Raw genomic sequence first — 100,928 nt, forward strand, 5'->3', positions numbered from 1 at the left:
ACCGCTTACCGGTCGACCGGCGGCCTGCTCGGGAGCCATGTAGAGGGCGGTGCCGGGCACCGCGTTGGTGCTGGTGATGCTGGTGATGTCGAGCGAACGCGCCACGCCGAAGTCCACCAGGACGACGGTGCCGTCCTCGAGCACGAGCAGGTTGCTGGGCTTGACGTCGCGGTGCACGATGCCGCCGCGGTGCGCCGCGTTCAGCGCCGAGGCGGCCTGGGCGACGATCGACATCGTCTCGGCCACGTCGAGGCGGCCGGCCGTCTCGATCCGCTTGGACAACGGCTCGCCGGCGACGAACTCCATGACCAGGTAGTCCGCCCGACCTGCGCCGTCGGGCAGGTCGTCGGCGCCGCAGTCGAACACCTGCACGATGCCGGGGTGCCGCAGCGCTGCCATGATCCGCGCCTCGGCCCGGAACCGGGCGATGAAGTCGGGGTCGGAGACCAGGCTCGGCAGCAGCACCTTGACCGCGACCTGCCGGCCGAGGATCAGGTCCGAGGCAAGCCAGACGTCGCCCATACCGCCCGTGGCGACCCGTTCGTCCAGGCGGTACCGACCGCTGAGCACGACCTCCGATGACAACACCGCAATACCGTACCCAGAGTGGCGCGCGGGAGCGCGACACGGGCCGTCCGCCGAACGAGTGACAGCATCGGCACCGGCCGGTTGACCTCTGTGGACGCCGCGTTCTTGTGACGGTGTGGAAGCGTTCGGTGACGAAAGGTGACATATTTCGGCCCGCCGATTCCCCGCGCTCACCGAGACGCCGTGCCGCAGTCTGGTTTGCGCGCTCTGGTCACAGGCGGTGACGATGACACGCCGGCCCGCAGAGTTGATAATTGTCACTCTTCCGTGACAACGTGCCGGCTTGTCGCCTCGGTGGCCCCGTCCTAGCGTTAGCCCGGCTCGGCGCCTCCGGTCACCTCGACCGTCGACGCGCGGAGCCGATCGACCCTGGCGTCGGCCACCAGGCATCCCGGCCGACGACCTCGGTCACGGGTCGGAGCAGATCGGCGGAGGGCGGTGCGGGGGCGGATGTGTGGCGGTCGGACGAGTCATACCGCGTGCTCTGCCGCGCCGCGGCTACGCGGGGCGGGGCGAGCCGGACCCGCCACGGGTCGCGGATGACAGCCGAGCTGTCGGAGGCGGTCAGCGCGGCGCAGGCGGGGGACGAGGACGCGTTCCGCCTGCTCTACCGCAGCCTCCAACCGGGCCTGCTGCGCTATCTGACCGCCCTGGTCGGCTCGGACGCGGAGGACGTCGCTTCCGAGACCTGGCTACAGATCTCCCGGGACCTGCCCACCTTCACCGGTGGCGAGTTCCGCGCCTGGGCCGTCACCATCGCCCGTAACCGGGCGATGGACCACCTGCGCCGGCTGCGCCGCCGACCGTCCCTGCCGGTCCCGGTGCACGCGCTCGTCGACCTGGCCAGCACGGCGGACACCGCCGAGGGCGCCAGCGAGACGATCGGCACCGAGACCGCCCTGGCACTGATCGCCACGCTGCCACCCCGCGAAGCCGAAGCGGTCCTGCTCAGAGCCGTGATCGGATTGGACGCGGGATCAGCCGGCCGGGTGCTGGGCCGTCGGGCCGGCGCCGTCCGGACCGCCGCCCATCGCGGTCTGCGACGGCTCGCCGCCCTGCTGGAAAGGCAGAGCGGCGAGCCGTCGGCCGAGGTCGACGGGGTGCCGCTGCCCCGCACCGGTGGCAGCCCATCCCTGCGGGCATCGCACGCCGAGCCGGCGGACGGCTGACGTGAGGGGATTCTGGATGAACCCGTTCCGGCGCGTCGACAATGCCGAAACCGAACGGCTGCTCGACGCGGCCCGCGCTGACGTTCATGCCCCGTCGGACCAGGTCGGCCGGGTCGACACGGGGTCGTCGCCGGTGGCCGTACCCGCTGCGGATCCGGTGGCCGGCCTGCTCGCCGCGGCCGCCGGCCCGGCCCGGCCGGGCGAGTTGGCCGGCGAGGATGCCGCGCTTGCCGCGTTCCGGGCGGCTCGGGCCGCGCCGGCGCCGTCCGTGCCCCGCCGGCCGCACCGTCGCCGCCTCACCACCGGCGCGGTGGCCTGGATCGGCGCGCTGGCGGCCACCGCCACGGCCGGCGCCGCCTTCGCCGCGGTCACCCGGGACCGGACGCCGGAGCCCGTCGCACCGGCGCCGTCGCGGACCTCGTCGAGCCCCGATCGCAGCGCATCCACCGCTGGCGAGCCCGGTCGATCGGTGCCGCCCGGCCCGCCGTCGCCGGGTCAACCGGCACCCGGCGCGCCGGTGCCGGACCCGCCGGTGTCCCGCCCGCCGTCGCCGGGCCCGCCGTCGAACCCTGGCCCGCCCGCCGGCCAGTTGCCCGGGCTGTGCCGTTCCTGGCAGGCGAAGAAGCCCGAACACCGGGAGTCAGCGCTACGGACGCCGGCTTTCGAGTCGTTGGTGGCCGCCGCCGGCGGCGTCGCCGAGGTCGCGGCGTACTGCCAGCGGTTGGCGCCCGAACCCAGGCCGTCCGAGCCGGCGAAGCCCAAGGCACCACCGCCGTCGGCGGGCCACCGCGCTCCCAGGTGAACGGTCGGCGCGTTTCCGTTCCGCCCTGCGCGGGAACTGCGTCTGTTGGACAGAGGTGGGTGGCGCTGGCATGGCCCCGACGGTGTCGGTGGGTGGGTTTACGGTGGCACCGTGTCCCAGAGTCGGCAGATGGAGGGGGGTCCCGACCGTTGGTGACGTCACCCGAGCTGGACCGCAGCGCCATCCTGCGCGAGTCCGGCGCCGCGAGCCGGCACCTCGCCCGGATCTGCTTCAAGACCGGCCCACCGACGCTCACCGGCGTCGAACTGGAATGGACCGTGCACGACGCCGCCGATCCCGCCCGCCCCGTCGACCCGACGCGGCTACGGGCGGCGCTGGGGCGGCACAGCCCCGCCACGCTTGATGTGACAAGCCCGGCCGAGCCGCTGCGACACGGCGGCCTGGTGACCCTCGAGCCGGGCGGCCAGTTGGAGATCTCCACCCCGCCCCGCCCCTCGGTCACCGCCTTGATCCTCGCCACCGAGGCCGACATCGCCCAGGTCACCGACCTGCTGGCCGCCGCCGGGCTGATCCTGGGCCGCAGCGGCATCGACCCACACCGACGGCCCCGCCCGGTGCTGGAAACTCCCCGCTACCGCGCGATGCGCGGCGCCTTCGACAGACACGGCGCCGCCGGCCGCACCATGATGTACAGCACCGCCGGCCTGCAGGTCTGCCTCGACGCCGGTGAGCCCGACCAGGTCCCGGCACGCTGGGCGGCCGCCCACGCGGTCGGGCCGCCACTGCTCGCGGCGTTCGCGTCGGCCAACCGGCACGCCGGGCGGCGCACCGGCTGGGCCTCCGCGCGGATGGCCGCCTGGTTGGCCATCGACCCGGCCCGCACCCGCCCGGTCTGGACGCCCGGCCGCATCGACGAGGACCCGACCGCCACCTGGATCCGGTACGTGCTGGCCGCACCCCTGCTCTGTCTGCGCCGGCACGGCCCGGACTGGACCGCACCGCCCGGCGTGACCTTCGCCGACTGGCTGGACGGCGCGCTGCCCCGCCCGCCCACCACCGACGACCTCGACTACCACGTCAGCACCCTCTTCCCGCCCGTGCGCCCGCGCGGCTACCTGGAGCTGCGCTACCTGGACGCCCAGCCCGAGCGGGGCTGGCGGCTTCCGCTGGCGGTGCTCAGCGCCCTCTTCACCGATCCGGGCACGGTGCGCGCGGCGCACGAGGTCGCCGCGCCGGTGGCGCACCGCTGGTCGGCCGCCGCCCGGCACGGCCTGGCCGATCCCGCGCTGGCCGCCGCCGCGGCGGCGCTGCTCGACCTGGCGCTGCGCACCCTGCCCCGGCTGGACCTGCCGGCCGGCATCCACGACGAGATCCAGCGCGGCGTACGACGGCGGTTGGCCGCAGCGACGAGAGGACGGGACAGGTGAACGCGAGGAGTGCACCGGGGCCGCGAGCGAAGGGCAGCGTGATGAGCGCGAGTACGACAGAACACCCCGACGGGGAGCGGCTGCGCGACCGGATCGCGGGGGAGTTGGCGCGGGCCCGGGCTCGCACGACGTTGCTGACCGAGGTGGTCGACGACGAGGATCTGCTGCGCCAGCACTCACCGCTGATGTCGCCGCTGGTCTGGGACCTCGCCCACGTGGGCAATCAGGAGGAGCTCTGGCTGGTCCGTGACGTCGGGGGCCGCGAGCCGGTCCGGTGCGACATCGACGAGCTGTACGACGCGTTCAAGCAGCCGCGACGGGACCGTCCCACGCTGCCGCTGCTGCCGCCCGCCGAGGCGCGTGCCTACCTGGGCACCGTCCGGGACAAGGTGCACGACCTGCTCGAGCGGGTGGCGTTCACCGAGCGGCCGTTGGTCGCCGACGGGTTCGCCTTCGGCATGATCGTGCAGCACGAGCAGCAGCACGACGAGACCATGCTCGCCACCCACCAGCTGCGGTCGGGGCAGGCGGTGCTGCACGCCCCGCCGCCACCCGAGCCGTCCGCCCGGGTCGCTGGCGAGGTGCTGGTGCCGGCCGGCGAGTTCACAATGGGCACCGACACCGACCCGTGGGCGCTCGACAACGAGCGCCCGGCACACCGGGTCGAGCTGCCCGCGTACGTCATCGACGCCGCCCCGGTCACCAACGGGCAGTACGCGGCCTTCATCGCCGACGGTGGCTACACCGATCCGCGCTGGTGGAGCGCGGCGGGCTGGGCACACCGGCTCCAGGAGCAGCTGAGCGCGCCGATGCACTGGCGCCGCGACGGTGCTGACTGGTCCTACCGGCGCTTCGGCAGGTGGAGCCGGGTCCGTGCCGACGAGCCGGTGGTGCACGTGTGCTTCTACGAGGCGCAGGCGTACGCGGCCTGGGCCGGCAAGCGGCTGCCGACCGAGGCGGAGTGGGAGAAGGCGGCCCGGTGGGACCCGGCGACCGGGCGGTCCCGCCGCTATCCGTGGGGGGATGACGACCCCACCGAGGCCCACGCCAACCTCGACCAGCGTCATCTGCGGCCGGCGCCGGTGGGCGCGTACCCCGGTGGTGCCTCGCCGTTGGGTGTGCACCAGCTCATCGGCGACGTCTGGGAGTGGACCTCGACCACGTTCGACGGGCATCCCGGCTTCACCGCGTTCCCCTACCGCGAATACTCGGAGGTCTTCTTCGGCGACGACTACCGGGTGCTGCGCGGTGGTTCGTTCGGCACCGACCGATCGGCCTGTCGGGGCACCTTCCGCAACTGGGACTACCCGATCCGCCGACAGATCTTCAGTGGGTTCCGCTGCGCCCGCGACGTCCGACCGGACGAGTCGTACCGGTGAGCCACCGCGCGCCCGGCGGCCCGGCGGGGACGGCGTCCTGATGTGTCGCCACCTGGCCTACCTGGGACCACAGGTCACCCTGGCCGAGGTGCTGTTCGACCCGGCGCACTCGCTCGTGCGGCAGTCCTGGGCACCGCGTGACATGCGCGGCGGCGGCACCATCAACGCCGACGGGTTCGGGGTCGGTTGGTATCCGGGCGACGGTGAGCCGGTGCGCTACCGACGGGCACAGCCGATCTGGAGCGACCCGACAATCGCCCAGCTCGCGGCGGTGACCCGCACCGGCGCGTTGCTCGCGGCGGTGCGCTCGGCCACCGTCGGGATGGCGGTGCTCGACGGCGCCGCCGCGCCGTTCGCCGAGGGCCGGTGGTTGTTCAGCCACAACGGCGTGGTCCGCGGCTGGCCGGACGCTGTGGTGCCGCTCGCCGCCGGGCTGCCGGTGCGTGACCTGCTCACCCTGGACGCCGCCACCGACTCGGCGTTGCTCTGGGCACTCGTGCGGCATCGGCTGCGCGCCGGCGACGACCCGGCCGAGGCGGTCGGGCGGACGGTGGCGGAGGTGGCCGCGGCCGCGCCCGGATCGCGGCTCAACCTGCTGCTCACCGACGGCCGCCGGGCGGTCGCCAGCGTGGCCGGCCACGCGTTGTCGGTCCGGGAGACGCCGGCTTCGGTGCTGCTCGCCTCCGAGCCGCACGACGACGACCCCGGGTGGCGGGCGGTGCCGGAGGGGCACCTCGTCACTGCCACGGCGGGCGAGGTGCGGGTACGCCCGTTGCCGATCCGGTGAGCCGCACCTGTCGAAAACCAGTTGTTGTTCGAGGAGAGAGGCAATGCGATGACCGCGGATCCGCTGGAGATCTACCTCGAGGCGGGCGACCTGGAGCGCGGCCTGCGCGACGACGTCCGGGCCGGGCTGAGCGCCGGGCAGAAGTGGCTGCCGCCGAAGTGGTTCTACGACGCCCGGGGCAGCGAGTTGTTCGAGGAGATCACCCGACTACCCGAGTACTACCCGACCCGGGCCGAGCGGGCGGTGCTGGCCGAGCGCGCTCCCGCCATCGCGGCGTTGACCAGGGCCAAGACCTTGATCGAGTTGGGTTCCGGCTCGTCGGAGAAGACCCGGCTGCTGCTTGACGCCTTCGCCCGGCACGGCGGGCTGGGCACGTTCGTTCCGCTCGACGTGTCGGTGAGCGCGCTGACGAGTTCCACGGCCCAGATCGCCGCGGACTACCCGCGCCTGCGGGTCCGGGGCATCGTGGGTGACTTCACCCGACAACTGGACCGGCTGCCCACCGGCGGCCGTCGGCTTGTGGCGTTCCTGGGCGGCACCATCGGCAACCTGCTGCCCGCCGAGCGGTCCGGGTTCCTGACGGCGATGCGCGGCGCGCTGGAGGTCGGCGACTGGCTGCTGCTCGGCACCGACCTGGTGAAGGATCCGGCGGTGATCGTGCCCGCGTACGACGACGCCGCCGGGGTCACCGCCGAGTTCAACCGCAACGTGCTGCGGGTGATCAATCGGGAGTTGGGCGCCGATTTCGACCCGGAGGCGTTCGCGCACGTGGCCCGCTGGGACCCGGCGCACGAGTGGATCGAGATGCGGTTGCGGGCGACCCGGTCGATGCGGGTACGGGTGCTGGACCTGACCGTGGACTTCGCCGCGGGGGAGGAGTTGCGCACCGAGGTCTCGGCGAAGTTCCGCCCGGCGGGGATCGCCCAGGAGTTGGCCACCGCGGGCTTCACCACTGCGGAGTTCTGGACCGACCCCGACGGGCTGTTCGGGGTCACGCTGGCGCGGGCACGGTGAGCCGGTTCACCCACCCGGGCCCGGCCCGGCGGTGATCCGCTAGGCTGATCCCGCGAAGGGGAGTAGCCCCCAATGTCGTGGTCGACATACTGGTGCGTTCCGCATCCGGCCACGCGGCCCCGGTCTTTACGGGGCGGGCGAGACCTTCGACTCAGGCTGTTGCAGCCGGGTCGAGGGCGCCCCCGTACCTCCTCCCGGCGTGAACGGGAAGGATGTCATGGAGGGATTTTTCGCCGCGCTGGTGATCAGCTTCGGCGTCATCTTCGTCGCCGAACTGGGGGACAAGTCCCAGTTGATGGCGCTCACCTTCGCCACGCGGTTCAAACCGATCCCGGTGTTGATCGGCATCACTGTCGCCACTGCGGTGGTGCACCTGGCGTCGGTGGCCATCGGCGTGGGTCTCGGTGCGGTACTGCCCACCGACTGGATCTCCCTGGTGGCCGGTGTGGCGTTCCTCGGCTTCGGCGCGTGGACGCTGCGCGGTGACAAGCTCACCGAGGAGGAGAAGCGCAAGGCGGAGAAGACGAGCAAGACCGCGATCGTGGCGGTGTCGGTGGCGTTCTTCCTTGCCGAGTTGGGCGACAAGACGATGCTCGCGACGATCACGCTGGCCACCAAGTACGGCTGGTTCGGCACCTGGCTCGGCTCCACCGTCGGCATGGTCGCCGCCGACGCGCTGGCCATCCTGGTCGGCCGTATGCTCGGTCGGCGGCTGCCGGAGAAGGCCATCAAATACGGTGCCGCGATCCTGTTCGCCATCTCCGGTCTCTGGCTGATCCTGGAAGCGGTGAACGAGCTGACCTGAGCGTCGACTAGCTGGCCGGCGGGCGGGTAACGGCCCGAGGTGGAGCCGGCCGAGCTGTTGCGCCAGGGCGACCAGGTGTTGGTTGCCGTCGTGGAGGTGGCCGGCGCGCTTGTCATCTTCGTCGGGGCGGTCTGGGCGGCGGTGCGGTTCGTGGTCGAAGGGGTACGACACCGCACCGCCGCCCGCTTCACGCCGATCCGGCTCTCGCTGGGCCGCTTCCTCACCCTCGGGCTCGAATTCCAGTTGGCCGCGGACGTCCTGCGCACGGCGGTGTCCCCGTCGTTCAACCAGATCGGCCAACTGGCCGCGATCGCGACGATCCGAACGGCGCTCAACTACTTCCTGGGCCGGGAGATCCGTCAGGAGCAGCGGCAGGTGGCCGAGGGCGAGAGCCGACCGTGACGGGAGTGCTGATCACGGTGGTCACCGCCCTGGCGTTGGTCGCCGGCGTGGTCACCGCGCTCAGCACCGGAGCGCTGCGGTCCGCCGTCCGGGTGCTGCTGGACCTGCTGATCGCCGCCGGTCTGCTCCGGCTCGCCGGCGATCCCGGGTGGCAAGTGCTGGCCGGCGCGGTGGCGATCATCGCCCTGCGTCAGCTGCTCGGGGCGGCGCTGGGCAGCGCACGGTCGTGGTCCGGGCGACAATCCCCGGCGCGCTGCGGCGGAGACGATCAGCACCTACCGTTGGCGGTGAGAGGCGAAACCGGGAAAGCGGGAGGGTGACCATGAGTCGGCACGACGAACCGAACGAGTACGGCTACGCCGGCGGCGCCACCGCTCCCGAGCCGCCGCCCGGTGGGAAGGCCGACGAGCAGGATCGCGTCGAGGCGATAGCGGTCCCGGGCGACGACCTCACCGAACCGGCCGCGGAGGCGCTTGTCGAGGAGACCGAGGACCTGCCGCCCGCCGAGCGTCGCCGCTGACCGGGCCGCCCGCCGGGTGCGCGGTTCGCCGGTCCGTGCGGCCACCACTCACCTGGCACCGACCGACGGGCCGCTGGTAGACGTCGGGCACGCCGGCGGAATCGCCGTTGCCGTTGCCGTTACCGGCTGGATCGCCGCCGGGCTCCCTGTCGCCGTTGCCGTTGCCGTTGCCGGCGGGATCGCCGTTGCCGTTGCCGTTGCCGTCGCCGTTGCCGTCGCCGTCGCCGTCGCCGTTGCCGTCGGGCCGCTCCCACCGCGCCAGCCGGCGGTGCCTGGCGGTGCGGCGGCCGCGCACCGTGGCGGCGGTCAGCCCGGCGCAGAGCTGGGCCAGCCGCGCAGCCCTGGCCCGCCCCCGGTCCCGGCGACCGCCAGGGGGATCAGCGCCGGCAGCGGCATGCCGCCGAGGGCGGCCACCACGGGCAGCGCGGCCGACGCGGATCGCGTACCCCACCGGCGACGAACTCCCGCTTGAGTCCAGACCCACCACGCAGAAGACCGCCCACCGGCCGTCCGCCGTCGTCCCACCGGCCACGGCCGGATCAAGGTGCCAGGGCGCAACCGCCGGGCCAGGGCGCAACCGCCGGGCCAGGGCAGTCAACCGCCGGGCCGGGTGTACGAGTCGGACCAGGGCGAGTTGCCCCGGGGTGGTCGGACGGCAGGAATCCACTCGCCGACCAGGCTCACCGGCGCACCGCTGCCGACCCGGTTCCGGTTCCGGCCTGATGCCGACCGCAGGGGCCGTTCGGTCGGCATCAGAGCGGCGGTCGACTTTTCCCCCGATCTCGCCGCTGCCGAATGCCCCTCTGCCCGGTTGGTTATGCGGGGCGCACACCTGCCGACGCCAGAACTACCTAACTCCGGACATAAGCGGTAAAGCCCGCTTTAATGGTTTCACGAGTTACAGACGACCTTGGGGGTTTTCGTGAAGTTTTTTGGCGTAATCGGACCGATCCGGAGGCGCTCCTGATGGACCTGCTCCGCCAATTGCGTCACGTGCGTCGCCACTGGTGGGTCGTGCTGGTCACGGTCATGGTGGCACTGGGTGTCTCGGCGTTCCTGACCGTACGGGCACAACCCCGCTACGTCGCCTCGGTCACCTTCTTCGTCACCACCCCCAACGCCGGCGTCAGCGATGCCTACCAGGGTGGTCTCTTCCTCCAACAGCGGGTGAAGTCGTACGCCGACCTGCTCACCAGCGACCGGCTGGCGCAGAGCGTGGTGGCCGAGACCCCGGTGGGCCTCACCGCGGACGAGGTGCGTAGCCGGGTGAGCACCTCCACCGAGACCGGCACCGTCCTGCTGCGCGCCTCGGTCACCGACACCGATCAGACCCGGGCGCTGCGGGTGTCGGAGTCGCTCGCCGCGAAGTTCGTCGACCTGGTGCAGAAGGTCGAGACGACACCCGAGGGTAAGGCTCCGATCAAGATCGAGGTGGTGAGCGGCCCCCGGGTCACCGCCAACCCGGTCTCCCCGCAACCGGCGCGCAATCTCACCCTCGGCGGGCTGATCGGCCTGGTGCTCGGCGTCGGCCTGGCGATCCTGCGCGGCGTCGCCGACGTCCGGCTGCGGGACTCCGCCGGCCTGCAACGCGCCACCGGCAGCCCGCTGCTGGGCGAGATCCCGTTCGAGAGCAGCGCCCGCTCCGAGCCGCTCATCATCGGCGACGCGGCGACCTCGGCCCGCGCCGAGGCGGTGCGCAAGCTGCGGACGAACCTGCGCTTCGTGGACGTCCACGAGCCGGCCCGGGTCATCGCCGTGACCAGCGCGCTGCAGGGCGAGGGCAAGACCACGCTCTCCTGCAACCTGGCCATCGCGCTGGCCGAGGCGGGTTGGCGGGTGTTGCTTGTCGACGCGGACCTGCGCCGGCCGAAGGTCGACGAGTACCTGGGGCTGGACGCCGGGGTCGGCCTCACCGACGTGCTCGTCGGCGACGTGAAGGTCGGCGACGTGGTGCAGCGCTGGGGCGACAAGTCGATGCTGGTGCTGCCCAGCGGGTCGGCCCCACCGAACCCGAGCGAACTGCTCGGTTCCAAGGCGATGTCGGACCTGCTGCTGGCGCTGCGGGAGTCGGCGGACATCGTGATCATCGACACCGCTCCGCTGCTCGCGGTGACCGACGGCGTGGTCGTGGCCGTGCAGGCCGACGGTGCGCTGCTGGTGAGCCAGCAGGGCCGTACGTCCCGGACCCAGGTGGCCGCGGCGGCCCGCGCACTGCACTCGGTATCGGTCCGCCTGCTCGGCTGCGTGCTGAACATGGCCAAGGTGGCCAAGGCCGAGGCGTACCAGTACGAGGCCTACCGGGTGGTCGCCACGACGCCTCCGGCGTCGGTACCGGCGGAGCGGACGATGTCCGGCCGGCACAGCGACACCGCCACCGGGGTCAACGGCGTCGCCGACCACACCCAGGAACTCACCCGGCTGCCCCGATGAGCGCGGCGAGGGGTCGCAGCGACCGTTCGATCTCCTCGGCGCAGCGTCGGAAGTCGGCGGACGTACCGCCGATCGGGTCCCGAAGGTCGTCCGCGTCCGGGGCGGCGGGTTGCAGTTGTCCCCGGGCCCGCGCGACGGCGGCAATCGCCGCCCGCAACGGGTCGTCCGCCGGCTCGGCGGGCGGCTCGGCCGCCGCGGCCAGCCGACCGAACTGGCGCAGGGTGAACGTCCGATGTAGGGCGCTCGGCGCCAGCGCGGTGCAGATCGAGCGCTGGCGGCGGGTGGCGGTCAGCACCAGCGTCGCGTCGACGAGGTGTTCGGGTCGCAGAACCCGGGTCCGGAACGCCGACGCGGCCGCGTCGCTCTCGGTCGCCACCTCCAGGGCGTACGGGTGCATCGACAATCCGTCGAGCGCGTCGGTGCCGGCGCTGGCCACCGTGACGGGCCGGTCGGCCAGCAGCCGACGGGCCAGGTGCTCGGCCATCGGTGACCGGCACAGGTTGGCGTGGCAGACGAACAACACACGATCACCCATCGGTGCCCCTCTCGTCGGTGCGGACGCGCGCGGGCCCACCGGGCGAACGGTGCGTCGGTGCCGGCCGCGCGGGGAGGGGTTGTCGGAATCGTACGCGGGCCGTCCACCCGTTGCTCAGGGTGCCGCGCCGATCGCCGCCGATTCGCGGCGGATCGGAGCACCACAATGAAGATCGGCATTCTGTCCTACCACTTCCCGCCCGAGCCCGCGTTCATCCCCGGCAGCCTCGCCGAGGAGTTGGCCGCGCGCGGACACGAGGTCCGGGTGCTCACCGGGTTTCCGGACTACCCCGGCGGGCACGTCTATCCGGGCTGGCGACAGCGGTGGCACCACGAGACGCACAGCGAACGGCTTACCGTGCGCAGGGTGCCCCGCTACCCGGGGGGCGCCACCTCCGCGAGCGCCCGGATGGCCAGCTACCTCTCCTTCGCCGGCAGCGCGACGCTCGCCGCGCGCCGGTACTTCAACGACCTCGACGCGCTGTACGTCTTCCAACTCCCGGCCACAACGTTCGCCGCCGCCGGGGTGCTGCGGCTGCTCGGACGGGTGCCGACCGTGCTGCACGTCCAGGACGTCTGGACCCGCGACGGCGTCGACGAGGCGGGCGAGGGGGGCTGGGTGGCGCGGATGGGCAGCGCGATGACCCGGATCTACCGCTCCGCCGCGAGGATCGCGGTCGCGGCGCCGTCGATGCGGGACCTTGTCGTCGCCGCCGGCGCCGAACCGGACCGGGTCCGGCTGGTGCTCAACTGGACCGACGAGCGGATCTTCTATCCGGCGACGCCCGGCGCGGCCGCCCGTCAGCTGATCCGTCGAGACGGACGGTGCGTGGTCATGCACGCCGGCACGATCGGTCCGCGGCAGGGGCTGGAGACAGCGGTCCGGGCGGCCGCGGCGCTGGACCGGACGATTGACCTGGTCCTGGTCGGTTCCGGGTCGGCCGAGCGGCGGGTCCGCGGGCTCGCCGCCGAGTTGGGCGCGGACAACGTCCGCTTCGTGGAGCGCCGGTCGCCGGTCGACATGCCCGAGCTGTACGCCGCCGCCGACTATCAACTGGTCATGCTGCGTGACCTGCCGGAGTTGCGCGGCACGGTGCCCGGCAAGCTGCAGGCGGCGCTCTCCTGCGCCGCACCGGTGGTCGCGTCGGCCGGCGGCGACACCACCGAGCTTGTCGAACGGGTACGGGCCGGCCTGTCCTGCCCACCGGAGGACTGGGCGGCGCTGGCCGACCGGTTCTGGCTGGCCGCCACCATCCCGCCGCCGACGCGTACCGAGATGGGTCGCCGGGGGCGGGCGGCGTACCTGCGGGAGATGTCGCTGCCCGCCGGGGTGGACCGGATCGAGCGGCTGCTGCACGAGGCGGCGGGACGGGTCAGCGAGCCCGCCGGCGAGCTGAGAAGGAAATTCGCTTAAGGGGTCAAGAACCCAATAACGGTACGAAGTTCCCTGACGCGTGCTAAGAACGTCAGGGAACCGACCTTCTGTCCGGTTCTGCGAAACGGGAGTGTGGTGTGACGGAAAGCGAACGGCCGACCCGGCGGCGTAGCCGGTCCCGGCGTCGTCGGCGGGCGCGACTGCGTCGTGCCCTCCTCGGCGCACTGGTCGTCGGCTCGCTGCTGCTGGCGACCGGCGGTTGGATCGGCTTCCGCGGTTGGCAGGCGCGTACCCACCTGCTCAACGCCGCCGGCCTGGCTCGGGAGCTGAGCGCCCAGGTGGTGGGTGGGGACACCGACCGTGCCCAGCGGACGCTCGCCGCCCTACAGGAGCAGTCCCGCGCCGCTCGGTCGGCGACGGCCGATCCGAGTTGGCGAATCGGTAAGCGAACGCCGATCGCGGGCGACGATCTGGACGCCGTCCGCCGGATCGCCGTCGCCATCGACCAACTGGCCCGGGAGGCCTTTCCGACTCTGCTGCGTACGGATCTGACCAGCCTGGTGCCGACCAGCGGACGGCTGAACCTCGCCGGGCTCACCGCAGTGTCCACCGAGCTGACCGGGGTCAACGACTCGGTGCAGCGGACCCGCAGAGACCTGGCTGCGGTGCCGGCCGACCACCTGGTCAGCCAGGTCCGGCAGGCACTGACCGACCTGCGCGCCGAGATCGATCGACTGGCCAGCCTCACCACGGCCGCCGACCAGGGAGCCCGCCTCCTGCCGCCACTGCTCGGCGCGAACGGACCACGACGCTACCTGCTGGTCTCGCAGAACCTCGCCGAGCTGCGCGCCACCGGAGGCATGTTCGGCGCGTACGCGATGATCGAGGCCAACAACGGCGTGGTGAAGATGGGCAAGCAGGGCAGTAGTGCCTCGCTCGGCCGGTTCACCCCGGCGCTGAAGGTGCCGGCCGAGACCCGGGCGCTCTGGACCGACCTTCCGGGCATCTACCCCGCTGACGTCAACCTGTCGCCGCACTTCCCGACCGCCGCCACGCTGTACCGCGAGATGTTCCGGCGCTCGACGGGCATCACCGTCGACGGTGTGCTCGCCATCGACCCGGTGGTGTTGTCGTACCTGCTCAAGGCGACCGGCCCGGTACTGGTGCCCGGTGGTGTCCCGCTGGCCAGCGAGAAGGTCGTGCAGACCCTGCTCAACGACAGCTACCAGCGGCTGGGCCTACGACAGCAGGACGAGTTCTTCGCGGCGTCGGCCGCGGCGGTGTTCGACACCTTCTTCAAGAAGAATGTCAACCCTAGGGTGTTGTTGTCCGCATTTGACCGTGCTATCACTGAACGCCGGATATTGTTCTGGAGTGCCCGACCTGAGGAACAACGGACATTCGGTGCGAGCCGGATGGCCGGGACGCTTCCGGAACAGGACACCGTGCCGACCGTCGGCGTGTTCCTCAACGACGGCAGCGGCGCGAAGCTCGGCTACTACCTGCGGCCGACGGCAAACCTGACGGTCGGCGAATGCCGGCCCGACGGGCGTCGCGAGCTACGGCTGCGGGTGACCCTGCGCTCAACGGCGCCGAAGTCCGGACTTAGCGAATCCGTGCTCGGCCTCGGCATGGCTGGTGACCCGTACACCGTCCGAACCTTGGTGTCGATCTTCAGCCCGGCCGGCGGAGCGGTGCTCGAGGCCCGGCTCGACGGGGCCGAGACGGCAGTTGGCAGCGGCACCGAACGTCGCCGCCAAGTGGCGACCGCCAGCGTCGATGTCGCCCCCGGCGCCGAGAAGGCGTTGGAGGTCACCGTCCTGACGGCCAAGACCGGCGTCGGGCAGGCCGAGCTGTGGCTGACCCCCACCGCCAGCCCCTGGACCACCCAAGTTCATTCCGCACCAAGCTGTGACCAGTAGGAGGGAACCAATCATGCGGCTATCCCGCATCATCATGGCGCTCACGGTCGGTCTGGCCGTGGTGGCCGTGCCGACGGCGGCGGGGGCGGCACCGGCCCAACCGTCGCCCAGCGCGACCACTGACCCGCCCCAGCCGCCGCCGTACCCGCCAGCCGCAGCCTCACTGACCGTCAACCGGCCGACGATCTACATCGGCGAGACGGTCGTGCTGACCGGCACCGGCTTCGGCCCGAACGAGACAGTCGACATCTCCGTGACGGTCGCTCCGCTGGCCGCTCCGGCCGGCGGCCAGGCTCCGGCTCGCCGCAGCGACGGCAGCACCGTGGCGATGGCCCCGGTGGCCTACCAGGCGAGCGCGCCGCTGCACTTCACGGCGTACACCGACGCCCAGGGCCGGTTCACCAAGAGCTACAAGCCGTCGGTGACGGGTCTGCTGACCTTCACCGCCACCGGCCGGGAGTCCGGTCGTACCGCCAGCACCGAGCTGCGGGTGCTGCACAAGAAGCAGCCGCTGCCGGTCACCGGTGACAGCATCGGCACGCCCATGAAGCTCGGCGGCGGCCTGGTCGGCGCCGGAGCGGTAATGCTGCTGCTGACCCTGGCCTGGCGTCGCCGCCAGCGCCTCGGTGGAGCCGCGCACTAATCTCCACCCCACCGGGCCCGGCCCGGTACGCACCTGAGGCTGGCGCCCGTCGGAACCCTCCGACGGGCGCCAGCCTCTGTGGGCGGAGGATGTCCCGGCGCTGGGGGTGTCCGGTTCGGGATACGGGTTTCGGGGCATCGGTGTGCCGGGCCGTTACGTTCTGGGCGGTATGTCCGGGTCCGCCGGCTCCGCTGGGCTGTGACCGGGTGCACCCGTGGCCCGGAATCGTGGCCGGGCCGGGGTCGTTACACACCCTGACGATCGCAGCACCACCGCCCCGCCCCCGGGGCTGGAATGCGGGCCGAGGCCCGGTCGTTACAGTCCCCACGAACGACCACGCCGCGGCGGTGCCGATGGATGGGCCGCCCCCGGAATGACCCCGGCCCCCCGGTCGTTACACAGGGACCTGGCGCCGCGAGCCCCCCGCTCGCAGGCCGCCGACCCCCAAACTTTTCCCCCGTTTTTGCAGCGCCGGACGAGGTGCTCACATCCGCAGCCCTCAGGCGGGTGTCCTTACCCCCGAAGGAGCTTCCCCCATGACCACGATCATCCGTAAGAGCATGCTGTCCGTTGCTGGTCTCGCGTTCGCCGGTGGTGTGTTCGCCGGTCCGATCGCCGCCCACGCCAACCCGGTCGATGCCAAGCCCGCCGCTGCGGCGGTGCAGACCAGCGCGCCGAAGCCGCAGGGCGACCAGTCCCACATCTCCCTCAACGGTGAGCAGACCGCCAACGTCAAGGCGATCATCGCCGCGACGAAGAAGGCGGGTCTCCCCGAGCGGGCCGCCGTGATCTCGATCGCGACGAGCCTGCAGGAGTCGAAGCTGGAAAACCTCGGTCACCTCGGTGACAGGAACGACCACGACTCGCTGGGCCTGTTCCAGCAGCGCCCGTCCAGTGGTTGGGGTACGCCGGAGCAGATCACCGACCCCGCGTACTCGACGACCGCGTTCCTCAAGGGTCTGAAGCAGGTTGACGGGTGGCAGGACATGCCGCTGACCGAGGCCGCGCAGACCGTGCAGGTCTCGGCGTACCCGGACGCGTACGCCCAGTGGGAGCAGCAGGCCACCGACCTGGTCGGCCAGTACTGGAACAGCTGACCCCCACCGCACCACCACCGACCGTTGGCCGGCACCCCCCAACCCGGGGTGCCGGCCAGCGGCGTTTCCGGACTCGGCGTCGACCGTGCCTCGGGCGGGCCCGGTGTGACCCGGTCGGCGTTGACGGAGAAGCGCTGCGACGACGTGTGGGCGTGAGCGTACAGTCGGGCGGTGGAGCGTACCGAATCAATGCTGGCGCAGACCCGGCCACCTGGCGTGGCCGACGTGGATCCCGGCAGTGTGCTGTTGCCCGGCCACGACGTGCCGTTGGGTCGGTACACCACGGTGCGGCGGCTGTTGCCGCAGCGGGTCCGTCGGATGGTCGGGGCCTGGTGTTTCGTGGACCATTTCGGCCCGGACGATGTGGCGCAGCGACCCGGCATGGAGGTGCCGCCGCACCCGCACACCGGTCTGCAGACGGTGACGTGGTTGCTCGACGGTGAGATCCTGCACCGCGACAGCCTCGGCAACGTCCAGCCGATCCGGCCCGGTCAACTGAACGTGATGACCTCGGGAAACGGCATCGCCCACTCCGAGCGGTCGCCCGCCGTCCACCCGCCGGTGATGCACGGCGTGCAGCTGTGGGTGGCGCTGCCGGATCCGGCGCGGGCCGGGGCGGCAGACTTCGCGCACCACGCCGACCTGCCGCGTTGGCGCGACGGCGATCTGGATCTCACCCTGCTGGTCGGCGAGTTCGCCGGGCAGCGGTCGCCGGCGGTGGTGCATACCCCGCTGGTCGGCGTGCAGCTGGAATTGAACGGCGAGGCGCCGACGACGCTGGCGCTGCGGCCCGACTTCGAGTACGCAGTGCTGGCGATGTCCGGCGCCGCCGAGGCCGCCGAGGTGGGGTTCGAGCCGGGGGAGCTGCTCTATCTGGGCTCCGGCCGCCGCGAGCTGACGGTGCGCGGCGGTGCCGGGGCCCGGTTGCTGCTGCTGGGCGGTGCGCCGTTCGAGGAGCCGCTGGTGATGTGGTGGAACTTCGTCGGCCGCTCGCACGAGGAGATCGCCGCCGCCCGGGCGGACTGGATGGCTGGGGACGGACGGTTCGGCGTGGTCGCCGACGATGCGGCGCCACCGCTGCCCGCGCCCGCCCTGCCCACCACCCGCCTCAAGGCCCGCGACCGCTCCGGCGGCCTGCACGGCTGACGCCGCCCCACGGCGGACGCCCCACCGGCCCGCGCGCCACGGCTGACGCCCGCGCACGCGCGCCGGGTGTGACCGACGGTCGCGGGGGTAGTCGCCGGCATGCCGACCAGTCTGATCATGCCCGTGGCGGACCGGAAGCGCCTGGCACGCCGCCTTGCCGGCAGCGGGCGGGGCTTCGCCGAGCAGTACGGCTTTCGGGTGACGAACAACCCGGCGAGCCTGTTTCAGGTGCTCTACCTGGCGGTGCTGCTGGCCCGTCGGGGTGACTTCCGGCGGGCGTTGGACGGGGCGCGGGCGTTGCGCGACGAGGGCTGGGACAGCGCCGCTCGGCTGGCTCGTGCGCTGCCCGGGGACCTGGTCCGGGTGCTGCGCGCCGGTGGCCAGCGGGGCGACGTGGACGCGCTGGCCGATGTGTTGGGTGACCTGGCCCGCTCTGTGGTCGAGCGGTACCGGGGTGATCTGCGCCGCTTGCGGGCGGTGGCGCGGCACGACCCGGTCCGGGAGCGGGCGCTTCTGGCCGAGCTTCCGGGCGTGGACGGTCAGGTCGTCGAGTTGTTTCTCCGCGAGGCGCAGGCGCTGTGGCGGGAGGTGGCTCCGGTCGCCGACCGCCGGGCATTGGCCGCGGCCCGTCGGCTCGGCCTCGGCCGGTCGGCGGACGACCTGGCCGGCTTGGCCAGCGGCGAGTCGGAGCAGCTGGCCTGGCTGGTGGGGGCGCTGGCCCGGGTCGACCTGGAGCACCGGTACGCGGAGGTGACCGGCCGGCAGTGACGTGCCCTGGCCCACACTTCCCCAAATTCTGACCAAACGGAGGATGTTCTGTCGTATGGTTGGTCCCGGCAGTGCTGACCGCTCGGTTCGGGCGGGCATCCACCGCCTGGTGATCGCGACCGGTTCGGACGCGGTTCACCGCCTGGGCAGGCTTGCGTGGCGCCCTGGGTCGCGGTTCGTGACCAGGGGCGCCCGCCTGTCCCGGCCCTTCGTTCCGCCCGCCCCCGTGCCAACCCCGGGGCCGGCGCACCCCACTCAGCGGGCCAGACCGGCCAACAGGTTCACGGTCACCGCGATGATGAAGGCGCCGAACAGGTACGACACCATCGAATGCCGCAGCACGGTGCGACGCATCTCGTTGCTCGTCAGGTTGGTGTCGGAGACCTGGAACGTCGTGCCGATGGTGAACGCCACGTACGCGAAGTCGGAGTAGCGGGGCGGCTCGGCCTGGTTGAAGTTCACCCCGCCGTCCGGGCCCGTGTAGTAGATCCGGGCGTACCGGGCGGCGAACACGGTGTGCACCACGAACCAGGAGAGCACCACACTGAGTACGCCGAGGCCGCCGTGCGCCTCCCGGCTGAGCCCGGGTGGCGCGCTCTGGGCGCTGGCCACCACCAGCCCGACGGCCAGCAGACTGGCCAGGCAGGCGACGAGCAGCAGCGCGTCGCGGATCGCCCGGTTCGGGTCCTCGTGTACGGCCAGCCGGGCGGTCCGCTCGGCGTCCATCGGCCAGAGCTTGTGCCAGACCAGCACGAGCCAACTCAGCGCGCCCACGTCCCAGCCGGCGAGTGCGGCGAGCGGGAGGGGCAGCAGCAGCGCGAAGAGGCAGCCGGCGATGACGCCGACCACTGCCACCACGGCGAGTTGCGCCGCTGCCGGGAAGCCTACGTCCGGCGGTCGGGAGGGTCGGGATGCCGGGCCGGGCTGGGTCATCGGCGACGTCCCGGTGTCGCAGCCGTGGCCGTCACCGTCGGGTCAGATGCCGCGCAGGTGCTGCGAGACCCGGTTGTGCGTCTTGTCCCGGGCCTGCTCGGCGCGCTGCGCGGGCCCCACCTCGGGCGCGGCCTCGATGCCTGCCGACCGGGCCACCTCGGTGTCGTTGGCGTAGTCCACCGGCGGCAGGGCCCGCAACGCCTTCAGCACGTCCGGCGGGGCGCCCTCCCGTTCGGCCTCGCGGACCACGTCGTCCTTCGCGGCCGGGTAGTCCAGGCTCGACAGGTACTGCAGGACGTCGGCGTAGCTCGCCATGGCGTGGGCTCCCTCGGGGCATCGATGTGGTCACGACCGGCGGCGGTTACCCGTCCGCCGGCCGGTCACGCCCGACCGGCGGAGGAATCCCGGCGCCGTTTCCGCCTCCCCGCCGCGGGTACCCGCAGGCGCCGACGCGAGCCGAGGGAGTACGCGATGAACTACGACACCTTCGTCGATCAGGTTTCCCACCGCACCGCGACGTCCTCGGAGCGGGCGGTCGAGTTGACCCGTGCCGTTCTGGAGACGTTCGGGGAGCGGCTGACCGGTGGTGAGGTCCTGGACCTGGCCGCCCAACTGCCGCAGCCGCTGCAACTGGTGCTCAAGCCGAGCCCGAGCACCGAGCAGGCGGACCGGTTCGGGGCGGCCGAGTTCGTGGCCCGGGTGGCGTTGCGCGCGGGCGTGCGGGAGCCGGCCGCGCGGGACGCGGCGCGGGCGGTCTTCACCACCCTGCGGGAGGCGATCACCGGTGGTGAGTTCGATGATGTGGTCACCCAGCTGCCGCGTGACTACCGGGGTCTGGTGGAGCCGGCGATGGCGCCGGGGGCGACGCTGCGCCGGGGTTGACCGGGGCGCACACAGCTGTTTACCAGGGCAACCATTGATGTCCCGCTTGGCGTGGAGATCCGGCCTGGCCTAACCTTGTCGTGCGAGGGGAGTACTTCCCACGAACCATTCCGGTCAGTACGGCGCGCCCGGCGCGCCTCGGGTGGTTGCCCATCAGGTGATGGGTGAAGGAGACCTCGAACATGACGGTGTTCGAGGAGACCCCAATGAGCGAATTGTCGTACCTGTCCGCCGCCAGCGACCTGTCGTCGGTGGGCACACCCACGCTGTGGGCGGTCACGATCATCGGCGTGATCCTGCTGCTGGTGCTGGACTTCCTGGTCACCCGTCGCCCGCACGAGGTGTCCATGCGGGAGGCCATCGGCTGGTCGGCGTTCTACATCGCGTTGCCGCTGGCGTTCGGCGGCTGGCTCTGGTCGCGCTACGGCTCACAGCAGGGCGTGGAATACCTGACCGGTTACCTGGTGGAGAAGTCGCTCTCCGTCGACAACCTCTTCGTCTTCATGCTGCTGCTTGCCGCGTTCGCGGTGCCGGCCGTGCTCGCCCAGCGGGTGCTGCTCTACGGCATCGCCGGCGCGTTGGTGCTGCGGGCCGTCTTCATCGCCCTCGGCGCTGCGGCGTTGCAGACTCTCGACTTCGCCTTCCTGCTCTTCGCGATCATCCTCGTCGCCACGGCGGTGAAGCTGCTGCGCGACGCCCTGTCCGGGCACCAGCAGGAAGTCGACATCAACAAGATGCGGTCGGTGCGACTGCTGCGCAAGGTCATGCCGGTGGTCGACGAGTACCACGGCACCAGGATGACCGTCCGGCAGGGCGCGAAGCGGGCGCTCACCCCGTTCGCCCTGGTGGTGGTCGCGGTGCTGGCCACCGACATCGTCTTCGCCGTCGACTCGGTGCCGGCGGTCTACGGCATCACCGAGGACCCGTACCTGGTCTTCGCCACAAACGCGTTCGCTCTGCTCGGCCTGCGGGCGCTCTACTTCGTCCTGCACGCGGCGCTGAGCCGGCTGGTGCACCTCAGCTACGGCCTGGCCGTCATCCTGGCGTTCATCGGCCTCAAGCTCGGTCTGCACTGGGCGCACGGGATCTGGGACGGCGTGCCGCAGATCCCCACCCTGGCCTCGCTCGGCGTGATCATCGGGGTGCTGGTGGTGGTCACCGTGACCAGCCTGCGCGCCACTCGGGGCGGTGACCTGCCCGAGGACCGCCAGGTCGTCGCGGAACGGCACTGACCGCGCCGGGCCACGACAACCGGGAGGTACGGCGGAAAGCTCCCGTCCCCACCGGCGGGGTGGTACGACTGTGCAATGGGAATCGTGTCACCGGGCTTCCAGGGCCGGCCCCGAACGCAGGAGCCGGCCCTGCCGCCCGGCCAGTACCTGACCGAGGACTTTCCGGTGCTCTCGGCCGGCCCGACGCCCCGGGTGTCCCTGGACACCTGGGAGTTCGTCATCACCGCCGAGAGCGGCAGCGAGCACCGCTGGTCGTGGCAGGAGTTGATGGCCCTGCCGCAGGAGACGCCGCAGGTGGACATCCACTGCGTCACCCGCTGGTCCAAGCTCGGCACCACCTGGCAGGGCGTCTCGCTGGACACGTTGCTCGAGGGTGTCGACACCGGCGCGCACTTCGCGCTCGCGCACTCGTACGGCGGGTACACCACCAACCTGCCGCTTGACGACCTGCGCGGCGGCCGGGCCTGGGTGGCGCACACCTTCGACGGTGCGCCGCTGCCGGCCGAGCACGGCGGGCCGGCCCGGCTGCTGGTGCCGCACCTGTACTTCTGGAAGTCCGCCAAGTGGGTGCGCGGCATCCGGCTCAAGACGATGGACGAGCCGGGCTTCTGGGAGACCGCCGGCTACCACGACTACGGTGACCCGTGGCGCGAGCAGCGGTACCAGGGTGACTGAGCGCGCCGTGGCGACGGGCAGCCCGCCCCGCACGGCCAACCGTTGGCAGGTTGGCCGCCTGGTGCAGCGCCGGGTGGAGACACCGAGCGCCCAGACGCTGGTGCTTGAGGTGCCGGACTGGCCGGGTCACCTGCCGGGTCAGCACGTCGACCTGCGACTGACCGCGTCCGACGGCTACCAGGCGGCGCGGTCGTACTCCATCGCCGGGCCCGTCGTGGACGGTCCGGGCGGCCCGCGCATCGAGGTGACAGTGCAGCGCGTGCACGACGGCGAGGTGTCGCCGTACCTCATCGATGTCTTTGGCGACGGCGATCCGGTGGAGGTCCGCGGACCGCTCGGTGGCTGGTTCATCTGGCGGCCCGAGGAGGCCGCGCCGGTGCAGTTGGTCGCCGGTGGTTCCGGCATCGTGCCGTTGATGGCGATGATCAGGGCCCGCCGCGCCGCCGGCAGCAAGGCGCCGTTCCGGCTGATCTACTCGGTGCGCACCCCCGTCGACGTGATCTACGCCGACGAGCTGCGCCGCCGGGTCCGCGACGACTTCGGCCTGGACATCGCCTACGTCTACACCCGGCAGGCACCCGAGGGTTGGCGTGGCGAGCCGCACCGGATCGGGTTGGCCGACGTCAACACGCACGGCTGGCCACCGGACCTGCAACCGCTCACCTACGTGTGTGGCCCGACCGCGTTCGTGGAGACCGTGGCCGACCTGCTGGTGGGGCTCGGCCACCCGTCGCGACGGGTCAAGACCGAACGCTTCGGCCCCACCGGCTGACGCACGCCCTGTCGAGGAGATCCGATGACCGAGATGTCGTACGTGGACGGCAACATGCTCGACGGCCCGATGCGCGAGCTGCTGACCGTCGACCTGAGCAGCGCCATGGGCCGCTGCGAGAACTGCGGGACGACCGGCTCGATGGCCAGCCTGCACGTCTACTCGCACGCCCCGGGCCTGGTGGCGCGCTGCCCGTCCTGCGAGGCGGTGATGATGCGACTGGTCCGTGGGCCCGATCGGGCCTGGCTGGACCTGCGCGGCACGACGTTCCTCCAGGTGCCGATGCCGATGCAGCAGCCGTTCTCCGGCCCGCTCTGAAAAACCGGCCCGGCGCCGACCACCCGGCTTGCCCGCGGCTGGGGTGTCGGTAGGTCGTCGGCGGCCTCATGGCGCTTGCGGGCCGACCCGATACTGCTGTGGTGTGGCCAATCGTCGTGACTCTGCCGGCCGATCTTCCTCGACCGGCTCTCCCGAGTCGTCCCCTGGCCGGATGAGCGCCGGTCGTTGGCGCGGTACGCCGCTCGCGGTCCGCCTGGTCGTGGCCGCCGCCGTGCTGGTCTTCGCGTACGGCACAGTGGTGCACGTGGCCCAGTTGCTCGTACCGGAGCTCGGGCCGCCGCTCGACCTGCCGGGGTGGCTCACTGTCTACTTCACCTCGCTGGCGCTGTGCGATCCGGTGGCCGCGCTGCTCCTGGCGGCGCGCCGGGCGGTCGGGCTGGCGCTGGGCTGCGCGGTGCTGGTGACCGACGCGGCGGCCAACTGGTACGCCAACTACGTGCTGGACCCGGCGGCCGGCGTCACCGCGGGCCGGATCGGGCAGGCGGTCATCACCGCCCTGGCCGTCGCCCTCGTCGTACTCACCCCCTGGCTGATGCGCTGGTTCGTCCCAGTGGTGCGACGGTGACGACACCCGCACCGCCGCGGCCTATCCCGTCCGCTGAGCGCGCACTCAGCGGCGGCCTGCCGCCGCCCGGAAAACTCGGGTGCGGCTGGCCCGGGCGCACTCCTAGGCTTCCGCCCCAAACGACCGGCGCGGTGTCCGGTCGGAGGGGAGATGGTGACGCGATGACCGCAGAACTGTTCGCGATCAGCTTCGACGCACGCGAGCCGCTGCGACTCGCGCGGTTCTGGTCCGGGTTCCTCGGCCGGGAGATCGTCGACGATCCACACGGCGGCGTCCTCCTCCTGCCCATCGGCGACCCCGACTTCCGGATCCGCTTCGTCCCGCAGGAGCAGCCGAAGGTCGTCCAGAACCGGATGCACTTCGACCTGACCAGCAGTTCGCTCGAGGACCAGCAGCGGTCGGTGGCCAGGGCGCTTGAGCTCGGCGGACGGCACATCGACATCGGCCAGGACCCGACCGACGACCACGTCGTGCTCGCCGACCCCGAGGGCAACGAGTTCGACGTGATCGGGCCGGGCAACAACTTCCTCGCCGACACCGGGCCGATCGGCGCGCTCGCCTGCGACGGGTCGCCGAAGGTCGGCTACTTCTGGAGCGCGGCGCTGGGGTGGCCGCTGGTCTGGGACCAGGACGAGGAGACCGCGATCCAGTCACCGCGTGGCGGTACGAAGATCTCCTGGGGTGGTCCGCCGTACATGCCGAACGGGGGCCGGGACCGGGTCCGACTCGACGTCGCCGCGGGAGTCGACGTCGACCGGCAGGCAGAGATCGACCGTCTGCTGTCGCTCGGCGCGACCCTCGTCGACGCCGATCCCGACGGTTCCGGCGGGCGGGTGTTGATGGCCGATCCGGACGGCGGCGAGTTCTGGCTCCGGACGCCCCGCTAGCGGCCCCCGCGGGGAGGGGCCGAGCATCAGCGCGTCAGGTCAAGCGCGGGTTGGACAAAAGGGGCACCGGTCGGTCAGAGTGGTCGGCCGTGAGATACCTGCGTGCCGGTGGTCCCGCCGCGATCCGGCGGCCCCGGTCCACCGACGTCGACGAGTTCGTCGCCGCCGCGCGGCGCAGTCGGGACCTGCACCACCCGTGGTTGGTCGCGCCGGCCAGCCCCGAGGAGTACGACAGCTACCTGAGGCGGATCCGTCGCCGGGACAGTGCCGGTTACCTGATCTGTGACCGGGCCAGCGGCGAGATCGCCGGCTACGTGAACATCAGCGGCATCGTGCTCGGCGCGCTGCGCGGTGGCTACCTGGGGTATGCGGCGTTCCTGCCGTACAGCGGGACCGGGCACGCCTCGGCGGGGGTGGCGCTGGTGATCGACCACGCGTTCCACAGTGTCGGCCTGCACCGGTTGGAGGCGAACATCCAGCCGGGCAACGAACCGTCCCGCCGGGTGGCCCGCAAGCTCGGGTTCCGCGTGGAGGGCTTCTCCCGGGACTACCTGTTCATCGACGGCGCCTGGCGTGACCACGAGCGCTGGGCGATCACCGCACCCGGTGGGCCGCCGGATGGCGGTGAGGCCACGTCACATCATTGACAGTGAAGATCCACAAAAGGTGCAAAAGCCCCATAAGCAGTGACGGCGGTCAACGGATATGATCCGTCTCGATTACCCTCAGCGAGGTGATGGTCAGCGTCGGCAACGAGCCCTGGCCGGTCCGTGTCCGTGCCGAGCGCGGCGAGGTGCTGGGCGCCGGGATGGCGCTGGATGACCGTCACGTCCTGACCTGCGCCCATGTCGTCGGGGCGGGCGGCGACACCGACGCCGCCAGCGCCGAGCCGGCCTGGCCGGTCCTTGTCGACCTGATCGGCCAACCGGGCGGCCGGACGGTCCCGGCCCGGGTCGTGCCCGGCTGCTGGTGGCCGCCCACCCCTGACGGGCGGGACGACATCGCGCTGCTCGAGTTGGCAGAACCAGCGCCGCAGGGCCCGTTCGCGCCACTGCGCCGCATGCGGGGCACCTGGGACCGCCGCGTCATCATGTACGGCTTTCCGGAAACCCTGGAACACGGCGTCTACGTCGAGGCCCGGCTCACCGGTCGGTCCGGGGCGGGACGGGAACGCGTCCAGATGCTCTCGGCGACCACCGGTCCGCAGGTCAGCCCGGGATTCAGTGGCTCGGCGGTGGTCGACGCGCAGACCGGGCACGTCGTCGGGATGGTGGTCAGCACGTACCGGTCCGGTGACCGCGACCAGGACGTGGCCGGCGGCACCGATCCGGGCAGCGGTCTGTCGTGGATGATCCCGGTCGAGACGATTCTGGGCCGCCTCCCGCGGCTGCGCGCCCAGGTGCCCGGCGAATCCTCGGTCGACCCGAGCTTCCGGTCAGCCGCCGCCACGCCGGCGAACCAGCGGGTTCTCCGGCAGCTCGCGGGTTTCTTCGGTCGCGTCTCGGCCGACCACGTGCTCGTCATCGTCATCGACCACAGCGAGTCCGACGTCGCGGCGGCGGTACGGCAGGCAGCGGTGCTCTCCAGCCGGGAGCTGCGGCCGTCGATAAACCCGGACGACGTTCCGGACGCTCCGCCGATCGGCAGCATCGACCTCGCCCTGGACGCGACCGACCGGAGCACCAAGGACGTGTCCCGGCGGATCGCCGACTGGGCCGGCGAGGCGGACGCCCCGAGCCCGGCCACGGGCCGCGACCGGGCCGCCGAGACGACGCCTCGCTCGATCATCATCAACAACATCGACGAGGCCGCCGAGCCCGAGACGCTGCTGTCCGAGGTGGTGCTGCCGCTTGTCGACCAGGCGCCCACCCGGGACCTGCGGATGCTGTTGACCTTTCGCGGCGAGTCGATCGCGCTGCGCACCACGCTGCTGGCGAGCCGTGTCGCCAGCCTCCAGGCCACCGAAGAGGCCGCCCGCCGGGCGTACCGCAGAGCAGCCAGCGTGCTCACCGACGTGCCCCGACTCCAGCCCAGGGCGACCGAGCTGCGCATCCAGCTGACCAAGCTGCGGGCGGCTGCCACCAGCACCGACGGCGACACCCTGGCCGCCCTGCTCGCCTCGACCGAGCGGGCCACCGACCGGGCGCTCGGTGCGGCAGAGTCGGTCCGCCGGGAGATCGTGGCCCGGGAGGATCTCTGGTCCGAGCTGCACGGTCGGCTGGGCGCCTATCGCGCGATGGCGGTGCAGCACCGGCTCGCCGAGGATCCGGCGCTCGGCACGGTATACCGCCGCGCTCACGACCTGCTGCTGACCGCGCCGTGCGACCTGGTCGCCGCCGAGCAGGCGGTCCGCCGCTACACCGAGGCGGTCTCGCACCAGGTTGACGGCCGACGCGGAGGGGACGGGTCGTGACCACACAGTGCAACTGGCCGGGCTGCGCCGGCACCGTCGACGAGACCGGGTTCTGTGACGTCTGCGGCCTGGCGCCGCTCGGCACCGACAGCAGCACGCCGGCCGTGCCCCCGTCCCGGTCGACAGGTCGGGACGTCTGGACGGTGGCCAGTCTCGTCTCCCTGCCGGTGCTGACCTTCTCCCCGGACGCCACAAGCGGCGCACCGCTGCGGGTGCCCGACGAGTTCCGTTTCTGCCCCAGCGGCCACCCGGTGGGCCGGAGCCGGGGCGGTCGACCGGGTCGGGACAGCGGCTTCTGCCCCTACTGCCCGACCCCGACACCGTTCAACTTCCTGCCCGGCCTGCGCGCCGGCGACGTCGTCGCCGACCGCTACCAGGTGGTCCGCTGTGTGGCCCGGGGCGGCCAGGGGTGGGTCTACCTCGCCCACGACACCCACAACGACCACGTCGATGTCGCGCTCAAGGGTGTGCTGCACGCCGCCGACGAGGCCTCCCTCAAGGCCGCCGTCGAGGAGCGACGGTTCCTCAACGCGCTGGACCACCCGAACATCGTCCGCAGCATCGACTTCGCCACCCACGACGACCCGGTCGCCGGCCCGACCGGCTACATCGTGATGGACTACCTCGACGGGATGTCGCTGCGCCGGTTGCAGGTCGCCGCCAAGGACCCCCGACAGCCGGATGTCTCGCTGCCGATCGACCACATCCTCGCCTACGGTCACGAGATCCTCGCCGCGCTTGACTACCTGCACGCGCGGGGGCTGCTCTACACCGACATGAAGCCCGACAACGTGATGCGCACCGCCGACCGGATCAAGGTGATCGACCTGGGCGGGGTCCGCAAGGCCGACAGCGGGACCGAGGGGATCGTCCACTCCGCCGACTTCTCGGTAAGCACTACCGAGTACCAGACCCGGGGGCCGACCGAGCGTTCCGACCTGTTCGCCCTCGGTCGCACGCTTGAGGAGTTGTACCGGTCCCGCACGCCTGGCCCGGACACTCCGGGCGCGGCCCCGGACGCCCTCGGCATCGAGTCGTTCAACCGGCTCGTCGCCCGAGCGGTCCGGCCGGACTGGGACCGGCGGTTCGCCTCCGCCACCGAAATGTCCGAGCAGCTCCTCGGGGTGTTGCGGGAGATCCTGGCCGGCCAGCCGGACCGGCGTCAACCCGAGCCGATCTCGCTCTTCCAACCGTCCGCCCGGTTACTGGACGCCGGGCTCGGTCTGGTGCTACCCCTGCGTACCTGGATCGACGCGGGTGACGGCACCCTGCTGGACGACGGCCGGCCCGCGTCCGTCGACGTGGCCCGTGGCCTGGCGGTGCCCCGACCCGACCCCGACGACCCCGCCGTCGACGTGCTCCGCACTGTCGACGCGTCGGACGCCCACGCCCTGCTGGGTGAGCTCGCCATGGTCGAGCAGACGTCCGTGGAGATCGAGCTGAGCAGGTGCCGGGCGCACCTCGCCCTGGCCGACCCCGAACCGGCCGCCGCGAGGCTGGCCAGCGCGGAGCTGCTGATCGGCACCCGCGCCGATGTCGACTGGCGGATCGCCTGGCACCGCGGGCTGCTCGCGCTCACCGCCGACCGGGTCGACGAGGCGGGGCAGCGGTTCGACGAGGTCTACAGCGACATCCCGGGAGAGGTCGCTCCGAAGCTCGCCCTCGGCTACTGCGCCGAGCGAGGCGGCGACCACGTCCGGGCGGCCCGCTACTACGCAGCCGTCTGGCAGCGAGATCCCTTCCAGGCCAGCGCCGCCTTCGGGCTGGCCCGACTCCGCCTGGCCGCGACCGACCGGGCCGGGGCTGTCGCCGTCCTCGACGAGGTGCCGGCGCTCTCCCGGCACCACGACGCGGCGCGGATCGCCGCGGTGCGGGTGCTGTCGTCCCGGTTGCCCGGTGGCCCGCCCACCGTCGGCGAGCTCAACCAGGCCGTCCACCGGCTGGCCGCGCTGGACCTCGACGGCGAGGCGCGCGACCGGCTGACCACTGCGATCCGGGAGATGGCCCTCGACCTGATCCGGGCCGGCGACACCGCCGACCTGGCTGGTGGCCCGGTGCTGGGTGAGCCGCCGACCGAACGCGCCATTCGCGCGTTGCTGGAGCGGTCCTACCGGGCGCTGGGCCAGCAGGCCCGACACGCCGAGCTGCCCGAACCGGTGGCGGCGGGCTCGCGCCGCTTCCGGCTGCCCGGTCGCACCGACGCCCGTCGGGCGGCCCACGACCTGCTCATCGACCGGGCGAACGCCGTCCGACCCCGCACCCGATGGTGACCGACCCGACCCGGAACGGAGCGTGAACCGGTGGATACCGCGATGCAGTTCGACCTGGAAGTCAACCAGAACAAATTCCTGCCCGTGGGCGGTCGGGAGATGCACGCGGTCCTCTCGGTGACCGGGCAGAAGGCGTCGGCCGGTGCCGACCCGCCGGTGCGAACGGATCCCTCCCGGCTGGTCGAGGTGCTGGTGATCGACTGCTCCGGGTCGATGGCCGACCCGCCGACCAAGATGGCCGCGGCGCAGCAGGCCGCCGCCGCGGCCATCAGCGTGCTGCCGGACGGGGTCCGGTTCGCGGTGATCCAGGGCACCCACGAGGCCAAGGTGGTGTACCCGGCGACCCGGACGCTCGCGGCCGCCTCGCCGGTCACCCGCAAGGAGGCCAGCGCCGCTGTCGTACGCCTCAGCGCCAGCGGCGGGACGGCGATGGGCAGTTGGCTTGAGGCCGCCCGGGACCTGCTCCCGTCCTCCGCGCCGACGATCAACCACGTGCTGCTGCTCACCGACGGGATCAACGAACACGAGACCGAGGAGGAGTTGGCGCGCGTGCTGCGCAGCTGCGCCGGTCGGTTCGTCTGCGACCCGCGGGGCATCGGGGAAGGGTGGCACCCGGCGGACCTGCTCCGGATCGCCGCCGCGCTGCACGGCACCGCCGAGGCGGTACGGCGGCCCGGCGACCTGGCCGCCAGTTTCCGGGAGTCCGTCCTCGCCGCGCTCACCAAGCTGTTGCCGGACGTCCGGATCCGGCTGCGCACAATGCCGTACGCGGAACTGGTCTTCTTCAAACAGAGCAGCCCCACCATCCAGGACCTGACCGGGTACGCCGACCGGGTCGACGAGCGGACGTGGGAGTTCGCCACCGGGTCGTGGGGTGCGGAGCGTCGGGATTTCCACCTCTTCCTCCGGGTCGAGGCGCCGGACGACATCCTGGAGCAGGACCGGTTGGCCGCCCGGGTCGACCTGGTGGTCGACGGGGACCTGCGGGCCACCGCCGCGACCGTCCTGGTGAACTGGACTGTCGACATGGCCAAGTCGGCCCGGATCGACCTCAGTGTCTCCCAGCTGACCGGGCAGGAGGACGTCCGGCGGGCCATCAACGCCGGCTGCGACGCGTACGACCGGGGGGACCGGGTCGAGGCACACGCGCAGTGGGCCGAGGCGGTGGCGCTGGCGACCGCCGCCCGGGACGAGGCCGCCCTGGCGCAACTGAGGCATCTGGTGGACATCGAGCCCGGCGGTCTCGTCCGGCTCAAGGAAGATCTCAGCCAGACCGACATCAAGGTCAGCATCGTCGGCTCGGTGCGTAACCCGACGCACCCACCGGTGCCCCCGGGGCCCGGCGGTCGCGGAGAAGATCTGCGGCGCCTGTCTGGAGAGTTCGCCGGCCGGCGCGCAACGGTGTGAGAACTGTGGCACACCGTTCACTGACGATCCCTCGGCGAGAGTACGGGCATGACGGCCGACGCGCGTACGCCCCCGCGGGTCAGCACCACCCGGCAGACCCTCGTCCGCCTGCGCGGGTGGCTGCTCGGGTTCACGGCGGTCACCCTGGCGACCAGCCTGGCGGTCGTGCTCGGTGTCGCCGGAAACGCCGACGTCGCGGAGGAGCGGTCGGTGCCGGCGATCCTGGCCAGTTACGACGCGCAGGACGCGCTGCGCAACGCGCACCTCGCGGCGGTGGACCATGTCGGCGAGGGTGGCGTCGTCCTCGGCGTCGGCGGCCCCGGGGTGGATTTCCAGCGTCAGATCGCCGCGGCCGGCCAGTTCCTCACCCTGCTGGCGGAGAACAACGCGGCCGGCGACGCCGGCACCCGGGACATCCAGACGATCGAGGCGCTGCTGGTCACGTACACCGGGCTGATCGGCCAGGCCGACGCGCGCTTCCGCGAAGCCGGGTTGCAGGCGCTCGGGGCGGCCCTGCTCCGGGACGCGGCGAGCCTGTTGGACGACATCCTGGTCCGAATCGAACGGCTCCGGGGCAAGCAACTGCTCGCCTTTGACGACCAGGCGTACAACCGCTGGACGGACGGGCACACCGCTGTCGTCTGGTTGCTGCCGTTGGCAGCGCTCGGTGTGCTGTTGGTGTGCGCGCAGGTGTATCTGACCCGCCGCTTCCGCCGGGCGGTGAACGTCCCCCTGTTGCTCGCCACGGTCGCGGTGGTCGGGATGGGGGCCGGCACCGCGCTGAGCCTCTGCTCGGCGGGCCGGCTGGACCGGACCCGCGGGGACGTCGAGTCGGTGCACAAGAGTCGGCAGTGGCAGATCAGTGACGTGGGCTTCCGGGCCGCCAACGGCCTCGTGGTCGAGGTGCAGACGCAGTGTCAGATCGGCTGCGAGGACAGCATCGGGGAGCTGCGCCTCTCATTCCCGTCGCCGTCGCCGTCGCCGTCTGTGGCTTCGTCCGGGTCTTCGCTGCCGGGGGATGCCGAGGCCGACGCCGCCATCAAGGCTCATGCCCGCGACGCGGCCGACAGCCGCTCGGTCGAGTTCGCCCTGCCGCTGCTCGCGCTCGGCATCACGGTGTTGGTGCTGGCGGGCTTTCGTGCCCGCCTGGCCGAATATGGAGATCAATCAACATGAGGGAATATGGCTGGCCGGCCCGTGCGGCGGTGGTGCTGGTCACGGTGCTGCTCGCCGGTGTCGCGCTGAACGGGTGCTCAGCCGAGCCGGTGTCGGAGGTGACGATTTTCGGGCCCTGGACCGATGAGGAACAGGCGGAGTTCGAGGCGGTACTGAAGAAGTTCGAAGAATACTCCGAAGAGGCGTCCGAAAAGGATCCCGGAAAGACGCCTCGCGTGAAGACCCGCTACGAGGGGCACCGGGATGTCAGCCAGGTGCTCCAGGTGGCGATCGAGCGAGGTCGACCGCCCGACGTCGTGGTCCTACCGCGCCTCAACGACCTACAGCAGTACGTCAATGCCGGCCGGCTGGTGCCGCTGACCAACGTGCTCGGGGCCGACGCGGCACCGCAACTGATCAAGCTGGCCCCCAAGTCCGGTTCGGACGGCCCCACGGTGGCCTACGGGGTGGCGATGGCCACCCACCTGAAGAGCGTGGTCTGGTACGACCCGGCCCAGTTGGCCACGTTCGGTCCGCAGCCACCGCGGACCTGGCCGGAACTTGTCGCGCAGACCAAGCGTCGCGCCGGTGACCAGCAGGTGCGCTGGTGCCTCGCGATGAGTTCGCAACCGGTGTCCGGTTGGCCGGGCACCGACTGGATCGAGGACATCCTGTTGCACCACTTCGGCCAGGACACCTACCAGAGTTGGACAAGCGGCAAGCTTGCCTGGACGTCGGACGAGGTCAAGAGCTCCTGGACGACCTGGGGGGAGTTGCTCGACGCCTCGTCGCCGGGCACTGACCTGGCCAGCCTCTACACCACCTTGAAGATGGCCGCGAAGGGCCTGTTGGCGGACGAGACGCCGGCGGACGGGACGCCACCTGGGTCAACCGCCGCGCGGAGGTGTCACCTGGACCACCAGGGTTCCTTCGCGATCCGCGAATACCGGAAACACGTCGCCACATCGCCAAGCCCGGCGTTCAGCTTCTTTCCGACACCGGCGCCGGCCGACAAGCTGGCCAACTCGTCGCTGCAGGAGGTCTCCGACGACGTCGCGGCGATGTTCCGGGACACCGGGCCGGCCGGGCAACTGATGAAATACCTCGCCGGGGAGGCGGCCCAGAAGGCCCGGCGCGACACAGCCGCCGAGGTGGCCTTCAGTCGGCGGACGACACCACTGGAGGAGTACAAGGACCCGGTCACCAGGGCGGTCGCGCAGCGACTGCGTACCGCCACCCTGTGTTGGGACGGGTCGGACCTGCTGCCGGCGGTGATGGCCACGGCGTTCGAGCGGGCGGTGATGGTCTACCTGAAGGATCGCAGCCGCCTGGACAGTCTGCTTGCCGAGCTTGACGCCCTCCGGGCGAAGGTGCCCGAGTCCGACTGGATGGATCTCAGCTGCGTGCCGGCTGCGAAAGAGGGGACCTGAACGATGACGGAACTGCGCAGATTCGATCTGGACGGTGGCGGCTCGGTGGTGGTCGAGGTCGACGGTCGGGGCGGTGTCGCGCCAGCCGGCAACGCCGGAAAGGTGGTCCGTGAGGCGCGGGCGACGTTCGACAGGGCGCTCTCGGAGGTCCGTGACGCCGCCTCCGCCGCACTCGGGCAGTTCCAGTCGATGGCTCACCGTCCGGACGAAGTCGAGATCACCTTCGGGGTGCAGTTGACCGCTGAGGCCGGCGCGGTGATCGCCCGGACCGGCGTCCAGGGTCAGTTGACGGTGACGGTGCGCTGGCAGCGGCCACCGACCCCGTAGGCGTACGCGCCGCGCTCGTGGTGGGCCGCAGCCGGCTCGTCCGGCTCCAGCCCAGCCGACGGGCGCTGGCGCGCGGGACGTTTGTCCCGGGCTCCGACGGGAAACGGCCCGCAATGACGAAACCTCGTGTGGTGATCGTGGGGGCCGGGTTCGCCGGTTACCACGCGGCGAAGACGCTGAGCCGGATCGCCCGGGACCGGGCCGAGATCGTGGTGCTGAACTCCACCGACTACTTCCTCTACCTCCCGTTGCTGCCCGAGGTGGCCGCCGGGGTGGTCGAGCCCAAACGGATCGCGGTGCCCCTGACCGGGACGCTCAAGGGCGTCCGCGTGGTGATCGGCGAGGCGGACCACGTCGACCTGCAGAACCGCTGGGTCGGCTTCACCCAGCCCGAGGGGGAGAAGAACCGCCTGGCGTACGACCGGCTGATTCTCGCCGTGGGCAGCGTCAACAAGCTGCTGCCCATCCCGGGGGTGACCGAGTACGCGCACGGCTTCCGTGGCCTGCCCGAGGCTGTCTACCTGCACGATCACATCGTCCGGCAGGTTGAGCTGGCCGAGCAGGCCGAGGACCCGGCCGAGCAGCAGGCCCGCTCTACGTTCGTGGTGGTCGGGGCGGGTTACACGGGCACCGAGGTCGCCGCGCACGGGCAGTTGTTCACCGACGCGCTGCACGCCCAGCGGCCCCGGCTCACGGTCCGGCCGCGGTGGATGCTGCTCGACGTGGCCCAGCGGGTGCTGCCGGAGATGGACGAGCGGATGTCGAACACCTCGCACCGGGTGCTCAACCGCCGTGGGGTGGACGTCCGGATGGGCACGTCAGTGGCGGAGGCGACCTGCGACGGGGTGAAGCTCACCGACGGTGAGTACGTGCCGACCTGCACCCTGGTGTGGTGTGTGGGGGTGCGCCCCGACCCGTTCGTCAACGAGCTGGGCCTGCGCACCGACCGGGGGCGGCTGGTCGTCGACGAGTTCCTCAACGTCCCCGGCTACCCGGAGGTGTTCGCCTGCGGCGACGCCGCCGCGGTGCCCGATCTGGTGAACCCCGGAAAGATCTGCGGGATGACGGCGCAGCACGCGCAGCGCCAGGGCAAGCGCGCGGCGCACAACATCGCCGCGTCGTACGGCTTCGGCCGGCGCAAGCCGTACAAGCACCACGACCTGGGCTGGGTCGTCGACCTGGGGGGCAAGGACGCGGCGGCGAACCCGTTGCAGGTCAACCTGGCCGGGTTGCCGGCCAAGACGGTCACCCGGGCATACCACCTGATGGCGATGCCGGGCAACCGCACCCGGGTCGGCGCCGACTGGGTGCTCGACGCCGCGCTCACCCGCTCGGCGGTCCAGTTGGGGCTGGTCCCGGCGAACGCGGTGCCGTTGGAGAGCACCACGCCCGAGGTCGCGTCCCGAGGCCGCTGAGCGAGCGGGCCGCATCCGCTGAGCGTTCCGCATCCGCTGAGCGTTCCGCACCCGCTGAGCGTCCCGCACCCGTTGAGCGGGCCGCGCCCGCGCTGGCCGGTCAGCCCTGCGGGGCGGGGTCGATCGGCCGCCGCGTACCCGGACCGGCCGGCGGCGCGGGCCGCAGCCGGCGCGGGCCGTACTCGCGCAGCAGGGTCTGCGTGATGCCGGCGGCGGGGATGGCCAGCAGCGCGCCCAGCAGGCCGGCCAGCTCCGCCGCGAGCAGCACGCTGACCAGCACGGTCAACGGGTTGAGCCGGACCGCCCAGGACAGGATGAGCGGTTGGAGCAGGTGGTTCTCGACCTGCTGGTAGACCACGAAGAAGATCAGCACCACCACCCCGGCGGTGGGGGAGTGCAGGAAACCGGCCCCGGCCGCGACCACCGCGCCGAGCGTCGCACCGACAAGCGGTATCAGGTCGGCCACCGCCACCAGCAGGGCGATCACTGCCGCGAACGGCACGCCGGTGACGGCAAGCACCACGAAGGTCAACACCCCGCACACGACGCTTATCAACAGGTTGCCGGTGAGGTAGCCGGTGACGGTGCGCGACACCTCCCGGCCCACCCGGCGCAGCCGCTCACCCTGACCGTCCCCGGCCACCGCGACCAGGCCGCTGGTGATCCGCGGTGCCTCCAGCACCATGAGGTACGCCAGCACGATGACGGTGACCAGCCCGGCGACGGTCTCGACGACGCCGCGCAGCACGCCCACCGCTGGTTGCCGCAGTCGGGTGCCGAGGTCACGGAGTTGGTCGGAGTGCTCGCTGACGTACCGCCGCGCGCCGGTGCGCTCCAGCAGCTGCCCCAGCGGGCCCTGGCCGGCGCGGGCATCGTGCAGCAGCCCCGGCGCCCGGTCGGCGAACCGGGCCAGCTCCCCGGACAACGGCACCAGGATCAGCGCGGCCAGGATCGCCAGCAGCACGAACGCGACGAGGAACACCAGCAGCGTGGCCAGCGACCGCCGCCGTACGAGACGGCGTTGCACCCTGTCGACGAGGGGTTTGAGCGCCACGGCGAAGAACGCGGCGACCACCGCCCAGACCAGCACCCGGCGGGTCGCGTACCCGAGGGCGAGCGCGAGCGCGGTAGCGAGCACCAGACCGATCACGATCAGGGTCCGGCGGGCGGTCACCCGGTCGTCGGTGTTGCTCATCCGCCGCGCCTTCCCCGCGCTCGCCGTCGGAAACCCGGCATTGCGGACGCGACGGCCGCGCTGGCCCGCCCGGGTGGACCGACGGACCTACGGGCCGTGCCGCTCAGCGGCGCTCGTCGGCGTCGGTGCGCGGCTGGGCGCCGGCGACGAACGTGTCGAGCGTGGCGCCGTGCAGCAGGCCGCCCGGCACCGGGTCACGCACTGCCGACACCGCGAGCCGGCCGACCGGCAGCCCGCCGGGTCGGGATGTCGCGGCCAACACGAGGTTGCCGTACCGGCGGCCACGCAGCATCCGCCGGTCGCCGAGCACGCAGACGTCGGCGAACACCGCCCGCACCGTGGCCACCTGCACCCGGGTGGCGACAAGCGGCGGCAGGTCCGTGACGTTCACCAGGAACATCCCGTCGGGGCGCAGGGTGCGGGCCACCTCGGCGGCGAACTCGACGGTGCGCACGTGCGGGGGCATCCGGGCGGCCCGGTAGATGTCGGCGATCACCAGGTCGTAGCAGCCGGCCGGCGTGGTGGTGAGCGACTCCCGGGCATCGGCGACCTCCACCCGCACCTGCGGCGGCAGCGGCGGCAACTCCCGGGCCACCAGCTCGACCACCGCCGGGTCGTGCTCGACGACCCGTTGCGGGGAACCGGGCCGGGTGGCGGCCAGCCAGCGGGGCACCGTCAGCGCGCCACCGCCCAGGTGCAGAACGCTCAGCGGGATGCCCGCCGGGGCGGCCGACCGCACCGCCGAGGCGATCCGCCGGACGTACTCGAAGTGCAGGTACCGGGGATCCTCGACGTCCACGTACGACTGCTCGACCCCGGCGGACAGGAGGGTCCGCCCGGTTCGCCGGACCGGGTCGGCGACCAACTCCAGCCGGTCGGCAGCGTGGTTCATGACCGGCACGCTAGTTCAGGCCCACGCCGCAGTCGGTGGGTGGCCCGGCACGGCCGACCGGCCGGCGGAGAGCGATGTTCCGCCTCCGCCGGCCGGTCGGTGTCGCCACGGCTGGTCAGCCGCCGGCCATCCCGGCCCCGACCTCGTCGATCGCGTCATCGATCTGGTGGGCGAGGTCCACGTCGAGCGCTGTCACCCCGTCGGCCTGACTGGTTCGCACGGTCAGCACGGCGGCGGTGTCTCCCGGCCGTCCGATGCTCGGGCCGCGCCCGCTGTCCTGGCGCATCCGGTCGAGCCGGTCGAGCACCCGGTCCAGGTTGTCCGGCGGCAACGCGACCACCCGGTGCAGACCCTGACTGTCGCCGGTCCAGTAGGGCAGATCGTCCAGCGCCGCGTCGATCTCGTCCGGCTCCAGGGTGGGCGTGGTGGTGGAGGCGCCCACCAGGCCGCCGCCGGCCTCCGGTGGGTTCAGCAGGTCCCGCAACCCGTCGGGTACGTGCAACGACTCGACCAGGTCGCCGTCCTGCGCGGCGAGCGCGGCGATCGTCGCCTCCGCCTGGTACCGGGCCTGCTCGGGGGTGTTGCCGCTGATCCGGCCCACCTCGGCCAGGAAGCCGGGCAGGTCACGGTGTCGCTCGATGCCGTCGACCGGCAGCACGTCGTGCAGCGACGCCGGCACCGCCGCGAGCAGGCGTTGCCGTTCGGCGGCCTCCAGGGCGAAGGCGAGGACCAGCACCGTCGCCTCGGTGCCCACCTTGGCCGTCTTGAAGTCGACCCCGGCCCGACGCCGGACCTCGTCGACCAGATCGTGGTAGCCCAGGCTGCTGACTCCGGCAGTGCCGGTCGGCGGGGACGGCTGCGGCCGCGGATTGTCGGCGCTGCCGACCTGCGGCGGTGCCGGCCCGCCGCGCGTGCTGTCCGGCTTGTGCGGTCCGGCCGCCGGTGGGCCGGTCCGCTTGCCCGCGTCGAGGCTCGTGAGCTGCTTGGAAGCGCTCAGACTGGCACCGAACTCGCTGGGCTGGCGACCCTGTTCGCGGGCCTGCCGGGCCAGCGCCCGACGCCGCTGGTTGTCGCCCTCCATCTGCTTGCGCATGGTGGCACCCCTTCCGCTGGGGATCGTGGGCTGTGACAGCCGCGTTCCCGCCGCCTTGGGCGCCGAAACGGACGCCGCCGGGCGGGTCGGCCCGGTGTCCGGGACGCTTCATCCGGCGGGGGTGAGGGGTGCTCACCCACCCGGCACGCACGATCGGCGCAGGACCGAAGTTCTTCCGAGGTACGCGGAAGGAAGGTCGTCATGAAGCAGATCGTCGAGATCGTTCCCGCCCGGCGCGGCTGGTACGCCCGCTGGCAGCTCACCCCCGAGGTCACCAGGTGTTACCCGGTGAGCCTGTGGGCGCTGCTTGAGGAGGCCGACGGGACCGGCCGGGAAGTTGTCGGGATGGACTGCATCGGCCAGTGGCCCGGCGCGGACGACAACGAGGCGGGTGGGCAGTTCGTCCGCTATCTGTACCAGACGCCTGATTCGGGGGAACCCGAGGACGTCGATCCGCCGCCGACGGGCGAGCTGCGCGAGAACGGACCTCGACTCCAGCCGATGACGACACCCTAGACATTCCTCCGGCCCCCGACCCCAGGTCCCAGGGTCGGGGGCCACCCCGGCTGCCCGGTGGCGGCCGTTCAGCCGATCGCGCGCAGGTCGGCGTCGGCGTGCTCCACGGTCAGCAACTCGGACAGACCGGTGCGGTCAAGCATCCGTTGCAGCTGCGGACCGGCCCCGGTCAGCCGCATCGATCCGGCGGCGTGGTGCACCACCAGCAGCGCGCTGAGCCCGGAGGAGTCGCAGAGGCTCACGCCGGTCAGGTCCATCAGCACCTGCTGGTCGCCGCGGACTTCGGCGGCGGCGGCGATCAGCTCGGGCGCGGAGGCGTAGTCGAGTTCGCCAGTCAGCCGCAGTCGGACGTGCCCGGCGTCGAGCCGAGTGGTCTCGATGGTCAACAGCTGGTCGGACATCCCACAATGTTCTCAGCCGTGTGCACGAATGCAAATCGAGGCCCGGCGACCGCCCGCGCGCCGCCGCCCAGCTGCCCGTTGAGGCACCTCGCCACCGGCGCTGAGATGCCGCTTCGCGCCGTCCGGCGTAGGGTGGGCTGGAGAGTTTGGACCACAGACGCCGGTTCCGGTAGGGGTTCGGGTGGACGACAAGGAGTGAGGCTCAGCTGGTGACTGCTTCCGACGTCAGGGACAGGGACCCGGGCGACGGACGGATCTTCACGCCGAGCACGACACAGCCTGCGGCGTGGGGCACCGGCATGTCACCCCGGCCCACCACCGCCCCGTCGCCCCGCCCCGCCGCGGGCGTACCGCCGATCATTCTCGACCGCGACGCCGCCGCGTCCGACTGGTTCGAGGTCGTCGAGCACCTCCGTGAGGGCCTGGTGGTCTGCGACGCCGACGGCGTCGTCCGGCACGTCAGCCCGGTGGCCCAGCGACTGCTGCCCGGGGTGACCCCCGGCGAGCTGCTCAGCGCCGCCGGTGTGCCCGGCCTGAGCGACGGCCACACCGGCGGCTTCACCTATCGCGGACGCCGACTGACCGCCCGCCAGGTGCCCCTCTCCGGCGCCCGCTGCTGCTGGTACGTCGAGGACGTCACCGACAGCGTCGGCCGCGCCGACGCGCTGCTCGCCGAGCGGGCCCGCTCGGCCTTCCTGGCCGTCGTCGGTGACAAGCTCGGCAACCCGCTGCACCCGGCCCGGGCCGCCGCCGCGATCGTCCGACTCGCCGTGCCGACTCTGGCCGAGGTGGCAGTGCTGGTGCTCGCGCCACGTGCCGGCCGGGCCCGCTGGTGGCGGGCCGCGGGCACCCCCGCCGAGGTGGACAACGGGGTGTTGACCGGCGGCGCGCTGCCGGCCGCCATCGCCGACGGGCTGACCGGGGTCGAGCCACACGCCGTGGACTGGCTGGTCGAGCAGGCGGTCGACGCCGGTTGGTTGCCCGCGCTCGCCGGCTCCGAGACTGCCGTCCGGGTCGTTCCGCTGCCGGGCCGGGACGCACCGGTGGGGGTGCTGCTGGTCGCCCGTCGCGCCCCCGACGCCTACGACGAGGCCGACGCGGAGCTGATCCGGGCGTTCGCGGCCCGTGCCGGCGCCGCGATGACCACCGCGTTGCTCTACCGCGACCAGACGGAGGTCGCCGACACTCTTCAGGGCAGCCTGTTGCCGGTCGAGCCAGCCGAGGCGGTGGGCGTGCAGTGGGGCACCGCGTACCGGCCCGCGCAGGCGGGGCTTCGCATCGGTGGCGACTTCTACGGCTCGCACCGGCTCGCCGACGGCGGCTCGGTGTTCTTTCTCGGCGACGTGTCCGGCAAGGGGGTCGAGGCGGCCGTCTTCACCGGCCAGTTGCGCCAGTGCCTGCAGGCGCTGCACCGGTTGGAGTCGCACCCCGGGCGGTTGCTGCGGCTGCTCAACGACGCGTTGCTGGAGACGACCCAGGCGCACGGCCAGGGCCGTTTCGCCACGATCGTGCTCGGCGTGGCCCGTCCGCACCGCGACGGTGGCCTCACCCTCACCATGGCCGGCGGTGGGCATCTGCCGCCACTTGTGCTGCGCGCCTCCGGCGAGGTGGAGTCGGTGCCACTGCGCGGCATGCTGATCGGCGTGGTGCCCGACCCTCGGGTCGGCGAGGTGACCGTCCGGCTGGCAGCGGGCGAGACCTGCCTGCTCTACAGCGACGGGGTGACCGAGGCCCGTGGTGGCCGCCGGGGCAACGAGCAGTTCGGCACCGAACGGCTTGTCGCCGCGGTGACCGACTGCCAACGGATGCCGGCGCCGGCCCTGGCCGAGCGGGTCGAGCAGGTGACCTGCGACTGGCTGGCGCAGGGCGATCACGACGACATCGCGGTGTTGGCGTTGCGGGCGGCCGGCCCGGGTGGGCGTACGCCGCGGCATCTGCACTCGGTGCCCGCACCGCTGCGCACCGATCCGCCCGGGGAGATCGACGCGTGACCGCCGCCACCGCGGCCGTCATCCCGAGCGACGCGTACATCGGCTACCTGGACTGCCTCACCGACGCCGACGAGGACGCCGCTGTCGACATGGCCATCGCGCTGCTCGACGCGGGCGTGCCGGCGGAGCGGGTGCTGCTGGACCTGGTCGCGCCCGCCCAGACCGAGGTGGGGGAGCGGTGGGCGCGCAACGAGTGGAGCGTCGCCCAGGAGCACGCGGCCACCCATGTCAGCGAACGGGTGGTGGCGGCGGTCGCCACGCACGCCAACCCGCGCCCGAGCGGCGGGCGGGTCGTCGTCGCGTGCATGGACGGCGAGTGGCACGCGTTGCCGCCCCGGCTGGTGGCCGAGGTGCTGCGGTTGCGCGGCTGGCAGGTGACGTTCCTGGGGGCCAGTGTGCCGGCGGCTCACCTCGTGTCGTACCTGCACCGTTATGACGCGCACGCTGTCGCGTTGGCGTGCGCGCTGCCGATGCGGCTGCCGCACGCCCATCGGATGATCGAGGCCTGCCGCCGGTCGGACGTACCTGTGGTGGTGGGTGGGCGCGGGTTCGGTGCGGACGGCCGGTGGGCGCGTCGGCTCGGGGTGGCCTGGGCGCCGGACGCGCCGTCGGCGGCTGAGCTGATCTCCGACGAGCGGGCGTTGCGGCGGGTGCCGCCGGCCCGGCTGGAGCACCTGGCCGACGACGAGTACGCAAGCCTGGTGCGGCGTCGTGGCGAGCTGATCGACAGCGCGCTGGCCGACCTGCGGGAGCGGGTGCCGGTGACGCGCACCTACACCGCCAGTCAGCTCGACTCCACAGTCAGCGACCTGGGTCACGTTGTGGATTTCCTGGCCGCGGCGGTCTACGTCGACGACGCCTCGTTGTTCACCGAGTTCGTCGCGTGGCTGTCGGGGATCCTGGCCAGTCGCGGGGTGCCGGCGGCGGCTGTGGACCGGTCCCTGGAGCACTACGCTGTCGCGTTGCGTGACTTCCCCCGGGCGGAGCGGATGGTGGCCCTGGGGCGCGTCGCGCTCGCCGACGGGGTGCGCTGAGCAACCCCGGTTTCCGCCGCTGTCGATCACCGCGCCCTGCGGTTCTCGGGGCGACCCTGCGTATACTTGCCGCACTGCAAATGTCCCACCGGTTGGTGGAGCAAGGGGGAGAACGGTGACGTTCAGCGTCAGCTACGTCGAACGCGACGGTGGTGGCGCCTGCCTGCGTCTGGCGGGTGAGCTGGACATGGGCACGTCTCCCCAGTTGACCGCCGAGATCGATCGCCTCAGGGCCGCTGGTGAGTCCCGGGTGCTGCTCGACCTCACCGACCTCACCTTCTGCGATTCGACAGGGATGGCCGTGTTCGTCAGGGGGGATAATGAGGCCGCGGCCGACGGCGGCTGGCTGCGGCTGGTCGGCGCCACCGGCCGCGTCGACCGGGTGTTGCGGATGACAGGTCTGGCCGACGTGTTGCGCTACGAGCCGGAATCGGTCGACCCCGCGTCCCACACCGCCCTCTGATGGGCTAGATTTCCCCGCCAGCGCGGTGACCGTCAGGTCCCGTTACCGCCGACCCGAGGCAGGTTAGTGATGGGCGCAGACAGCCCGCAGCCGGTACGCATCCTGGTGGTCGACGACGACCCCGGTGACGTACTGATGATCGAGGAGGCGTTGGCGGACTCCGACGTCGACAAGGTCATCGACGTGGTCAGCGACGGCGAGGAGGCGATGGAGTTTCTCCGCGCCGAGGGCCGGCACCAGCAGGCCCGCCGCCCGGACGTGATCCTGCTGGACCTGAACATGCCCCGGATGGACGGCCGGCAGGTGCTCGGTGCGGTCAAGCAGGACGAGGACCTGCGGACCATCCCGATCGTGGTGCTGACCACCTCCAACGCGGACACCGACATCGTCGGCAGTTACACCCTGCAGGCCAACGCGTACGTGACCAAGCCGATCGACCTGGACGACTTCAACGACGTGGTTCGCCGCATCGACGAGTTCTTCGGCCGGGTGGTCGTGCTGCCCAAGCGCGTCTGAGGCATCCACACCGCCGGGGCGGCGGCCGTCTAGCCGCCGCCCCGCGCGGTCGCTCTCAGGTGGTCAGCGCCGCCGCGACGGTGGTCGCCCGCTCCTCGTGCTGGGCGTACGCGTCGGGGTAGGCGGAGATCTGCACGGCCTGGGCGGCGGCGGTGACGCTCATGTCCTGCCAGCCGGGGATCTCGTTGAGTGCGCTGTAGAAGGCCCGTGCGGCGTACGAGGGGCGCATCAGTTCGGCCACCGTGCCCCAGCCGCTGCTGGGTCGCTGCTGGAACAACCCGAGCGAGTCGTGGTCGGAGCCGCTGCCCTGGTTCGGGTAGTCGGCCGACTCGGGCAGCACGTCGCTGGCCAGGTTGTAGAGGTTGCTCTCCTGCATGGCGGTGGCCAGGGCCACCACCAGGGCGCGGCGCGGCATCTTCATGTCCCGCCCGACGTCCACGATGATCTTCGCGTTGTCCATCTGGGCCTGGTCGAGGCCGGCGACCGGTCGGGGGCGGCGCGGCTTGACCGGCTTCTTGGGTGCCTGCTTGCGGGCGACGGTGGGTGCGGGGGTGGGCGTCGCCGTGGGGCTGGGCAGGACCCGCGGGGGAGCGAGCTCGCGGTCGAGCGACCGGGAGGCGCGCTCGTCGGCGACGGTGGCGCGCTCGGCGATCGCCTCGGCGAGCGGCTCCACCGGCCGGGCCGGGTCGTCCACGTTGCCCCGGGCGGTGGCGACGGCGACGAGGCTGAGGCAGCAGGTGACGCCGGTGGCCAGGGCTACCCGGATCGGGGTCGAGCCCAGCAGGGGACGCCGGGGCGATTCGGGGACGCGGTGCCGGCCGATCGTCCGTTCGGTTGAGGCGACGTCGCCCGACCAGGTGGTCGGACACGCGTCGGTCAGCTTCTGGTCGGAGGGGTCGTCGGGATGCACCTGACGAGGCTAAAGACCCAATTGCTCGATATCGCCCGTCGGTACGGTGGCCTGCGCCACAATTTGTCCCGATCTTGGGGATTCCAGGGGGCGAAGGTGGTGCAAGACCAATCAACCTCGCGCATCGGGCCAGACCGGCATTTGCGATTGGCAGGCCGATAAGGTCTCCACGGCCACCCACCGGCCGCGCCTCAGGCTCCGGCCCGGCGATCATCCGAACAGCCGACGCCACCTCAGCTGGACCGCCCATCCATCGGCGCACCTTCGAGCACGATCTGCCGATGGCCGGTGGGGCTTCGACCTCAGTGCCGACCGTTCTCCGCCGGCGTGACGGTGAGCCGATGCCGGCTCGCGTCGCCGCTGGAGAACGGCCAGAGCCGGTCCGCGTACTCCACCAGATCGGCCAGTTGGTCGCGGCTCAGGCCGGCCGACGAGATCGAGGCGTGCACGTCGGCCCGGTAGAGACCGTCGTCGTCGCGGCCCAGCTTCGCCTCCGCCCGCACCTGCACCGTGTGTGCCTCGTCGGTGATCTCCCCGGCCGCCTCCACCGCCGCGTGGTGCAGGCAGGAGGCGAAGGCCGCGGCCAGCAACTGCTCTGGTCTCAGCCCCGTGCAGTGCGCCGCCAGTGGCGAGGCCAGCGGGGTGGAGAGCCCGCCATCGTCGGTGCGTACGTGACCGCCCTCGGCGGTCGCGGTGGCCTCACGCAGCCAGGAACTCTGATCCGGCATCGCGTTTCTCCCGTCCCTCGGCAGGTCGGCTACCCGGCCGCCGGCCGCCGAAACGCGGCTGTGCCACCGGTCAGCGCCCGGCGGCCCCCTCCGCCTGGTCGAGCAGGACCACCGCCTCGGTCGCCTCGGCGGCGGCCCGTTCGGTCCACGCCGACGTCGGCACCGGCCGGCTGGGCGTCGGGATCATCATCGGCACGTACACCCGGGCGTCCACGGCCTCGGCCAGCAGCAGCGCCGCCACCATGCTGCTCGGCCGCCCGGCCGGATCGTCGGCCAGGCAGGCGTGGCACAGCTCGGCCACCTCCGGCGGCATCCCGTCGATCTCGGGCAGCGGCTCCGGTGGCTGGCAGCGGCGTACACCGAGCAGTTCGTTGATGGTGGCCGCGTGGTACGGCAACCGGGCGGTGAGGCAGTAGTAGAGCAGCACGCCGAGGGCGTACATGTCGGCGGCCGGGGTGGCCGGTGCCCGCTCCAACTGCTCGGGCGCGAGGTACGCCGGGGTGCCCAACACCATCCCGGCCGGCGTCGGATCGGGTGCCCCGGCCGGGACGGCGATGCCGAAGTCGAGCACCTTCACGCCGGACGGGGTCAGCATGACGTTCGCGGGCTTGACGTCGCGGTGCACGATGCCCTCGGCGTGCGCGGCGGCCAGCGCGGCGGCGACCTCGGCGCAGACCCGGACGGCGATCCGCCAGTCCAGCGGCCCGGTCCGCAGGTGCGCGGCGAGCGTCTCGCCCTCGGCCAGCTCCATCACGATGTAGGGCATCGGCCGGCCCGGCCAGGTCGAGGCGGTGCCGAAGTCGTGCACGCTCGCCACGTTCGGGTGCACCAGGCGGGCGGCCGACCGGGCCTCCGCGCGGATCCGGTCCACCGGGCCGTCCTGGTCGTCGGAACCGGGAAGAATGAGCTTCACCGCGACCGGCCGGTCGAGCACCTGGTCGTGTGCCCGCCACACCTCGGACATCCCACCCACGCCGATGCGCTGCTCGAGCTGGTACCGCCCGTCCAGTGTGCGCATCGACCGCTCCTCGCCCTCGCTCCGCCGACGGCGGGTGCTCCGGTCGCGGTACCCGACCGCCGAGCTGGGCAAACCGAAGCGGCTTTCGGGGCGGCCTGCGCGTGCACCGCGCTGCGCCGACGGCGGCGGGTGCGGTAGCTTGCGAGCCAGAGCCGCGTCACTGATCGTGCCGGCACGCTCACCCGAGGGGGCGCCGCGATGGGCGAGGTCACCGTACGCTTCGTCGGCGGGCCGGCGGACGGCTTGGTCCGCCTGCTGCCGACCGGGTCGGACGGCGCCCCACCACCGCGCTGGATCATGCGGCACCCGGACGGCACCGGGCCGGTGCAGCCCGGCCCCGACCACCTCTACGAACGCGACAGCCCCGACGACACGGGCGGTTGGCGCATGCGGTTCGTGCGCACCGACGCGTACGGGGTGTCCGAGTGACCACGAGGCGGGGCTGACCGGTGGCGACGCCGGCGTCCCGTCGGCCCGGCCGCACAGCCGGCTCACAGCTCCCGCAGGGGCGGGGCACAGACGTCGCGGCCACGATGGGGCCCATGATCACGAACGGGCCGGCCGCGCCGAGCCGGATCGAGCTGCGTCGCCCCGACGGCGAACCGGTCCGGGTGCTGGTGGTCGACGACGAGGCGACACTCACCGACCTGCTGTCGATGGCACTGCGCTACGAGGGCTGGCAGGTCCGCAGCGCCGGCAACGGCATGGCGGCGTTGAGCGCCGCCCGGGAGTTCCGGCCGGACGCCGTGATCCTCGACGTGATGCTGCCCGACCTAGACGGTTTCCAGGTGCTGCGCCGGCTGCGCGAGCACGCTCCCACAGTGCCGGTGCTCTTCCTGACCGCCCGCGACGCCGTCGAGGAGCGCATCGCCGGGCTGACCGTCGGCGGCGACGACTACGTGACCAAGCCGTTCAGCCTGGAGGAGGTGATCGCCCGACTGCGCGCGTTGCTGCGCCGCTCCGGCTTCGCCGTCGCCACCCGGGAGGACGCGGTGCTCACCGTCGGTGACCTCAGCCTCGACGAGGACAGCCACGAGGTACGCCGCGACGGCCACCCGATCACCCTCACCGCCACCGAGTTCGAGCTGCTGCGCTACCTGATGCGCAACCCGCGTCGGGTGCTCAGCAAGGCGCAGATCCTCGACCGGGTGTGGCACTACGACTTCGGCGGCCAGGCCAACGTGGTGGAGCTGTACATCTCGTACCTGCGCAAGAAGATCGACGCCGGTCGGGCGCCGATGATCCACACGCTGCGCGGCGCGGGCTATGTCCTCAAACCCGCCGAGTGAGCGCCGAGGGCTGCGCGCCGCCCGCCGCTGGCTGGCCGGCCGCTCCCTGCGTACCCGACTGGTGTTCGCCCTGCTCGCGCTGCTGGCGGTGGTCAGCGTCGCGATCGGTGGCCTGACCACTGTGGCGCTGCGGCACTTCCTGATCGACCGGCTCGACGCCCAGCTGGCCCCCGCGACGGCGATGCGGGGCGACCGGCCGGGACGGCCGGCCTTTCCCGGCAACGGACCGGGCATCCCACCCGGGTTGCCGTCCGGCGCGGTGGTCGCCGAGATCGCCGAGGGCCGGGTGACCGCCGCCCGGACCCTGACCACCAGCGCTTCCGGCGCCGATCCGTTCCCCGACGAGCAGTCCGTGCCGGTGGGGGAGGTCGCCGCGCTGGCGGAGCTGCCAGTCGACGCCAGACCGCGCACCGTCGACCTCGGCGATCGCGGTGACTACCGGGCCGTGGCCCGCCAGTACTGGGACGGTCGGGTACGCGTCGTCGCGGTCCCGCTCTCCGGCGTCCAGGACACCGTCTGGGCGCTGGTCGCCGCGCAGGTGGGGGTGGCCGCCGTCGGGCTGGTCATCGCCGGCGCCGCCGGTGCGTTGATCGTGCGGGCGACCCTGCGACCACTCAACCGGGTGGCCGCCACCGCCACCCGCGTCACCGAGCTGCCCCTGGACCGTGGGGAGGTGGCGCTCGCCGTCCGGGTCCCGGCCGCGGACACCGACCCGCGTACCGAGGTCGGTCAGGTCGGCGCGGCGCTGAACCGGATGCTCGGCCACGTCGCCGACGCGCTGAGCGCCCGGCAGGCCAGCGAGACCCGGGTACGCCAGTTCGTCGCCGACGCCAGCCACGAGCTGCGCACGCCGCTGGCGGCGATCCGCGGCTACGCGGAGCTGGCCCGCCGTGGCCGCGACGAGGTTCCCGCCGACGTGGCGCACGCGCTGCGCCGGGTGGAGTCGGAGAGCACCCGGATGACCAGCCTCGTCGACGACCTGCTGCTGCTGGCCCGCCTCGACACCGGCCGGCCGCTCGCTGTCGACCCGGTCGACCTGACCGCCCTGGTGGTGGACGCGGTGAGCGACGCGCACGTCGCCGGCCCCGACCACCGCTGGCAGCTCGGCCTGCCCGAGGTGGCGATCCGGGTGCCCGGCGACGCCGCGCGGCTGCACCAGGTGGTGGCGAACCTGCTGGTCAACGCCCGGGTGCACACCCCACCCGGCAGCACCGTCACCACCACACTCGCCCTCGACGCGGGCAGCGCCGTGCTCACCGTCGCCGACGACGGGCCCGGGGTGCCGGCGGAGTTGCAACCGGAGCTGTTCGAGCGGTTCGCGCGCGGCGACAGCTCCCGGTCCAGGGCGCACGGCAGCACCGGCCTCGGTCTGGCGATCGTGGCGGCCGTCGTGGAGGCCCACCACGGCACTGTCGCTGTGGAAAGCCGCCCAGGGCGGACCGTCTTCACCGTCCGGTTGCCGAATCCCACAGCTGACACATAGTCGGCGCACGGCGTCCCGCCAGCCCGGCCGCCGAGGCTGACCGCATGGACAGAACCGAGAGCCTGCTGACGGCACCCGCCGCACCCGAGTCGCCGACGGCCACGTGCCCCGAGGAGGACCCGCCGCCGACGCGCCGCTCGCCGGCCTGGGCCCGGCCCGCGCTGGTGGTCCTGCTGCTCGCCACCGGCCTGCTCTACCTGTGGGGCCTGGGCGCCTCCGGCTGGGCCAACTCGTTCTACGCGGCGGCCGCGCAGGCCGGATCGGTGAGCGGGAAGGCGTTCCTCTACGGCTCGTCGGACGCCGCCAACTCCATCACCGTCGACAAGACCCCCGCGTCGCTGTGGCTGATGGCACTGTCCGTGCGGATCTTCGGGTTGAACAGTTGGGCGATGCTCGTGCCGCAGGCGCTCTGCGGGGTCGCCTCGGTCGGTGTGCTCCACGCGACGGTGAAGCGCTGGTACGGGCCGTCCGCCGCTCTGATCGCCGGAGCGGTCCTCGCGGTCACCCCGGTGGCGACGCTGATGTTCCGGTTCAACAACCCCGACGCGCTGCTGGTCCTGCTGCTGGTCACCGGGGCGTACGCCACGGTGCGCGCGCTGGAGACGGCCAGCACCCGGTGGATCGTGCTGGTCGGCGTGCTGGTCGGCTTCGGCTTCCTCACCAAGATGCTCCAGGCGTTCCTGGTGGTGCCGGTCTTCGCCGGGGTGTACCTGCTGGCCGCGCCGACCGGGCTGTGGCGACGGGTCCGGCAACTGCTGCTGGCGGGCCTGGCGGTGCTGGTCTCCGCCGGCTGGTGGGTGGCGCTCGTCGAGCTGGTCCCGGCCAGCGCCCGCCCGTACATCGGCGGGTCGCAGGGCAACAGCATCCTGGAACTCACCCTCGGCTACAACGGCCTCGGCCGGATAACCGGCGACGAGGTGGGCAGCGTCGGCGGCGGTGGCGGGCGGCCCGGAGGCGGCGGTGGCCCGTTCTCCGGTCAGACCGGCGTGCTGCGGATGTTCGGCAGCGAGATCGGCGGTCAGATCTCCTGGCTGCTGCCGGCCGCGCTGATCCTGCTGGTGGCCGGCCTGCTGGTGGCCGGTCGCGCGGCCCGCACCGACCGCACCCGCGCCGGGCTGCTGCTGTGGGGCGGCTGGGTGCTGGTCACCGGACTGATCTTCAGCTTCATGTCCGGGATCTTCCACGCCTACTACACGGTGGCGCTCGCCCCGGCGATCGGCGCGTTGGTCGGCATCGGCGTGACACTGCTCTGGCGGCGGCGCCACCCACAGCCCGCACCGGGTGACGACGCGCCGGCCGGCTCGCGCTGGCAGCGGTGGCGTCCCCTCGCGGCCACGGCGACCCTCGCCGGCACCCTCGCGGTCACCGTCTGGTGGGCGTGGGTCCTGCTCGGGCGCAGCCCCGAGTGGTACCCGTGGCTGCGCACCACGGTGCTGGTCGCCGGCCTGCTCGGCGCGGCGCTGATCCTGCTGGTCACCCGGATTCCCCGCCGGTTGGTGCCGGTCGTCCTGGGCCTCGGCGCGGCGGCGGCCCTCGCGGGCCCGGTGGCGTACGCGGTCCAGACCGCGGCGACGCCGCACACCGGGTCGATCCCCAGCGCCGGCCCGTCCGTGGCGGGCGGGTTCGGGCGCGGCGGCTTCCCCGGCGGGCGACCCCCGGGCGGCATGGAACCCCCGACCGGCGGCCAATTCCCCGGCCCGGGCCAGTTCCCCGGCGGCGGCCAGTTCCCGGTTGGCGGCCAGTTCCCGGGCGGGGGTCAGAACGGCGGTCAGACGCCGACCGCCCCTGGCGATGGCCGACGGGCGCCCGGTGGGCAGGGACGTCCCGGCGGAGCAGGAATGGGCGGGCTCCTCGACGGCCGCGAGCCCAGTGCCGCCCTGCGTGAGCTGCTGGAGCGCGACAGCGCCGACTACACCTGGGTCGCGGCCACTGTCGGCTCCAACAACGCCTCCGGCTACCAGCTCGCCACCGGTGACCCGGTGATGCCGATCGGCGGGTTCAACGGCAGTGATCCGTCACCGACCCTCGCGCAGTTCCAGCGTCACGTCGCCGACGGCAGGATCCACTACTTCGTCGGTGGTGGCGGCTTCCGGGCCAACGGCGGCAGCTCCGCCTCCCAGGAGATCGCCGCCTGGGTCACGGAGAACTTCACCGCGCAGACCGTCGACGGTGTCACCGTCTACGACCTGAGCACCGGCAAGGACGCGTCGTGACCGCGCTCAGCGGCCCCCGCGCCGCCGTCCAGGCCCGACCCGCCGCCGGTGCGGTGCTGGACGTGGTGGTCCCGGTCCACAACGAGGAGGCCGACCTGGGGCCGTGCGTACGGCGGCTGCACTCCCACCTGAGCGAGCACTTCCCGTACCCGTTCCGGATCACCATCGCCGACAACGCCAGCGTCGACGACACCCTGACGGTGGCCCACGGCCTCGCCGGCGAGCTGCCCGGTGTCGAGGTGCTGCACCTGGACGCCAAGGGGCGGGGGAGGGCACTGTCGGCGGCCTGGTCCGCGTCGTCCGCGCCGGTTCTGGCGTACATGGACGTGGACCTGTCGACCGACCTGGCGGCGCTGTTGCCGCTGGTCGCGCCGCTCATCTCCGGCCACTCCGACCTGGCCATCGGCACCCGGCTGGCGCGCACCTCCCGGGTGGTGCGCGGGGCCAAGCGGGAGGTGATCTCCCGGGCCTACAACCTGCTGCTGCGCGGTGCGTTGGCCGCGCGGTTCTCCGACGCGCAGTGCGGGTTCAAGGCGATCCGCGCCGACGTCGCCGTCGAGCTGCTGCCGTTGGTGCGCGACACCGGCTGGTTCTTCGACACCGAGCTGCTGGTGCTCGCCCAGCGGGCCGGGCTGCGTATCCACGAGGTGCCGGTGGACTGGGTCGACGACCCGGACAGCCGGGTCGACATCGTCGCCACCGCCCTGGCCGACCTGCGGGGGATGGGTCGGCTGGGCCGGGCGTTGCTGACCGGCGCGCTGCCGTTGACCGCCCTGCGTGCCCAGTGGGGCCGAGGGCCGCTGACCGTACCGCCCGGTCGGGTGCCGGTGGCCGGCTCGACGGCTCGGGTGCCCGTCGGGTTGCCCCGCCAGGTGGCACGGTTCGCGGCGGTCGGGGTGGCCAGCACCCTCGCGTACCTGGCGCTGTTCGTGGCCACCCGGGGCGCGCTCGGCGCGCAGCCGGCCAACCTGCTGGCGCTGCTGCTGACCGCTGTCGCGAACACGGCCGCGAACCGGCGGCTGACGTTCGGCATCACCGGGCGTCGGCACGTCGGGCGGCACCACCTGCAAGGGCTGCTCGCCTTCGGCCTGGGCCTCGCGTTGACCAGTGGGTCGCTGGCCGTGCTGCACGCCGTGCACCACGCACCCGCCCGGCCGGTGGAGCTGGCCGTGCTGGTGGCCGCGAACCTGGCCGCGACCGTGCTGCGCTTCGTGCTGCTGCGCCTGGGCATGCACCACCGGCGCGGCTGAGCGGCGGCGGTCAGTCGGCGGCGGCCTCACGCACCAGCCGGCGTGCCTCGTCGCGGGGCACGCCGGTGGCCCGCAGCAGGTCGTTGGCGGCGGTACGCAGTTGGGACACGACGATCGTCCCGGAGAAGCCCAGACCCTGCCGGCACGCCCCACCTGCCTCCTGGACCGCGCGCAGCACCCGTGCGCGGGCCTGCACCGGCTCCTGGGCGGCGAGGAACTCCCGGTTCAGCAGCCGGACCGCCTCGCCCAGGTGCTCCACCGCCGCCGGCAGGTCGGCCGGCACCGGCTCCTCGTCGCGCAACGTGGTGCCGATCCGACGGACCAGACCACGGCTGTTGCGGAAGGCCCGCTGCATGTGGGTCACCCCGCCGCGGTAGGCGGCGATCGCCCGTCGTCGACGCCACCGCACCGGTGAGAACCGGACCACCTCGTCGGCGGCGTTCGCCACCTCGGTGAGCCGTTTGAGGGTCGGGTCGGCGGCGCGCATCCGCTCCAGCGTCGCCTGCGCGCGCCCGGTGTCCGCCTCCGCGAGGGCCTGCGCCGATGCGGTCATCTCCCGGGCGAACAGGTCCAGGGCGGGTTCGGCGGCCCGGCGTACCGTCCGCAGCGGGTTGATCGGCAGGACTACGAGCATCACCAACAGGCCGGCAGCCCCGCCCACCAGTGCGTTTATCGTGCGCGGCCACTCCAGGTCGGGCGCGGTCGGGGTGAGGGTGGCGATCAGCACCGCCGTACCGCCGGCCTGGGTCATCAGCGCCCCGGTGCCGCGCACCAGCACCGCGGCCGCGATCGCCAGGAACACGATCACACCGGTCTGCCACGGCCCGGTGCCGAAGAAGCCGATCAGCAGATCACCCGCGCCGATGCCGAGCACCACCCCGGCGACCAGTTCCAGCGCGCGGTGCGCGCGCCGACCCAGGGACGCCGCGATGACGGCTACGGCGGCGGCCGGCGCGAAGGTCGGTTCCGGGTTTCCGAGGACCCGGCTGGCCACCACCCAGGCCAGGGCGGCGGCCAGCCCGGCCTGCAACGCCACGATGAGGTACGTCTGCAAGCGCCGATAGCCGCCCCGACCGGCGTCCACGAGCCGGGCACGCAGCCCTCCGGGCGACCCGGCCGTCGGTGTCATGGTCGCGGTTACCCGACGCGACCGGGCGCGAACCTGTCAGGCCGGGTAGGCCATGGTCGCGGCCAGCGCCACCGCCCCCGGCAGACGGGTGTCCTGGCGCAGGAACTGCACCACCACCGGCACCGGGGACCGCAGCAGGGCGCCGTACGGCCGGTCCAGCCGTACCGCCTCCGGGTCGATCAGGTCGTTGACCCGGACGTGACGCACCCGTCGGGCGTCCACCGGCAGGGCGTACGGGCCGACCGGCTCGGCGTCCTCGTAGTAGAGGTGCAGCTCGACGTCGGCGCGCCGGTCGGTGGCGTTCAGGACGCAGATCTGGTCGAAGCCGGTGAACTCCGGCTCCGGGCCGTTGCTGGGGAACGGGATGTGCCCGCCCGGCACGACCCAGAGGCAGGCGCCGACGTCGGGCATCAGGTGTCCTCCAGCAGTCGGGCGAGGTCGGGGCTGAGGAACACACCGTCGGGGTCGAGCCGGTGGCGGGCCGCCTGGAAGTCGTCCCAGCGGGGATAGAGGGGCCGCAGGTCGCGGGCGGTCAGCCAGTGCTTCTTGCCCCAGTGCGGTCGGCCCCCGTACTGGCGGAACACCGCCTCCATGTCCCGGAAGTAGTCCTCGTACGGCAGGGACGTGTTCTGCAGGCAGGCGATGGTCGTGGTCGGCCGGCCGTACGCGTTGCTCAACCAGATGTCGTCGGCGGCGATGCTGCGCACCAGCACCCGCCAGCCGGCCACCTTCCGGTGCCGTTGCATGATCCGGGCCCGGACCTCGGCGAAGCAGGCCGGGAACGCCTCCGAGGGGAGCATGTACTCGATCTCCTCGAACCGTAGGTCCCGTTCCTGGGGGATGGTGCGGTGGCTCGGCCCGGACCGGATCTCGTGGGGCGCTCCCCACGGGCCGGAGTCCGGCACCCGGGGCGCGGCCCACACCCGCTCGTCGGCGCCGCCGTCGACCCGGTTCAGGGTGCGGATCTGGGTCTGGTCGCTGCGCGGGTACCAGTAGAAGTCCATGTTGCGGTTGGTGTGCTGCAACTCGGCGAGATGGTCGAGGGTCCACTCGACGTGGGCGCACCACGCCCGCCGGCGCAGCTCGTAGTGGGGCTGCACGTCCAGGGTGACCTGGGTGACCACCCCGAGCGCGCCGAGCGACAGCCGGGCCGCCGGCAGCAGGTCGGCGTTGTCGTCGGCCGAGATGTCCAGCACGTCGCCGGTGCCGGTGACCAGGCGGACGCCGGTCACCTGGGTGCACAGGTTGCCGAAGCCGAGGCCGGTGCCGTGCGTGCCGGTGGCCGTCGCGCCGGCGATCGACTGGTAGTCCACGTCGCCGAGGTTGTCCATGGCCAGGCCGGCGTCGTACAACCCCTCGCCGAGGGTCTTGAGCTTGGTGCCCGCCCGCACCCGGGCCCGGTCGTGGTCCTCGTCGATGACACCGGCGAGCCGGTCCACGCTGAGCAGGATGTCGTCGGTACGCGCCAACGGGCTGGACGAGTGACCGGACCCGACCGGGCGGATCGTCCGGCCGGCCTCCCGCGCGCGGACGACCAGGTCCCGTACCGCGTCCTCGTCGGTCGGCTCGGCGTGCTCCCTCGGGGTGAACGAGAGGCTGCCGGACCAGTTGACGAACCGTCGCATGCGGGGGACTACCCGGCGGCGCGACCGGTAGTCGCCGACGGCTGTTTCCCGGGTCCCGCGCCGGGTAAGCGCGCCGCGTGCCGGTCCCCGGCTTGACCAGTCCCGTGCCGGCTCCCGGCTTGCCCAGCTCTGTGCCGCCGATCGACTCGTACGCGTTCCTGTCCGACACCCACACCGGGGCGCTCGTCGGCGCGGACGGCACCGTCGACTGGTTCTGCGTGCCGCACTTCGAAGGTGACGCGGTCTTCGCGCGGCTGCTGGACCGGCGCGTGGGTGGCGCGTTCACGCTCGCGGTCGAGGGCTGTGCCGAGCCGGTCCGCCGGTACCTGCACGGCACGCTGGTGCTGGAGACCGTGCACCACGCGACCGGGGGTAGCGCGGTCGGTCAGGACTTCCTGGCGGTCCGCGCCGGCGACGCCGCCCAGCCGTTCCGCGCGGGCATGCTGCTGGTACGCCGCCTCACCGTGCGCCGGGGTTCGGTGCGGGTACGCGCCGAGGTGACGCCTCGCACCGGCTACGGCGCCCACGCCGTCGGGTGGCACCGCGACGGCGACCGGTGGGTGGCGGCCGACGCCGGGCTGGGGCTCCGCTCGACGCTGCCGTTCCGCGTCGACGGGGCGAAGCTCCGGGCCGAGGCGGTGCTGCACGCGGGGCAGACGGTCGACGTGCTGCTCGACTACGGCGCAGGCCCGGCCGAGGCGGTCGACTCCGCCGAGCTGATGGCGCAGAGCTGCCGGACCTGGCGCGAGTGGTCCGACCGCGCGGACTACACCGGCCACGGCAGCGACCAGGTACGGCACAGCGCCACCGTCCTGCGGGGCCTGTCCTTCGACGAGACCGGGGCGTTGCTCGCCGCGCCCACCGCCGCGCTGCCCGAGGAGATCGGCGGGGTCCGCAACTGGGACTACCGCTTCACCTGGCACCGCGACGCCGCGCTGCTGCTGCTCGCTCTGTTCCGGCTGGGCCACGCCGAGGAGGGCCGTCGCTACCTGCGCTTCCTGTTGACGACCTGCGCCGGCGCCGGCGCCGACCTGCCTCCGCTCGTCGGGATCCACGGGGCGACCGGCGAGGAGAGGGTCCTCGACCACCTCGACGGTTACGCCGGCTCCCGCCCGGTGCGCGTCGGCAACGAGGCCGCCCACCAGGTGCAGTTCGACACGTACGGGCACGTGCTCGACGCCGCGCTGTCGTACCAGCAGCTCACCGGCGAGTTGACAGGTGTGCAGTGGCGGGTCCTGCGCCGGCACGTCGACACGATGGCCGCCCGGTGGAGGGAACCCGACCACGGCATCTGGGAGATCCGGGGACCGCGCCGGCACTACGTCAACTCGAAAGTGATGGCCTGGGTCTGCCTCGACCGGGGCATCCGCCTCGCCGAGCTGCTCGGCGACGACCACGCGCCCGTCGACAGGTGGCGCACCAACCGCGACGCCGTCCACGCCGAGGTGATCGCGCGCGGTTACGACACCGGCATCGACAGCTTCGTGCTGGCGTACGACTCGACGCACCTCGACGCCTCGCTGCTGCGGATACCCCTGGTCGGGTTCCTCCCCGGGGACGACCCGCGGGTGGTCGCCACCATCGACCGCGTCCGGCGGGACCTCGCCGTCGCACCGGCGCTGATCCGCCGGTACGCGATCGACGACGGCCTGCCCGGCGAGGAGGGCGCGTTCCTGCTCTGCTCCTTCGAACTGGTTTCCGCGTTGGTGCTGGCGGGGCGGCGCGACGAGGCGGCAGAGTTGTTCGACCAGCTGTGCGCGTACGCCGGACCCCTCGGCTTGTACGCCGAGCAGGTCGACGCCGCCGGCACCGCGCTGGGCAACTATCCGCAGGCCTTCACCCACCTTGCGTTGATCGAGGCGGCCCTGAACCTCGACGCTGCCGGCGACCGCGACGCCTTGCACGCGTGGGCGGACCGGAGCGTGTGAATCACATCCTGTGGCGAGGCTGAGAGTCCGCCAATGTGCCCGCGACACGGATGTCGATCGGCGTACGGTGAGGGACAAGTCCGGCTTTCTGGGTCAAAAGCCTCACCGGTGTACGGCCGGGACGCCGGTTTCGAGACGGCGAGGGCAAGGAGCGATCGGTGATACATCTGGCCTACCTGGACGCGGGATCCGGCAGCCTGATCGTGCAGGCGGTCGTCGGCGGGGTAGCCGGCGCCGCGGTCGCCGCCAAGCTCTACTGGCGACGTCTCGTCGACCGGTTCCGCCGGCAACCGACCGACCAGCGCTGAGCGGACCGGTCCGACGATGGCGATCTCACCCACCGAGGTACGACCCGAGCCGGCCTCCTTCCGCGACCCCGCCAACCGGGTCTTCCACGTCGGTGACGAGGTGCTGCGCGGGCTGGACCCGCGGGCCGCCGAGCACTGGCGTGCCCTGGCCGGCAGCACGTTCTTCCCGGCCCTGGTCGCCGCGCGCAAGGTCTGCGCCACCGAGGACGCCCCGTCGACACTGGTGCCCGCCGCGACCGGCGCACCCTGGGCCGCCGTGCTGCGCCACGAGCGCATCCCGTTCGTCTCCCACCCGTACGAGTGGTCGTTCAGCATGCTGCGCGACGCCGCCCTGCTGCACCTGGAGATCCTGGAGGCCGCCCTCGCCGAGGGCTTCACCACCAAGGACGGCTCGGCGTACAACCTGCAGTGGCGCGGCGCGGAACCGGTCTTCATCGACATCGGCTCCTTCGAACCGGTCCGCGACGGCGAGCCGTGGGCCGGTTACCGCCAGTTCTGCCAGACCGTGCTCTACCCGCTGCTGCTCACCGCCCACCTCGGCGTCGACTTCCAACCCTGGCTGCGCGCCCGGGTCGACGGCATCGAGGCCGACGAACTCCGGCCCCTGTTCGGCGGTGTCCGCCGACTGCGGCCCGGCGTGCTGACCCACCTGCACCTGCACGGCGCGATGCAGCGCCGCAACGCCGCCGCCAGCACCACCGACGTCCGCGACCAGCTACGGGCCGCCGGCTTCTCCCGGGAGCTGCTGCTGGCCACCGTACGGGGCATCCGGAAACTGGTCGGCAAGCTCGACCACCGCCCGGCCGGCAGCCACTGGTCGGACTACCAGCACACCTGCGGCTACTCGGCGCGGGACCGGGTGGCGAAGGAGCAGTTCGTCGCCGCCGCGGTGGCCGCCGGCACCCGCCCCCGCCTGGTGCTCGACCTCGGCGCCAACGACGGCCGGTACTCCCGGTTGGCGGCCGGGCACGCCGACTACGTGGTCGCCGTCGAGCAGGACCCGGCCGTCGTCGACGAGTTGTACCGCAAGCTGCGCGCCGAGGGGCAACGCCGGATCCTGCCGCTGGTGCTGGACCTGGCCGACCCGTCACCCGGCGGCGGCTGGCGGGGCGTGGAACGGGCCGGCTTCGCCGAACGGGCGTCCGCCGACGTGGTGCTCGCCCTGGCCGTCGTGCACCACCTGGCGATCGGGCGCAACGTGCCGCTGCCGGAGGTCGTCGACTGGCTGGCCGGGCTGACCGCGCCGGGCGGCACCGTGGTGGTCGAGTTCGTCCACCCCGAGGACCCGATGGCCATCCGGCTGTTGGCCAACAAACCCGCAGGATTCTTCCCGGACTACCGACGCGACACCTTCGAGGCGCTGCTCGCCGCTCGGGGCCGGGTCACCGAACGGCTGGAACTGCCGTCGGGCACCCGCACGCTCTACCGGACGGTGATGAGTGGCTGAACCGGCTCCCGACGGCCCGTCGGCTCCCGATGAGCAGTCGAGCCCGGACGACCAGTCGGCCCGGGACGCCGGTCGATCGGACGGGTCGACTACCGGGCGGTGGGACCGGGGCTGGCGGGGCGAGCTGGGTCGGCTTCTGGAGGTGGTCGCCCTGGTCGGGCTGGTGATCACCCAACCGCTGCTGGACGTGCTCGGCCGCAGCCCCGACTTCTTCCTGTTCCACCGCGCCGGCCCGGCCCAGATCCTGCTGCTGACCGCACTGGTGACGGTGCTGCCCACCAGCGTGGTGGCGGTGCTCGGCGCGCTCAGTCGACTGGCCGGCAGGACCGTACGCGCGCTCACCCACACCGGGCTGGTCGGGCTGCTGCTCGCCGCCCTCGCCGTGCAGGTGGGCCGGCACGTGACGCCGCTTCGGGGCGTACCCCTGCTGCTGGTGGCCGTGCTGGTCGGGGCCGGCGGCGTGGCCGCGTACCGGCGGTGGCGGGCGCCGGGCCGGGTGCTGCGCCTGGCCGCCGCCGGGCCGGTGGCGTTCGTGGCGCTGTTCCTGCTTGTCTCACCCACCTCGGCGGTGGTGCTGCCGCGCGGCGACGGCGGCGCGGCCGGCACCGCGCAGGGCACCGGCGCGCACCCGCCGGTGGTCATGCTGATCCTCGACGAGCTGCCGTTGGTAAGCCTGCTCGGCACGGATGGGCGGATCGACGCCACGCGGTACCCGCACTTCGCCGAGCTGGCCGCCGGCTCGACCTGGTACCGCAACGCCACGGGGGTCAGCGGCTGGACCCCCAACGCGCTGCCCGCGATGCTCACCGGCCGGTACCCGGCGAAGCCGGTCGCCCCGCACTACTCGCAGTACCCGGACAACATCTTCACCGCCTTCGGCGGCCTGTACGACATCCGCGCCGAGGAGAGCATCACCCGCCTGTGCCCGCCCAGCCGCTGCGACCAACCGGTCGCCCCCGAACAGGGGCTCGGCGTGCTGGTCCGGCAAACCGGCAAGCTGCTGGGCCAACTCGCCGGGCCGACGGAGAGCGCCGTCGACCCGGAGGACTCCTACCGGGAGCAGACCCGGGCCGAGGCCGGTCTGGACGCCGCCGAGCCGGTGCCGGCCGACCCGACGTTCCGCTGGGACACCCTGGACGACAACCAACCGGCCCGGTTCACCAGCTTCCTGGCCGGCCTGAAGCCGACGCCCCGCCCCACCCTGCACTTCCTGCACCTGCTGATGCCGCACTCGCCGTGGGCGTACCTGCCGTCGGGGGCCCGCTACGACGCCCCCGAGGACCTGCCCAACGACGGCGCCGGCTGGATCGACCTGGCCCGGCAACGCCACCTCGCCCAGCTCGGCTACACCGACCGGCTGATCGGGGAAACCCTGCGGACGCTGCGCGCCAGCGGTCTCTACGACCAGGCCCTCGTCGTGGTCACGGCCGACCACGGCGTCAGCTTCCGCCCCGGCGCCCAGGGCCGGGGCATGGACGCGATCAAGGCCGCCGCCGGTGAGGTCGCCTGGGTGCCGACGTTCGTCAAGGAGCCCCGGCAGCAGACCGGGCGGGTGGACGACCGCAACTGGGAACACGTCGACCTGTTGCCGACAGTGGCCGACGAGGCCAACCTCCGGCTGCCCTGGCGCGTCGACGGCCGCTCCGCCCGACAGGCCCCCCGCACCGACGGCACGAAACACTTCTACGACCGCCCCGGCGAACCGGTCACCTTCCCCGGTGGGGTGCCCACCCCGCCGCCGCTGCCGTCACCGCACCCGCTGGTCGGCACCGAGGTCCGCGCCGGCCCGGCCGCCGGCGACGCCCGGGTCGCCGACCTGGCCGCGTTCAAGGCCACGGACCCGGACACCGGCACCCTCCCGGCGCTCGTCTGGGGGGACGTGCCGGACCGGATCCCGAACGGCACGCTGCTGGCGGTGGCCGTCAACGGCCGGATCGGGGCCGTCGTCCCGGTGGTGCCGCCCGACCCCGGCGGACGCCGCTTCGCGGCGCTGCTCACCGACGACAAGCTGTTCCACGCCGGCAGCAACCAGCTCGACGTCTTCCAGGTCGCGACGGACGGTACGCTGCGGCGCCTCGCGCTGTCCTGACCCGGCCCCGGCGCTGCCTTCGGTCCCGGTGCTGCCTTCGGCCCCGGTCCCGGTGCTGCCTTCGGTCCCGGTGCTGCCCCCGGCCCGCCTCGGTGCTGCCTTCGGCTCCGGTCCCGACTACCGGGACGGTGGGTTTCCCGGCGGCCCGGTCGGGAATCGGGTGACGCATACCTCACCGCCGAACCACGGCGGGCGTTGTCCCCGGAGCCGCAATTACGGTAGAAGCGAAGGCAATTCAACGTAGATCTGCCGGCGAAGCGAGGAACCACATGACGGAAGTCAAGCTCGATCACCCCGGTGGGCAGCTGTCGATGCCGGTACACCCAGCGGTCGAGGGCCCCGCCGGTATCGGGGTGAGCAAGCTGCTGAAGGAAACCGGGATGACGACGTACGACCCCGGTTTCGTCAACACCGCCGCTGCCTCATCGGCGATCACCTACATCGACGGCGACGCGGGGATCCTGCGTTACCGGGGGTACCCGATCGAGCAACTGGCCGAGAAGTCCTCCTTCCTGGAGGTCTCCTACCTGCTCATCTACGGTGAGCTGCCGACTGAGGCGCAGCTGACCGAGTTCACCGAGTGGATCCGGCGGCACTCGCTGCTGCACGAGGAGATGCGCCGCTTCTTCGACGGCTTCCCCCGGGACGCCCACCCGATGGCGGTGCTGTCGTCCGCGGTCAGCGCCCTGTCGACCTTCTACCAGGACAGCCTGGACCCGTTCGACTCCGAGCACGTGGAGATCTCCACGGTCCGGCTGATGGCGAAGGTGCCCACCATCGCCTCGTACGCCTACAAGAAGTCCATCGGGCAGCCGCTGCTCTACCCGGACAACTCGCTCGGGTACGTGGACAACCTGCTGCGGATGACCTTCGGCGTGCCGGCGGAGCCGTACGAGGTCGACCCGGTGATGTCGAAGGTGCTGGACATGCTCTTCGTCCTGCACGCCGACCACGAGCAGAACTGCTCCACGTCGACCGTCCGCCTGGTCGGCTCCAGCAACGCCAACCTGTTCGCCTCGGTCTCCGCGGGCGTGAACGCGCTGTTCGGCCCGCTGCACGGCGGCGCCAACCAGGCGGTGCTGGAGATGCTCGAGCAGATCCACGCCGGTGACGACGACGTCCGCTCCTTCGTCCGCAAGGTGAAGAACAAGGAGGACGGCGTCAAGCTGATGGGCTTCGGCCACCGGGTCTACAAGAACTACGACCCGCGTGCGGCGATCGTCAAGAAGGCCGCGCAGGACGTGCTGGGCCGGATGGCCAAGCCGGACCCGCTGCTGGACATCGCCATGGAGTTGGAGGAGATCGCCCTCGCGGACGACTTCTTCGTCTCCCGTCGGCTCTACCCGAACGTGGACTTCTACACCGGCCTGATCTACAAGGCCATGGGTTTCCCGACCAAGATGTTCACCGTGCTCTTCGCGCTCGGCCGGCTCCCCGGCTGGATCGCCCAGTGGCGCGAGATGATCAGCGACCCGGAGACCAAGATCGGCCGCCCGCGGCAGGTCTACGTCGGCGCACCCGAGCGGGACTACGTCCCCTTCAACGAGCGCTGACCTCCGCCCGTTCGCGCCCCAGCTTCTCGCACCACCGCGCTTCTACGCACCACCGCAGGCCGTCGACCCGCTCGGGTCGGCGGCCTGTCGCCTTCGTCGGCCGCGTCGGTCTGTCGCCTTTGTCGGCCGTGCGGTCGCGCCGGCCTGTCGCCTTCGTCGGTCGTGTCGGTCGTGTCGGCCTGTCGCCTTCGTCGGTCGCGGCGTGTCGGCCCCGGCTCGGCCGCGTCGCGCTTGATCGACTCGGCTTCCTGCAAGTCGGGGCATCGGCGGCGCCGGAATACCGCGCCTTCATGAAAGCCGAGTCGATCAACGGCCGATCGCCGCCCTAGCGAGGTCAGAAGGCGGAGATGTCCTGTGCCCGCTCGCTGCGGCTCAATGCGCTGATCAGCGCGGACTGACCTCGGCGGCGTACCGCCAGCCGCACCAGCAGGTCGCGGACCGGGTCGAAGACCTCCGCCGGGAACTCCGGCGTGGGTACGCCGATGCTCACCGCGAGGTCGTCGGAGTGGACCACGATCTCCAACTGGCGGGTGAGCAGGAAGTCAGCGCGCCGCAGGGCCCAGCCCTGCCACGGAATGGGTACGACGTCCCGGGCCGCGCCGCGCGCCAGCAGGTCGCCCGCCTCCTTCAGCGCGGCGGCGGAGCGGGCGTGCAGGTCAGCCGTACCTCGGGCGGCGTCCTCCTCGTCGTTGCTCGCGGCGACCGTGGCCTCGTCGGGGATTCCTTCGGTAACCCAGGCGGCTCGCTCGTAGTGATCGTCGGCAGACTCCAGAACCGGCAGGTCGGTCGGCGTCGGCAGCAGTTCCGCCGCCCGGATCGCCTGACGTCCCAGGTGACAGGCCAGACCGCCGATGGACAGGTGCGGCAGGGCGCTGGGGCGTGACCACTGCTCCGACACCTCAGGGCGGCGGATCAGGTCCAGAGCGATCGAAGCGGCAACCGGGAACGCGGAATCCAGGGCGTCGACAGGGCGAGACATCGGCACATTCTGACAGTCCCGACGGGTCCCCGCCGCGCGGCGAGACGCGGCGGCAGCCCGGCCGATGGGGTCACGGACTGCGGTGGTGGGCCGGGGTGGTGGATCGGGGCTCGGCTCGGCAGGCCCGGATCGAGGTTGTGGGTCAGGCCTGGTCGCCGACTCCGGATCGAGGTCGTAGGCCGGAGCGGTGGACCGGGGCGGTGGGCCGCGCAGGGACGCCCCGCGCTGCGCCGGGGCTCGCGCGCCGCGCCGGGGCCCGCGTACCGGGCCGACCGGCGTCGTCGTGGCACGCTCGGCGGCCGCGAGCGCATAGTCGACTCCGTTTACAGGAAGTCGGGGTGTCCTGGACGCTAGGACACCCCGACTTCAAGGAACGCGAGATGATCAAGGCGCACCGCGCCCGCCGGGCGGCACGACCCTGAGGTCAGCGCAGCTCAGCGCAGGCCGGCGGCGGCCAGCAGGTTGCCCTCGGGCAGCGCCGGGAGGGCCCGGCCCTGCGACATCCGCCGCTCGGCCCGCTCGGCGGTGAACGCGGCGTCGGTGGCGATGGCGGCGGCGTAGCTGGCGGCGGTGCGCTGGGCGATGGCCGACCAGCCGTACTGGTCGTGGACCATCCGGCGGGCCCGGCGGGCCATCACCCGGGACCGGTCGGGGTCGGACAGCAGCGCGTGCACCGCGTCGGCGAGCCCGTCGGGGTCGTGCGGGCGGAAGGTCATCCCGGTCGTGCCCGGTTCGACGATCTCGCCGAGGCCGCCGGTTGCGGCGACGGCCAGGGGTGCGCCGGCCGCGGCGCCCTCCAGGGCGACCATGCCGAACGGCTCGTAGATGCTCGGCACCGCGAAGCAGTCGGACGCGGCCATCAACGCCGGCAGGTCGGTGCCGCCCAGGAAGCCGGGCATGGTGACCATGCCGCCGAGGTCACGGCGGTGCACCTCGGCCTCCAGTTCGGCGCGGTACGGGCCGTCGCCGGCGATCACGGCACGCAGCCCGGGGTGCCGCTCGCGCAGCCAGGGGAGCGCGGCGATCAGGTGCTGCACGCCCTTCTCGTAGACGAGGCGGCCGGCGAAGGTGACAAGCGGGCCGGTCCCGGCGAACCGGGCCCGGGCGGCGGCGACAGCGCTCGCGGGCACCCGCCAGCGGTGCGGCTCCACCCCGTTGGCGACCACGTCGACCCGCCCGGCCGGTACGTCGAACAGCGCGTTCACCTCGTCGCGCATGTACCCGGAGCAGACGATCACCCGGTTGGACTCACTGGTGAGCCACTGCTCGACGCCGTGGATGGTGCGGTTCATCTCCTCGGGCAGCCAGCCCTGGTGCCGCCCGGCCTCGGTGGCGTGGATCGTGCTGACCAGCGGGATGTCCAGGTGGTCGCGCAACGTCATCGCGGTGTGGGCGACGAGCCAGTCGTGGGCGTGGATGACGTCGTACGAGCCGGCTTGGGTGGCGCGCAGGGCGGTGCGGGTGAGGGTGTGGTTGAAGGCCATGGTCCAGGCCAGCAGGGAGTCGGTGGCGAGGGGGAACGTCACCGGGTCCTCGGGGGCGCGCAGCACGCGCACGCCGTCGGCGTACTCCTCAAGGGGTGCGCCCTCGGTGTGGCGGGTGACGACGGTGACCTCGTGGCCGGCGGCGGCCAGGGCCACCGACAGCGCGTGCACGTGGCGGCCGAGGCCGCCGACGAGCACCGGCGGGTACTCCCACGACAGCATCAGGATGCGGCGGGTCTGCGGGGGCACCCCGGCCCCGGGCTGCGCCGGCACCGTCGCGCCGGGCTGCACGGAGAGACCGGGCTGCGCGAGGTGACCGGACTGGGTCGGGAGCGGTGACCGGGAGGTCAGGGTGGGCCGGTGGGCTCGGTCCTTGGTGGCTGTGTGCTGCTCGTCGACCCGCGGGGTCACATCAATCTCCGTCCAGGCATGGTGGTACGCCGACGTCAGTGGCGGCGGAGTGAGGTGTAAGGGGTGGCGGAGGGCCAGGCGGAACGCGCGCGAACGCTTGTCCCCGGTAAAGGAAAGTGCATCGGGCCCGAGAACGCACCTCGAAAAGGGTCATCGTGACGGAGGACACCTGAGGGTGTAGCCCGCATCAGACAGGTGGTTTTCCGGCACCGCCTGAAAGGATGGATTGGCGCTGCCGGGCCGGGGGCATTACCTGCGTGCGCGCGGGCATGCGTCGGCCGGTGCGGGCACAACCATGGGCTAAGGAGCAACATGCAGGTCTGGCCGGGCGAGCGGTATCCCCTGGGCGCCACCTACGACGGGATGGGCACCAACTTCGCCATCTTCTCCGAGGTGGCCGAGCGGATCGAGTTGTGCCTCTTCGACGAGTGGGACACCGGCGCGGAGCGCCGCGTCGAGCTGCGCGAGGTGGACGCGTACGTGTGGCACGCGTACCTGCCGGGCATCGAGCCGGGGCAGCGCTACGGCTACCGGGTGTACGGCCCGTACGACCCGGCCAACGGGTTGCGCTGCAACCCGCACAAGCTGCTGCTCGACCCGTACGCGAAGGCCATCGACGGTGACATCGAGTGGGACCCGGCGGTCTACGACTACGACATGGCCGAGCCGGAGCGGATGAACGAGACCGACTCGGCGCCGTTCATGCCGAAGTCGGTGGTGGTCAACCCGTACTTCGACTGGGGCAACGACAAGCCGCCGCGCACCCCTTACCACCACTCGGTGATCTACGAGGCGCACGTACGCGGGCTGACCATGCGCCACCCGGACATCCCGGAGGAGCTGCGCGGCACGTACGCGGGCATCGCCTCCCCGCCGATGATCGACTATCTGACCCGGCTCGGGGTGACGGCGATCGAGCTGATGCCGGTGCACCAGTTCGTGCACGACCACCGGCTGCACGACCTGGGGCTGCGCAACTACTGGGGTTACAACACCATCGGGTTCTTCGCCCCGCACCACGGCTACTCGGCGCTGGGCCGGCTCGGCCAGCAGGTGCAGGAGTTCCGGGGCATGGTCAAGGCGCTGCACGCGGCCGGCATCGAGGTCATCCTCGACGTGGTCTACAACCACACCGCCGAGGGCAACCACCTCGGCCCGACGTTGAGCTTCAAGGGCGTGGACGCGCCGAGCTACTACCGGCTCAGCGAGGAGGACCGCCGCTACTTCGTCGACTACACCGGCACCGGCAACAGCCTCAACGTGCGCAGCCCGCACTCCCTGCAACTGATCATGGATTCGTTGCGGTACTGGGTGACCGAGATGCACGTGGACGGGTTCCGCTTCGATCTGGCGGCCACCCTGGCCCGCGAGTTCTACGAGGTGGACCGGCTGTCGACGTTCTTCGAGGTGGTCCAGCAGGACCCGGTGGTCAGCCAGGTGAAGCTGATCGCCGAGCCGTGGGACGTCGGCCCCGGCGGCTACCAGGTGGGCAACTTCCCACCACTGTGGACGGAGTGGAACGGTAAGTACCGGGACACCGTGCGGGACTTCTGGCGCGGTGAGCCGGCCACCCTTGCCGAGTTCGCGTCGCGCATCTCCGGCTCCGCCGACCTCTACCAGGACGACGGCCGCCGCCCGTTCCACAGCATCAACTTCGTCACGGTGCACGACGGGTTCACCCTCAACGACCTGGTGTCGTACAACGACAAGCACAACGAGGCGAACGGCGAGGACAACCGCGACGGCGAGAGCCACAACCGGTCCTGGAACTGCGGGGTCGAGGGCGACACCGACGACGAGGCGGTCCTGGCGCTGCGGGCCAAGCAGCGGCGCAACTTCCTGGCCACCCTGATGCTGTCGCAGGGGGTGCCGATGATCGGCCACGGCGACGAGCTGGGCCGCACCCAGCACGGCAACAACAACGTCTACTGCCAGGACAGCGAGCTGGCCTGGGTGGACTGGGACAACGTCGACGAGCAGCTGCTGGAGTTCGTCCAGACGCTCACCGCGTTCCGCAAACGGCACCAGGTGTTCCGCCGCCGCCGGTTCTTCACCGGCCTGCCGGTCAACGGGCGCGGCATCGACGAGCCACTGCCGGACCTGGCCTGGCACACCCCCGACGGGCGGGAGATGACCGGCGAGGACTGGGGCAACGACTTCGGCCGCTCGGTGGCCCTGTTCGTCAACGGCGAGGGCATCCGCGAACGCGGCCAGTACGGCCAGAAACACCACGACGCCTCGTTCCTGCTCTGCTTCAACGCCCACGACGCGCCGCTGGACTTCACCATGCCGGGCAGCGAGTACGGCCAGAAGTGGGAACGGGTGATCAGCACTGCCGAACCCGAGCCGGGCGACGCCACGGTGATCAGCGCGGGCGGCACCATCCGGGTGCCGGACCGGTCCCTCGTCGTGTTGGAGAGGATGATCTGACATGCCGGCCACCCCTCCCCGGGCCACCTACCGCGTCCAGGTCCGCCCCGGCTTCGACCTGGACGCGACAGCCGCGATCGTCGACTACCTCGCCGCCCTCGGCGTCAGCCACCTCTACACCGCCCCGCTGCTGGCCGCCACCCCCGGCTCCCAGCACGGCTACGACGTGGTCGACCACCGGGCGGTCAACCCGGAGCTGGGCGGTGAGGCCGCCCGCCAGCGCCTGCTGTCCGCGCTGCGGGACAGGCAGCTCGGCCTGGTCGTCGACATCGTGCCCAACCACGCCGGGGTCGCCGTGCCACCGGCCAACCCGCCCTGGTGGGACGTGCTGCGCCGGGGCCGCGACTCGTCCTACGCCGACTGGTTCGACATCGACTGGGACCGGGGCCGACTGCTGCTGCCGGTGCTCGCCGACGACCCGGCCGCCCTGGACGACCTCAAGGTCGTCGACAACGAGCTGCGCTACCACGAGCACCGCTTCCCGATCGCCGACGGCACCGGCGACGGCACCGCCCGGGAGGTGCACGACCGGCAGCACTACGAGCTGGTCTCCTGGCGGCGCGGGGACGCCGAGCTGACGTACCGCCGGTTCTTCGCCATCGCCGACCTGGCCGGCCTGCGGGTGGAGGACCCGGCGGTGTTCGCCGCCACCCACGAGCTGATCCTGCGCTGGGCCGCTGCCGGGGAGGTCGACGGCATCCGGGTCGACCACCCGGACGGCCTGCGTGACCCGGCCGGCTACCTGGCCCGGCTGCGCGAGGCCGCGCCGGACGCCTGGCTGGTGGTGGAGAAGATCCTGGAGTACGGCGAGGAGTTGCCGGACTGGCCGGTGGACGGCACCACCGGCTACGACGCCCTGGCCGCGGTCGGCGGGCTGTTCGTCGACACCGACGCCGAGGGCGACTTCACGGTGCTGGACACCCAGCTCACCGGGCGGCACACCTCCTGGGAGGACCTGACCCACGCCACCAAACTGGCCGCCGCCACCGGGCTCCTCGCCGCCGAGCTGACCCGGCTGGCCGCGCTCGCCCCCGAGGTGCCCACCGAGGCGGCCCGCGCGGCGCTCGCCGAGCTGGCCGCCGCGTTCGCCGTCTACCGGGGCTACCCGCCGCACGGCGCCCGGCACCTCGCCGCCGCCCGCTCCGAGGCCGGTCGCCGCCGCCCCGACCTGGCCGCCGCCCTGGACGCGGTGACCCGCCGACTGCGCGACCCCGACGACGAGCTGGCGCAGCGGTTCCCGCAGCTCACCGGCGCGGTGATGGCCAAGGGTGTGGAGGACACCGCGTTCTACCGCTGGACCCGGTTCGTGGCGCTCAACGAGGTAGGCGACAACCCCGCCCACTTCGGGGTGCCGCCGGCGGAGTTCCACCGCTTCGCCGCCGCCCAGCAGGTCCGCTGGCCGGCCAGCATGACTACCGTCTCCACCCACGACACCAAACGCGGCGAGGACGTGCGGGCCCGCCTCGCCGTGCTCAGCGAGCTGCCGGGCCGCTGGGCGGAGCAGGTCAAAACCTGGATGGAGTACGCGCCGCTGCCCGACCCGGCCTTCGCCCACCTGCTCTGGCAGACCGCCGTCGGCGCGTGGCCGATCGAACGGGAACGGCTGCACGCGTACGCCGAGAAGGCCGCCCGGGAGGCCGCGGCCTCGACCAGTTGGGCGGACCCGGACCCGGCCTTCGAGCAGGCCATGCACGCGGTGATCGACCTGATGTACGACGACCCGAGCCTGCACGACGAGCTGACCGAACTCGCCGCCGCGATCGCCCCCGCCGGCTGGTGCAACTCGCTCGGGCAGAAACTCGTGCAGCTCACCATGCCCGGCGTGCCGGACACCTACCAGGGCACCGAGCTGTGGGACAACTCCCTTGTCGACCCGGACAACCGCCGCCCTGTCGACTTCGACGTACGCCGAGAGTTGCTGGCGCGCATCGACGGCGGCTGGCGTCCCCCGATCGACACCGACGGAGCGGCGAAGCTGCTCGTGGTGTCGCGGACGCTGCGGTTGCGGCGGGCGCACCCGGAGCTGTTCACCGGCTACCGGCCGGTGCCCGCGCACGGACCGCAGGGGCGGCACGCCGTGGCGTTCGACAGGGGCGGCGCGATCACCGTGGCGACCCGGCTGCCGTTGGGCCTGGCCCGCGCCGGAGGCTGGTGTGACACCGCACTGTCGCTTCCCGTTAACGAGGTTAAGGACCTGTTCACCGGCCGGGTCTACAGTGGCGGGGAGACCCCTCTGGACGACCTTCTGTCCGACTATCCCGTCGCACTGCTGGCTCCTCCCACCGCTGCCGTGGAGGCTGCGTCATGACCGAATTCTCCGTGTGGGCACCGGACGCCACCCGCGTGCGGCTGCGCCTGACCGGCGACGCCGACCACGAGATGCGCGCTGCCGCCGACGGCTGGTGGCGGGTCGACGTCCCCGACGCCGGCCTGGACTACTCCTTTCTGCTGAACGACGACGAAACCCCACTGCCCGACCCCCGGTCACCGTGGCAGCCTGCTGGTGTGCACGGGCCCAGCCGCCGCTACGACCACTCCGCCTACACGTGGTCCGACACCTCGTGGACCGGCCGGCAACTGCCCGGCAGCATCCTCTACGAGCTGCACATCGGCACGTTCACCCCGGAGGGCACCTTCGACGCGGCAATCGACCGCCTCGACCACCTGGTGAACCTCGGCGTCGACCTGATCGAGCTGCTCCCGGTGAACGCCTTCAACGGCGAACACAACTGGGGGTACGACGGCGTCTGCTGGTATGCCCCCCACCAGCCCTACGGTGGCCCCGACGGCCTGAAACGGTTCGTCGACGCCGCCCACTCCCGCGGGCTGGGGGTGATCCTCGACGTTGTCTACAACCATTTCGGGCCCTCCGGGGCCTACGCGCCGCAGTTCGGCCCGTACCTCGCCGAGCAGAGCAACAGCTGGGGGCGCTCGGTCAACCTGGACGGCCCGCACTCCGACGAGGTGCGCCGCTACATCATCGACAGCGTGCTGATGTGGTTGCGCGACTACCACGTCGACGGCCTACGCCTGGACGCCGTGCACGCCCTGCCCGACTCGCGAGCTGTGCCGATTTTGGAAGAGCTGGCTCTCGCCGTCGAGTCGTTGTCGACGCACCTGGGGCGGCCGTTGTCGCTGATCGCCGAATCCGACCTCAACGATCCACGGCTGATCACCCCTCGGGAGGCGGGTGGGTTCGGGCTGCACGCCCAGTGGAACGACGACGCCCACCACGCGCTGCACACGTTGCTGACGGGGGAGCGGCAGGGGTACTACGGGGACTTCGGCTCCCTGGAGACGCTGTCGGACGTGCTGACGGGTGGTTTCTTCCACGCGGGCACCTGGTCGAGCTTCCGTAACCGGCACCACGGGCGGCCTCTGGACTCCCGCATCCCCGGTCATCGGCTGGTCGCCTACCTCCAGAACCACGACCAGATCGGGAACCGGGCTACCGGGGACCGGATCTCGGCTTCTCTCTCGCCTGCGCTGTTGCGCGTTGGGGCTGTGTTGCTGTTGACCGCACCCTTCACGCCGATGCTGTTCATGGGGGAGGAATGGGCTGCCTCTACGCCGTGGCAGTTCTTCACCTCGCACCCCGAGCCGGAGCTGGCGTCCGCGGTGCGTAGTGGGCGGCGGCGGGAGTTCGCCTCGCACGGGTGGCCGGAGGGGGACGTGCCGGACCCGCAGGACCCGGAGACGTTCACCCGGTCGCGGTTGGACTGGGCGGAGCTGGACAAGCCTGAGCACTCCTCGATGTTGTCGTTCTACCAGCGGTTGATTGCCTTGCGTCGTTCCTGCCCGGACCTGTCAGATCCTCGGCTGCACGCGGTGTCCGTGCAGCATGGGGACCAGTTTCTGGTGATGCGGCGGGGGGACACGCTTGTTGTCGCCAATTTTGCTGGGCGCGGGCAGGGGGTGTCGTTGCCTGGGGTGGCTCGGCGGGTGCTCCTGGCTACGGGGGAGGGGGTCACTGTGATGCGGGACCGGATCGAACTGCCGGCGGAGACTGCCGCGATCGTGGCGCTCTGAGGCGCATTGCCCTCCTCAGCCAGCCTGGCCGATGGCGGTCACTGAACAGATCAGAGGTATGCAACACGTTCGTTGCTGCTAGCTGCTGCGGTGCCGCTCGACAGGAACCGGTGGAGGCCATCTCCGGCTCGAACGGATAACGCTTGCTGGCTTAGAATCGCTTGCTAAGCATAAGAGACCTACCGGATCGATTGTTCGAAAGATAGCCAAAACGGGCGGGCCGTGTCCTCAAGCTCGATCTTTAGCTTGAAGTTTCCGACGGATCGGGATAGTTTGGCCGATCCGGAAGAGAAGATGCTTGAGGTTCAAATGCCGCTGATTCAACGATCGTCCTTCGAACGAGCTGTTGCAAACGTAGCCACCAAGGGTGATACGGATGTCTTTCCTTTCCCGTTCGAAAATCATGTTTTCCACGACAGTCAAGATGCGGTTGTTGACCTCTTGCAGGTTATGTCAGGAGACTTCTCGGGAAGCCTCTCCCGCGCACCTATAGCCAGCCACTCATCTCTAGCTCCTGTTGGTTACGCGGGCTACAGATGGGCTACTCAGATTGATCCGCTATGGAACGCTTATCTCCTTGGAATCGTAGAATCTCTTGCCCCGGAAATTGAGAGATCCCGCATCGATCCCGACGAGCAAACAGTGTTTTCATACAGATACGAATCTGACCCGAGTAAGGGCATGTTCAAGCTCGACGGGTGGAGGGGGTTCCAAGATAGGTGCAATGAACTTGCCCTCCGGCACGCGTATGTCGTAAGTGTCGATATTGCGGACTTCTACTCGCGTGTTTACCATCACCGTCTCGAAAACGCGCTCCATATCGTTGACGATCTAAGTAAGGAACGTTCCAGGCAAATTATTACTATCTTGACCAGGTTGAGCGGTGGGTCTTCTTACGGCTTGCCAGTTGGGGGCAACGCGGCGAGGCTTCTGTCAGAGCTAGTGCTCAATCAGGTTGATCGGCTTCTTCTGGCCGAGGCAGATGCAGGCGAGTTCTGTCGGTACGCCGATGACTACCGTTTCTTCGTAAACGATCTGCAATCGGCCCACCGATGCATTGGAATGCTTTCCGAGAAGTTGATGCGAAACGGAGGGCTCTCTCTGCAGAAGGCCAAAACCCGAATTATGACGACCGCGGAATACCAGATGATTACCGAACCACAACAGCAGGGTGATTCAGGTACGGCTGGCAAATTCCTTGGCCTCAGACTCCATTTCGACCCTTACTCCACGACGGCGGTCGACGATTATGAGCGAATGATGGCTCAAATATCAGAGTTTGACATTTTGAGCCTGTTGCGAGATGAGATCACCAAGGGCCGCATTCATGTCAGCCTTACGAGAAAGCTCGTAGGCGCTTTGCAGTACATGGACGAGGAGAGTAGGGTTCAAGCCGTCGTCTCGCTTTTGGAGAACGTAGAGACTCTCGCTCCGGTAATTCCCCAGGTCATGCTAGCGGTGCGCCAATGCCTCGATCAATTGGACGATAAATCTGTGGCCGACGGCATCCAAGCCACGATTAGGGGACTAGTTGAAGACGAGCATTATATTGCAAAGAACGACCTGAATCTGGCCTACATTGTTCGAGTTCTTGCAGCGCACCCGAGCCGCCTGAATGAGCGAATGTTGATTCGCATGTATAGCGCCCGACACGGTTATAGCATGGAATCCGCCCCGAATATCCAGAGGGATATCCTGCTTGCGCTTGCGAAGTGGAATGTTGGGTATTGGGTTAGTGATAGGAAGAACTATTTCGGCACAGATCATACCTGGGTTAAGCGAGCTTTTCGAGTCGCTAGTTATGTGTTGGGTGACGAAGGTAGTCACTGGCGACGCGCGAACAAGCCTGAGGTCGGTTCTTTTGATGACATAGTTCAAAAATGGGCAGCCGGGCGTGCCAACATGTCAGGATGGTCGATCCCGGTATGATTTCCGTTCGGCGGTTCTCGCTGCAAGGATCGATATGGCGTCGACATGCTCCCATGATGGAGCAAGTGGTGCGGTGGATCAATGAGAATGAATTGCAGTTGGGCGAGGCGGTCGATGTAGCTCATGACGGCTACAGAAGTGCTGTTATTGCAGAGACTGCCTTTCGTCGCGCCGCTGTGGGAGCGCCTCTGGGCGAGGACGATTTGGAAGCAGAGCGATCAGCTGCCGGGTTGATATCGCTACTGCCGCGAGGGCAGTTCGGAGAGTTGCCGCTGACTGAGTCGGAGAGACTTGAGGTTTCGCTGCTTCAGCAGAACCTTGTAACCTTGGCGCATACCATGGCTGAACCGGTCTACTTCTATCCCGTACCTGGGTGCGGCGTTGTGGACTCAGCCTATGGTGACATGCTGGACTTGAGTCACCTCGTCGAAGTCAAGACGGTTGTAAGGCCTTTCCGAGGAACGGATCTTCGTCAAGTCTTGATTTACTGCGCGATGAGGTACGCGTCCGGACTGGAAGTGGACGACATTAGCCTTTTCAACCCGCGTCGGGCGCGCCTATTTAGTTGCAGTTTCGATGATATTGCTTTCGCTGTATCGGGTCGAGCGGGCGTGGAACTTGTGCATGACCTAATAGATGCGATGGTCGGTTTCCAAGTCTCTGCTTAAGTCTGTATTGTGCCAAATTCACCGGCTGACTACTGCGGATCTTGGTCGCGCCGACTCGCTGCCGTCAAGCGGGCGGATTTCAGGGAGTAAGTGGTAGGTGGCAACTGCGACGGGCGGACACAACCGGTAGGTTAGGCCAGCGCCAGCGGCATCAGCGGTGCGCGCCTTGGCCGGTGTACCGTCCAACGGGGGTAGATAGCGGGCCGTACCCGCTATCCCGGTCTTCATAGCTGGGAGTGGTGGAGGCATGGGGATGAAGCCGGACACCATCGGTGCCAGGATCCGCTACTGGCGGATGCGTCGGGGCGGGATGACCCAGGCCGTCCTCGCTGGACTTGCGGGCGTCACTCAGTCATACGTGTCGCAGGTCGAGTCGGGTCGAAAGACGATCGACCGTCGCTCCACTCTGGTCGCGCTCGCCGCAGCACTCCAGGTTACGGTGGCCGACCTGCTCGGTCAGGGGACCGAGTCCGGCGACCCGGCCCGCGAGGGCGCCGCCGAGTGCGTGCCCGCGATCTGGTCGGCCCTGATCGAGATCGAGGACGGCGAGCGTCGCCCGTCCACCTACACAGCCGAACGCCTGGCAGCCGAGATCGCCCGAGCCGATCAGCTCCGCAATTCGTGCAACTATCCGGCTATGGCGCGGATGCTCCCGGGCCTGCTGCTCGAAGCCGCTGCCGTGGGCGGGACGACACTCGCCCAGGTCGCCTACCTGGCCTCTACCTGCATTCGACACCTCGGCTACCGCCACCTGGCACTCAACGCCGCTCGGGTATCCGTGTCCGCTGCTGAGGACGTCGAAGATCGCGCCTGGATTGGCGCATCGCGGTTCGTCTACGCACAGAGCCTGCCGATCGAGTCCGCGCGCCTGGCAGCCAGGGCCGCTGACCGGTCGCTGGTGGAGCTTCAGGGAGACGCATCCGACGTCCGGGTGCGGCAGATGCTTGGTCAGCTTCACCTCATGGCAGCGCTGGCCTCGACGGTGGACGCTCGCCCGGATGATGCCCGCGACCACCTCGCCGAGGCCGCACGTGAGGCGGCGAGTCTGGGAGATCCGGCCGACGGTGGTGGCTTCAACGGGTGCTGCTTCGGGCCAACCAACGTGGGGCTCTGGAAGATGTCCATCGCGGCCGAGCAAGGTGAGTACGGCAAGATAATCGAGCTGTCCCGGACCATTCGACCGCAGGTGCTCAAGGCGTCGAATCGCCAGCTGTCCTACTGGCTCGACATCGGGCGGGCGCTGGCGGACGGCGGTCGCCGAGACGCCGAAGCCCTCGCCGCATTCGTGCAGGCTGAGCGAGCCGCGCCGATTCCGTTCGCCATCAACCCTCTCGCCCGCGACGCCGTGGTGACCCTGGCCCAGCGCGCCCAGCGCCGGGCCATCCCCGACGAGCTACGGCTGCTCGCCGGCCGTATCGGCATCAGCCTGGCCGCATAACTGCCAGTAATCACCGCATCACCAATCAGCCCTACTGTCCGGTTTGGGACGTGAGCACGTCCTGATGGCCCAGCGCGGCAACGGTCGATCCTGAGCTGCTGGGCCTCCACCGGAGGAGGCGGGGATGAGCGGTCAGGACGACAACGCTCCGGAGAACAGCAATGAGGCGGCCGAGCGGGAGGCTGCCAAACAGCGCCTCCTGGCCCAAGCCGAGACGGACCGCGTACCCGTAGACGACACGACCCGCGCGGTCCCGGACCGGCGGTGGCGGCGTGACAAGCGATGACATCCCGATCGGCCGCCGCGTGGCGAGCTGGCGGGTGCGGCGGCAGATGACGCAGCAGATGCTTGCCGACCGGTTGCGCAGGTCGAAGAGCTGGGTGGACAAGATCGAGCGTGGCGCCCGCGCCCTGGACCGGTACTCCGTCATCCAGGAGCTGGCCCACGTCCTGCGGGTCGACCCGGAGGTGCTGCTCGGCCAGCCGCGGAGCACTCCGGCGGGCACGCCGGACGGGGTGGACGACATCCGGGCCGCGCTCGCCCGCTACGACATCCCGCAGGCTCCACCGCGGACGGACGAGCTGTGCAGGCAGGTCGGGCATGCGTGGTTGACCTACCAACACGCGCACTACGGGCAGTTGGTGCGCCTGGTGCCGGGCCTGCTCGACGCCGCCCAGGCTGCGCAGGAACCAGAGCTGCTGGTGCACGCGTACCGGATCACCTCGTCGCTGCTGGTGAAGCTCGGCGAGGCCGACCTGGCCTGGCTGCCCGCCGACCGCGCGATGGCCGCCGCCGGCGACGACCCGCTCCAGGCGGCGAGCGCCACCATCTCGGTAACCCAGGCCCTCCGCGCCAACGACCGCGATCCGCTGGCCCTGACCGCGGCCCTACCAGCGGCCAACCGCCTCCTTCCCGGATGCCATCCCGTTGATCATGAGGTTGGCGGGTTTGCGGGAGATCAAACCGCCCGCCTCCATGATCAGCGGGGCGGGGGCGCGTTTGCGGCGGCGGGGGAGTGGGCGTTGGGTGGGACGTTGCTGGTGCAGGCGGCGCTGGCCGCCGCCGGATGCGGCGAGCACCGCCGCGCCGACGAGCTGACCGACCGGGCCGCGGGCGTCGCCGCAAACCTTCGGGGGTACGACGACACGCACCGCACCAGCTTCGGTCCGGTCGCCGTCGAGGTGGCGCGGGTGCTGGTTGCGGCCGCGCGGGGTGACGCTGCCGAGGCGGTACGGCGGCATGCGCTGATCGTGCGGCGGGAGGGGTGGCGGCGGTTGCCGGCCGAGTATCGGGGCGCGTACCTGGTCGACGTCGCGCGGGCGTACCTGCACCTGGGCGACGTGCGCGGGGCGGCCCGCGCCCTGGTGGACGCGGACAGAGTCGCGCCGGCTGAGGTTCGTTGTCGGGCGTCGGCGCGTACCGTCATCGCGGATGTCGCCCGCGCGCAGCCGGCGCCGGCCGGTGTGGCGCGACTGGCGACGCTGGTCGGCCTCACCCGGTGAGACTCCGTCGCCTCGGGGCGGCCGCTCGTGGGGTGCCACACGCTGAGGGAGCCCCTGAGTGGCGCCTCGAAGGGTCGGCGCTTGGCTCAGGGACTCCCTCATGGTTGCCCGGTGCTACCGGTCAGGGAATACAGACGATTTCTTCGTAACCGCCGTGATACAGATTGGCATCCGTCTCGAACCAGTTTCCTGCGTAGTTGTTGCCGAATTTGAGCTTTGAGACTGCCGTCGCCATCCCATAGGCCACCGTGTAGTGGGCCACGCTCGTGTAACCGCTCCACTGAACAGAGTGCACAGCTTCATGCCGCATGAGATCTGGTCCGAAGTTGAGAGCGGTCGATCGGCCGAGCCTCTCCAGCAGACACGTTCTGTCTCTGGCCTCCGCCTGGAGATCGCTTCGAAAATCCTGCAAAGAATCTGGATAGTGAAGGATGTCGCCAACGGTCATCGGTTGCCTGCCGCCGGGGGACTTCCCCATGCACACGGTCTGCAAGGAGTCCAGGTAACACGGGGTGTTGTACTTGATGGCCCAGGCGGATGCTGACCCGTTGCTGCCGTTGAGCACGTTGATGGGGCGAGTCACCGTCGACGACGTCGGTATCCAAAGAGGGCTGTCAACGTCAGAGCCGCCATAGTTCCAGCTTGTCTCGTTAATGGCAACAGCCCTGAATTCGTGGAGGTCGCTGCTGTTCAGGCTGTACCAGGTCCACTTCGTGTCGGTCGTGTTGCCGAGAACTCTCCAGTCACCCTGCTCCCACCTGTTGCGGACCTGGACCTGGTAATAGGGAGCGCCGCAGCCGGTAGTGGTGGATGGTGACCAGATCACGTCGACCCGTCCAGGAGCCCCGGTGGCATCCACCCACCGGGCCGGGTTGGGCGAGGGCGCCATGGGTCGAGCGCTGACAACATTGCTCACCGGGCTGTCGCCGCTGATGTTGTCTGCCAGCACCCGGAACTGATAGGTGTGAGTGTTGGTGAGGAGATCCATCTTGATCGTCGACTTGCCAATAATCGGGTAGATCCCTCGGGTCCAGGCCTGCCCTGTGGTGGCATTTCGGTACTCGATCCAGTGGTACACGTTCGAACTGGGACTCGGTGTCCAACTCAGACTGACGGAGGCGCAGCCCTCCGCCGTCACGGTGAGATTGGAAGGAGCCTGGGGTCGGGGCGGCATGGGTCGTACGCTCGCCACGTTCGACGGGCTACTCTCGCCGGCGACGTTGCTGGCACGGACCCGGTACTCGTACTGGTGCCCGTTGTGCAGGAAGCCCATGGTGATCGACGTGCCACCCGGAACCGGATATTCGGCACGCTTCCAGCTCTGACCGGCGGTGACATCGCGGTATTCGATCAGGTAGTAGGCGTTCGGGAAGGAACTGGCACTCCAGCTGAGCGTGGCCTCGCCATCACCGGCCCTGGCGGTCAGGTTCGAGGGTGGCCCGGGTAGTGGAGGTAGTGGCCTCGCCGAGACGGTGTTGGACGGCGGGCTCTGCCCGCCCGCATTGGAGGCCGTCACCCGGAAGTCGTACGAGTGGCCGTTGTTGAGGAACTGCATCGTGATCGTGGCGTTGTCGATCGGCAAGGGCGTACGTTGCCACGACTGCCCGGCTGTCGTGTCCCGGTGGTAGACGATGTATTGGGCGTTGGGCGTGGGGGAACGGGTCCAGTTCAGGGTGACCTGCCCGTCGCCTGCCCGAGCAGTGAGATTCGACGGTGCCGCGGGCAGGCTGTAGTACGCCGTGACTCGCACCGCCGAGGAACGTGACCCCTCACCGCCAGCGTTCGTGGCCGCGACCTGATACTCGTAGGTGTGCGCCTGGGTGAGGTACTCCATGGTGATGGAAGGCTGGCTGCTGAGGTATTCGAGGCGGGTGAACGCCGTCTGTCCCGCGGTGACGTCTCGCCAGTAGATGACCGAGTATGTGTTCGGCGACGGTGGGTCCCAGTTCAGCTCTATCTTGCCTTCGCCCATGGCGACACCGCGAAGATTGGTCGGCGCTGCGGGCGGCGCGTATGTTGCGGTGGCGCTGCTGGCTGCGCTGGGCCCTTCCCCTGCCGCATTCGTGGCAGCAACTTTGAACTCATACCTGTGCCCGTGCGTCAGGTACTCCGCAGTGGCTGTGGTTCCTTCCGTGACCGGATAGGGCCAGGCCTTGAACGTCGTTTCGCCCGCCGTCACGTCGCGTTGGTAGATTCGGTACCACACATTGGTACCGGGCGCCTGCCAGGTGAGCTGGATCGTGCCATTCGGCTTCGCCACTGCCGCGAGGCCGGTCGGAGCAGTCGGCATCGCCGGGGCAGGGGTAACGGCCGCGACATTACTTGCAGGACCCTCACCGGCACTGTTGGTGGCAGAAATCTTGAATTCGTACTGGTGCCCGTTGGCGAGGTAGAGAGCGGTTGCGGAGGTACCTTCGGTCACCGGGTACGGCCAGGCCGTGAAAGCAGCTTCGCCGGCCGTGACGTCTCGTTGGTAGATCCGGTACCAGACGTTCCCGCCCGGAGCCTGCCAGGTCAGCGTCGCCTTGCCGTCACCGGACGTGGCCCGCAGGGTGGTCGGCGCCCCCGGCAGCGGGAAGGTAGCGGTCGCCCGCGCCACACTGGAGTGCGCAGACTCGCCGCCCTTGTTGGTGGCGGCGACCTTGAACTCGTACTGGTGACCGTGCGCGAGGTAGGTCGCCGTCGCGGTCGTGGCGTCGATGACCGGAAGAGGCCAGGCGGTGAACGCGCTTTCGCCTGCGGTCACGTCACGTTGGTACACGCGATGCCACACCTGGCCCGGGGGCGCGGTCCACGCCAGCTTGACGTCGCCGTTGGCTTGAGCGGTCGCAACCAACCCGCTCGGTGCCGCAGGCACAGAATATTGAGCCGTGGCGCTCGCCGTCGCCGACCATGGGCCCTTACCGCCCCCACCGACCGCACGGACCCGAAAATCGTACCGGTTCTGGTGTTCGAGCAGGCTGACAGTGAGCGTGGTGGCGGTCCCGTCCGGGTGGGCGAGCGGCAGCCACTCCGTCTTGCCTGCGGTGACGTCGAGCCGTTCGATCTCGTAATACCAGGATCGGTCGGCCGGCTGCCAGTTGAGGATGATGTCACCAGTTGACTGGGGGACTGCCGTCAGACCGGTGGGTGCCGGCGGAGGCTGCACGGTGACGACCGCGGCGGCTACCGAGGACGCCTGGCCTTCGCCGATCCCGTTTTCGGCGGTGATCCGGTATTCGTAGGTATGGCCGCCGCGCAGCTGCGAGAGGTCGATACTGGGCGTGGTGACGGAGGCGGGCAGTCGCACCCACTGAATCTGCTGAGCGGTGGTGTCCCGCTGATAGACCCAGTACTTCAGGTTCTGGCCGGCCGGGGCCCGCCAGGCGAGGTGGATTCCGCCGTTCGCGTCCGCCTGCGCCGTGAGGTCGCTGGGGGCAGCCGGCACACCTGCTGGGTTTGATGCGGGCAGCGGCCAGTCCACCTCGATGAACCTTGGGCGATAGATTGACACGTCCGCCTTGGAGTCATCGGTGTTCAGGGCATTGACGTTGTATGACAGGAGTAGCTTGCCCTCCCGAGCGAGGTCCTGATGCAACGAGGTGTCGTAGACGATGGTCGGCGGCGAGTTTCCTGCCTCAGGGGCCCGTGCGAGCTCGCGCGGTTCGGAGAACGGCCCCATCGGAGAGTCAGCGCTGTGGGCAACGATGGAGTTGTTGAAGACGAGATGACTGTCCACAGTTATGATGACGAAGCGGCCGTCCAGCTTGCTGACCGAGAATGCGGTGCCAACCCCGCTTGCCACCCGTGCCGAAGAACTCTCCGCCGTGGCCCACCCGGATCCGTTCCAAAATTGCCATTGCCCGGTGAGGCCGCCGACCGGAACGCGGGCGACGTGCGCGAACTTGAAGTCCGGGGCGTGTTCGGATCCGTAGATGTACGTGTAACCGTTGTCGGTTACGAGCGACTGCCCCCAGGTGATCCGAGGGCTCATGGGGAGCTCCCGGACCCCGGTAACCGACAGCGAGGGGAGGCTCAACGTCACGAGGGCGTTCCCGGTGGGCGCGACATCCAACGTGCCCGGACCGATCGCGGCGTACCTGTTGACGAGGACCTGGAGATTGCTGCCCTCGACTATCGCACCGGCCACCCAACAGCCCAGGCCCACGCTGTCATCACACATCAACGATTTCGGCGCCGACGACGTCCCGCCGTGCAGCGTCGTGGTCAGCGTCGTGCCGCTCTGCACCACGAGCGTGTTGTGGACCATGGGTGAGTTGGACGGACGCGAGCCGTCGGCGTTCACGCTGCCGAGGAACGTGTCGGAAAAGAGCCAGGCCAGCCGACCGTCCGGCAGGCGCACGGAGAAAGTGCGGTCGCCGCCAGTCCAGTGACCTCCGGCGTTTCCGTATGCCGTGAACATTGCGTTGACCGCTGCGGCCGACATGCCCTGCGCCGGTAAGGCGTCAACGGCCTGGGCTCGCGTTGGAAACGAGATCGCAATGGCTGCTATCAGTGTGGCGGCAGCGCCTGCTGCGATGCGCCGATTCTTTAATGGCGACAGGGACAACAAGAACCCCCTCTAATGGTAACCGTTATCCCTGATCAAGATCGGGATCGGGCTGAAGCTAGCAGGCTCGGCTGAGGTCGAGCGACCCCGGAATGCGCAACGTGCCATTTGCTTCGAAGGTGGGAATTGAACATCTTTGGCCCACCTTGGCAACACGGGATCTTCCGGGAGCGGCGATTGCGCCCTACGCGTTTGGTCCGGATTCCTCGGTCCATCGAGGACATCGCGACAGGACGAACTCCCGGAGCCCGGCGGAGGCACTGCGAGGATCGCCGCGCGGCCACCCCTGCTCGCCGCCGTTGTCCTCGGTGCAGGTCAGGGCCGTTGTGGGCGGGTGGCGAGCATCAGCGTCAACTCGTCGTCCTCGCGGACCGCGGCCGGGATCCAGCCGCTGGCACGCGGGGAAACGACGTCCGTCAGCTGGTCAGAACCACCGCGCCCACTCGCTGACGAGGCGTGGATCGGTGCGCACCCAGACCTCGCCCCCGGCGGTCCCGGCCGGCGTGGCGCGACTGGCGACGCTCGTCGGCCTGACCCGCTGACCGGCCTGTGGGCAGGAGCGACGCCTGCCTGGCCCTCCTCGACCGGCACATCGTTTCAGGTGCTTGACCTGTCAATTTTCCGCCGGTAGTGTAAATTTACAACGACAAACGTCTATCTAAGAGCAGGTGAACCGTGCTGTTGAAATCCATCGCCATCGCCATCGCTGCATCCGTTGCAGGCGTGCTGGCCGCCGCCCCCGCCGCCTCGGCGGCAGCACCCGGAGTGTCGATACAAGGCTGGGGGGCCGGGAACTGCCCGCAGGGCATGCTCTGTATCTGGCCCAACTGGAATCACCCGCCGCAGGGTCCCGTGGAGACGCCGTCTCTGACGACCAACAGCGAGTGGACCGGCAGCATCCAGGGATTCAACTTCTACAACGGCACAGGCCGCGACGCCGTAATATCCGGGTTCACTTTCGGCTCGTCGATGCCCTTCAAGAACTGCGCTCCTGCCGGCGGGACCGGGGGCGACCTGTATATACCGGTCAACGTGACGAAGGTGACTTGGCAGCTGACCCCCTGTTGATCCTCCACCGGCCCTTCCGAGTAAGGGTTTAATGACTTGGATTAGCTGGCTCGATCGGCGGTCCGGACGCGTCCGGATCCGTTGCGGGGCAACGAGAAGACGCAGAACCTCGGTATGAAGGTGGTCTTCCCGGGATCACCTTCATCGAGGTTCTGCGTCGCTATGAGTGTGGGGCTGCTTCGAACAGGCCGTCCTGGTGATCCGTTGGCTGATCGACGGCACCCGCATCTCGTCTTTAGGCTCGGATTTCCATTTCTGCCACCAAGCCGTCGTCGAATCGGTAGACATGCGTGACGGTGTGATCCGCGATTGTCGCTCCGGTTTTGTCGCGGACGACCTGGTGGACGGTGACGACGACTCGCCCGTCGGCCTCCGCGGCGAACGCGGTCGGCATGACGGTCGGTTCGAGCTGGTCCCATTGCCTGCGCCAGTAGGCGCTCACCTCGTCGCGGCCGTGAACGATGCCGCCCTCCCAGCCATTTGGCCACGACACATCCGGCGTCATGGCGGCTAGCAGTGCGGGGATGTCACGCTCGTTGAATGCCGCGTAGAGGTTCGTGAGCAGCCGCTCCGACGTTGCGAGTTCCGGCGAATCCATCGAGCCAGCATGGTTGGTGGACCAGACCTCACGGAAGTCACTTCGCGGTCAGCAGAATGTGGGCGGTGGGTGGGAGCTGCTGTTCCCGGCCGCCCCTGCTGCCCCCGGGTGCGGCAAGCGCCGCCGACGCGGCGCGGCTCGAGGTCCGGTGCCGGCCGTTGGTGCGTACCGCCATCGCCGACCTCGCCCGCGCGCAGCCGGCGCCGGCCGGTGTGGCGCGACTGGCCACGGTCGACGGCCTCACCGGCTGACGGACAGTTACGGACCCGCGATTGCCAGCAATTTCAGCGGATCCACAGGAGACTCATAGCTTTGACGACAGTGGATCAGATGCTTGATCTTTCAACTTTCCCGGTGGTAACTTTCATCGACCGAGTCCTCTGGGGAGAAGAGAAATTCTGTGCGACTGAAGTCCCTCGCAATTGCCCTGTCCACCGCAGGCCTGCTGGCCACCATTCCCGCCGCGTCGGCCTCGGCGGCCGTTCCGGCTGATGAGCCGTGGCCGCCCGGCAACTGCCAGCAGGGCACCTTCTGTGCCTGGCCGAACTGGGCTCCCGTGAACACCGGCCCGACGGAGACCCCGTCCCTGGTGACCACCGGCCCGTGGACCGGAAGCGCCCCGACGAAGACCTTCTACAACTACACGACCGCGAATGTCGAATTGGAATACCACAACACGTGGCAGGACGAGTCGACGGTCATCACGCACTGCGCCACTCCACGCGGCAACATCTTCTATCTTCAGGTAATCGTGACCAAGGTGAACTGGCACGGTTCCTGCTGAGGCGCTTTCCGTAAGTCAGGCGGCAGCGTCGAGGTCACGGCGTGGCAGTAATCGGTAACAGAGGTCGTCTCCGGTGTGGGGCGCTGCGACCAGGCAAGAACCTCATACCGGAGACCTCCTGCCCAGCGCAGCGGTGACCAGCCGCGCCCATCAGCGCCCGCACGAGCAGTTCGGCCTTCGACGGAGTGTCGACTCTCGAGTCTTTATCCCCGCGCTTGAGCGCCGCCCGTGTGGGAGGCTCGTCGCCGTGGGGCAGTTGATCAATGTGAGGGACGGGTCCGTCTGGGCCGAGGACACCGGGGGCGGCCTGCCGCCGGTCGTGCTACTGCACCCGGGCGTGGGCGACTCACGCATCTGGAACCCCGTCTGGGAGCGGCTCGCCGGGCAACACCGGCTGATCCGGTACGACGTGCGGGGCTTCGGCCGCTCCGCGCCGCCGGCTGGGCGATTTTCCCGGGTGGACGACCTGCGTCGGGTGCTCGACCGGCTCGACGTCGGGCCGGCCTTGTTCGTCGGTTGCAGCATGGGCGGCGGCACCGCGCTCGACCTCGCCCTCGCCGAACCGGATCGGGTTCGCGGCATGGTGCTGGCCTGCCCGGGCATCTCCGGCGCCCCGCCGTCCCACGATCCTGACGACGAGCCGGACAGCGCCGACCCGGATACCTTCGTCGAGCAGGGTGTCGCCCGGTGGGCCCGGGCCGGCCGCGACCCGCTCGTCGTCGATCTGCTGCGTTCGGCGGTCCGGTTCTGGCTCAACTGGGGCGAAACCTTCGTCGATGACGGCGACGCGTGGTCCCGGCTGGAGGACGTTGCTGTTCCCTGCGTGCTACTGCTCGGCGATCTCGAACGCCCGTCGTTCGTCCCGTCCTGCGTCGAGGCCGCGCGGCGCATCCCCGGCTGCCGCCTCGTGCGAATACCCGGCGCCGACCACTTCGTGCCGCTGCGGGCACCCGACGCCGTGGTGGAGGCGCTGCGCTCGCTGCCGCGCTGACCGGACCGGCTACCAGTTGCTCAGATCGCTCCTGCGCGACAGCCCGGAGGAGCTGGCGAGGAGTCTGCTCGACGTTGCCGCCTCCCGCTGAGCAGTTCGGCCCTCACCGTTTCAGCCGTTGCCCGGTCGGGTCGATCCGTTGCCCATTGCCCGTAGGTGTGCCAGCCCCTGCGCCCAGGACTGGATGAGGGTGGTTTCGCGGTAGGCGACGCCGTGTTCCGCGCAGAACTGGCGGATCAGTGGCTGGGCGTGGCGGAGGTTGGGTCGGGGCATGCTGGGGAAGAGGTGGTGCTCGATCTGGTAGTTGAGCCCACCGAGGAGTGCGTCGATGAGCGGGCCGCCGCGCACGTTGCGGGAGGTGAGGACCTGTCGGCGTAGGTAGTCGAGGTTGTCGGCCTCGGACAGGATGGGCATGCCCTTGTGGTTCGGGGCGAAGGAGCTGCCCAGGTAGAGCCCGAAGATGGCCTGGTTGACCAGGATGAACACGATCGCCTGCGGCACGCTCAGCACCAGGAACACGGCCGCGAGGTAGCCAGCGAAATGCAGGACGAGCAGGCCGGCCTCAGTTCGTCGGCGCTTGAGTCCGCCGCGGCGGAAGACCGCTCGGACGCTGGCACCGTGCAGGTGCACACCCTCCCCCAGCAGCAGGGGAAAGAACAGCGCCGCCTGGTGCCGGACGAACAGCGCCCCCAGGCCGCGCTGTGCCGCAGCCTGACTCGGAGTGAAGGACAGCGGAGCCACAGCGAGGTCGGGGTCGCGGCCTTCGGTGTTCGGATTCGCGTGGTGGCGGTTGTGCTTGTCGACCCACCACCCGAAACTGATCCCGGTCACCAGGTTGGCGCACACCAGGCCGACCACGTCGTTCGCCCGACGGGAGCGGAAGATCTGCTGATGCCCGGCGTCGTGACCGAGGAACGCCAACTGCGCGAGCAGCACCGCGACGCCGGCCGCGGTGGCCATCTGCCACCACGACGACCCGAGCCGCACGAACAGCACGCCCAGCACGACGAGACACGCCAGGATCACCGTCACCCGGGCCGCGTAGCGGCGGGGTCGTCGGTCGAGGAGACCCGCGCTTCGGACCAGGCGGGAAAGGTCGGCGTACTCACTGCCCCGGTCATTGCGGGTGCCAAGATCCGTGTCACTCACCGTCGCCACCCCTCGCCGATCAGCTCGCCGTCTCCGCCGTCAACCATGACCAGGCACTCGCGCACGTCGTCCGTGGTCCGCCAGAGATCGAAACCAGCAAACCGCCGCTGATGCGCCCAGTCTCCCGCACAGCCGTGCTTTTTCACGAGGAAACCGGCAGCTCATGGCAACTGATACGCGAGCAGTGCGTCAGCGTCGGCCAGCGGGGCGCGACTGGCCACGCTGGTTGGCCTGACTCGATGACCCGGCGACCAGGCGGGCCGACCTGGATCGACGTCAGCCGTCGGAACGTCGCCGTCGTTCCCTCACGAAGCCCACGACCATGACGAGCAGCCCAATGATGATCAAGCCGCCGCTCAGGTACCAAGCGTTGGCGACACCCTCCGGCCAGGCGAATCGCCCGCCGAGATCTTCAGAGGTGTCAGACCGGCCGCAGGCAGAAAGGATGTCCGGCGGGACTGGCGTAGACACGACCGCCCCGGTGGGTGGCGAGGTCGGCGTCGTCGGCCGGACGCAGTCGACGTGCGCCGGCTTCGAGCGCCACTCTGTCCGCTGAGACGAGGTCATCGGTGGTCAGATCCACGTGCAACTGCTGGGCGCCGTCCTGCGGCCAGGCCGGCGGAACGTGTCCCGGAGCTCGCTGGATCACGACTGCGGGGAACCCGTCGACGCGCAGGAAGTGATGGTTCTCGGTTGTCGTGATCGAGCCGCCGAGTAGCCGGTGCCAGAACGTGCTCTCGGCGTCCACGTCGGCGGCGTCGATGATGATGGCGGCAAGGTTGAAGGTCATCTCATACCACCGGGATGATTCCGCCGTCGACGCGGAACTCCGCGCCGGTGATCCACTTCGCGCGTCGGGACGCGAGGAAGACGATCATCTCGGCCACGTCGTCAGGATCGCCGGGCCGGCCCATCGGAACCTTCAGGTGCTCCACGATTTGTTGCTTGAGTTCTTCGAGGCCGATGCCCTGCTGGTCAGCGATGTGAGTCAGGTGCCCGACGGCGCCGGCCGTGGCCACGAAGCCCGGCAGGACACACACCACGCGGACCCCGTGCGGGCCCACCTCGGTGGCCAGTTCCCGGCTGTAGACGTTCAGTGCCGCCTTCGCCGCCGCGTAGGACGCCTCGGTGCGCTGCGGCAGCCGGCTGGCGATCGAGGAGACGTGGACGACGACGCCGGAACGTCGTTCGACCATGCCCGGGACCAGCGCCCGGTCGAGCCGGACGGCGCTGAGCAGGTTCATCTCCAGGTCCGAATACCAGGACGCGTCGGAGCGTTGCAGCGTCGGCATGGGTGCGCTCGCACCAGCGGCGTTGTTGACGAGCACGTCCACCCCGCCGACGCGGTCGATGATCAGCCGGCCGAGTTCGGCCACCCCGTCCTCGGTCGCGAGGTCGGCGGGGAAGTGGGTGGCCGGCAGGTCCTCCGGGGGCGTGCCCCGCGAGGCGGTCAGGACAGTTGCTCCGGCGGCGGCGAAACGGCGGACGGTGGCCTCGCCGAGGCCACGGCTGCCGCCGGTGACCAGCACGCGAAGGCCGTTCAGGCCATCTTCCGAGTAGGTCATGTGTGTTCCTCTGCGGTAAGGTGAACCGGACTCCGGAAACGTACCATAAGCGGAGTCGGACTCAGGTTATGGAGGATCTGTTGTCACCGTCACGGCCGCTGCGCGCCGACGCCCGCCGCAACCGCGAGGCGCTGCTGATCACGGCCCGGGAGATGTTCCTCGGCGGCGAGGCTGACACCGGCGTGGAGGAGATCGCGCGGCAGGCGGGAGTTTCGGTGGGAACGCTCTACCGTCACTTCGCCACGCGCGAAGCCCTCATCGAGGCGGTCTACCGCCAAGAGGTCGACGAGTTGTGCGCCGCCCCCGCGGAACTCCTCGGTCAGCACACCCCGGATGAAGCCCTGCGGCGGTTCCTGTTGCTGCTCGTCGACCACGCCGCCATCGGCAAGGGCATGGCCGAGGCGTTGGAGAGCATCATGATCACGGACTCCCCAGTCTTCGACGACGCCCGCACCCGGATGGCCCAGTCACTCGACCAGTTGCTCGCCGCGGGAGCGGCAGCGGCCACCGTCCGCGACGACGTCACCGGGCGGACTCTGCTGCGCGCGATGGGCGGCATCTGCGAGATGCGCGCCACCGACGGATGGCAGGAGGAGGCCCGGCAGATCACCGCGATCCTCTTCGACGGCCTGCGCCACGGCACGCCGAAGGTGCGCGCTTAGCGGGAACGCCACCCAGTCGCGGCCTCGATGCCGCCTTCGGCTGAGCCGTGCCTGAGGGCGCCGGCGTCGCTGACAAGCGGGCCTTCCCGGACGCGGACAGCATCGTGCCGGCCGAGGTTCGGTGCCGGCCGTTGGCGCGTACCGTCATCGCCGATGTCGCCCGCGCGTAGCCGGCGCCTGCCGGCGTGGCGCGACCAGCGTTACCCGGTGGCCGGCTATTGGCGTGGTGGGGGAGGGGCCGACCAGGTCAGCATGGGCATACTCGGTATGCTCTGCCGCCATGCGACCTGGCGACCGTACGGTGGCGCTCGCCTCCGTGGTGGGCGGATTCCTGCTCGGCTTTCTCCACTTCTGCTGGATCAAATGGCTGCCGTTTCCCGTCGCCGAACTCGGCAACTCCACAGCGACCTGGGCGGTCGCCGCCTTCTTCTTCGGATTCTGGGTGCGGTCCGGGTGGCGGCGTTCGGCAGTCGGTGCCACCGTCCTGCTCGTCGTCGCGGTGCCCAGCTACTACCTGGCGGCGGCGCTCCTGCAGGGCGACGACCTGGCGGTGCTCTGGGCACCGTCGTCGCTGGTCTGGATGGTCTTCGGCGTGCTCGCCGGAGTGGTCTTCGGCACCGGCGGGACGTGGGCGCGCGGTGCGGGGTGGCGGCAGGTCGTCGGGGTCGCGCTGCCGGCCGCCGTGTTCTTCGAGGAGGCCGCCCGGTTCGCCGGCAAGGCGACCGACCCCGACTACGGGGCCGGCGTGTGGTGGAACGTGGTCATCGACAGCGCGCTGGGTCTGCTGATCGTGGTGCTGACCGGCGGCTCGCATCGACGTCGGGCCCTCGCCGTCGCGGCGGCCGTGCCGCTGGCCGGCATGATCCTGGTGAGCTTCGCGGTGGCCGGCGGGACCGTCTCGTCCGCCGGTGCCTCAGTACGGCAGGTCGATGCCCCGGCTGCGGGCGAACTCGCGGTGGGCGGCGACGACAGTGTCGATGAAGTAGGCGGCCATCTCGTCGGCGCGCAGCACCCGGGTCGTCTCGACAGTGAGGTTCTCGTCGCAGTAGTGCTCGGCTGAACTGACGTCCGGCTGCGCCACGAGAGCGTCCCGGAGGAAATCCACCGGCTCGTCACCGGGGTCGACGATGAACTTCACGCCGTCGCCGAAGCTCAACTCCCAGTGCAGGCCGTCGTCGGTGCCGACCCAGAGCTGCCGGCAGAGCCCACCGCGGCTCTGGGCGAAAGCCTCCCGCATCGCGCTGTCGTCCGAGCAGATCGCCGGCAGGACGCTCGGGGCGCGGCCGATCGCCGCCGCGACCGGGGGGAACCCGGCGAGTCGGTCGACGCGGTAGAAGAAGTAGCCAGGGGTGTCGGTAGGGTCCTCGGACTCGACGCCCGGCACGGCGTACGCGGGTGGTTCAGCGGTCATGGGCTCAATGGTCCGGTCATCCACATCAGTTGTCCGCCCGGGGTTCTGCCGAGGTCGCGGCCCCTGTCAGTCCGGAAACCTCGGCCACGGCCGGGCGATGCCCCGGGCGGGGTTTCCGGGAACGTGAGATTCGGGCATGTATCTCGGCACTGCTGGAGGGAGACGGCAATGCTGGTAACTGGCTATCTCGGCGCGGTGCTCATCGGCGCGCTCGTCGGCCTGCTCGGGCGACTCATCCTGCCGGGGAGGCAGCGGATCGGCGTCTTCGCCACGTTCGTCATCGGCGTCGGCTCGGCGGTGCTGGGCACCGTGGTCGCCAGGGCGCTGCATGTCGACGACGCAGCCGGCGTGCGGGTGTGGGTGCTGCGCTGGGACTGGGTAGTGCTCGCGATCCAGGTCGGCGTCGCGATCATCGCCGTGGCGCTGGCGAACATGCTCACCTTCACCAGGCTCGCCGGCGGCGACGAGACGCCCCGTCGGCGGGTCCGTCGCAGCAAGGCCAGGGGCTGACGAACCGTGTCCGCTGGCTTGTGCGGCGGTCAGGGAGCTGTCGTCCGTGTCCTGCTCCGGGCGAGTTCGCCGCGGATGGCGAACACGACGAGTGTGAGCGGCACGAAGACCCAGAGCTGAAGCACTGTGTACCGGCGCAGTTCCCCGTCGGTGTTGACGCCAGCCAACTCGGCGTCGAGGGCACCGGGCCGCATCAGCGCGAGCGCGTACAGAGACAGTGGCGCGTAGTTGAGACCCGCGCCGACCAACCACAGGCCGAACGCTCGGGTGCCGAAGCCGTTCGCTGACGCCAGCAGCCAACAGCCCCACGTCACCATCAGCACCACGCCGACGAGGAACTCGGCCAGAATGATCCACCGTCGACGGGTGGTTCCTCGGCTGCCGTACATGTCGATGGCCGCCAGGCGACGAACGTTCATCGGATCGATGATGCCATCTGCGGACAACCTGAGATCGTGGCGCCGTCGACCTGGCGCGGGTCAGACGTCAATGCGTCGGCCGGCGGCCGGCGGGGCGTGGGCAGCCTGCTGGTCAGCGCTGTGCGCCGAGGTGACAGGGGCCTCTTCCTGCTCCTGCGCCGCCGGGCGGGGCGTCACCGCGTAACGGCTCAGCGCCAGCAGCGGAAGGGCCAACGCGGCGAGGGCGAGGCCGAGCGCCGCCACCGCGACCATCGCGCCCCGCAGGCCGGTCGCCGACGCCCACAGTCCGACGTAGACCGGCCCCAACAGGAATCCGAGGTACGCCACAGCCGTCACGATCGAGGTCGCCCGCCCGCGCGAGGACTCGACGACGTTGCGCGAGACGATGCTCAACAGTGTGGGGAACAGGGCGGCGGTCCCCGCCGCGGCGAGGACCAGCCCGGCCAGGGCGACCGGCACCGACGGAGCGCGGGCGAGGAGTGCCGCGCCGGCGGCCGCGACGACCGACCCGAGGACGAGGACCTTGCGGGCGTGCGCGGGATTCAGCGTGCTGACCGCGAAACGGGTAGTCGCCACGACGGCGGCGAACGCCGCAGGTGCTATCGCGCTGAGGCCGGGCCCGGTGGCAAGGACGTCCTCCATGAAGACGGCACCCCAGCTCTGGTGGGCGTTCTCGCTGGCGAACGCGAGCGCACCGAGGACACCCACCAGGAGCAGGGGTACGACAGGCATCCGGAAGCCGCTCGTGCTGCTCGGCGTGACCGGCTCCGGGCGGGACATGTCCGCGGGCAGCGTGCGGTGGATGGCGGCACCGGCCAGCACCGACACCAGCAGTACGGCCGCGAACGGAACCCAGGTGGGCGCCCCGAGAGCATACGAGGCGCCGGTGCCGAGGCTTGACACGACGACGGTTGTGGAGAACACCGCGCCGGTCCGGGTGATGATCGGTCGGCCGGAGCGCTGCTCGGCGCGTCCGCCGACGGAGTGCATGGCGACGTCGACCGCGCCACTGGCGACACCCACGGTGGTCAGCCCGGCGCACAACCCGACGAGCCCGCCGGCCGTGACGGAGGCGGCGAGCCCCGCGCCGCCGAGGGCGACCACCGTCAGGGCCGTGCAGCGCAACCCCCAGCGGTCCAGTGCGCGACCGGTCAGGAGCATCGCCGGCAGCGCGCCCGCGCTGATGAACAGCAGCGCGGCGCCCAGCCGGGCGTCGTCGAGACCGGCCTGGTCGCGGACACGGGGCACGGCCGAGCCCCAGGTGCCCCAGAAGGCCCCGAAGACGACCGACGCGAGGTACGTGGCAGTGACCAGCTGTCGGTGCGGCGACGCGGTAGCCATTGTGGAACGCTACCCAGCTGCTGACCTTCGTCACACGATGCGGGCAGGGTTCCGGTGAACTGCCCTTATCCGCCAGATGGCCTGCGCCCTCGTCGGCCTGCTCGGGCGACTCATCCTGCCGGGGAGGCAGCGGATCGGCGTCTTCGCCACGTTCGTCCTCGGCGTCGGCTCGTACGACTGCGTGCCGCGCTTCAGACCGTGCGCCGCGCGATGGCGGCCTCGACACCGTCGAGGATCAGGTTGAGGCCGAAGGTGAAGTCCTGGTCCTCTGGGTCCTCGCCCGGTTCGCTCTCGAACGCGCCCGCCGCGAACAGCGGCGCGGCCTCGGGGAAGCGCTCCGGGCGGACGAGCGCGGCGAGGGCGTGGCCGTAGTTCTGCTCGACGTCGGCCTGGCTGAGCCCGGTGCCGCTGCGGCCCTCGGCCATCTGCCGGCCCTGCAGGATCGCGTTGCGCACGTAACCGCTGACGACGACGAGTACGCCTGCCTTCGTCCTCGGATCCAGGTCCGTGTCGTGCAGGACCCGCAGGAACGCGTCCATCCAGCCGATGGCGTTCGGCCCTCGGGGTGGGCCGGCGAGCGGAACCTCCACGAGCCATGGGTGTTCGGCGTACCGGGCGCGGATCGCCGCCGCCCAGCGATGCACGCCGTCACGCCAGTTGTCCGCGTCCAGCCGGGGGGCGGCCCCGGTGGCGTGGTCGGTCATCAGTTCGAGGAGTTCCTCTTTCGAGCCCACGTGCCGATAGAGCGACATCTTGGTGAAGCCGAGAGTCTGCGCGACCTTCTGCAGGGTCACCCCGTCCAGCCCTTCGTGGTCCGCCAGGTCCACCGCGGCGCCGACGACCCGCTCGACGTCGAGTTCGGCGGGCCGGCCGCGGCGTGTGGACGTCGGCAGTCGCCAGAGCCGCGCCAGGTCGGCGGGCACGTCATCGGCCATTGACGGCAGATTGTGTCCCATGGATAGTATCTCCTGTACATTAAAGCTGTCGTCGGGCCGGACGGGGAGAAGAAGCATATGGACGTGTCAGCGGGCGCGATCGGCGCCACGGCGAGCCGGTCGACGAGCGCAGGGCAGCGCCTCCACGACCTCGATGCGCTGCGGGGCTTCGCGCTGCTCGGGATCTTCGTCGTGAACATCACCTTCATGGCCTCCGGTTACCCGGGCAACCTGATCACGGACCCGGCGTTCTCGTCGGTCCTTGACGACGCGGCGCGGTTCCTGTCCGCGGTGTTCGTCGACATGAAGTTCTACATCCTCTTCTCGTTCCTGTTCGGATACAGCTTCACCCTGCAGATGGCGGCGGCCGGGCGCGCGGGCGCCGCGTTCGCGCCGCGGATGCTGCGCCGGATCGCCGGCCTGTTCATCCTCGGTGCGCTGCACACCGCGCTTCTGTACGGCGGCGACATCCTGATGACGTACGCGGTGGTCTGCCTGGTCCTGCTCGCGATGCGCCGGGTCCGCGACCGGACGGCGCTGCGCGTCGCCGGCGTGCTCTACGGGATCGTGCTGCTGAGCCTGCTGGCCAGCGGGCTCTTCGTGGACTCCTCCGCGTTCCTGCCGACCCGAGCCGAGGCGCTGGCCAACGCCGAGAACGCGACCGCCGCGATGCTCGGTGGGTGGGGCGACGTCATCGGCCACCACCTCTCCGGCCTCCCCTTCCTGGTGCTCCAGTCCGCGACGTTCCAGGGCCCGACGGCGCTGGCGATGTTCCTGATCGGCATGGTTGCCGGCCGACGGCGGCTCCTCGCCGGCGTCAGCGGCCACGAACCGGTGCTGCGGCGGATCCAGTGGATCGGCTTCCCGGCGGGTGTCGCGGGCGGCGTGGTGTACGCGCTGGGCGGCGGCAACGGCGAGTCACTGGCCGTGGGTGCGAGCGCGGCGACAGCGCCTCTGCTGACGGCCGCGTACGTGGCCACGCTGCTGCGAATGATGCACAGCCCGCGGTTCGGGTTCGTGCGGTCAGCCCTCGCCCCGGCGGGGCGGATCGCGCTCACCAACTATCTGGGGCAATCGTTGCTGGGACTGCTCATCTTCAGCGGGATCGGGCTCGGCCTGGCCGGGAGGGTGTCGCCGGTGGGGACGACCGTGCTGGCATTGCTGATCTTCGCGGCGCAGCTTGCGGTGAGCGCGTGGTGGCTGCGCCATCACCGGTACGGGCCGGCGGAGTGGGCGCTACGGCGGGTGACGAACGGACCTGACCCACTGGATGCGCCAGTCCGGCCTGGCCGACCTCCTGCCGTCGCTGACTGACACGGTCTACGTGGGGGTCAGCGCCGGGAGCATCGCGGTCACCCCGTACAACTGGACGCCGAATTCGACCTCGGGTTCGTCCCGGACGGCAGCGACATGGCGAAGGACGCCGACCAGCGTCGACGTCGTCTCCGAAGGCGAATGGAAACTGATCAACCCCTGACCGGGGCGTCCCGTCAGTCGAGCACCGACTCGCCGCCCGGGTAGGCGAACGACGCGCGCGGCGAGTAGAAACCCCAGACGATCTCCAGCGGATCGGCCGGGCGCAGCGTGTACACCGGGTGGTCGGGTTCGAGAAACTCCAGCGACTCGACAGCGAACGGGTCGACCGGCTCCGCGACGAACGGGTAGTTGCCGCTGTGCAGCCGGCCGCCAAGCTGGGTCAGGTAGCGCAGTTGCCCCCGGTTGACGGCGTCGCCGGTGCGGCCGACGCGGGCCGTCGTCCTGATCACGGGTACGCCGTCGGCCTCGGTGGTCGCGATCAGCCGCTGCCCGCGTACCTCGATTGTGGTTTTTCCCGGTGTCGCCGGCACGCCCCGGGCGGCGGCGTAGGCCCGGACGACCGGGCTGGAATTGACGTAGTGGGTCCACCAGCGGCCGGGCGTGACGCCATCGGGTGCGTCGAGCCCGGAGAGGTCCGGCCCGATGTACGTCAGGGAGTACGCGCCGAAGCCGGAGGTCTGCCCGTCGTCGTCGACGACGTACTGGTTCATGAACACCTGGCGGTTGGGTGCCGGCGTGAGACCGTCGGGGACCAGGGCGGCCACCGCGTCCGGGTTGGCCGGCAGCCAGCCGAAGTAGATCATTCTGCTGTTCACGACGAGCTGCGGAGCGACGAGTTCGGTCACGAGGAGTCCTTCCGCTGGGCATCGGTGCGTAGCCGCGACGCTACGGATTGCCCCGACGCCCGGACAACGACGGATTGCCGACATGCGTCCGTCCGGCGCGACGCAGCGGAGGGACCACCCGTGACGAGTGGTCCCTCCGCTGGTGCGCCGGTGCGTGGCTAGACTTCAGGTTGGCAGTTCACCTGTGCTCTGCTGCGGCGGGCGCAGACCTCGGGAGGGTGTTCCCGCACCCTTCCGAGGGGCCGTCCGATCGGACGACGCCTACTCGCAGAAGACCCGCACCGTGGCATCGGGGGAGTCCACCTCCACTGTCATGTCGTCGAGGTGCTCCACGAGCGCCTCCAACTGCTCGGGCTTGAGCTGCGTCAGGTCGATCGGCACGCCCGAGGCGCTGAGTGAGGCGTTGGCCTTGACCAGGGCCTGCGGCGGGACCAGCGCCGCCAGCCGGACGCCGGCACGCAGCAGTTGCAGTGGCACCCGCACGTTTACCCGCGACGGCTCGCCGTTGTCGGTGGCGTCCACCACCACCCGCAGATACTTCAGCTTGCCCTTCGGCCGGACGTCGTGACCGGCCGCCGTCGGTGCCTGGCCCCGTTCGAGCGCGGCGATGAGTTGCTCCGCCTCCTCCGCGGTGATCTTGCCGGCGGCCAGCATGTCGAGGATGTCCTTGCGTTGTTCGGTCATTCGAACCTCTCCTATCGGATGGCCACGAGCACGGCCGTGCGGCCGTGCTCGATGTCGAAGTGGGAGCCGGGCAGCGCGGAGACGACGCGCCAACCGGCGCCGAGGGCCCGCACCACACCGATGCGGAACACCAGGCAGGCCACGATCGCCGCGAGCACGACCAGGACCACGACCGGGAAGAGCAGGAGCGCCACCGGGAGCACCGGAACCCAGAAGCGCAGCGGCCGGCGGTCGGGGCGGTCGACCGTGACGGTCACCAGTTGCGGCATCACGGCTGGTCGTCCAGCTCGGCCAACGCCTGCTGTGCGGTGATCTCACCGCGGCGCAACCTGTCGATGACGTCGGCCCGCGACGGCGCCGGGTCGGTCTCGACGAAGTCGAGCATCTGGGTGATCCGGTTGAGGCGCGACTTGATCGTCGGGTAGCTCACCCCGAAGATGCGTTCCATCTCCTTGATCGAGCCGTGGCAGCGCACGAACGCGGTGACGAAGACCTGGTCCTCGACGTTGAGCTGAGCCAGCTGCGGCAGCTCGAACTCGCCCTCGATCGCGACGCCGTTGCTCGCCAGGCGGACCCGCTCGACGACGAACGGCTGCCCTCGCGTCAGGCTGGTCAGCTCCTGCCAGTCCATCGCCTGTTCTGTCATACTTGAATTTGTATCTTAAGAATCCCCAACTTCCAAGAGTGGGATCTTAACTTTCTTAAGATTGGGCCGTGGGTGGCGGACGGTGGGTCTCCCGGGGCCACGCGGGATGGAGGGCGGTCGGCACTGTCACCAGGATGTGCGCGGTGACCGGGTGGCGGGCCGTCGGATGTGCGCCACCCCGTGTCGTCTCACCGACCACGACGGCCCGGCCGTGCGCCTGCAGGGTGTACGCCACGTCGGCTAGCGTGCGCTCCGTGAATCACTCCCGAATTGCTTCCGCAGCGTTGATCCTTGCCGCTGCCACCGCTCTGGTCGCCTGCGGTGACCCCGATACGGCGACGACCGCCGGATCGACGCCGTCGGCCAGCACGTCCGCCGCCACCTCGGCGCCTGCCTCCCCGACCGCCGCGCCGGCGACGTCAGCAGCGACGGGCACCGCGAGCGACAAGGCACTCTGCACGTCGATGAAGAAGGTAAGCGACGACCTCAAGGCCGAACTGGTGAAGATCGCCACGGCCGGTGGGCCGTCGGCGGCGGACTTCAAGAAGATCCTGACGGAGTTGGGGAAGCAGGTGACCGCGTTGGCCTCGACCGGCGGTGAGAGCAAGGTCGCCGCCGCCCTCCGGCCGTTCGGCGCCGAGGCGACCAAGGCCGCGGCGGCGGCAGACCCGGCGTCCGCCGCCGACAACCCGGCCTACCTGAAGGCCGGCCAGGACCTCACCGCCGTGTGCGCGGCAGCCGGAGTCAAACTGGCTCTCTGATCACGAGCGTCTCACCGCTGTCAGCGTGGGACGGGCGTCGTGGTGGTCGGCGGCGGCGACAGTCGGGCGATGCCGTCGCCGGCCACCATCGCCGTGCCGGCACCATCGCCGTGCCGGCACCATCGCCGTGCCGATCACCCCGCCAGCAGCACGGCGAACCGGTCGACCACTGCCCGGCCTGCCGCCCGACGTGTTCCACCCGCACCTCCGGTGCCTCGTCCCCGGACGCGAGGCGTCCTGGTGCTCGGACTCGGCACTGACCGGGGTGTCACCGTCCTCCGGGGTGTCCGGCCGCGTTGACGCGAGCGCCAGCCGGGACTGTCGAACCACAGTCGTCCTACCAGGACCAGCCGTCAAGGTGTCGGCGAGGCGCGGCCCGCAGACGGGCCGATAGCACAGCGAGTCGACGATTGCTGCCCCGAGAGCGGGTTTCGGGGAGTTTTTCATCGTTGCGTCATGAAGTTGACATTCCGTTGACTCGATGGACCGTCGCGGTGATGCTGAGGTCCGCCATAAACGCCAGCTTACGTCGACGGCGTTTCCATAAGCCGAAGTTTACGGCAGGAGACGTCGCAGGTCGGCGTGGCTGATGTCGTGGTGCATCCCTCGAGCCTATTGCCCGGATTGGAGATCTGGCGGCCCGTCTGCGCGGGGGCGGACGGAACCCTTGGACGCGTCTGCTGGAAACAGGGCACCCGGCGGACGTGTGTCGACTGCTCAGGTTGAATTTAGGACAGTTATGCGAAGTGCAGCATTACACCGAGTCCTTTCGGTGCCATTATCCGCACTACTAGTAATGGGAGCGTTCACCGCGGTGCCCGCTCCCGCATTCGCCGCCGACACGGCGGCCTGCGATCCGGCCGGACCTACCGCTGCCGACGGCCAGACCGCGACCGCGTTGAACGGTCGCCTCACCGGTAAGTTGGCCCACTCGATAACGGCATACCAGGTGTCGTGTGCCCGCGTCATAGTCGCGAGGGTCAAGAGTCGGGGGATGGCGCGGCGGGCCGCGACGATTGCCATCACCACGACCATCGTGGAGAGCGACATTCGCAATCTGACGTACGGCGACCGCGACAGCGTCGGGTTGTATCAGCAACGCCCGTCGGCCGGGTGGGGCACCGTGGAACAGATCATGAATCCGGTGTACGCGACGAACAGCTTCCTCGACAAGATGCTCAGGGTGAGACCTGGCACCTGGATGACCGATCCCATCGGTGAGGTCTGTCAGGCCGTGCAGGTCTCGGGAACGCCCTACGCCTATCAGCCGCAGGCCAGGGACGGAGACATCATCTCGAGCGTGCTGTGGGGTCAGCAGGCACGATCACCGGGCGGCAGCGTGGGCGATGTCAGTGGTGACGGCCACTCGGACCTGTTGGGTTTCAAGCCTGACGGGACGCTGTGGTACTACCCGAACAATATGGACAGCAATGCGAGTGGCCTGCCGTTCGTCGACGCCAAGCAAATCGGTAAGGGTTGGCAGGACTTCGATCGTGTGGCCTCGGCCGACGTCAGTGGTGATGGTCATGCTGATGTCGTCGCGACCAAGCCCGACGGGACCCTGTGGTGGTACCCGAACAACATGGACAGCAATGCCGGTGGGCTGCCCTTCGTGAACGGTAAGCAGACCGGGCGGGGTTGGCAGGACTTCAATCGGGTCGTCGCGGCCGACGTCAGTGGTGATGGTCATGCTGATGTGCTGGCCACGAAACCCGACGGGACGCTGTGGTACTACCCGAACAACATGGACAGCAATGCCGGTGGCGTGCCGTTCGTCAATGGTCAGCAGATCGGGCGGGGTTGGCAGGACTTCGACCGGGTTGTCGCGGCCGACGTCAGTGGTGACGGGCATGCCGACATCGTGGCGACGAAGCCCGACGGAACGATGTGGTGGTACCCGAACAACATGGACAGCAATGCCGGTGGTATGCCGTTCACCGACGGCACATTGGTCGGGCCGGGTTGGCGGGACTTCAATCGGATTGTCGCCAGCGACATCAGCGGTGATGGTCATGCTGATGTCGTGGCGACGAAGCCTGACGGGTCGCTGTGGTATTACCCGAACAACATGGACAGCAACGCGGGTGGTATGCCGTTCATCAACGGCAAGCAGATCGGAAACGGCTGGCAGATCTACAACCGTATCGCCTAGCCGATTCGCAGCTCCTCTTATGTCGGTGGCATCTTGACCGCCGACGGTAGTGCGACCCCCATCAGAGAAAAATCCGAAAGGAATCCGGGAGATGCGTCTCTTTAGGAAGAAGACTTCCACGCTCGCCGCGGCGAGCTTGGCGGCCTCGGTAATGCTCGCCGCTGTGCTGGGCAACGCCGCAGCGGTCTCCGCTGCTCCGTCCACGCCCGACTTCGGCAAGTCGATCGACGGCTACGCCTCGTACGACGGCCAGGACACCTGTGACCCGACGCCGAAGCCGGGCGTCGTCGCCTTCAAGAACCTGCTGAACGCGACGTACAAGGCGCACTCGTACGGGATCGGTCGGGCGTGCGATGTCGGCGGAACCAGCGAGCACAAGGAAGGGCGCGCGCTGGACTACATGCTGGACATCAACAATTCCACGCAAAAGGCCCAGGCGAACGACATCTTGAACTGGCTCCTCGCCACGGACAAGTACGGCAACAAGCACGCCAACGCGCGGCGGCTCGGGATCATGTACCTGATCTGGAACCGGCAGATCTGGAAGTCGTACGAGTCCTCGGCGGGCTGGCAGAGCTATTCCTGCGATGGTTCGGCCAGCGGCTGCCACACCAATCACATCCACTTCAGCTTCAGCTGGGCCGGCGCCAAGAAGCAGACGAGCTGGTGGACGGTCGCGCCGCTGCCCCCGACGATCGGCGGCACCGTCGGCGACGTCAGCGGTGACGGTCACGCGGACGCGTTGGGCATCCGGCCGGACGGCACGATGGTGTACTACCCGAACAACATGGATTCCAATGCGGGTGGTAAGCCCTTCACCACCGGAACTCCGGTCGGCACCCAGTGGCAGCAGTTCGACAAGGTGATGTCCGCGGACGTGTCGGGTGACGGTCACGCGGACGCGTTGGGTATCCGGCCGGACGGGACGATGGTGTACTACCCGAACAACATGGACTCCAACGCGGGTAACAAGCCCTTCACCGAGGGGACTCCGATCGGCACGCAGTGGCAGCAGTTCGACAAGGTGATGGCTGCGGACGTGTCGGGTGACGGTCACGCGGACGCGTTGGGTATCCGGCCGGACGGGACGATGGTGTACTACCCGAACAACATGGACTCCAACGCGGGT

Annotated in this window: 96 protein-coding genes and 2 pseudogenes (1 of these 98 running past the window's edge); 67 read left to right on the top strand and 31 right to left on the bottom strand. The window is 70.7% G+C overall.

Going from position 1 to position 100,928, the window contains the following annotated elements:
* A protein-coding gene (locus tag AB0B86_RS02245) for a serine/threonine-protein kinase (RefSeq protein ID WP_357412728.1) crosses the window boundary here: on the bottom strand, positions 1 to 588 show its beginning. Its footprint begins 792 nt before the window's first position; only the first 588 of its 1,380 coding nucleotides appear in the window; the start codon lies at positions 586 to 588; its stop codon lies beyond the left edge, outside the window.
* A 539-nt stretch (positions 589 to 1,127) separates the two neighbouring features.
* On the opposite strand from AB0B86_RS02245, the gene AB0B86_RS02250 reads away from it, so the two are divergent.
* The 10 genes from AB0B86_RS02250 (at position 1,128) to AB0B86_RS02295 (ending at position 8,854) form a co-directional block, all read left to right on the top strand.
* Positions 1,128 to 1,757, top strand: coding sequence for an RNA polymerase sigma factor (locus AB0B86_RS02250; RefSeq protein WP_357412726.1), 630 nt, complete (start codon positions 1,128 to 1,130; stop codon positions 1,755 to 1,757).
* 16 nt (positions 1,758 to 1,773) lie between these two features.
* Positions 1,774 to 2,559, top strand: a complete 786-nt coding sequence (locus AB0B86_RS02255) for a hypothetical protein (RefSeq protein WP_357414921.1) — start codon at positions 1,774 to 1,776, stop codon at positions 2,557 to 2,559.
* Positions 2,560 to 2,708: 149 nt separating this feature from the next.
* The gene (gene egtA / locus AB0B86_RS02260; RefSeq protein ID WP_357407642.1) at positions 2,709 to 3,947 is read left to right on the top strand and encodes an ergothioneine biosynthesis glutamate--cysteine ligase EgtA; all 1,239 of its coding nucleotides are present in this window, start codon (positions 2,709 to 2,711) and stop codon (positions 3,945 to 3,947) included.
* A gap of 41 nt (positions 3,948 to 3,988) precedes the next feature.
* Positions 3,989 to 5,326, top strand: a complete 1,338-nt coding sequence (gene egtB, locus AB0B86_RS02265) for an ergothioneine biosynthesis protein EgtB (RefSeq protein ID WP_357407640.1) — start codon at positions 3,989 to 3,991, stop codon at positions 5,324 to 5,326.
* Positions 5,327 to 5,366: 40 nt separating this feature from the next.
* Positions 5,367 to 6,113 carry an ergothioneine biosynthesis protein EgtC gene (gene egtC, locus AB0B86_RS02270; RefSeq protein WP_357407638.1) on the top strand — a complete coding sequence of 249 codons (747 nt, stop codon included), beginning with the start codon at positions 5,367 to 5,369 and terminating at the stop codon, positions 6,111 to 6,113.
* Positions 6,114 to 6,161: 48 nt separating this feature from the next.
* Positions 6,162 to 7,127 (top strand): L-histidine N(alpha)-methyltransferase, encoded by a 966-nt coding sequence (egtD, locus tag AB0B86_RS02275; protein ID WP_357414923.1) that lies wholly within the window; start codon positions 6,162 to 6,164, stop codon positions 7,125 to 7,127.
* 217 nt (positions 7,128 to 7,344) lie between these two features.
* A complete protein-coding gene (locus AB0B86_RS02280) occupies positions 7,345 to 7,932 on the top strand; it encodes a TMEM165/GDT1 family protein (protein WP_357407634.1) in 588 nt (195 codons plus the stop codon).
* Between the two features lie 39 nt (positions 7,933 to 7,971).
* Complete coding sequence (locus tag AB0B86_RS02285; RefSeq protein ID WP_357414925.1) at positions 7,972 to 8,334, top strand: DUF1622 domain-containing protein; 363 nt, start codon at positions 7,972 to 7,974, stop codon at positions 8,332 to 8,334.
* Between the two features lie 5 nt (positions 8,335 to 8,339).
* On the top strand, positions 8,340 to 8,654 hold the full coding sequence (locus AB0B86_RS02290; RefSeq protein ID WP_357414927.1) for a hypothetical protein: 315 nt from the start codon (positions 8,340 to 8,342) through the stop codon (positions 8,652 to 8,654).
* A gap of 2 nt (positions 8,655 to 8,656) precedes the next feature.
* Positions 8,657 to 8,854 carry a hypothetical protein gene (locus AB0B86_RS02295; protein WP_357407628.1) on the top strand — a complete coding sequence of 66 codons (198 nt, stop codon included), beginning with the start codon at positions 8,657 to 8,659 and terminating at the stop codon, positions 8,852 to 8,854.
* Between the two features lie 327 nt (positions 8,855 to 9,181).
* Here AB0B86_RS02295 and AB0B86_RS02300 read toward each other — a convergent pair.
* Positions 9,182 to 9,490, bottom strand: a pseudogene (locus tag AB0B86_RS02300) (Na+/H+ antiporter NhaA); the annotation flags it as partial.
* A gap of 330 nt (positions 9,491 to 9,820) precedes the next feature.
* On the opposite strand from AB0B86_RS02300, the gene AB0B86_RS02305 reads away from it, so the two are divergent.
* Positions 9,821 to 11,284 carry a polysaccharide biosynthesis tyrosine autokinase gene (locus AB0B86_RS02305; protein WP_357407626.1) on the top strand — a complete coding sequence of 488 codons (1,464 nt, stop codon included), beginning with the start codon at positions 9,821 to 9,823 and terminating at the stop codon, positions 11,282 to 11,284.
* Here the strand turns inward: AB0B86_RS02305 and AB0B86_RS02310 are convergent.
* Positions 11,265 to 11,819, bottom strand: coding sequence for a low molecular weight phosphatase family protein (locus AB0B86_RS02310; RefSeq protein WP_357407624.1), 555 nt, complete (start codon positions 11,817 to 11,819; stop codon positions 11,265 to 11,267). The genes AB0B86_RS02305 and AB0B86_RS02310 overlap by 20 nt on opposite strands.
* A 165-nt stretch (positions 11,820 to 11,984) precedes the next feature.
* Between AB0B86_RS02310 and AB0B86_RS02315 the strand changes: the two genes are divergently transcribed.
* From AB0B86_RS02315 to AB0B86_RS02340, 6 genes are all read left to right on the top strand, one after another.
* Positions 11,985 to 13,232: a glycosyltransferase family 4 protein gene (locus AB0B86_RS02315; protein ID WP_357407622.1), complete on the top strand. Its 1,248-nt coding sequence runs from the start codon at positions 11,985 to 11,987 to the stop codon at positions 13,230 to 13,232.
* A 98-nt stretch (positions 13,233 to 13,330) separates the two neighbouring features.
* Positions 13,331 to 15,115 carry a DUF4012 domain-containing protein gene (locus tag AB0B86_RS02320; protein WP_357407620.1) on the top strand — a complete coding sequence of 595 codons (1,785 nt, stop codon included), beginning with the start codon at positions 13,331 to 13,333 and terminating at the stop codon, positions 15,113 to 15,115.
* Positions 15,116 to 15,128: 13 nt separating this feature from the next.
* A complete protein-coding gene (locus tag AB0B86_RS02325; protein WP_357407618.1) occupies positions 15,129 to 15,758 on the top strand; it encodes a hypothetical protein in 630 nt (209 codons plus the stop codon).
* Between the two features lie 536 nt (positions 15,759 to 16,294).
* Positions 16,295 to 16,855 carry a hypothetical protein gene (locus tag AB0B86_RS02330; RefSeq protein ID WP_357414929.1) on the top strand — a complete coding sequence of 187 codons (561 nt, stop codon included), beginning with the start codon at positions 16,295 to 16,297 and terminating at the stop codon, positions 16,853 to 16,855.
* 171 nt (positions 16,856 to 17,026) lie between these two features.
* Positions 17,027 to 18,001 (top strand): pirin family protein, encoded by a 975-nt coding sequence (locus AB0B86_RS02335; protein WP_357407614.1) that lies wholly within the window; start codon positions 17,027 to 17,029, stop codon positions 17,999 to 18,001.
* A gap of 99 nt (positions 18,002 to 18,100) precedes the next feature.
* Positions 18,101 to 18,769 (top strand): hypothetical protein, encoded by a 669-nt coding sequence (locus AB0B86_RS02340; RefSeq protein WP_357407612.1) that lies wholly within the window; start codon positions 18,101 to 18,103, stop codon positions 18,767 to 18,769.
* A 255-nt stretch (positions 18,770 to 19,024) separates the two neighbouring features.
* Here the strand turns inward: AB0B86_RS02340 and AB0B86_RS02345 are convergent, their stop codons facing one another.
* Positions 19,025 to 19,702, bottom strand: coding sequence for a DUF1345 domain-containing protein (locus tag AB0B86_RS02345; RefSeq protein ID WP_357407610.1), 678 nt, complete (start codon positions 19,700 to 19,702; stop codon positions 19,025 to 19,027).
* A 42-nt stretch (positions 19,703 to 19,744) separates the two neighbouring features.
* Positions 19,745 to 20,017, bottom strand: coding sequence for a DUF2795 domain-containing protein (locus AB0B86_RS02350; RefSeq protein WP_357407608.1), 273 nt, complete (start codon positions 20,015 to 20,017; stop codon positions 19,745 to 19,747).
* 156 nt (positions 20,018 to 20,173) lie between these two features.
* Here AB0B86_RS02350 and AB0B86_RS02355 point away from each other — a divergent pair, with 156 nt between their 5' ends.
* The 15 genes from AB0B86_RS02355 (at position 20,174) to AB0B86_RS02425 (ending at position 35,471) form a co-directional block, all read left to right on the top strand.
* Positions 20,174 to 20,584 (top strand): DUF2267 domain-containing protein, encoded by a 411-nt coding sequence (locus tag AB0B86_RS02355; protein ID WP_357407606.1) that lies wholly within the window; start codon positions 20,174 to 20,176, stop codon positions 20,582 to 20,584.
* Between the two features lie 206 nt (positions 20,585 to 20,790).
* Entirely contained in the window at positions 20,791 to 21,816 is a 1,026-nt protein-coding gene (locus AB0B86_RS02360) for a TerC/Alx family metal homeostasis membrane protein (protein WP_357414931.1), read from the top strand.
* A gap of 75 nt (positions 21,817 to 21,891) precedes the next feature.
* On the top strand, positions 21,892 to 22,491 hold the full coding sequence (locus AB0B86_RS02365) for a sulfite oxidase-like oxidoreductase (RefSeq protein ID WP_357407602.1): 600 nt from the start codon (positions 21,892 to 21,894) through the stop codon (positions 22,489 to 22,491).
* 7 nt (positions 22,492 to 22,498) lie between these two features.
* Positions 22,499 to 23,263 carry a ferredoxin reductase gene (locus AB0B86_RS02370; protein WP_357407658.1) on the top strand — a complete coding sequence of 255 codons (765 nt, stop codon included), beginning with the start codon at positions 22,499 to 22,501 and terminating at the stop codon, positions 23,261 to 23,263.
* Between the two features lie 24 nt (positions 23,264 to 23,287).
* Positions 23,288 to 23,581, top strand: coding sequence for a DUF6510 family protein (locus AB0B86_RS02375; RefSeq protein WP_357407600.1), 294 nt, complete (start codon positions 23,288 to 23,290; stop codon positions 23,579 to 23,581).
* A 172-nt stretch (positions 23,582 to 23,753) separates the two neighbouring features.
* The gene (locus tag AB0B86_RS02380) at positions 23,754 to 24,167 is read left to right on the top strand and encodes a hypothetical protein (protein ID WP_357414933.1); all 414 of its coding nucleotides are present in this window, start codon (positions 23,754 to 23,756) and stop codon (positions 24,165 to 24,167) included.
* A gap of 161 nt (positions 24,168 to 24,328) precedes the next feature.
* Positions 24,329 to 25,054, top strand: coding sequence for a VOC family protein (locus AB0B86_RS02385; protein WP_357407596.1), 726 nt, complete (start codon positions 24,329 to 24,331; stop codon positions 25,052 to 25,054).
* Positions 25,055 to 25,143: 89 nt separating this feature from the next.
* Complete coding sequence (locus AB0B86_RS02390) at positions 25,144 to 25,701, top strand: GNAT family protein (RefSeq protein ID WP_357414935.1); 558 nt, start codon at positions 25,144 to 25,146, stop codon at positions 25,699 to 25,701.
* An 89-nt stretch (positions 25,702 to 25,790) separates the two neighbouring features.
* Positions 25,791 to 27,467, top strand: a complete 1,677-nt coding sequence (locus AB0B86_RS02395; protein ID WP_357407656.1) for a serine protease — start codon at positions 25,791 to 25,793, stop codon at positions 27,465 to 27,467.
* Complete coding sequence (locus AB0B86_RS02400) at positions 27,464 to 29,737, top strand: tetratricopeptide repeat protein (RefSeq protein ID WP_357414937.1); 2,274 nt, start codon at positions 27,464 to 27,466, stop codon at positions 29,735 to 29,737. Before AB0B86_RS02395 ends, AB0B86_RS02400 begins: the two co-directional genes overlap by 4 nt.
* Before the next feature lie 30 nt (positions 29,738 to 29,767).
* The gene (locus tag AB0B86_RS02405; protein WP_357414939.1) at positions 29,768 to 31,144 is read left to right on the top strand and encodes a vWA domain-containing protein; all 1,377 of its coding nucleotides are present in this window, start codon (positions 29,768 to 29,770) and stop codon (positions 31,142 to 31,144) included.
* A 48-nt stretch (positions 31,145 to 31,192) separates the two neighbouring features.
* On the top strand, positions 31,193 to 32,320 hold the full coding sequence (locus AB0B86_RS02410; protein ID WP_357407588.1) for a hypothetical protein: 1,128 nt from the start codon (positions 31,193 to 31,195) through the stop codon (positions 32,318 to 32,320).
* Complete coding sequence (locus tag AB0B86_RS02415) at positions 32,317 to 33,729, top strand: ABC transporter substrate-binding protein (RefSeq protein WP_357407586.1); 1,413 nt, start codon at positions 32,317 to 32,319, stop codon at positions 33,727 to 33,729. The genes AB0B86_RS02410 and AB0B86_RS02415 overlap by 4 nt, the downstream gene beginning before the upstream one ends.
* A 3-nt stretch (positions 33,730 to 33,732) precedes the next feature.
* Positions 33,733 to 34,056, top strand: a complete 324-nt coding sequence (locus AB0B86_RS02420) for a CU044_2847 family protein (RefSeq protein WP_357407584.1) — start codon at positions 33,733 to 33,735, stop codon at positions 34,054 to 34,056.
* A gap of 113 nt (positions 34,057 to 34,169) precedes the next feature.
* Positions 34,170 to 35,471: an NAD(P)/FAD-dependent oxidoreductase gene (locus AB0B86_RS02425; protein WP_357407581.1), complete on the top strand. Its 1,302-nt coding sequence runs from the start codon at positions 34,170 to 34,172 to the stop codon at positions 35,469 to 35,471.
* 100 nt (positions 35,472 to 35,571) lie between these two features.
* On the opposite strand, the gene AB0B86_RS02430 is transcribed toward AB0B86_RS02425, so the two are convergent.
* From AB0B86_RS02430 to AB0B86_RS02440, 3 genes are all read right to left on the bottom strand, one after another.
* On the bottom strand, positions 35,572 to 36,666 hold the full coding sequence (locus AB0B86_RS02430) for an AI-2E family transporter (protein ID WP_357407579.1): 1,095 nt from the start codon (positions 36,664 to 36,666) through the stop codon (positions 35,572 to 35,574).
* A gap of 103 nt (positions 36,667 to 36,769) precedes the next feature.
* The gene (locus AB0B86_RS02435) at positions 36,770 to 37,558 is read right to left on the bottom strand and encodes a fused MFS/spermidine synthase (protein WP_357407578.1); all 789 of its coding nucleotides are present in this window, start codon (positions 37,556 to 37,558) and stop codon (positions 36,770 to 36,772) included.
* A gap of 115 nt (positions 37,559 to 37,673) precedes the next feature.
* Positions 37,674 to 38,651, bottom strand: coding sequence for a DUF2267 domain-containing protein (locus AB0B86_RS02440; protein ID WP_357407576.1), 978 nt, complete (start codon positions 38,649 to 38,651; stop codon positions 37,674 to 37,676).
* 201 nt (positions 38,652 to 38,852) lie between these two features.
* On the opposite strand from AB0B86_RS02440, the gene AB0B86_RS02445 reads away from it, so the two are divergent.
* Positions 38,853 to 39,167, top strand: a complete 315-nt coding sequence (locus AB0B86_RS02445; protein WP_357407574.1) for a hypothetical protein — start codon at positions 38,853 to 38,855, stop codon at positions 39,165 to 39,167.
* Between the two features lie 68 nt (positions 39,168 to 39,235).
* Here the strand turns inward: AB0B86_RS02445 and AB0B86_RS02450 are convergent, their stop codons facing one another.
* Positions 39,236 to 39,568, bottom strand: coding sequence for an STAS domain-containing protein (locus tag AB0B86_RS02450; protein ID WP_357407572.1), 333 nt, complete (start codon positions 39,566 to 39,568; stop codon positions 39,236 to 39,238).
* 209 nt (positions 39,569 to 39,777) lie between these two features.
* Here AB0B86_RS02450 and AB0B86_RS02455 point away from each other — a divergent pair, with 209 nt between their 5' ends.
* The 4 genes from AB0B86_RS02455 to AB0B86_RS02470 all read left to right on the top strand — a co-directional run bounded on the left by AB0B86_RS02455 (position 39,778) and on the right by AB0B86_RS02470 (position 43,572).
* Complete coding sequence (locus AB0B86_RS02455; RefSeq protein ID WP_357407570.1) at positions 39,778 to 41,559, top strand: SpoIIE family protein phosphatase; 1,782 nt, start codon at positions 39,778 to 39,780, stop codon at positions 41,557 to 41,559.
* The gene (locus AB0B86_RS02460) at positions 41,556 to 42,593 is read left to right on the top strand and encodes a cobalamin-dependent protein (protein ID WP_357407568.1); all 1,038 of its coding nucleotides are present in this window, start codon (positions 41,556 to 41,558) and stop codon (positions 42,591 to 42,593) included. The genes AB0B86_RS02455 and AB0B86_RS02460 overlap by 4 nt, the downstream gene beginning before the upstream one ends.
* A 115-nt stretch (positions 42,594 to 42,708) precedes the next feature.
* The gene (locus tag AB0B86_RS02465; RefSeq protein WP_357407566.1) at positions 42,709 to 43,056 is read left to right on the top strand and encodes an STAS domain-containing protein; all 348 of its coding nucleotides are present in this window, start codon (positions 42,709 to 42,711) and stop codon (positions 43,054 to 43,056) included.
* Between the two features lie 69 nt (positions 43,057 to 43,125).
* Positions 43,126 to 43,572 (top strand): response regulator, encoded by a 447-nt coding sequence (locus tag AB0B86_RS02470; protein WP_145782537.1) that lies wholly within the window; start codon positions 43,126 to 43,128, stop codon positions 43,570 to 43,572.
* A gap of 55 nt (positions 43,573 to 43,627) precedes the next feature.
* On the opposite strand, the gene AB0B86_RS02475 is transcribed toward AB0B86_RS02470, so the two are convergent.
* The 3 genes from AB0B86_RS02475 to AB0B86_RS02485 form a co-directional block, all read right to left on the bottom strand.
* Positions 43,628 to 44,482 (bottom strand): hypothetical protein, encoded by an 855-nt coding sequence (locus AB0B86_RS02475; protein ID WP_357407563.1) that lies wholly within the window; start codon positions 44,480 to 44,482, stop codon positions 43,628 to 43,630.
* 302 nt (positions 44,483 to 44,784) lie between these two features.
* Positions 44,785 to 45,210 (bottom strand): OsmC family protein, encoded by a 426-nt coding sequence (locus AB0B86_RS02480; RefSeq protein WP_355033508.1) that lies wholly within the window; start codon positions 45,208 to 45,210, stop codon positions 44,785 to 44,787.
* A gap of 70 nt (positions 45,211 to 45,280) precedes the next feature.
* Positions 45,281 to 46,228 carry a serine/threonine-protein kinase gene (locus AB0B86_RS02485; RefSeq protein WP_357407561.1) on the bottom strand — a complete coding sequence of 316 codons (948 nt, stop codon included), beginning with the start codon at positions 46,226 to 46,228 and terminating at the stop codon, positions 45,281 to 45,283.
* A 198-nt stretch (positions 46,229 to 46,426) separates the two neighbouring features.
* On the opposite strand from AB0B86_RS02485, the gene AB0B86_RS02490 reads away from it, so the two are divergent.
* From AB0B86_RS02490 to AB0B86_RS02510, 5 genes are all read left to right on the top strand, one after another.
* Positions 46,427 to 46,657 carry a hypothetical protein gene (locus AB0B86_RS02490; RefSeq protein WP_357414941.1) on the top strand — a complete coding sequence of 77 codons (231 nt, stop codon included), beginning with the start codon at positions 46,427 to 46,429 and terminating at the stop codon, positions 46,655 to 46,657.
* 113 nt (positions 46,658 to 46,770) lie between these two features.
* Positions 46,771 to 47,517, top strand: coding sequence for a response regulator transcription factor (locus AB0B86_RS02495; RefSeq protein WP_357407557.1), 747 nt, complete (start codon positions 46,771 to 46,773; stop codon positions 47,515 to 47,517).
* Positions 47,495 to 49,000, top strand: a complete 1,506-nt coding sequence (locus tag AB0B86_RS02500; protein ID WP_357407555.1) for a HAMP domain-containing sensor histidine kinase — start codon at positions 47,495 to 47,497, stop codon at positions 48,998 to 49,000. The genes AB0B86_RS02495 and AB0B86_RS02500 overlap by 23 nt, the downstream gene beginning before the upstream one ends.
* A gap of 44 nt (positions 49,001 to 49,044) precedes the next feature.
* Positions 49,045 to 51,213 carry a glycosyltransferase family 39 protein gene (locus tag AB0B86_RS02505; protein ID WP_357414943.1) on the top strand — a complete coding sequence of 723 codons (2,169 nt, stop codon included), beginning with the start codon at positions 49,045 to 49,047 and terminating at the stop codon, positions 51,211 to 51,213.
* Positions 51,210 to 52,463, top strand: coding sequence for a dolichyl-phosphate beta-glucosyltransferase (locus AB0B86_RS02510; protein WP_357414945.1), 1,254 nt, complete (start codon positions 51,210 to 51,212; stop codon positions 52,461 to 52,463). The genes AB0B86_RS02505 and AB0B86_RS02510 overlap by 4 nt, the downstream gene beginning before the upstream one ends.
* 10 nt (positions 52,464 to 52,473) lie before the next feature.
* Here the strand turns inward: AB0B86_RS02510 and AB0B86_RS02515 are convergent, their stop codons facing one another.
* From AB0B86_RS02515 to AB0B86_RS02525, 3 genes are read right to left on the bottom strand one after another with little or no spacing between them, the layout of a single operon-like run.
* Entirely contained in the window at positions 52,474 to 53,592 is a 1,119-nt protein-coding gene (locus AB0B86_RS02515) for an FUSC family protein (protein ID WP_357414946.1), read from the bottom strand.
* Positions 53,593 to 53,628: 36 nt separating this feature from the next.
* Entirely contained in the window at positions 53,629 to 54,003 is a 375-nt protein-coding gene (locus AB0B86_RS02520; RefSeq protein WP_357414948.1) for a sensory rhodopsin transducer, read from the bottom strand.
* Entirely contained in the window at positions 54,003 to 55,217 is a 1,215-nt protein-coding gene (locus AB0B86_RS02525; RefSeq protein WP_357407545.1) for a D-arabinono-1,4-lactone oxidase, read from the bottom strand. The genes AB0B86_RS02520 and AB0B86_RS02525 overlap by 1 nt, the downstream gene beginning before the upstream one ends.
* A gap of 119 nt (positions 55,218 to 55,336) precedes the next feature.
* Here AB0B86_RS02525 and AB0B86_RS02530 point away from each other — a divergent pair, with 119 nt between their 5' ends.
* The 5 genes from AB0B86_RS02530 (at position 55,337) to AB0B86_RS02550 (ending at position 62,542) form a co-directional block, all read left to right on the top strand.
* Entirely contained in the window at positions 55,337 to 57,145 is a 1,809-nt protein-coding gene (locus tag AB0B86_RS02530; RefSeq protein ID WP_357414950.1) for a glycoside hydrolase family 15 protein, read from the top strand.
* Between the two features lie 158 nt (positions 57,146 to 57,303).
* On the top strand, positions 57,304 to 57,453 hold the full coding sequence (locus AB0B86_RS02535) for a hypothetical protein (RefSeq protein ID WP_007459587.1): 150 nt from the start codon (positions 57,304 to 57,306) through the stop codon (positions 57,451 to 57,453).
* 16 nt (positions 57,454 to 57,469) lie between these two features.
* Complete coding sequence (locus AB0B86_RS02540) at positions 57,470 to 58,900, top strand: class I SAM-dependent methyltransferase (protein ID WP_357414952.1); 1,431 nt, start codon at positions 57,470 to 57,472, stop codon at positions 58,898 to 58,900.
* On the top strand, positions 58,893 to 60,989 hold the full coding sequence (locus AB0B86_RS02545; RefSeq protein ID WP_357414954.1) for a sulfatase-like hydrolase/transferase: 2,097 nt from the start codon (positions 58,893 to 58,895) through the stop codon (positions 60,987 to 60,989). Before AB0B86_RS02540 ends, AB0B86_RS02545 begins: the two co-directional genes overlap by 8 nt.
* 269 nt (positions 60,990 to 61,258) lie before the next feature.
* Complete coding sequence (locus AB0B86_RS02550; protein WP_357407537.1) at positions 61,259 to 62,542, top strand: citrate synthase; 1,284 nt, start codon at positions 61,259 to 61,261, stop codon at positions 62,540 to 62,542.
* A 334-nt stretch (positions 62,543 to 62,876) separates the two neighbouring features.
* Here AB0B86_RS02550 and AB0B86_RS02555 read toward each other — a convergent pair whose 3' ends face one another.
* Positions 62,877 to 63,521 (bottom strand): maleylpyruvate isomerase N-terminal domain-containing protein, encoded by a 645-nt coding sequence (locus AB0B86_RS02555; RefSeq protein WP_357407534.1) that lies wholly within the window; start codon positions 63,519 to 63,521, stop codon positions 62,877 to 62,879.
* Between the two features lie 434 nt (positions 63,522 to 63,955).
* Positions 63,956 to 65,227, bottom strand: coding sequence for a glycosyltransferase family 4 protein (locus tag AB0B86_RS02560; RefSeq protein ID WP_357407654.1), 1,272 nt, complete (start codon positions 65,225 to 65,227; stop codon positions 63,956 to 63,958).
* Positions 65,228 to 65,728: 501 nt separating this feature from the next.
* On the opposite strand from AB0B86_RS02560, the gene glgX reads away from it, so the two are divergent.
* The 8 genes from glgX to AB0B86_RS02600 all read left to right on the top strand — a co-directional run bounded on the left by glgX (position 65,729) and on the right by AB0B86_RS02600 (position 77,412).
* Complete coding sequence (glgX, locus tag AB0B86_RS02565) at positions 65,729 to 67,846, top strand: glycogen debranching protein GlgX (protein ID WP_357414956.1); 2,118 nt, start codon at positions 65,729 to 65,731, stop codon at positions 67,844 to 67,846.
* A gap of 1 nt (position 67,847) precedes the next feature.
* Positions 67,848 to 70,154 carry a malto-oligosyltrehalose synthase gene (treY, locus tag AB0B86_RS02570; protein WP_357414957.1) on the top strand — a complete coding sequence of 769 codons (2,307 nt, stop codon included), beginning with the start codon at positions 67,848 to 67,850 and terminating at the stop codon, positions 70,152 to 70,154.
* Positions 70,151 to 71,875, top strand: coding sequence for a malto-oligosyltrehalose trehalohydrolase (gene treZ / locus AB0B86_RS02575; protein WP_357414959.1), 1,725 nt, complete (start codon positions 70,151 to 70,153; stop codon positions 71,873 to 71,875). Before treY ends, treZ begins: the two co-directional genes overlap by 4 nt.
* A 246-nt stretch (positions 71,876 to 72,121) precedes the next feature.
* On the top strand, positions 72,122 to 73,804 hold the full coding sequence (locus AB0B86_RS02580) for an RNA-directed DNA polymerase (protein ID WP_357414960.1): 1,683 nt from the start codon (positions 72,122 to 72,124) through the stop codon (positions 73,802 to 73,804).
* A 56-nt stretch (positions 73,805 to 73,860) separates the two neighbouring features.
* Positions 73,861 to 74,472 (top strand): hypothetical protein, encoded by a 612-nt coding sequence (locus AB0B86_RS02585; RefSeq protein ID WP_357414962.1) that lies wholly within the window; start codon positions 73,861 to 73,863, stop codon positions 74,470 to 74,472.
* A gap of 253 nt (positions 74,473 to 74,725) precedes the next feature.
* Positions 74,726 to 75,910, top strand: coding sequence for a helix-turn-helix domain-containing protein (locus tag AB0B86_RS02590; protein WP_357415050.1), 1,185 nt, complete (start codon positions 74,726 to 74,728; stop codon positions 75,908 to 75,910).
* 124 nt (positions 75,911 to 76,034) lie between these two features.
* Positions 76,035 to 76,196 (top strand): hypothetical protein, encoded by a 162-nt coding sequence (locus AB0B86_RS02595; protein ID WP_357414964.1) that lies wholly within the window; start codon positions 76,035 to 76,037, stop codon positions 76,194 to 76,196.
* A complete protein-coding gene (locus tag AB0B86_RS02600; protein ID WP_357414965.1) occupies positions 76,183 to 77,412 on the top strand; it encodes a helix-turn-helix domain-containing protein in 1,230 nt (409 codons plus the stop codon). Before AB0B86_RS02595 ends, AB0B86_RS02600 begins: the two co-directional genes overlap by 14 nt.
* Before the next feature lie 121 nt (positions 77,413 to 77,533).
* On the opposite strand, the gene AB0B86_RS02605 is transcribed toward AB0B86_RS02600, so the two are convergent.
* Positions 77,534 to 81,838, bottom strand: a complete 4,305-nt coding sequence (locus AB0B86_RS02605; RefSeq protein ID WP_357414967.1) for a fibronectin type III domain-containing protein — start codon at positions 81,836 to 81,838, stop codon at positions 77,534 to 77,536.
* A 798-nt stretch (positions 81,839 to 82,636) separates the two neighbouring features.
* Between AB0B86_RS02605 and AB0B86_RS02610 the strand changes: the two genes are divergently transcribed.
* Positions 82,637 to 83,029, top strand: coding sequence for a hypothetical protein (locus AB0B86_RS02610; RefSeq protein WP_357407517.1), 393 nt, complete (start codon positions 82,637 to 82,639; stop codon positions 83,027 to 83,029).
* 235 nt (positions 83,030 to 83,264) lie between these two features.
* Here the strand turns inward: AB0B86_RS02610 and AB0B86_RS02615 are convergent, their stop codons facing one another.
* Entirely contained in the window at positions 83,265 to 83,627 is a 363-nt protein-coding gene (locus AB0B86_RS02615; RefSeq protein ID WP_357414969.1) for a nuclear transport factor 2 family protein, read from the bottom strand.
* A gap of 65 nt (positions 83,628 to 83,692) precedes the next feature.
* On the opposite strand from AB0B86_RS02615, the gene AB0B86_RS02620 reads away from it, so the two are divergent.
* The 3 genes from AB0B86_RS02620 (at position 83,693) to AB0B86_RS02630 (ending at position 85,402) form a co-directional block, all read left to right on the top strand.
* Complete coding sequence (locus AB0B86_RS02620) at positions 83,693 to 83,878, top strand: hypothetical protein (protein ID WP_357407513.1); 186 nt, start codon at positions 83,693 to 83,695, stop codon at positions 83,876 to 83,878.
* 149 nt (positions 83,879 to 84,027) lie between these two features.
* Positions 84,028 to 84,411, top strand: coding sequence for a hypothetical protein (locus AB0B86_RS02625; RefSeq protein ID WP_357407511.1), 384 nt, complete (start codon positions 84,028 to 84,030; stop codon positions 84,409 to 84,411).
* Positions 84,412 to 84,676: 265 nt separating this feature from the next.
* Entirely contained in the window at positions 84,677 to 85,402 is a 726-nt protein-coding gene (locus AB0B86_RS02630; RefSeq protein WP_357414971.1) for an alpha/beta hydrolase, read from the top strand.
* Positions 85,403 to 85,513: 111 nt separating this feature from the next.
* Here AB0B86_RS02630 and AB0B86_RS02635 read toward each other — a convergent pair whose 3' ends face one another.
* The 3 genes from AB0B86_RS02635 to AB0B86_RS02645 form a co-directional block, all read right to left on the bottom strand.
* Positions 85,514 to 86,551, bottom strand: coding sequence for an acyl-CoA desaturase (locus AB0B86_RS02635; protein WP_357414973.1), 1,038 nt, complete (start codon positions 86,549 to 86,551; stop codon positions 85,514 to 85,516).
* A gap of 421 nt (positions 86,552 to 86,972) precedes the next feature.
* The gene (locus AB0B86_RS02640) at positions 86,973 to 87,341 is read right to left on the bottom strand and encodes a VOC family protein (protein ID WP_357407505.1); all 369 of its coding nucleotides are present in this window, start codon (positions 87,339 to 87,341) and stop codon (positions 86,973 to 86,975) included.
* A 1-nt stretch (position 87,342) separates the two neighbouring features.
* Positions 87,343 to 88,116, bottom strand: a complete 774-nt coding sequence (locus AB0B86_RS02645) for an oxidoreductase (protein ID WP_357414975.1) — start codon at positions 88,114 to 88,116, stop codon at positions 87,343 to 87,345.
* Between the two features lie 80 nt (positions 88,117 to 88,196).
* Between AB0B86_RS02645 and AB0B86_RS02650 the strand changes: the two genes are divergently transcribed.
* The 4 genes from AB0B86_RS02650 to AB0B86_RS02665 all read left to right on the top strand — a co-directional run bounded on the left by AB0B86_RS02650 (position 88,197) and on the right by AB0B86_RS02665 (position 90,699).
* Positions 88,197 to 88,778, top strand: a complete 582-nt coding sequence (locus AB0B86_RS02650; protein WP_357414977.1) for a TetR family transcriptional regulator — start codon at positions 88,197 to 88,199, stop codon at positions 88,776 to 88,778.
* Positions 88,779 to 88,825: 47 nt separating this feature from the next.
* Positions 88,826 to 88,948, top strand: coding sequence for a hypothetical protein (locus AB0B86_RS02655; protein ID WP_357407499.1), 123 nt, complete (start codon positions 88,826 to 88,828; stop codon positions 88,946 to 88,948).
* Positions 88,949 to 89,058: 110 nt separating this feature from the next.
* Positions 89,059 to 89,838, top strand: a complete 780-nt coding sequence (locus AB0B86_RS02660; RefSeq protein WP_357414979.1) for a DUF6518 family protein — start codon at positions 89,059 to 89,061, stop codon at positions 89,836 to 89,838.
* 519 nt (positions 89,839 to 90,357) lie between these two features.
* Positions 90,358 to 90,699, top strand: a complete 342-nt coding sequence (locus AB0B86_RS02665; RefSeq protein ID WP_357414981.1) for a GlsB/YeaQ/YmgE family stress response membrane protein — start codon at positions 90,358 to 90,360, stop codon at positions 90,697 to 90,699.
* A 29-nt stretch (positions 90,700 to 90,728) separates the two neighbouring features.
* On the opposite strand, the gene AB0B86_RS02670 is transcribed toward AB0B86_RS02665, so the two are convergent.
* From AB0B86_RS02670 to AB0B86_RS02680, 3 genes are all read right to left on the bottom strand, one after another.
* Positions 90,729 to 91,118, bottom strand: a complete 390-nt coding sequence (locus tag AB0B86_RS02670) for a hypothetical protein (RefSeq protein WP_357414983.1) — start codon at positions 91,116 to 91,118, stop codon at positions 90,729 to 90,731.
* 60 nt (positions 91,119 to 91,178) lie between these two features.
* Complete coding sequence (locus tag AB0B86_RS02675) at positions 91,179 to 92,459, bottom strand: MFS transporter (RefSeq protein ID WP_357414985.1); 1,281 nt, start codon at positions 92,457 to 92,459, stop codon at positions 91,179 to 91,181.
* 191 nt (positions 92,460 to 92,650) lie between these two features.
* The gene (locus tag AB0B86_RS02680; protein ID WP_357414987.1) at positions 92,651 to 93,394 is read right to left on the bottom strand and encodes a TetR/AcrR family transcriptional regulator C-terminal domain-containing protein; all 744 of its coding nucleotides are present in this window, start codon (positions 93,392 to 93,394) and stop codon (positions 92,651 to 92,653) included.
* A gap of 78 nt (positions 93,395 to 93,472) precedes the next feature.
* Here AB0B86_RS02680 and AB0B86_RS02685 point away from each other — a divergent pair, with 78 nt between their 5' ends.
* Positions 93,473 to 94,708 carry a DUF418 domain-containing protein gene (locus AB0B86_RS02685; RefSeq protein WP_357414988.1) on the top strand — a complete coding sequence of 412 codons (1,236 nt, stop codon included), beginning with the start codon at positions 93,473 to 93,475 and terminating at the stop codon, positions 94,706 to 94,708.
* A 176-nt stretch (positions 94,709 to 94,884) separates the two neighbouring features.
* Here the strand turns inward: AB0B86_RS02685 and AB0B86_RS02690 are convergent, their stop codons facing one another.
* The 6 genes from AB0B86_RS02690 to AB0B86_RS02715 all read right to left on the bottom strand — a co-directional run bounded on the left by AB0B86_RS02690 (position 94,885) and on the right by AB0B86_RS02715 (position 97,346).
* Positions 94,885 to 95,556: a hypothetical protein gene (locus AB0B86_RS02690; protein WP_357414990.1), complete on the bottom strand. Its 672-nt coding sequence runs from the start codon at positions 95,554 to 95,556 to the stop codon at positions 94,885 to 94,887.
* A gap of 261 nt (positions 95,557 to 95,817) precedes the next feature.
* Complete coding sequence (locus tag AB0B86_RS02695; protein WP_357414992.1) at positions 95,818 to 96,240, bottom strand: hypothetical protein; 423 nt, start codon at positions 96,238 to 96,240, stop codon at positions 95,818 to 95,820.
* 11 nt (positions 96,241 to 96,251) lie between these two features.
* Positions 96,252 to 96,509, bottom strand: a complete 258-nt coding sequence (locus AB0B86_RS02700) for a hypothetical protein (protein ID WP_357414994.1) — start codon at positions 96,507 to 96,509, stop codon at positions 96,252 to 96,254.
* Positions 96,509 to 96,886 (bottom strand): DUF2089 domain-containing protein, encoded by a 378-nt coding sequence (locus AB0B86_RS02705; protein ID WP_357414996.1) that lies wholly within the window; start codon positions 96,884 to 96,886, stop codon positions 96,509 to 96,511. The genes AB0B86_RS02700 and AB0B86_RS02705 overlap by 1 nt, the downstream gene beginning before the upstream one ends.
* 55 nt (positions 96,887 to 96,941) lie before the next feature.
* Positions 96,942 to 97,121, bottom strand: a complete 180-nt coding sequence (locus tag AB0B86_RS02710) for a hypothetical protein (RefSeq protein ID WP_357414998.1) — start codon at positions 97,119 to 97,121, stop codon at positions 96,942 to 96,944.
* 24 nt (positions 97,122 to 97,145) lie between these two features.
* The gene (locus tag AB0B86_RS02715) at positions 97,146 to 97,346 is read right to left on the bottom strand and encodes a hypothetical protein (RefSeq protein ID WP_357415000.1); all 201 of its coding nucleotides are present in this window, start codon (positions 97,344 to 97,346) and stop codon (positions 97,146 to 97,148) included.
* Positions 97,347 to 97,350: 4 nt separating this feature from the next.
* Here AB0B86_RS02715 and AB0B86_RS02720 point away from each other — a divergent pair, with 4 nt between their 5' ends.
* From AB0B86_RS02720 to AB0B86_RS02730, 3 genes and pseudogenes are all read left to right on the top strand, one after another.
* Complete coding sequence (locus AB0B86_RS02720; RefSeq protein WP_357407480.1) at positions 97,351 to 97,647, top strand: hypothetical protein; 297 nt, start codon at positions 97,351 to 97,353, stop codon at positions 97,645 to 97,647.
* A 796-nt stretch (positions 97,648 to 98,443) separates the two neighbouring features.
* Complete coding sequence (locus AB0B86_RS02725; protein WP_357407478.1) at positions 98,444 to 99,799, top strand: FG-GAP-like repeat-containing protein; 1,356 nt, start codon at positions 98,444 to 98,446, stop codon at positions 99,797 to 99,799.
* Positions 99,800 to 99,890: 91 nt separating this feature from the next.
* A pseudogene (locus tag AB0B86_RS02730) lies at positions 99,891 to 100,928 on the top strand (hypothetical protein); the annotation flags it as partial.

It is taken from the genome of Micromonospora sp. NPDC049047 (genome assembly GCF_040649135.1).
GTDB lineage: Bacteria > Actinomycetota > Actinomycetes > Mycobacteriales > Micromonosporaceae > Micromonospora.

What these genes read in the sequence shown, in the direction of transcription:
- AB0B86_RS02250 (WP_357412726.1), top strand. Translation starts at nt 1,128, where the DNA reads ATGACAGCCGAGCTGTCGGAGGCGGTCAGCGCGGCGCAGGCGGGGGAC.
- AB0B86_RS02255 (WP_357414921.1), top strand. Translation starts at nt 1,774, where the DNA reads ATGAACCCGTTCCGGCGCGTCGACAATGCCGAAACCGAACGGCTGCTC.
- egtB (WP_357407640.1), top strand. Translation starts at nt 3,989, where the DNA reads ATGAGCGCGAGTACGACAGAACACCCCGACGGGGAGCGGCTGCGCGAC.
- egtC (WP_357407638.1), top strand. Translation starts at nt 5,367, where the DNA reads ATGTGTCGCCACCTGGCCTACCTGGGACCACAGGTCACCCTGGCCGAG.
- egtD (WP_357414923.1), top strand. Translation starts at nt 6,162, where the DNA reads ATGACCGCGGATCCGCTGGAGATCTACCTCGAGGCGGGCGACCTGGAG.
- AB0B86_RS02280 (WP_357407634.1), top strand. Translation starts at nt 7,345, where the DNA reads ATGGAGGGATTTTTCGCCGCGCTGGTGATCAGCTTCGGCGTCATCTTC.
- AB0B86_RS02295 (WP_357407628.1), top strand. Translation starts at nt 8,657, where the DNA reads ATGAGTCGGCACGACGAACCGAACGAGTACGGCTACGCCGGCGGCGCC.
- AB0B86_RS02305 (WP_357407626.1), top strand. Translation starts at nt 9,821, where the DNA reads ATGGACCTGCTCCGCCAATTGCGTCACGTGCGTCGCCACTGGTGGGTC.
- AB0B86_RS02310 (WP_357407624.1), bottom strand. Translation starts at nt 11,819, where the DNA reads ATGGGTGATCGTGTGTTGTTCGTCTGCCACGCCAACCTGTGCCGGTCA.
- AB0B86_RS02315 (WP_357407622.1), top strand. Translation starts at nt 11,985, where the DNA reads ATGAAGATCGGCATTCTGTCCTACCACTTCCCGCCCGAGCCCGCGTTC.
- AB0B86_RS02325 (WP_357407618.1), top strand. Translation starts at nt 15,129, where the DNA reads ATGCGGCTATCCCGCATCATCATGGCGCTCACGGTCGGTCTGGCCGTG.
- AB0B86_RS02330 (WP_357414929.1), top strand. Translation starts at nt 16,295, where the DNA reads ATGACCACGATCATCCGTAAGAGCATGCTGTCCGTTGCTGGTCTCGCG.
- AB0B86_RS02340 (WP_357407612.1), top strand. Translation starts at nt 18,101, where the DNA reads ATGCCGACCAGTCTGATCATGCCCGTGGCGGACCGGAAGCGCCTGGCA.
- AB0B86_RS02345 (WP_357407610.1), bottom strand. Translation starts at nt 19,702, where the DNA reads ATGACCCAGCCCGGCCCGGCATCCCGACCCTCCCGACCGCCGGACGTA.
- AB0B86_RS02350 (WP_357407608.1), bottom strand. Translation starts at nt 20,017, where the DNA reads ATGGCGAGCTACGCCGACGTCCTGCAGTACCTGTCGAGCCTGGACTAC.
- AB0B86_RS02355 (WP_357407606.1), top strand. Translation starts at nt 20,174, where the DNA reads ATGAACTACGACACCTTCGTCGATCAGGTTTCCCACCGCACCGCGACG.
- AB0B86_RS02360 (WP_357414931.1), top strand. Translation starts at nt 20,791, where the DNA reads ATGAGCGAATTGTCGTACCTGTCCGCCGCCAGCGACCTGTCGTCGGTG.
- AB0B86_RS02365 (WP_357407602.1), top strand. Translation starts at nt 21,892, where the DNA reads ATGGGAATCGTGTCACCGGGCTTCCAGGGCCGGCCCCGAACGCAGGAG.
- AB0B86_RS02375 (WP_357407600.1), top strand. Translation starts at nt 23,288, where the DNA reads ATGACCGAGATGTCGTACGTGGACGGCAACATGCTCGACGGCCCGATG.
- AB0B86_RS02380 (WP_357414933.1), top strand. Translation starts at nt 23,754, where the DNA reads ATGAGCGCCGGTCGTTGGCGCGGTACGCCGCTCGCGGTCCGCCTGGTC.
- AB0B86_RS02385 (WP_357407596.1), top strand. Translation starts at nt 24,329, where the DNA reads ATGACCGCAGAACTGTTCGCGATCAGCTTCGACGCACGCGAGCCGCTG.
- AB0B86_RS02395 (WP_357407656.1), top strand. Translation starts at nt 25,791, where the DNA reads ATGGTCAGCGTCGGCAACGAGCCCTGGCCGGTCCGTGTCCGTGCCGAG.
- AB0B86_RS02410 (WP_357407588.1), top strand. Translation starts at nt 31,193, where the DNA reads ATGACGGCCGACGCGCGTACGCCCCCGCGGGTCAGCACCACCCGGCAG.
- AB0B86_RS02415 (WP_357407586.1), top strand. Translation starts at nt 32,317, where the DNA reads ATGAGGGAATATGGCTGGCCGGCCCGTGCGGCGGTGGTGCTGGTCACG.
- AB0B86_RS02420 (WP_357407584.1), top strand. Translation starts at nt 33,733, where the DNA reads ATGACGGAACTGCGCAGATTCGATCTGGACGGTGGCGGCTCGGTGGTG.
- AB0B86_RS02425 (WP_357407581.1), top strand. Translation starts at nt 34,170, where the DNA reads ATGACGAAACCTCGTGTGGTGATCGTGGGGGCCGGGTTCGCCGGTTAC.
- AB0B86_RS02430 (WP_357407579.1), bottom strand. Translation starts at nt 36,666, where the DNA reads ATGAGCAACACCGACGACCGGGTGACCGCCCGCCGGACCCTGATCGTG.
- AB0B86_RS02435 (WP_357407578.1), bottom strand. Translation starts at nt 37,558, where the DNA reads ATGAACCACGCTGCCGACCGGCTGGAGTTGGTCGCCGACCCGGTCCGG.
- AB0B86_RS02440 (WP_357407576.1), bottom strand. Translation starts at nt 38,651, where the DNA reads ATGCGCAAGCAGATGGAGGGCGACAACCAGCGGCGTCGGGCGCTGGCC.
- AB0B86_RS02445 (WP_357407574.1), top strand. Translation starts at nt 38,853, where the DNA reads ATGAAGCAGATCGTCGAGATCGTTCCCGCCCGGCGCGGCTGGTACGCC.
- AB0B86_RS02450 (WP_357407572.1), bottom strand. Translation starts at nt 39,568, where the DNA reads ATGTCCGACCAGCTGTTGACCATCGAGACCACTCGGCTCGACGCCGGG.
- AB0B86_RS02470 (WP_145782537.1), top strand. Translation starts at nt 43,126, where the DNA reads ATGGGCGCAGACAGCCCGCAGCCGGTACGCATCCTGGTGGTCGACGAC.
- AB0B86_RS02480 (WP_355033508.1), bottom strand. Translation starts at nt 45,210, where the DNA reads ATGCCGGATCAGAGTTCCTGGCTGCGTGAGGCCACCGCGACCGCCGAG.
- AB0B86_RS02485 (WP_357407561.1), bottom strand. Translation starts at nt 46,228, where the DNA reads ATGCGCACACTGGACGGGCGGTACCAGCTCGAGCAGCGCATCGGCGTG.
- AB0B86_RS02490 (WP_357414941.1), top strand. Translation starts at nt 46,427, where the DNA reads ATGGGCGAGGTCACCGTACGCTTCGTCGGCGGGCCGGCGGACGGCTTG.
- AB0B86_RS02495 (WP_357407557.1), top strand. Translation starts at nt 46,771, where the DNA reads ATGATCACGAACGGGCCGGCCGCGCCGAGCCGGATCGAGCTGCGTCGC.
- AB0B86_RS02500 (WP_357407555.1), top strand. Translation starts at nt 47,495, where the DNA reads ATGTCCTCAAACCCGCCGAGTGAGCGCCGAGGGCTGCGCGCCGCCCGC.
- AB0B86_RS02505 (WP_357414943.1), top strand. Translation starts at nt 49,045, where the DNA reads ATGGACAGAACCGAGAGCCTGCTGACGGCACCCGCCGCACCCGAGTCG.
- AB0B86_RS02515 (WP_357414946.1), bottom strand. Translation starts at nt 53,592, where the DNA reads ATGACACCGACGGCCGGGTCGCCCGGAGGGCTGCGTGCCCGGCTCGTG.
- AB0B86_RS02520 (WP_357414948.1), bottom strand. Translation starts at nt 54,003, where the DNA reads ATGCCCGACGTCGGCGCCTGCCTCTGGGTCGTGCCGGGCGGGCACATC.
- AB0B86_RS02525 (WP_357407545.1), bottom strand. Translation starts at nt 55,217, where the DNA reads ATGCGACGGTTCGTCAACTGGTCCGGCAGCCTCTCGTTCACCCCGAGG.
- AB0B86_RS02540 (WP_357414952.1), top strand. Translation starts at nt 57,470, where the DNA reads ATGGCGATCTCACCCACCGAGGTACGACCCGAGCCGGCCTCCTTCCGC.
- AB0B86_RS02550 (WP_357407537.1), top strand. Translation starts at nt 61,259, where the DNA reads ATGACGGAAGTCAAGCTCGATCACCCCGGTGGGCAGCTGTCGATGCCG.
- AB0B86_RS02555 (WP_357407534.1), bottom strand. Translation starts at nt 63,521, where the DNA reads ATGTCTCGCCCTGTCGACGCCCTGGATTCCGCGTTCCCGGTTGCCGCT.
- AB0B86_RS02560 (WP_357407654.1), bottom strand. Translation starts at nt 65,227, where the DNA reads ATGCTGTCGTGGGAGTACCCGCCGGTGCTCGTCGGCGGCCTCGGCCGC.
- glgX (WP_357414956.1), top strand. Translation starts at nt 65,729, where the DNA reads ATGCAGGTCTGGCCGGGCGAGCGGTATCCCCTGGGCGCCACCTACGAC.
- treY (WP_357414957.1), top strand. Translation starts at nt 67,848, where the DNA reads ATGCCGGCCACCCCTCCCCGGGCCACCTACCGCGTCCAGGTCCGCCCC.
- treZ (WP_357414959.1), top strand. Translation starts at nt 70,151, where the DNA reads ATGACCGAATTCTCCGTGTGGGCACCGGACGCCACCCGCGTGCGGCTG.
- AB0B86_RS02585 (WP_357414962.1), top strand. Translation starts at nt 73,861, where the DNA reads ATGGAGCAAGTGGTGCGGTGGATCAATGAGAATGAATTGCAGTTGGGC.
- AB0B86_RS02590 (WP_357415050.1), top strand. Translation starts at nt 74,726, where the DNA reads ATGAAGCCGGACACCATCGGTGCCAGGATCCGCTACTGGCGGATGCGT.
- AB0B86_RS02595 (WP_357414964.1), top strand. Translation starts at nt 76,035, where the DNA reads ATGAGCGGTCAGGACGACAACGCTCCGGAGAACAGCAATGAGGCGGCC.
- AB0B86_RS02605 (WP_357414967.1), bottom strand. Translation starts at nt 81,838, where the DNA reads ATGTCGGCCGCAGCGGTCAACGCAATGTTCACGGCATACGGAAACGCC.
- AB0B86_RS02615 (WP_357414969.1), bottom strand. Translation starts at nt 83,627, where the DNA reads ATGGATTCGCCGGAACTCGCAACGTCGGAGCGGCTGCTCACGAACCTC.
- AB0B86_RS02640 (WP_357407505.1), bottom strand. Translation starts at nt 87,341, where the DNA reads ATGACCTTCAACCTTGCCGCCATCATCATCGACGCCGCCGACGTGGAC.
- AB0B86_RS02645 (WP_357414975.1), bottom strand. Translation starts at nt 88,116, where the DNA reads ATGACCTACTCGGAAGATGGCCTGAACGGCCTTCGCGTGCTGGTCACC.
- AB0B86_RS02660 (WP_357414979.1), top strand. Translation starts at nt 89,059, where the DNA reads ATGCGACCTGGCGACCGTACGGTGGCGCTCGCCTCCGTGGTGGGCGGA.
- AB0B86_RS02665 (WP_357414981.1), top strand. Translation starts at nt 90,358, where the DNA reads ATGCTGGTAACTGGCTATCTCGGCGCGGTGCTCATCGGCGCGCTCGTC.
- AB0B86_RS02670 (WP_357414983.1), bottom strand. Translation starts at nt 91,118, where the DNA reads ATGAACGTTCGTCGCCTGGCGGCCATCGACATGTACGGCAGCCGAGGA.
- AB0B86_RS02675 (WP_357414985.1), bottom strand. Translation starts at nt 92,459, where the DNA reads ATGGCTACCGCGTCGCCGCACCGACAGCTGGTCACTGCCACGTACCTC.
- AB0B86_RS02680 (WP_357414987.1), bottom strand. Translation starts at nt 93,394, where the DNA reads ATGGCCGATGACGTGCCCGCCGACCTGGCGCGGCTCTGGCGACTGCCG.
- AB0B86_RS02685 (WP_357414988.1), top strand. Translation starts at nt 93,473, where the DNA reads ATGGACGTGTCAGCGGGCGCGATCGGCGCCACGGCGAGCCGGTCGACG.
- AB0B86_RS02695 (WP_357414992.1), bottom strand. Translation starts at nt 96,240, where the DNA reads ATGACCGAACAACGCAAGGACATCCTCGACATGCTGGCCGCCGGCAAG.
- AB0B86_RS02700 (WP_357414994.1), bottom strand. Translation starts at nt 96,509, where the DNA reads ATGCCGCAACTGGTGACCGTCACGGTCGACCGCCCCGACCGCCGGCCG.
- AB0B86_RS02705 (WP_357414996.1), bottom strand. Translation starts at nt 96,886, where the DNA reads ATGACAGAACAGGCGATGGACTGGCAGGAGCTGACCAGCCTGACGCGA.
- AB0B86_RS02720 (WP_357407480.1), top strand. Translation starts at nt 97,351, where the DNA reads ATGAAGAAGGTAAGCGACGACCTCAAGGCCGAACTGGTGAAGATCGCC.
- AB0B86_RS02725 (WP_357407478.1), top strand. Translation starts at nt 98,444, where the DNA reads ATGGGAGCGTTCACCGCGGTGCCCGCTCCCGCATTCGCCGCCGACACG.